111 protein-coding genes, 1 tRNA gene and 3 pseudogenes (2 of these 115 running past the window's edge) are annotated in these 114,095 nt (G+C 62.5%); 81 read left to right on the plus strand and 34 right to left on the minus strand.

The window, feature by feature from the left end; translation table 11 throughout:
- Positions 1-581, plus strand: the 3' portion of a protein-coding gene (locus AC27E8_RS04225) for a sirohydrochlorin chelatase (protein ID WP_487098458.1). Its footprint begins 199 nt before the window's first position; the window shows 581 of its 780 coding nt (coding positions 200-780); its start codon lies beyond the left edge, outside the window; it ends in the stop codon at positions 579-581.
- Positions 582-642: 61 nt separating this feature from the next.
- Here AC27E8_RS04225 and AC27E8_RS04230 read toward each other — a convergent pair whose 3' ends face one another.
- The 3 genes from AC27E8_RS04230 to AC27E8_RS04240 form a co-directional block, all read right to left on the minus strand.
- A complete protein-coding gene (locus AC27E8_RS04230) occupies positions 643-1,008 on the minus strand; it encodes a hypothetical protein (protein WP_487098457.1) in 366 nt (121 codons plus the stop codon).
- Positions 1,009-1,096: 88 nt separating this feature from the next.
- Complete coding sequence (purU, locus tag AC27E8_RS04235; protein WP_487098456.1) at positions 1,097-1,960, minus strand: formyltetrahydrofolate deformylase; 864 nt, start codon at positions 1,958-1,960, stop codon at positions 1,097-1,099.
- Positions 1,957-2,388 (minus strand): PaaI family thioesterase, encoded by a 432-nt coding sequence (locus AC27E8_RS04240; protein ID WP_487098455.1) that lies wholly within the window; start codon positions 2,386-2,388, stop codon positions 1,957-1,959. The genes purU and AC27E8_RS04240 overlap by 4 nt, the downstream gene beginning before the upstream one ends.
- Before the next feature lie 141 nt (positions 2,389-2,529).
- Between AC27E8_RS04240 and AC27E8_RS04245 the strand changes: the two genes are divergently transcribed.
- The 4 genes from AC27E8_RS04245 to AC27E8_RS04260 all read left to right on the plus strand — a co-directional run bounded on the left by AC27E8_RS04245 (position 2,530) and on the right by AC27E8_RS04260 (position 7,887).
- The gene (locus AC27E8_RS04245) at positions 2,530-3,861 is read left to right on the plus strand and encodes a methyl-accepting chemotaxis protein (RefSeq protein ID WP_487098454.1); all 1,332 of its coding nucleotides are present in this window, start codon (positions 2,530-2,532) and stop codon (positions 3,859-3,861) included.
- Positions 3,862-3,922: 61 nt separating this feature from the next.
- The gene (locus AC27E8_RS04250) at positions 3,923-4,723 is read left to right on the plus strand and encodes an HAD family hydrolase (RefSeq protein WP_487098453.1); all 801 of its coding nucleotides are present in this window, start codon (positions 3,923-3,925) and stop codon (positions 4,721-4,723) included.
- A 13-nt stretch (positions 4,724-4,736) separates the two neighbouring features.
- Complete coding sequence (locus AC27E8_RS04255) at positions 4,737-5,627, plus strand: aldo/keto reductase (RefSeq protein ID WP_487098452.1); 891 nt, start codon at positions 4,737-4,739, stop codon at positions 5,625-5,627.
- Positions 5,628-5,712: 85 nt separating this feature from the next.
- Positions 5,713-7,887 carry a hypothetical protein gene (locus AC27E8_RS04260; RefSeq protein ID WP_487098451.1) on the plus strand — a complete coding sequence of 725 codons (2,175 nt, stop codon included), beginning with the start codon at positions 5,713-5,715 and terminating at the stop codon, positions 7,885-7,887.
- Between the two features lie 251 nt (positions 7,888-8,138).
- Here AC27E8_RS04260 and AC27E8_RS04265 read toward each other — a convergent pair whose 3' ends face one another.
- Entirely contained in the window at positions 8,139-9,398 is a 1,260-nt protein-coding gene (locus AC27E8_RS04265; protein ID WP_487098450.1) for a beta-ketoacyl-[acyl-carrier-protein] synthase family protein, read from the minus strand.
- Positions 9,399-9,588: 190 nt separating this feature from the next.
- Between AC27E8_RS04265 and fabL the strand changes: the two genes are divergently transcribed.
- Genes fabL through AC27E8_RS04285 form a run of 4 tightly spaced genes read left to right on the plus strand, consistent with a single transcriptional unit; the run spans position 9,589 to position 11,990 of the window.
- Positions 9,589-10,365 carry an enoyl-[acyl-carrier-protein] reductase FabL gene (gene fabL / locus AC27E8_RS04270; protein WP_487098449.1) on the plus strand — a complete coding sequence of 259 codons (777 nt, stop codon included), beginning with the start codon at positions 9,589-9,591 and terminating at the stop codon, positions 10,363-10,365.
- A 15-nt stretch (positions 10,366-10,380) separates the two neighbouring features.
- Positions 10,381-10,788 (plus strand): acyl-CoA thioesterase, encoded by a 408-nt coding sequence (locus AC27E8_RS04275; protein ID WP_487098448.1) that lies wholly within the window; start codon positions 10,381-10,383, stop codon positions 10,786-10,788.
- A complete protein-coding gene (locus tag AC27E8_RS04280) occupies positions 10,785-11,552 on the plus strand; it encodes an SDR family NAD(P)-dependent oxidoreductase (protein ID WP_206832474.1) in 768 nt (255 codons plus the stop codon). The genes AC27E8_RS04275 and AC27E8_RS04280 overlap by 4 nt, the downstream gene beginning before the upstream one ends.
- 9 nt (positions 11,553-11,561) lie before the next feature.
- Positions 11,562-11,990: an SRPBCC family protein gene (locus AC27E8_RS04285; protein WP_487098447.1), complete on the plus strand. Its 429-nt coding sequence runs from the start codon at positions 11,562-11,564 to the stop codon at positions 11,988-11,990.
- Between the two features lie 3 nt (positions 11,991-11,993).
- Here AC27E8_RS04285 and AC27E8_RS04290 read toward each other — a convergent pair whose 3' ends face one another.
- The 3 genes from AC27E8_RS04290 to AC27E8_RS04300 form a co-directional block, all read right to left on the minus strand.
- Positions 11,994-12,776, minus strand: a complete 783-nt coding sequence (locus AC27E8_RS04290; protein ID WP_487098446.1) for an RpnC/YadD family protein — start codon at positions 12,774-12,776, stop codon at positions 11,994-11,996.
- A gap of 422 nt (positions 12,777-13,198) precedes the next feature.
- Entirely contained in the window at positions 13,199-14,674 is a 1,476-nt protein-coding gene (locus tag AC27E8_RS04295; protein WP_487098445.1) for a potassium/proton antiporter, read from the minus strand.
- A 266-nt stretch (positions 14,675-14,940) separates the two neighbouring features.
- Entirely contained in the window at positions 14,941-15,087 is a 147-nt protein-coding gene (locus AC27E8_RS04300; protein WP_487098444.1) for a hypothetical protein, read from the minus strand.
- Positions 15,088-15,258: 171 nt separating this feature from the next.
- Between AC27E8_RS04300 and AC27E8_RS04305 the strand changes: the two genes are divergently transcribed.
- The gene (locus tag AC27E8_RS04305; RefSeq protein ID WP_487098443.1) at positions 15,259-15,597 is read left to right on the plus strand and encodes a L,D-transpeptidase; all 339 of its coding nucleotides are present in this window, start codon (positions 15,259-15,261) and stop codon (positions 15,595-15,597) included.
- Positions 15,598-15,610: 13 nt separating this feature from the next.
- Here AC27E8_RS04305 and AC27E8_RS04310 read toward each other — a convergent pair whose 3' ends face one another.
- The 4 genes from AC27E8_RS04310 to AC27E8_RS04325 all read right to left on the minus strand — a co-directional run bounded on the left by AC27E8_RS04310 (position 15,611) and on the right by AC27E8_RS04325 (position 19,755).
- Positions 15,611-17,218, minus strand: a complete 1,608-nt coding sequence (locus AC27E8_RS04310) for a hypothetical protein (RefSeq protein WP_487098442.1) — start codon at positions 17,216-17,218, stop codon at positions 15,611-15,613.
- A gap of 204 nt (positions 17,219-17,422) precedes the next feature.
- Positions 17,423-18,106: a YveK family protein gene (locus AC27E8_RS04315; protein WP_206832478.1), complete on the minus strand. Its 684-nt coding sequence runs from the start codon at positions 18,104-18,106 to the stop codon at positions 17,423-17,425.
- Between the two features lie 28 nt (positions 18,107-18,134).
- Positions 18,135-18,851, minus strand: a complete 717-nt coding sequence (locus AC27E8_RS04320; protein ID WP_487098441.1) for a CpsD/CapB family tyrosine-protein kinase — start codon at positions 18,849-18,851, stop codon at positions 18,135-18,137.
- 100 nt (positions 18,852-18,951) lie between these two features.
- Complete coding sequence (locus AC27E8_RS04325; protein ID WP_487098440.1) at positions 18,952-19,755, minus strand: tyrosine-protein phosphatase; 804 nt, start codon at positions 19,753-19,755, stop codon at positions 18,952-18,954.
- A gap of 577 nt (positions 19,756-20,332) precedes the next feature.
- Here AC27E8_RS04325 and AC27E8_RS04330 point away from each other — a divergent pair.
- The 12 genes from AC27E8_RS04330 (at position 20,333) to AC27E8_RS04385 (ending at position 36,081) form a co-directional block, all read left to right on the plus strand.
- A complete protein-coding gene (locus AC27E8_RS04330) occupies positions 20,333-22,075 on the plus strand; it encodes a hypothetical protein (protein ID WP_487111341.1) in 1,743 nt (580 codons plus the stop codon).
- A 56-nt stretch (positions 22,076-22,131) separates the two neighbouring features.
- The gene (locus tag AC27E8_RS04335) at positions 22,132-22,752 is read left to right on the plus strand and encodes a hypothetical protein (RefSeq protein ID WP_487098419.1); all 621 of its coding nucleotides are present in this window, start codon (positions 22,132-22,134) and stop codon (positions 22,750-22,752) included.
- A gap of 263 nt (positions 22,753-23,015) precedes the next feature.
- Complete coding sequence (locus AC27E8_RS04340) at positions 23,016-24,410, plus strand: sugar transferase (RefSeq protein WP_487098417.1); 1,395 nt, start codon at positions 23,016-23,018, stop codon at positions 24,408-24,410.
- Between the two features lie 46 nt (positions 24,411-24,456).
- Positions 24,457-25,332 (plus strand): UTP--glucose-1-phosphate uridylyltransferase GalU, encoded by an 876-nt coding sequence (galU, locus tag AC27E8_RS04345; RefSeq protein ID WP_487098415.1) that lies wholly within the window; start codon positions 24,457-24,459, stop codon positions 25,330-25,332.
- Entirely contained in the window at positions 25,332-26,522 is a 1,191-nt protein-coding gene (locus AC27E8_RS04350) for a glycosyltransferase (protein WP_487098437.1), read from the plus strand. The genes galU and AC27E8_RS04350 overlap by 1 nt, the downstream gene beginning before the upstream one ends.
- Positions 26,519-27,856 (plus strand): UDP-glucose dehydrogenase family protein, encoded by a 1,338-nt coding sequence (locus tag AC27E8_RS04355; protein ID WP_487098413.1) that lies wholly within the window; start codon positions 26,519-26,521, stop codon positions 27,854-27,856. The genes AC27E8_RS04350 and AC27E8_RS04355 overlap by 4 nt, the downstream gene beginning before the upstream one ends.
- 70 nt (positions 27,857-27,926) lie before the next feature.
- Positions 27,927-29,066: a glycosyltransferase family 4 protein gene (locus AC27E8_RS04360; protein ID WP_487098411.1), complete on the plus strand. Its 1,140-nt coding sequence runs from the start codon at positions 27,927-27,929 to the stop codon at positions 29,064-29,066.
- 35 nt (positions 29,067-29,101) lie between these two features.
- Positions 29,102-30,220, plus strand: a complete 1,119-nt coding sequence (locus AC27E8_RS04365) for a glycosyltransferase family 4 protein (RefSeq protein WP_487098409.1) — start codon at positions 29,102-29,104, stop codon at positions 30,218-30,220.
- 75 nt (positions 30,221-30,295) lie between these two features.
- Positions 30,296-31,411: a glycosyltransferase family 4 protein gene (locus tag AC27E8_RS04370; protein ID WP_487098435.1), complete on the plus strand. Its 1,116-nt coding sequence runs from the start codon at positions 30,296-30,298 to the stop codon at positions 31,409-31,411.
- Positions 31,412-31,694: 283 nt separating this feature from the next.
- The gene (locus AC27E8_RS04375) at positions 31,695-33,020 is read left to right on the plus strand and encodes a lipopolysaccharide biosynthesis protein (RefSeq protein WP_487098407.1); all 1,326 of its coding nucleotides are present in this window, start codon (positions 31,695-31,697) and stop codon (positions 33,018-33,020) included.
- 950 nt (positions 33,021-33,970) lie between these two features.
- Positions 33,971-34,552 (plus strand): glycosyltransferase, encoded by a 582-nt coding sequence (locus AC27E8_RS04380; protein WP_487098405.1) that lies wholly within the window; start codon positions 33,971-33,973, stop codon positions 34,550-34,552.
- Positions 34,553-34,755: 203 nt separating this feature from the next.
- On the plus strand, positions 34,756-36,081 hold the full coding sequence (locus AC27E8_RS04385; protein ID WP_487098433.1) for an O-antigen ligase family protein: 1,326 nt from the start codon (positions 34,756-34,758) through the stop codon (positions 36,079-36,081).
- 291 nt (positions 36,082-36,372) lie between these two features.
- Here AC27E8_RS04385 and AC27E8_RS04390 read toward each other — a convergent pair.
- A pseudogene (locus AC27E8_RS04390) lies at positions 36,373-36,463 on the minus strand (transposase); the annotation flags it as partial.
- A gap of 90 nt (positions 36,464-36,553) precedes the next feature.
- Between AC27E8_RS04390 and AC27E8_RS04395 the strand changes: the two are divergent.
- Both AC27E8_RS04395 and AC27E8_RS04400 read left to right on the plus strand, forming a co-directional pair.
- Positions 36,554-36,930 (plus strand): annotated as a pseudogene (locus AC27E8_RS04395) (transposase); the annotation flags it as partial.
- A gap of 118 nt (positions 36,931-37,048) precedes the next feature.
- Entirely contained in the window at positions 37,049-37,591 is a 543-nt protein-coding gene (locus AC27E8_RS04400) for a serine O-acetyltransferase (protein WP_487098403.1), read from the plus strand.
- A gap of 112 nt (positions 37,592-37,703) precedes the next feature.
- Here the strand turns inward: AC27E8_RS04400 and aroF are convergent, their stop codons facing one another.
- Genes aroF through AC27E8_RS04415 form a run of 3 tightly spaced genes read right to left on the minus strand, consistent with a single transcriptional unit; the run spans position 37,704 to position 41,512 of the window.
- On the minus strand, positions 37,704-38,735 hold the full coding sequence (gene aroF / locus AC27E8_RS04405) for a 3-deoxy-7-phosphoheptulonate synthase (RefSeq protein WP_487098401.1): 1,032 nt from the start codon (positions 38,733-38,735) through the stop codon (positions 37,704-37,706).
- Entirely contained in the window at positions 38,732-39,892 is a 1,161-nt protein-coding gene (locus tag AC27E8_RS04410; RefSeq protein ID WP_487098399.1) for an acyl-CoA dehydrogenase family protein, read from the minus strand. The genes aroF and AC27E8_RS04410 overlap by 4 nt, the downstream gene beginning before the upstream one ends.
- Positions 39,893-39,907: 15 nt before the next feature.
- Positions 39,908-41,512, minus strand: coding sequence for an AMP-binding protein (locus AC27E8_RS04415; protein WP_487098397.1), 1,605 nt, complete (start codon positions 41,510-41,512; stop codon positions 39,908-39,910).
- 160 nt (positions 41,513-41,672) lie between these two features.
- On the opposite strand from AC27E8_RS04415, the gene AC27E8_RS04420 reads away from it, so the two are divergent.
- From AC27E8_RS04420 to tlp, 9 genes are all read left to right on the plus strand, one after another.
- Entirely contained in the window at positions 41,673-43,682 is a 2,010-nt protein-coding gene (locus AC27E8_RS04420; RefSeq protein WP_487098395.1) for an FAD-dependent oxidoreductase, read from the plus strand.
- 18 nt (positions 43,683-43,700) lie between these two features.
- Entirely contained in the window at positions 43,701-44,480 is a 780-nt protein-coding gene (locus AC27E8_RS04425) for an SDR family NAD(P)-dependent oxidoreductase (RefSeq protein ID WP_367305563.1), read from the plus strand.
- Positions 44,481-44,515: 35 nt separating this feature from the next.
- On the plus strand, positions 44,516-44,770 hold the full coding sequence (acpP, locus tag AC27E8_RS04430; RefSeq protein ID WP_014465409.1) for an acyl carrier protein: 255 nt from the start codon (positions 44,516-44,518) through the stop codon (positions 44,768-44,770).
- 53 nt (positions 44,771-44,823) lie between these two features.
- On the plus strand, positions 44,824-46,482 hold the full coding sequence (locus tag AC27E8_RS04435) for a class I adenylate-forming enzyme family protein (protein ID WP_487098392.1): 1,659 nt from the start codon (positions 44,824-44,826) through the stop codon (positions 46,480-46,482).
- 77 nt (positions 46,483-46,559) lie between these two features.
- Positions 46,560-47,786: an acyl-CoA dehydrogenase family protein gene (locus AC27E8_RS04440; RefSeq protein WP_487098390.1), complete on the plus strand. Its 1,227-nt coding sequence runs from the start codon at positions 46,560-46,562 to the stop codon at positions 47,784-47,786.
- Position 47,787: 1 nt separating this feature from the next.
- Positions 47,788-48,813, plus strand: coding sequence for an alcohol dehydrogenase catalytic domain-containing protein (locus tag AC27E8_RS04445; RefSeq protein ID WP_487098388.1), 1,026 nt, complete (start codon positions 47,788-47,790; stop codon positions 48,811-48,813).
- 17 nt (positions 48,814-48,830) lie between these two features.
- Positions 48,831-49,418, plus strand: a complete 588-nt coding sequence (locus tag AC27E8_RS04450; RefSeq protein ID WP_487098386.1) for a hypothetical protein — start codon at positions 48,831-48,833, stop codon at positions 49,416-49,418.
- Between the two features lie 15 nt (positions 49,419-49,433).
- A complete protein-coding gene (locus AC27E8_RS04455; protein WP_014465404.1) occupies positions 49,434-49,652 on the plus strand; it encodes a hypothetical protein in 219 nt (72 codons plus the stop codon).
- Positions 49,653-49,867: 215 nt separating this feature from the next.
- Positions 49,868-50,101 carry a small acid-soluble spore protein Tlp gene (gene tlp / locus AC27E8_RS04460; protein WP_012811641.1) on the plus strand — a complete coding sequence of 78 codons (234 nt, stop codon included), beginning with the start codon at positions 49,868-49,870 and terminating at the stop codon, positions 50,099-50,101.
- A 43-nt stretch (positions 50,102-50,144) separates the two neighbouring features.
- On the opposite strand, the gene proS is transcribed toward tlp, so the two are convergent.
- A complete protein-coding gene (gene proS / locus AC27E8_RS04465; protein WP_487098383.1) occupies positions 50,145-51,596 on the minus strand; it encodes a proline--tRNA ligase in 1,452 nt (483 codons plus the stop codon).
- A gap of 248 nt (positions 51,597-51,844) precedes the next feature.
- Between proS and AC27E8_RS04470 the strand changes: the two genes are divergently transcribed.
- From AC27E8_RS04470 to AC27E8_RS04480, 3 genes are read left to right on the plus strand one after another with little or no spacing between them, the layout of a single operon-like run.
- Positions 51,845-52,942, plus strand: a complete 1,098-nt coding sequence (locus AC27E8_RS04470) for a DNA modification methylase (RefSeq protein ID WP_487111343.1) — start codon at positions 51,845-51,847, stop codon at positions 52,940-52,942.
- A gap of 3 nt (positions 52,943-52,945) precedes the next feature.
- Positions 52,946-54,103: a hypothetical protein gene (locus AC27E8_RS04475; RefSeq protein WP_487098379.1), complete on the plus strand. Its 1,158-nt coding sequence runs from the start codon at positions 52,946-52,948 to the stop codon at positions 54,101-54,103.
- Complete coding sequence (locus AC27E8_RS04480) at positions 54,100-56,229, plus strand: ATP-binding protein (RefSeq protein WP_487098377.1); 2,130 nt, start codon at positions 54,100-54,102, stop codon at positions 56,227-56,229. Before AC27E8_RS04475 ends, AC27E8_RS04480 begins: the two co-directional genes overlap by 4 nt.
- 80 nt (positions 56,230-56,309) lie before the next feature.
- Here AC27E8_RS04480 and AC27E8_RS04485 read toward each other — a convergent pair whose 3' ends face one another.
- Positions 56,310-56,789: a helix-turn-helix domain-containing protein gene (locus AC27E8_RS04485; RefSeq protein WP_487098375.1), complete on the minus strand. Its 480-nt coding sequence runs from the start codon at positions 56,787-56,789 to the stop codon at positions 56,310-56,312.
- Positions 56,790-56,866: 77 nt separating this feature from the next.
- Positions 56,867-57,433, minus strand: coding sequence for a GNAT family N-acetyltransferase (locus tag AC27E8_RS04490; protein WP_487098373.1), 567 nt, complete (start codon positions 57,431-57,433; stop codon positions 56,867-56,869).
- A 96-nt stretch (positions 57,434-57,529) separates the two neighbouring features.
- On the opposite strand from AC27E8_RS04490, the gene AC27E8_RS04495 reads away from it, so the two are divergent.
- Both AC27E8_RS04495 and AC27E8_RS04500 read left to right on the plus strand, forming a co-directional pair.
- Positions 57,530-57,778, plus strand: a complete 249-nt coding sequence (locus AC27E8_RS04495) for a helix-turn-helix domain-containing protein (RefSeq protein WP_487098371.1) — start codon at positions 57,530-57,532, stop codon at positions 57,776-57,778.
- A 110-nt stretch (positions 57,779-57,888) separates the two neighbouring features.
- Positions 57,889-58,080, plus strand: coding sequence for a hypothetical protein (locus AC27E8_RS04500; protein WP_067847265.1), 192 nt, complete (start codon positions 57,889-57,891; stop codon positions 58,078-58,080).
- A gap of 107 nt (positions 58,081-58,187) precedes the next feature.
- On the opposite strand, the gene AC27E8_RS04505 is transcribed toward AC27E8_RS04500, so the two are convergent.
- The 3 genes from AC27E8_RS04505 to AC27E8_RS04515 all read right to left on the minus strand — a co-directional run bounded on the left by AC27E8_RS04505 (position 58,188) and on the right by AC27E8_RS04515 (position 61,004).
- Complete coding sequence (locus AC27E8_RS04505; protein WP_487098369.1) at positions 58,188-58,661, minus strand: hemerythrin domain-containing protein; 474 nt, start codon at positions 58,659-58,661, stop codon at positions 58,188-58,190.
- 34 nt (positions 58,662-58,695) lie between these two features.
- Positions 58,696-60,423, minus strand: coding sequence for a multicopper oxidase family protein (locus AC27E8_RS04510; protein ID WP_487098367.1), 1,728 nt, complete (start codon positions 60,421-60,423; stop codon positions 58,696-58,698).
- Positions 60,424-60,521: 98 nt separating this feature from the next.
- Entirely contained in the window at positions 60,522-61,004 is a 483-nt protein-coding gene (locus AC27E8_RS04515) for a DUF2249 domain-containing protein (protein ID WP_487098366.1), read from the minus strand.
- A gap of 144 nt (positions 61,005-61,148) precedes the next feature.
- Here AC27E8_RS04515 and AC27E8_RS04520 point away from each other — a divergent pair, with 144 nt between their 5' ends.
- The 15 genes from AC27E8_RS04520 (at position 61,149) to codY (ending at position 73,518) form a co-directional block, all read left to right on the plus strand.
- Positions 61,149-61,388: a ferredoxin family protein gene (locus AC27E8_RS04520; protein ID WP_487098364.1), complete on the plus strand. Its 240-nt coding sequence runs from the start codon at positions 61,149-61,151 to the stop codon at positions 61,386-61,388.
- A gap of 39 nt (positions 61,389-61,427) precedes the next feature.
- Positions 61,428-62,756, plus strand: coding sequence for a hypothetical protein (locus AC27E8_RS04525; protein ID WP_487098362.1), 1,329 nt, complete (start codon positions 61,428-61,430; stop codon positions 62,754-62,756).
- Positions 62,757-62,764: 8 nt separating this feature from the next.
- Positions 62,765-63,064 (plus strand): metal-sulfur cluster assembly factor, encoded by a 300-nt coding sequence (locus tag AC27E8_RS04530; RefSeq protein WP_487098432.1) that lies wholly within the window; start codon positions 62,765-62,767, stop codon positions 63,062-63,064.
- Between the two features lie 34 nt (positions 63,065-63,098).
- Complete coding sequence (locus AC27E8_RS04535; RefSeq protein ID WP_487098360.1) at positions 63,099-63,632, plus strand: sulfocyanin-like copper-binding protein; 534 nt, start codon at positions 63,099-63,101, stop codon at positions 63,630-63,632.
- A 235-nt stretch (positions 63,633-63,867) separates the two neighbouring features.
- Entirely contained in the window at positions 63,868-64,803 is a 936-nt protein-coding gene (locus AC27E8_RS04540; protein WP_487098358.1) for a cytochrome c oxidase subunit II, read from the plus strand.
- The gene (locus tag AC27E8_RS04545; RefSeq protein ID WP_487098356.1) at positions 64,800-66,770 is read left to right on the plus strand and encodes a cbb3-type cytochrome c oxidase subunit I; all 1,971 of its coding nucleotides are present in this window, start codon (positions 64,800-64,802) and stop codon (positions 66,768-66,770) included. Before AC27E8_RS04540 ends, AC27E8_RS04545 begins: the two co-directional genes overlap by 4 nt.
- Before the next feature lie 3 nt (positions 66,771-66,773).
- Positions 66,774-67,409 carry a cytochrome (ubi)quinol oxidase subunit III gene (locus AC27E8_RS04550; RefSeq protein WP_487098354.1) on the plus strand — a complete coding sequence of 212 codons (636 nt, stop codon included), beginning with the start codon at positions 66,774-66,776 and terminating at the stop codon, positions 67,407-67,409.
- Position 67,410: 1 nt separating this feature from the next.
- Positions 67,411-67,746, plus strand: coding sequence for a cytochrome C oxidase subunit IV family protein (locus tag AC27E8_RS04555; protein ID WP_487098353.1), 336 nt, complete (start codon positions 67,411-67,413; stop codon positions 67,744-67,746).
- Between the two features lie 13 nt (positions 67,747-67,759).
- Complete coding sequence (locus tag AC27E8_RS04560; RefSeq protein WP_487098351.1) at positions 67,760-68,671, plus strand: heme o synthase; 912 nt, start codon at positions 67,760-67,762, stop codon at positions 68,669-68,671.
- Between the two features lie 129 nt (positions 68,672-68,800).
- Positions 68,801-69,040: a DUF2249 domain-containing protein gene (locus AC27E8_RS04565; protein WP_367307357.1), complete on the plus strand. Its 240-nt coding sequence runs from the start codon at positions 68,801-68,803 to the stop codon at positions 69,038-69,040.
- A gap of 319 nt (positions 69,041-69,359) precedes the next feature.
- Positions 69,360-71,324 carry a Crp/Fnr family transcriptional regulator gene (locus AC27E8_RS04570; RefSeq protein ID WP_487098350.1) on the plus strand — a complete coding sequence of 655 codons (1,965 nt, stop codon included), beginning with the start codon at positions 69,360-69,362 and terminating at the stop codon, positions 71,322-71,324.
- 71 nt (positions 71,325-71,395) lie between these two features.
- Positions 71,396-71,698: a cupin domain-containing protein gene (locus AC27E8_RS04575; protein WP_487098348.1), complete on the plus strand. Its 303-nt coding sequence runs from the start codon at positions 71,396-71,398 to the stop codon at positions 71,696-71,698.
- Positions 71,699-71,926: 228 nt separating this feature from the next.
- A complete protein-coding gene (locus AC27E8_RS04580; RefSeq protein WP_487098438.1) occupies positions 71,927-72,049 on the plus strand; it encodes a hypothetical protein in 123 nt (40 codons plus the stop codon).
- 56 nt (positions 72,050-72,105) lie between these two features.
- On the plus strand, positions 72,106-72,420 hold the full coding sequence (locus AC27E8_RS04585; protein WP_041695432.1) for a YerC/YecD family TrpR-related protein: 315 nt from the start codon (positions 72,106-72,108) through the stop codon (positions 72,418-72,420).
- Between the two features lie 309 nt (positions 72,421-72,729).
- Positions 72,730-73,518, plus strand: coding sequence for a GTP-sensing pleiotropic transcriptional regulator CodY (gene codY / locus AC27E8_RS04590; protein ID WP_041695913.1), 789 nt, complete (start codon positions 72,730-72,732; stop codon positions 73,516-73,518).
- 64 nt (positions 73,519-73,582) lie between these two features.
- On the opposite strand, the gene AC27E8_RS04595 is transcribed toward codY, so the two are convergent.
- Entirely contained in the window at positions 73,583-74,971 is a 1,389-nt protein-coding gene (locus AC27E8_RS04595) for a dipeptidase (protein ID WP_487098346.1), read from the minus strand.
- A 211-nt stretch (positions 74,972-75,182) separates the two neighbouring features.
- On the opposite strand from AC27E8_RS04595, the gene AC27E8_RS04600 reads away from it, so the two are divergent.
- Together AC27E8_RS04600 and AC27E8_RS04605 are read left to right on the plus strand one after the other, a co-directional pair.
- Positions 75,183-76,046: a serine O-acetyltransferase gene (locus AC27E8_RS04600; RefSeq protein ID WP_041695912.1), complete on the plus strand. Its 864-nt coding sequence runs from the start codon at positions 75,183-75,185 to the stop codon at positions 76,044-76,046.
- Between the two features lie 143 nt (positions 76,047-76,189).
- On the plus strand, positions 76,190-77,014 hold the full coding sequence (locus tag AC27E8_RS04605; protein WP_487098345.1) for an alpha/beta fold hydrolase: 825 nt from the start codon (positions 76,190-76,192) through the stop codon (positions 77,012-77,014).
- A 142-nt stretch (positions 77,015-77,156) separates the two neighbouring features.
- Here AC27E8_RS04605 and ileS read toward each other — a convergent pair whose 3' ends face one another.
- On the minus strand, positions 77,157-80,297 hold the full coding sequence (gene ileS / locus AC27E8_RS04610; protein ID WP_487098344.1) for an isoleucine--tRNA ligase: 3,141 nt from the start codon (positions 80,295-80,297) through the stop codon (positions 77,157-77,159).
- A gap of 190 nt (positions 80,298-80,487) precedes the next feature.
- Between ileS and AC27E8_RS04615 the strand changes: the two genes are divergently transcribed.
- Both AC27E8_RS04615 and queC read left to right on the plus strand, forming a co-directional pair.
- Positions 80,488-80,778 carry an iron-sulfur cluster assembly protein gene (locus AC27E8_RS04615; protein ID WP_487098342.1) on the plus strand — a complete coding sequence of 97 codons (291 nt, stop codon included), beginning with the start codon at positions 80,488-80,490 and terminating at the stop codon, positions 80,776-80,778.
- A gap of 59 nt (positions 80,779-80,837) precedes the next feature.
- On the plus strand, positions 80,838-81,521 hold the full coding sequence (gene queC / locus AC27E8_RS04620; protein ID WP_012811622.1) for a 7-cyano-7-deazaguanine synthase QueC: 684 nt from the start codon (positions 80,838-80,840) through the stop codon (positions 81,519-81,521).
- On the opposite strand, the gene AC27E8_RS04625 is transcribed toward queC, so the two are convergent.
- Both AC27E8_RS04625 and AC27E8_RS04630 read right to left on the minus strand, forming a co-directional pair.
- Positions 81,518-82,027 carry a helix-turn-helix domain-containing protein gene (locus AC27E8_RS04625; protein WP_487098341.1) on the minus strand — a complete coding sequence of 170 codons (510 nt, stop codon included), beginning with the start codon at positions 82,025-82,027 and terminating at the stop codon, positions 81,518-81,520. The two genes, queC and AC27E8_RS04625, sit on opposite strands and share 4 nt — an antisense overlap.
- Positions 82,024-82,416, minus strand: a complete 393-nt coding sequence (locus AC27E8_RS04630; protein ID WP_487098340.1) for a globin domain-containing protein — start codon at positions 82,414-82,416, stop codon at positions 82,024-82,026. Before AC27E8_RS04630 ends, AC27E8_RS04625 begins: the two co-directional genes overlap by 4 nt.
- A 151-nt stretch (positions 82,417-82,567) precedes the next feature.
- Here AC27E8_RS04630 and AC27E8_RS04635 point away from each other — a divergent pair, with 151 nt between their 5' ends.
- From AC27E8_RS04635 to AC27E8_RS04645, 3 genes are all read left to right on the plus strand, one after another.
- Complete coding sequence (locus AC27E8_RS04635; protein ID WP_487098339.1) at positions 82,568-82,945, plus strand: YlbF/YmcA family competence regulator; 378 nt, start codon at positions 82,568-82,570, stop codon at positions 82,943-82,945.
- Positions 82,942-83,625, plus strand: a complete 684-nt coding sequence (locus AC27E8_RS04640; protein WP_012811618.1) for a metal-dependent hydrolase — start codon at positions 82,942-82,944, stop codon at positions 83,623-83,625. The genes AC27E8_RS04635 and AC27E8_RS04640 overlap by 4 nt, the downstream gene beginning before the upstream one ends.
- Before the next feature lie 242 nt (positions 83,626-83,867).
- A complete protein-coding gene (locus AC27E8_RS04645; protein ID WP_487098337.1) occupies positions 83,868-85,025 on the plus strand; it encodes a hypothetical protein in 1,158 nt (385 codons plus the stop codon).
- 52 nt (positions 85,026-85,077) lie between these two features.
- Here AC27E8_RS04645 and AC27E8_RS04650 read toward each other — a convergent pair whose 3' ends face one another.
- A complete protein-coding gene (locus tag AC27E8_RS04650; protein WP_012811617.1) occupies positions 85,078-85,329 on the minus strand; it encodes a DUF3243 domain-containing protein in 252 nt (83 codons plus the stop codon).
- A gap of 155 nt (positions 85,330-85,484) precedes the next feature.
- On the opposite strand from AC27E8_RS04650, the gene AC27E8_RS04655 reads away from it, so the two are divergent.
- Positions 85,485-85,778: a hypothetical protein gene (locus AC27E8_RS04655; RefSeq protein WP_487098335.1), complete on the plus strand. Its 294-nt coding sequence runs from the start codon at positions 85,485-85,487 to the stop codon at positions 85,776-85,778.
- Between the two features lie 166 nt (positions 85,779-85,944).
- On the opposite strand, the gene AC27E8_RS04660 is transcribed toward AC27E8_RS04655, so the two are convergent.
- The gene (locus AC27E8_RS04660) at positions 85,945-87,204 is read right to left on the minus strand and encodes a DNA polymerase IV (protein WP_487111361.1); all 1,260 of its coding nucleotides are present in this window, start codon (positions 87,202-87,204) and stop codon (positions 85,945-85,947) included.
- 167 nt (positions 87,205-87,371) lie between these two features.
- Here AC27E8_RS04660 and argR point away from each other — a divergent pair, with 167 nt between their 5' ends.
- The gene (gene argR, locus AC27E8_RS04665) at positions 87,372-87,842 is read left to right on the plus strand and encodes an arginine repressor (RefSeq protein WP_041695911.1); all 471 of its coding nucleotides are present in this window, start codon (positions 87,372-87,374) and stop codon (positions 87,840-87,842) included.
- Between the two features lie 88 nt (positions 87,843-87,930).
- The gene (cysK, locus tag AC27E8_RS04670; protein ID WP_487098333.1) at positions 87,931-88,854 is read left to right on the plus strand and encodes a cysteine synthase A; all 924 of its coding nucleotides are present in this window, start codon (positions 87,931-87,933) and stop codon (positions 88,852-88,854) included.
- A gap of 326 nt (positions 88,855-89,180) precedes the next feature.
- Here cysK and AC27E8_RS04675 read toward each other — a convergent pair whose 3' ends face one another.
- The 4 genes from AC27E8_RS04675 to AC27E8_RS04690 all read right to left on the minus strand — a co-directional run bounded on the left by AC27E8_RS04675 (position 89,181) and on the right by AC27E8_RS04690 (position 91,353).
- Positions 89,181-89,864 (minus strand): hypothetical protein, encoded by a 684-nt coding sequence (locus AC27E8_RS04675; protein WP_487098332.1) that lies wholly within the window; start codon positions 89,862-89,864, stop codon positions 89,181-89,183.
- Between the two features lie 79 nt (positions 89,865-89,943).
- Positions 89,944-90,135, minus strand: coding sequence for a hypothetical protein (locus tag AC27E8_RS04680; protein WP_487098330.1), 192 nt, complete (start codon positions 90,133-90,135; stop codon positions 89,944-89,946).
- On the minus strand, positions 90,132-90,374 hold the full coding sequence (locus tag AC27E8_RS04685) for a hypothetical protein (RefSeq protein WP_487098328.1): 243 nt from the start codon (positions 90,372-90,374) through the stop codon (positions 90,132-90,134). The genes AC27E8_RS04680 and AC27E8_RS04685 overlap by 4 nt, the downstream gene beginning before the upstream one ends.
- A gap of 88 nt (positions 90,375-90,462) precedes the next feature.
- Positions 90,463-91,353 (minus strand): YitT family protein, encoded by an 891-nt coding sequence (locus AC27E8_RS04690; protein WP_487098327.1) that lies wholly within the window; start codon positions 91,351-91,353, stop codon positions 90,463-90,465.
- 138 nt (positions 91,354-91,491) lie between these two features.
- Between AC27E8_RS04690 and AC27E8_RS04695 the strand changes: the two genes are divergently transcribed.
- The 11 genes and pseudogenes from AC27E8_RS04695 (at position 91,492) to mdh (ending at position 105,067) form a co-directional block, all read left to right on the plus strand.
- Positions 91,492-92,799, plus strand: a complete 1,308-nt coding sequence (locus tag AC27E8_RS04695; RefSeq protein WP_012811607.1) for a DRTGG domain-containing protein — start codon at positions 91,492-91,494, stop codon at positions 92,797-92,799.
- 5 nt (positions 92,800-92,804) lie between these two features.
- A complete protein-coding gene (gene dnaE / locus AC27E8_RS04700; protein ID WP_487098325.1) occupies positions 92,805-95,783 on the plus strand; it encodes a DNA polymerase III subunit alpha in 2,979 nt (992 codons plus the stop codon).
- A 99-nt stretch (positions 95,784-95,882) separates the two neighbouring features.
- Positions 95,883-96,080, plus strand: coding sequence for a hypothetical protein (locus AC27E8_RS04705; protein WP_014465366.1), 198 nt, complete (start codon positions 95,883-95,885; stop codon positions 96,078-96,080).
- A gap of 43 nt (positions 96,081-96,123) precedes the next feature.
- A complete protein-coding gene (gene accD / locus AC27E8_RS04710; RefSeq protein ID WP_487098323.1) occupies positions 96,124-97,023 on the plus strand; it encodes an acetyl-CoA carboxylase, carboxyltransferase subunit beta in 900 nt (299 codons plus the stop codon).
- A complete protein-coding gene (locus AC27E8_RS04715; protein ID WP_487098321.1) occupies positions 97,013-97,972 on the plus strand; it encodes an acetyl-CoA carboxylase carboxyltransferase subunit alpha in 960 nt (319 codons plus the stop codon). Before accD ends, AC27E8_RS04715 begins: the two co-directional genes overlap by 11 nt.
- Positions 97,973-98,068: 96 nt before the next feature.
- Positions 98,069-99,484: pseudogene (pyk, locus tag AC27E8_RS04720) on the plus strand (pyruvate kinase); the annotation flags it as partial.
- A gap of 184 nt (positions 99,485-99,668) precedes the next feature.
- Positions 99,669-100,652, plus strand: a complete 984-nt coding sequence (gene trpS, locus AC27E8_RS04725) for a tryptophan--tRNA ligase (RefSeq protein WP_487098320.1) — start codon at positions 99,669-99,671, stop codon at positions 100,650-100,652.
- Positions 100,653-100,697: 45 nt separating this feature from the next.
- Complete coding sequence (locus tag AC27E8_RS04730) at positions 100,698-101,378, plus strand: response regulator transcription factor (protein ID WP_014465361.1); 681 nt, start codon at positions 100,698-100,700, stop codon at positions 101,376-101,378.
- A 3-nt stretch (positions 101,379-101,381) separates the two neighbouring features.
- Positions 101,382-102,680 (plus strand): sensor histidine kinase, encoded by a 1,299-nt coding sequence (locus AC27E8_RS04735; protein ID WP_487098318.1) that lies wholly within the window; start codon positions 101,382-101,384, stop codon positions 102,678-102,680.
- A gap of 140 nt (positions 102,681-102,820) precedes the next feature.
- Complete coding sequence (gene icd / locus AC27E8_RS04740) at positions 102,821-104,119, plus strand: NADP-dependent isocitrate dehydrogenase (RefSeq protein WP_487098316.1); 1,299 nt, start codon at positions 102,821-102,823, stop codon at positions 104,117-104,119.
- A 12-nt stretch (positions 104,120-104,131) separates the two neighbouring features.
- Positions 104,132-105,067 carry a malate dehydrogenase gene (mdh, locus tag AC27E8_RS04745; RefSeq protein ID WP_487098314.1) on the plus strand — a complete coding sequence of 312 codons (936 nt, stop codon included), beginning with the start codon at positions 104,132-104,134 and terminating at the stop codon, positions 105,065-105,067.
- A 54-nt stretch (positions 105,068-105,121) separates the two neighbouring features.
- On the opposite strand, the gene AC27E8_RS04750 is transcribed toward mdh, so the two are convergent.
- Complete coding sequence (locus tag AC27E8_RS04750; protein ID WP_487098313.1) at positions 105,122-105,436, minus strand: chorismate mutase; 315 nt, start codon at positions 105,434-105,436, stop codon at positions 105,122-105,124.
- Positions 105,437-106,045: 609 nt separating this feature from the next.
- On the opposite strand from AC27E8_RS04750, the gene polA reads away from it, so the two are divergent.
- From polA to AC27E8_RS04775, 5 genes are read left to right on the plus strand one after another with little or no spacing between them, the layout of a single operon-like run.
- A complete protein-coding gene (gene polA / locus AC27E8_RS04755; protein WP_487098311.1) occupies positions 106,046-108,700 on the plus strand; it encodes a DNA polymerase I in 2,655 nt (884 codons plus the stop codon).
- A gap of 13 nt (positions 108,701-108,713) precedes the next feature.
- Entirely contained in the window at positions 108,714-109,571 is an 858-nt protein-coding gene (gene mutM / locus AC27E8_RS04760) for a bifunctional DNA-formamidopyrimidine glycosylase/DNA-(apurinic or apyrimidinic site) lyase (protein ID WP_487098309.1), read from the plus strand.
- Positions 109,568-110,200 (plus strand): dephospho-CoA kinase, encoded by a 633-nt coding sequence (coaE, locus tag AC27E8_RS04765; protein ID WP_487098307.1) that lies wholly within the window; start codon positions 109,568-109,570, stop codon positions 110,198-110,200. The genes mutM and coaE overlap by 4 nt, the downstream gene beginning before the upstream one ends.
- Entirely contained in the window at positions 110,149-110,808 is a 660-nt protein-coding gene (locus AC27E8_RS04770) for a lytic transglycosylase domain-containing protein (protein WP_487098306.1), read from the plus strand. The genes coaE and AC27E8_RS04770 overlap by 52 nt, the downstream gene beginning before the upstream one ends.
- A gap of 12 nt (positions 110,809-110,820) precedes the next feature.
- Positions 110,821-112,089, plus strand: a complete 1,269-nt coding sequence (locus tag AC27E8_RS04775) for an MFS transporter (RefSeq protein WP_487098304.1) — start codon at positions 110,821-110,823, stop codon at positions 112,087-112,089.
- Positions 112,090-112,099: 10 nt separating this feature from the next.
- Here the strand turns inward: AC27E8_RS04775 and AC27E8_RS04780 are convergent, their stop codons facing one another.
- Entirely contained in the window at positions 112,100-112,633 is a 534-nt protein-coding gene (locus tag AC27E8_RS04780; RefSeq protein ID WP_487098303.1) for a 3H domain-containing protein, read from the minus strand.
- A gap of 102 nt (positions 112,634-112,735) precedes the next feature.
- Positions 112,736-112,820: transfer RNA gene (locus AC27E8_RS04785), tRNA-Leu, on the minus strand.
- 296 nt (positions 112,821-113,116) lie between these two features.
- On the opposite strand from AC27E8_RS04785, the gene AC27E8_RS04790 reads away from it, so the two are divergent.
- Both AC27E8_RS04790 and AC27E8_RS04795 read left to right on the plus strand, forming a co-directional pair.
- Positions 113,117-113,998, plus strand: coding sequence for a hypothetical protein (locus AC27E8_RS04790; RefSeq protein ID WP_487098301.1), 882 nt, complete (start codon positions 113,117-113,119; stop codon positions 113,996-113,998).
- Between the two features lie 22 nt (positions 113,999-114,020).
- Positions 114,021-114,095 carry the 5' end (the start) of a slipin family protein gene (locus tag AC27E8_RS04795; RefSeq protein ID WP_487098300.1) on the plus strand. It continues 864 nt past the right edge of the window, so only the first 75 of its 939 coding nucleotides appear in the window; its start codon is at positions 114,021-114,023; its stop codon lies beyond the right edge, outside the window.

Genomic DNA, 114,095 nt, shown 5'->3' on the forward strand with positions numbered 1-114,095 from the left:
GGCGCGTGCACATGGTGCCGCTCCTCCTCTTCTCGGCGGGGCACATGCGCCGGGATCTGCCGCAGGCCGTGGCTCGCGCGGAGGCGCAGGTGGGGCGGTTTGATCTCACCTGGAGCCAGCCGTTCGGCGACGAACCGGCGTTTATCGACGTGGCCGTCGATCGCGCCCAGGCGCTCGTCGCGCGCATGCCGGAGGGGGCTGGCGTCGTCCTGGTAGGGCGCGGCAATCGCGACGCGGACGCGCAGCGCGCGTTTGCGGGCGTGGCGGCGAACGTGGCTGGCCGGATCGGTCGGCCGCTGGTCCACGGCTACCTGGCTGGCACGGGGCGCTCGCTGGAAGCGGCACTCGAGGAATTGTGGCGCATGGGTTGCGAGCACATCGCCGTGGTGCCGTATCTTTGGTTTCCGGGGTTGCTCACCGAGGGACTTCCGGAGCGGGTGAACCGATGGCGGGGAGAGAGGCGCATCTCGTTTCGGGTGGCGGAGCCGCTCGGGCGAGATCCGCGGCTGGTGTCGCTCGTGGCCGAGCGGGCGCGCCAAGCGGCGCACGGGCTCGGAGCCGGCAACAGCACAGAACCGTGAAAAAGGGGGGGCTAGCCCCTGCCCCCTTCGAACGGATGGGCTTGGGGACAGCCCCATCGGCTTACCACCAGTAGCCAGGGTAACCGTAACCGTACCCATATCCATAACCATAGCCGTAGTACGGGTACGGGCGGGCCAGCGTCGCGCCGAGCGCCGTGCCGAGCGTGAGGCCGGTCAGGGCGCCGAAGGCAAAGTAGCCGACCGGCGCGTACACCGTCTCGATGTCGCCGCCCGCCGCCTCACCGAGCGTGGAGATCCGCTCGTCCTCCTGACCCGCCGCGTGGGCAATGGGGCGGACGTTGAGAAGATAGATGCCGTGATCGCGGACGCTGTGCAGGATGCCGTGATATCGGCGGCCGTTCACGTGGTGTACGATGACGGGTCGCCCGACGTATTGCTTCGCAATGGGATATAACGGATGTGGCATGGCGAAACAGCCTCCTTTCGCTTCAGCGTATGCCGCGCTGGCGGACGCCGAAGCGACAGCCGCCTATGCCACGCGCCGGGCCACCCAGTCACGCAAACACGATGGTCTTGTTCCCGTGCACGATGACTTTGTCCTCCAGGTGCCACTTCACGGCGCGGCTCAACACGGCCCGCTCCACCTGACGCCCGGCGATGCGCAAGTCGAGGGCGGTGAAGCGGTGGTCCACCCGCATCACGTCCTGCTCGATGATGGGCCCTTCGTCGAGCTCCTCGGTGACGTAGTGGGCCGTCGCGCCAATAAGCTTCACCCCGCGCTGATACGCCCGCTGATACGGATTTCGCCCGATGAATGCCGGCAAAAACGAGTGATGGATGTTGATGATGCGCTGCGGGTAGTGCTCTAGAAACGACGGGCTCAGAATTTGCATGTACCGCGCGAGGACAATGACGTCAATCTGGCCGTCCATGAGCGCGAGCGCTTGGGCCTCGGCCTCGGGCTTGTTCTCCGGCGTGACCGGGATGTGGTAGTAGGGAATGCCGAGGCTTTCCACGAGCGGCCTCGCGTCTTCGTGATTCGAGATGACCATCTTGAGATCCGCGTCGAGCAGGCCGTCCTGCCATTCCCACAAAAGCTCCTGCAGGCAATGCAGCTCGCGCGAGACGAAGATGGCCATGCGCTTTTTCTTCCTGGCGGGGTGATACCGCCAGCGCATCTGGTATTCCTCGGCCAACTTCGCGAAGTCGCGGCAGAGCGCCTCCTCGCGGTTGGGCAGGTCTTCGAGTTCGAATTCCACGCGCATGAAGAAGTCTCCGCCCCAGGGCGCTGTGGAGTGTTGCGCCGATTCGGCGATGTTCGCGCCGCATGAGGCGAGAAACTGGCCGATGGCGCCGACAATGCCAATTCTGTCCGGACACGAGATGAGCAGGCGACCGCGATTCTCCCGGGATGTCATCCTTTTGCCTCCAACCCCTCCATGCCGAGTTGTTTCTGCTTCTCCGCGCTGAGGACCATCATCTTGGCCGTCGACGACGCCTTCAGCTCGCCGTCTTCGCTCTCCACGGCCGCTTCCACCACCAGAAGGCGCGACGAAACTTTGGTTGGCCTGGCCCACACGCGGAGCCGCTCGCCGACGTGGACGGGCTTCTTGAACGAGATGTTGAGCTCGGCCGTGACGGTCACCAGCCCCATGAAAAACGGCACGTAGGCGGACGCCTCGTCGAGCAGCGTGCACGTGATCCCGCCGTGCTGGACATTCGGCCAGCCGATATGATGTTCCTGTGTCTGGAAATGGCACACCACGCCGTCTCCGTCCCGCTCAAAGTGCATGTGGAGGCCGTGCGGGTTGTCTTTTCCGCACGCGAAACAATAGTCGAACCCCATGGCGCACCTCCCGCGTCTGTCTCTGTCAGACCACTTGTTCTATTATGACAGCCGCGCCGGTGCGTGGGCAACCACAGGCAGGAGATGGCGCGCTTGGCGTCGTAGTTTGAGAAGGGATGCGCGATAGGGAGTGAAGGCGCGTTGGAGAAGACATCCGAAGCGTTGCGTTCAGGGACTGGGGTCGGTTCCGCGAAGGAAAGGGTGGTGCGCGTCAGCCTGCGCGTGAAGATGATTGTCGTCGTGATCGTCAGCCTCGCGGTGAGCGTCCCCATCTCGGATGCCATCAACGCCGCGATTCGCCGCGCGGTGCCGGATAGCCAATACGGGATCTACGTCAATAGCGCGGTCAGCGTGATTGTGTCGGCTGCGCTTTTGCTCGTGGCCATCCAGATCCTCGTCATCCGGCCGCTCGGCCGGCTGGTGCGCGCGGTGCAGGACGTGGCGGCGGGCAATCTCGCGGCGCGCGTCGCCGTCGAGACCCAGGATGAAATGGGACTTCTCGCACGCGAGCTGAACGCCGCCACCGCCGCCATGCAGGAGGTCATCCGCGAGCTCGCGCGCACGTCGGGCGATCTCGCCGCGGCAAGCCAGGAACTCGCGGCGAGCGCGGAGGAGACGGGCAAGGCGGCGGAACAGATTGCGCTCACCATCCAGGACGTGTCGGCCGGGGTGCAGAGGCAGGACGCGCGCATCGCCCGCTCGACCGACGTGTTCCAGCTCTTGGCCCGCGGGATGGAGGACATGTCGGCCCGGTTCCGCGGCGCGAGCGAGGCGACGGCTCAGGCGCGAGAGGCCGCGCGGGACGGTGGAGAGCACGTGGCGCAGGCGCTTGCGCAGATGGCCTCCGTCGAAGGGGCCTTTGAGCATCTTGCGCAGGCCGTCCGGAGCTTCGCGTCGAGATCGCAGGAAGTCGGCGCGATTGTGGAGGTCATCACCCGCATCGCGAAGCAGACCCACCTCTTGGCGCTGAACGCGGCCATCGAGGCGGCGCGCGCGGGCGAGGCGGGGCGCGGTTTTTCGGTGGTGGCGTCGGAAATCCGGAAGCTGGCGGAGCAGTCGGCCGACTCGTCGAAGCAGATTGCGTCGCTGGTGGATGCGATTCAGGCCGACATGGAGAACGCGGCGGCGCGCATGGCCTCGTCGCGCGAGCAGATGGAGGCGGGCAAGGTGTCGTTCGAAGCCGTGGACGCGTCGTTCGCGCGCATCCGCCAGGCGGTGGAGCGCGTGGATGAGGAGCTCAAGGGCGTGTTGACGTTCGTCAACCGCCTAGGCCGGGCGTCCGCGCAGTTGCGCGAGGGTGTGGACGAGATTGCACAGGTGTCGGCCCAGACGAGCGCGGGCATGGAGACGGTGGCGGCGACGACGGAGGAGCAGCTCGCCTCCATGCAGGAGATGACGGCGTCGGCCGCCGCGCTCGCGCAGATGGCCGAGTCGCTGCAGCGCATGGTGGCGAGCTTTCGCCTGGAAGCGTGACCAGGAGAGAAAAGGTGAAACATGAGGACAGAGACCATTCGATTCTGCGGGAGTGAGACGAGTGCATCAGGACCCTTACGTCCGCATCGGGCGTGCCAAGCTGTTCATCTTCGATCTCGACGGCACCGTCTACGCGGAGACCGAGCACTTTGAGGCGTACGCGCGCGAATTGGCGTCGTTTTTGCCGGAATCGAGGCGCGAGGCGTTCCTCGAGGACGCCCACCGGGCGCTTCTTCACGAGGGGCAGGCGTTTTACGGACACGCGTTCTCGCGCGAGACGGGCGAGCGCGTGGAGGTGGCCGAGGAGGACAGGCCGGATCGGGCGTACCTGCACGTGGATGATCCCTGGGGACTCCTGCAGGTGGTGGCGATTCGGCATGGGATTGGCCCGCGCGATCGGGACGAGGCGTTTTTGCGCACGCGCGACTTCATGGCGGGCCCGTTTCCCATGCAGCCGCTCGGAGGGCTGCGCGAGGCCATGGAGGAAATTCGGGCGCGCGGCGGCCACGTGGTGCTCGCCACCAACAGCCCCGAGCCGGACAGCCGCGCGATTCTGCGCAAGCTGAATTTGGAGGACGTGATCGAAGACTTCGTGTTTCGGGCGGTAAAACCGTACCGGACGGAGGAGCACTTCCGCAAGTGGCTCGCGAAGTACGGCGTGGCGCCCGAGCGGGCGGTCTCCATAGGAGATCACTACCGGAACGAGATGCGGCCGGCCATCCGCCTGGGGATGCTGACCATCTACATTGACCGGTACATCGGCCGGGAGCGGCCGGACGTGACCCTTCGGCTGACGCACCCGGGGGAATTGGGAGACGTGCTCATGACCTGCCTCAGGCGAGCCGAGGAAGCCGAGGCGTGAGGAGGAGAGGACGATGGAATATCGCGAGTTTGGACGCACGGGCATGCGCGTGAGCGCGCTGGGGTTTGGCGGATCGGAGATTCGCGGGTCGGACGTGGCGACGGTGGAGCGCCTGCTCGCGAGCGCGCTCGACGCGGGGCTGAACGTGATTGACACGGGCGAGTGTTACGGGGACAGCGAGGAACTCATCGGCCGGGCGGTGGGGAACCGCCGCGGAGAGTACTTTCTGTTCACGAAGTGCGGCCATCAATCGGGCCTCGAGACCCCGGACTGGGCGCCGGAGACCATCCGCGCGAGCATCGACCGGAGTCTCAAGCGATTGCGCACGGACTACGTGGATCTGATGCAGCTCCACAGTTGCTCCATCGAGGTGCTGAAGGAGGGCAGTGTCATCGAAGAGCTGCAAAAGGCGAAGGAGGCGGGCAAGATCCGCTTCCTCGGCTACAGCGGTGACAACGAGGCGGCGAAGTACGCCGTGGAGCTCGGCGTGTTCGACAGCCTGCAGACCTCGGTCAACGTGGCGGATCAGAGCGCCATCGACGAGGTCATTCCGCTTGCCGCCGCGCGCGGGATGGGGGTCATCGCCAAGCGGCCGGTGGCGAACGTGGCGTGGCGATATGACGAGAAGCCGGACGTGGATTATTACGTCGAGTATTGGCGCAGGCTCAGGGAGCTGAAGTTCCCGTTCACCGAGCGGCCGCTTAGCGAGGCGGTGGGCGTGGCGCTCCACTTCACGCTCTCCGTGCCGGGCGTGACCACGGCCATTGTCGGGACGCAGAATCCGGGAAGGTGGCAGGAGAACGCGCGCTACGTCGACGAGGGGCCGCTGCCGAAGGAGGAATTTGACGCCATCCGCGAGGCGTGGCGGCGCGTCGCGCGGCCTGACTGGGTGGGTCAGACCTGACGCCTTCCGTCGGTGTCACACCATCGTGGCGCATTCCGTCTAATCCATGTGGTCTGTGCGCGAAGCGCAGAGGGAGGCGGATGGAATGCGCCGTTGGATGTGGTTGGGTGCCGTGTGTGGCGTCTGCGGAATGCTCGCCGTGGGCTGTGGCGCGCAAGGCGTCTCGGGCGAGAAGGCGCCGGGCTCTTTGCCAGGCTCTTCAGCGGCCGGGGCGAACGCGAACGGGACGCCTGCCAAGGGAGCCGAAGTCACGGCAGATGCGAACCGTTCGAGCACCGAGCGCGCGCTCGCGAGCCGCGGAGCGTTTGAGATCCTAGGCCATCCAGGCTGGGGACCGGCTCGCGTCACGCAGGTCGTCCCGCCGAGCTTCGCCGGCGCCACTGCGTTTGCGGCGCTCGTTGGACAGTCTTCCAGCGCCATCATCAAAAGTGTCGCCGGCAAGCCTTGGCATGTGGTGAGCGAGATCCCCGGTCAGGTCGCGGCCATCTCGTTTTCGAGCCCGTCGGACGGGGCCGTCATCACCGTCGCGCGCGGAACGGCGAGCCCCAACATGGAGGAGGGGCCAGCCACGTACCGCATCTGGCTGACGCGCGACGCGGGTGCGTCGTGGCGCTCCGTTTGGCAGATCACGGTGTCCACAGGCCATGAGATGTCCGCGGAGACGCCCGTTCTCGCGCTATTTGGGGCGACCGGCTATGCTGCGGTGAGCGGGGAACTGCTGCGATCGGCGGACGGCGGAGCCACCTGGGCTCGGGTGCCGCTCCAGGACGCGGTGCTCGATGCCGCCTTCCCGTCGCCGACGCGGATCTGGCTGAGCGAGGTTTCACCGCAGGTGTTTCGCGCGGGCAATCACCCCGCGCCGGTCGTGATGGCCGAGAGCGAGGACGGGGGACGCACGTTTCACACCGTGTTGACAGGGCCGAGCGTCGTGCCGTGGGAGGCGGATCTCGCCATGACCGCAAGCGGCGTCGGCGTGTGGGTGGTCAAGGATCTCGGCAGTTGGGAGACGCGGGTTCTTTGGACCACCAACGGGTGGGCGTCGTGGCGAGAGGCCATGCCGCAAGCATATCAGGGGCGCGTCGCGCAGTCGGTGCCGGTCCTCGACGGGGACGTCGCGTACATCGGCCTGTGCCCGGGCGCGGCGCCGTTTCCCGGTGGCGTGACGTCGTTTGACCTCCGGACCGGGCAGGCGTCGACCCTCGCAACGGTCCCGTACTGGTACAGCGTCTCGCTGGCCCTAAGCCCGTCCGGCACCTGGTACGCCGCGCCGTCCTCTTCCGAGCCGACAGGACTCTACGCGAGTGGACCGGGGCTGGACACGTGGCACAGGGTCGCGCCGGCGGCGCCGCCCGACGTGCAGGTCGTCGCGGATCCCACGCTGGGTTCCGCCGCACGGCCGGCGCTCGTGGGCATCGATGGCGATCTGTTTCAGGGCGCGGTGGAGGAGAGCGTGGACGGTGGCGCCTCGTGGCGCGTCCTGACCCGCATGCCTCATCAGACGCCCATCGCGGTCGCGGCGGGCCCCGGCAAGCTCCTCGCCGTGGCCACGGTGGGCGCTTCGGGTGACAACGGCCCGCTGCGCCTGTGGGTGAGCCGGGACGGCGGCCAACAGTGGACGGAACTGGGCGCAGCGGACCTGCAAAGCAGCGTGGTGCAGAGCCTGACGCCCTTTGGCCCATCCGACGCGGCTTTGTCCGTGACGGCGGATGGCTACCTCCTCGCCATAGCGGCGATGCCGAAGAACCTGGTGCTGCAGTCGCGGGACGGCGTGCACTGGTCGACCGTCCGCTCGGTGCCCAATGACGATCTCGCCTTGGCGCCCGCCTTCGACGGGGGAACGGTCTGGTGGCTCGACAACAAGCTGATCCGCCCGGGCAGCAAGTCGAACGGCAAGGACATCGGGCCGGTGCTTCAGCCTGTGCTCACGGCGTCGCCGGTCAGCGGGAACGCAGAGCGCACGGTCTCGCTTCCCAAGGGGTATGACGCGCTCGCGATGGCGTGGACGGGATCGCGCGGGATGGTGGTGTGCGCCTCGTCCGCAACCATGGACCCGTCCCAGGGACTCACGCTTTTCGTGACCACGGATGGCGGCGCCACGTGGAGTGCGCGTCATCTCGCGCCTGGGCCTCAATCGAAGTTGCCCGGCGAGATCATGAGCCTGACGCTTGCGGGCGACGACTTCGGCGCGCTCCTTACGGATGCCGGCCTGCTCGTGACGCGGGACGGCGGCTGGACGTGGGCGTACGCGCCGGAGGATTGAGCCACTTCGGCGCGCGCTCATCTGGGGCCAGTATGCGGCAACGCGCGCGCACCTTCGCCCGAGCCGCACCGCGATGCGCGCCGGTGGCCTGACGGCCGGATGGACGAGCGCATCGACGGCGGTGCGTCGCGCGCCGGTGGCCTGACGGCCGGATCGACAGGAGCGCCGCGGCGGGGCGGATGGAGTCGCGCGAAAAAAGCCGGACGGAGTTCTTCCGCCCGGCTTTTCGATTGCCGCTTGGACGACGCGGCTTAGATCTCGGCCTTTTTCCAGATGAGCACGCCGTTTTGGCCGCCGAAGCCAAACGACGAGCTGAGTGCCGTGCGGATGTCCGCCCTGCGGCTCCGATTCGGCACCACGTCGCGCGGCGCAATCTCCTCCTTGTCGTCGCAGTTCAAGGTGGGCGGCAGCCATCCCGTCTCGAGCGCCTTCACGCAGGCGATGGACTCAATCGCCCCGGCGGTGCCGAGCATGTGGCCCACCGCGCCCTTGATGGAGCTCACCGGGATCTCGTCGATGTGCGGGCCAAACATGTCGCGAAGTGCCGTGGACTCCGCCACGTCCCCCGCGGGCGTCGCCGTCGCGTGCGCGTTCACATAGTCGATGTCCTCCGGGGCGAGACCCGCGCTCTTCAGGGCCCGCGCCATGGCGAGTTTCGCGCCGTGGCCGGACGGATCCGGCGAGGTCTCGTGGTACGCGTCGTTCGACGTGCCGTACCCCACGAGTTCGCCGTAGATGGTGGCGCCGCGCTCAAGGGCCCGCTCCAGCGTCTCCAGCACCAGTACCGCCGCGCCCTCGCCCATCACCATGCCGGTCCGCCGCTTGTCAAACGGCCGGGACCACGCGCTGTAATCCGCCGGCCCCTCCGTCGCAAGCGCCCCCGCCGCGCGCAGGCCCGCCAGGATGGCCGGGCTGAACAGGCACTCCGCGCCACCCACCAGCGCCATGTCAATCTCGCCGAGCCTCAGCCAGTAGCTCGCCTCGCCGATGGCGTTGGCCGACGACGCGCACGCGGTCGAGTACGTCATCACCGGCCCGCGAATGCCGTAGCGCATGGCGATCCCGGCCGCGGCCGCGTTGGGAATGGACTTCGGCACAAGCCTCGGGCCCACGCGCGTCGAGCGCCCCGACGCGAGCCGGTTCGATCCTTCCTCCAGCGTCTGCACGCCCCCGAACGCGCACCCAATGGAAATCCCGATGCGATCCCGCTCATACGGACCAAACGCGCCGCCGTCGCCAAACCCTGCGTCCCGAATGGCCTCCGCCGCGGCCACCAGCCCCATCTGCGTGAATCGGTCGCTGTTTTGCACCTGCTTCTTATCCAGATACGCCGCCGGATCGAAATCGCGGGCCGCCGCAACCACCGGCGCCCACGTGCGCAAGAGTTCGTCCTCCGTCTCGCGCACGGCCGATCTGCCGGCGACGATGTTCTCCCAAAACGTCGAAACCCCGACCCCGAATGGCGTCACGGCACCCATTCCGGTGACGACGATGCGCGTCTTGTCCGCCATGAAGGTTCTCCTCTCGCTGTCAGACTCTACGTGAATCTGAACCGCCCGCACAAATTTATGACTTGGTGCTAGTTCCGCCTCTATCATACCACGTCCACAGGCGCCAGGCGACGCATTTGGCTGGGACAAGGCGCCCTGCGTTTGGTATGATGGAGCGAGAATTGGCTTCCTGTGGAATGGAGGATGCAGCTTGGCGAATGCAGGGCGGGCGCCTCGGCGCTTTGAAGATAAGGTCGTGCTCGTCACGGGCAGCTCGCGCGGCATCGGCCGCCGGCTCGCCATTCGTTTCGCCGAAGAGGGCGCCCACGTGGTAGTGAATTACTTCCGGAATGGCGATCTCGCCCGCGAAGTCGTGGCCGAGATCGAGCAGATGGGCAGGCGGGCCATCGCCGTGCGCGCCAACATGGCGCAGGAGGAGAAGATTGTCGCGCTGTTTGACGAGGTGCGCGAAGCGTTCGGCCGCCTGGACGTGTTCATCCACAACGCCGCTTCGGGCCGCAACCGCGCGGCGCTCGAGGTGGACACGAAGGGCTTTGACTGGACCGTCGACGTGAACGCCCGGGCGTTTCTCATCGGCGCGCAGCAGGCCGCGAAGCTCATGCCGGAGGGCGGCGCCATGCTCGCCATCTCGTCGTTCGGGGCGGATCGCGTGTTTCCGTATTATTTGTCGGTCGGCACGAGCAAGGCCGCGCTCGAGGCGATGGTGCGCTACTTCGCCGTGGAGCTCGGGCCGCGCCGGATCAACGTGAACTGCATCTCGGCCGGCGCCGTCCTGACGGACGCGCTGGATCACTTCCCGGACATGGATCAGACGCTGAAGAAGCTCGAGGAGAAGATGCCGTATCACCGGATGGTGACGCCGGACGACGTGGCGAATCTCGCGCTCTTTCTGTGTTCGCCCGAGGCGGAGATGATCCGGGGCCAGACGGTGCGCGTGGACGGCGGTGTGACGCTCGTCCTGCCGTGACGCGAGGTGAACGACATGGAAGGGTTTCGCTATCACTATGATCTCGAGGTGCGCTGGTCCGAGGTGGACGCTCAGCGCATCGTGTTCAACGCCAATTATCTGATGTACCTCGATCTCGCCTATCAGGAGTTTTTCCGGAGCGAATTGAGGCTCTATGACGACGTGCCCACCACCGTCATCGCCACGTCCACGCAGACGTTCCTAAAGCCAGCGCGCTGGCGGGACAAGCTGTCCATCTGGGTGCGGCCGAAACGCATCGGGAACACGAGCGTGACGCTGGAATTTGTGATGACGCGCGAGGGCGAGCCCATCTTCCGCGCGGAGACGGTGTACGTGCACGTGGACGAGAACGGGCGGCCGGAGCCCATTCCCGCGTTTTGGCGGGAGCGGCTCATGGCGTATCAGGAGGAGGCACTGGCATGAGGGACATGGAGGGCCGCGTGGCCATCGTGACGGGCGGCGCGGGCGGCATCGGCAGCGCGACGGCGCGCCGTTTGGCCGAGCGCGGCGTGCGCGTGGTGGTGGCGGATCGCGACGAGGCGGGCGCGCGGCGCGTCGCGGACGAGATCCGGGCGGCGGGCGGCGAGGCGGAAGGGATGTTCGTCGACGTCACGGACGAGGCGAGCGTGAACGCGCTTGTCGACGCGGCGGTGGCGCGATTCTCCCGCCTCGACATCATGTTCAACAACGCCGGCGTGTTTGGCGACGGCGCGCGAAACTTCCTCGACGATCCGCCGGAGGAATACTTTCGCGTCGTATCCATCAACCAGCACGGCGTCTTTTATGGCATGCGTGCGGCGGCGCGCCACATGCGGCAGGCAGGCACGGGCGGCGTCATCATCAACACGGCGTCCATTTACGCGTTCATCGCGGACAGGAACCAGCTCCCGTACCACGCGAGCAAGGCGGCGGTCGTGGCCATGACGAAGGCGGCGGCGCTCGATCTCGCCCGCTACAACATCCGCGTCGTCGCAGTGGCGCCGGGGATGGTGAACACGGGCCTCGTCGACAACTGGCGGCAGGACGAGCACGTGTGGAACACGATTCAGCGGGCGCACATGCGCCGGCGCATGGCGGAGCCGGACGAGATTGCCCGCGTGGTGGCCTTTTTGGCGTCGGACGACGCGCGATTCATCAACGGGCACGCCATCTGCGTGGACGACGGCGCGCTGTCGTTCAAGAGGTGATGCGACAACATGGCCAAACTCCCAGACATCGTATTGGACGTGGTGATGGAGGCGTCGCCCGAGAAAATCTGGCCGTACGTCGCGACGGCGGACGGACTCGGCGCGTGGTTCATGGGGAGCACGCTCCGTCCCATCGAGGGCGAACCGTTCTTCCTGCACGCGGGGCCGTACGGAAACTCGCCATGCCGAGTCATCGCTGTCGAACCGCCGACTCGCTTCGCGTTTGACTGGGACGCCCATTGGAGCGTGGAATTCATCCTGGAGCCACTGGATGGGCGCACCACGCGCGTGACGCTGCGGCACGCAGGGTGGGACGATGATCATGTGTCGCCCACAGGCCAGTCGCACGCTGTCATTCGCCAGATCATGGAGGGCGGCTGGAGGCGCAAGCTGACCGAAGACCTTCCGCGTGCGGTGCTCGGCTCATCGCTCATGTGAGCGTCAGTGCACCTCGCGCTGCATCTGCTCGAGTCTTTCGCGAGGCAGGCCCGTCGCTTTTTCCACAACGTCGACGGGCACCCCTTCGGCCAGCAGGCGGTGTGCAATGTCTTCGGCAGCCTCTCTGCGACCGTCTTCATACAGTTCTTCTGCCATGCGGAACACGTTCTTCAGCTCCTTCCGCAATTTTCTGCGGTCTTCGTCTGACAACGCCCTGTCACCAAACGCGAGGACGGCGCTCGCCACGAGTTCGCGCTCTTCGTCGTCCGGAACGCGCGGGAGAAGGTTGAGCACGCGGACCATGGCTTGATGGCGGTCTTCGACGCGCATCGAGAGCGCGAGACCCAGCCGAAGGCGATCGGCGGGTTCCCATCGTCCCACGCGAAGGTGAGCTTCAACTTCGTCCAGTGCGTCATCGCCGTCGAGCGCGGAGAGGAACACGTTTTCCACGCGATAAATGGCGGTGCCGATGTCCAACTCCTGCGGCGCACTGGCAACATGCGCGTGGTACAAGACGACCGTGCGAATTCTGGCCTTGACCTGATTGGCAAGGCGGGCATCGTATTCCAAAAAGCGGTGAAGCGTGCGCTCGCGGCGATCCTGGAATTCCAGGTGAAACACGTCGCCGTTTGCCATCCGCCACGCCCGATCCATCCTCAGCGTGCTGGCGGGCAGTTCGGTCGTGAATGGCTCCAGTGTCTCCACGCCGCGTACCCCGAGGGCTTCAAGCGCTCCACCCGAGAGCGTGCGCGTAAGCGCCTTGAGCAAGCTGTCCTGTCCGGGCATCGAAGCGTATCCCACCACCCATGATAGGAGATTCTGGTCGAAACCACAATGCGAGCCGGATTCCTCCGTGTTGTGAGGCCCGTCACGCGCCGCGCCATCCGCGTGGAGGATGCCCCCAGTGTACGCCCACCCAAGCCGTCCGTCGATGAGGCCGAGGAGAATGCGAACCGATGCGGTGAAAGCCGGTCATGATGTCCGCACCTGGGCGCGCGCTTCTGCGTCCTCTGTGTCCTCTGCATGCCGGAAGTCGCCTGGAAGTCGCCTGCAGCTACCAGGTTCCGTTGTGCTCCCTGCACGCCGGAAGTCGCCTGGAAGTCGCCTGGAAGTCGCCTGGAAGTCGCCTGGAAGTCGCCTGCAGCTACCGGGCTCCGTCCCCGCGGGCCACCAAACCCTGCCCTCGCAACCTGCCTCCCGCCGCGCCACTACGGCAACATCTCCGCCGGCCCCATTCGCTCCGCGCCGAACAGCCTCCTAAGCCGCCCGATGTTTCGCCGGTCCGACAGAATCAGCAGGTGATCCCCTGCCTGAAGCTCGGTCGCGCCGCGCGGCACAATGACCTGATCGCCCCGCACGATGGCGTAGCACAGCGTGTTCTCCGGAAACTCAATCTCGACCATCTTTCGCCCGACGAGATCGGACGAAGTGTCCACCTCGACCGGCGTGATCACGGCGTTTTCGCGCGCGATGCGAACCAGTTCAAGCAGGTCGCCCGATGGGGCGCGCTCCAGCAGATCGAGCTTCGCGGCGAGCGGCCGGACGGTGAGGCCCTGGACAATTGTCGACGCAATGACGACGAAAAACACGGCGTCCAGCATGGGCGCGGGCGTGTAGGCCGGAGAGAGCATGGCCGTCATCACGAGTACGATGGGCACCGCGCCGCGCAGCCCGGCCCACGAGATAAACACCTTTTCCGCCGCGGAGAAGCGCATGCCGATGGTCGACATCCAGACGGCAACGGGCCGCGCCAGAAAGAGGGCACTTGCCGCGAGCAGCACGCCCGGCACGAGGATGGACCCAAGCCGCGCGGGGGAAATTTGCAGGCCCAGCACGACGAACATCACGATGTGCATGGTCCAGGACAGCCCCTCGTGAAACCGCAGGATGCTATGGCGGTGCTCGAGCCTACGGTTGCCCATCACCACCGCCGCGGTGTAGACGGCGAGAAAGCCACTGCCGTGCAGGAGGACGGCGACGCTGTAGCTGAGCAGCGCAAACGCGAGGGAGAGCGTCGGGTACAGGCCGCCCGTGTCGAGCTTGATGCGCTGATTGGCCAGCGAGCCGAGGTATCCGATCACGGCCCCCGCAATGAGGCCCATTGCCATTTGCAGGGCGAAGGTCGAGATCGCATAGCCGAGCGCACTCCACGGTCTGCCGATGCCGTGTTCCGACCACTGAATGAGCAGGATGGTCAGAAAGAACGCCATGGGATCGTTCGTGCCGGATTCCACTTCCAGGACATCCACCAGGCGCCGGCGCAGCGGCTGCCGGCCGAGGATGGAGAAGACCGAGGCGGCATCCGTCGAACTCACTGCGACGCCGAGAAGCGCCGCCGCGTACCAAGGGAGGTGAAGCAGCGCGTGCGCCATGACGGTCAGGATGGCGCCGCTGATGACGACGCCCGCGGTGGCGAGCGACAGGGCCGGTTTCCACACGCTGCGGATGCGGTCGAGCGGGGTGTGCAGGCCGCCTTCGAACAGAATGAGAATGAGCGCGAGATAGCCGATGGATTGGGCGACGGAGATGGGGACGTGGGGACCAAGCCGGAGTCCGCCCGGGCCGAGCAACATGCCGATGGTCACGAAGCCAATGAGTACCGGAAATCCTAACCGATTGCCGAGGTGCGCGGACCATACGCCCGCAAGCAAAATGAGTGAAAGAATGAGCAGGAAAGTCTCCATTTTCGCCTCCTTTTGAGAAATCGAAGTTCATGCGCGATAGGCGATGAGCGAGACGGTCACCGGAATCCAGTGCGATGAATACGTCGGAGATGGTTTTGCAATCAGGGTCTGAATCGGGTGGGATGATGCAGGAACCAAGGGGAAGACAGGGATGGGATCCCTATTCCGATTATCCTTAGTTTAACACATATATTTGAGTCCGTAAAGAAAGGCTTGCCGCTTCCGGCGCGGGGCAAGGCCGGGCGCCGGGGCACCCGTTCACTTCATCAGCTTCGGAATGTCTTGGCATACGATCCGGCTTGCAGCACGAACGCGCTCGATGCACTCGCCGGATTCTGAATCGAAACCTTACGGGTCGCTCCGAGGCCGACGAGGAAGTTCGTCGGCGGTGCCAGGTGCTTCTTCTGCGCCATGGTCGAACCTCCTTCCGTTGGAGGATGCCATAGCTCATGCGCGCAGAAGCTCCCTTGACCTCGACAACCGCCGCGCGGGCAAACCCAAGTCCACGCCAGAACACGTAACGCTCCCCCGCCATGCGCAGGAGCAGCCGCTCGCACATAGGCTGAGGGCGGAGGCGATCCGCCGTGGCGAAGTACGAAATCATCGTCGATCTTTCCGACAGGCGCTTATATCTGCTCGAAGCGGGGAAGGTGATCCGCGCGTTTCCCGTCGGGATCGGCAAGATGGTGACCCGGACGCCCATCGGGCAGTACACCATTGTCAACAAGGAGCCGAATCCCGGCGGGCCCTTCGGTGCGTACTGGATGGGCCTGTCCAAGCCGCACTACGGCATTCACGGCACGAACGATCCGTCGAGCATCGGCAAGCTCGTCTCGCACGGGTGCATCCGCATGTACAACGAGGACGTCACCTGGCTCGCCCACACGGTGCCGTTAGGAACGCCGGTGACGATAAGGCCGTGAAGAGGGGAGCGCATCATCGTTTCGGTTCGCGTCGAGACGCACTCACCATCCAGGAAATGCCCAGCGCGGACGCGGCCACAAGGGACGCCATGAGCACGCGCACAGCAGACCAAATTACATGGAAGGTTGCATGAAAGGCCGAGGATGTGAGAATGGTGGTGGCCACACTCAGCAGACCAACGACAATCTCAACCACGGTCAGCCACATAATAAGCCTATTTAAGCGCTCCTGTGCCTCGTCACGCACTTGATCGTTCAGCGCAGTGAACAGCTCATCCAGACGATTGGCTTTTTTGGCCTCTTCCCAGATGCGTTCATCCTGAATGTCGTTAGCCACAGTGGACAACCAGAGTTCACGCCGAAATATCAAGAGGTGCTTCCGAAACGGCCGGCGCGATTTTCGCTGGTCTTCCGCGGAAAGCATATGAAGTACATGTTGTTGGAAATGCACAAGAATCATGATAGGAAGGTATCGTCGCTCGACCCATGTTGGCATGAACTTTCTTTCTGTATTTATGGGAATGCGAGACGCGACTTGATGGGACAGCGACACGATGAAAGTTCCCATAGGGTTTGAAGCGTAGCGCGTGCTTGCCCATTGTTGATAGAGGCGGTCCGTTTCGGGCAGACCTATCATTTCCCCAACTGGCTCGAGTACGTCATCTTCGTTGAACGGGTACTCCTTTAATCTTGCGGCGATGCGAACGACGTCTGCTAGCCGGTAGTCGTTATCGTCCCATCGAATGACGCGATCGAAGACCTTGTTCTTGATTGTGAAGTAGCACAACGTCTTGCAGTAATGGTTTCCTCCGTGCATGGCCGAATCGGGCGCGTTCGGCCGCATCTCATCGTGAGAGCGAATTGACGATTCTGAAAGAAGCGCTATCAATTCTTGCGCGCGGACGGGTGAGCGGACAGTTTGGTTGAAGGGTTGAGAGCGCTCCTGCTGTGTGTGCTCACCTATCGTTGCAAGCCTCCGGTCAAGATGCTCGACCAGTTGATCAAACGCGTTGCGCAGCGCACGGTTCGCGAAAAGCACATCTCCGACCGTTAGAGGTGTCTTGCTTCTTGTTAATTCAGAAAATTTGAATACAGGGATGATTCGTGAGAAATAGGACCGGTGACAAACCCATAAATCCGCTTGCACTTGCAATTCAATCCTGTGACCTGTGTGCCTACCTGGTATCATGCTTGCGTGCGCATGCTCGTTTGCCTCAAGGGTGATGATCGTCTTCTGTATGCCTTCGATGCGCTCACTGCGGACCGATATGTCCGCTCCTCTGACATGAATGCGTCTGGGTAAAGAGAGAAGCAAGTTTTCGCACGAGCGGAATACGCAGAAATAGCTGTCGAATGCGTGATTGGCTTCGGCTGAGAAATGGAAGCGATCCCGGTAACACTTCTCCGCGCACAGCGCGGGACCTCCAGCGCGACAACAGGGATAAGACTCAGTGGCTTCCTCGTTCGTCCTTGAGTTGCCGCCATCGCGTTGTGGTGGTATCACATCGAATGGTAGTGCGAAGCGTCGATGTTGGGATCCTATCAATGGAAGAATGGCATACAAGAACAGCAGGTACGTACCCCTGTACACTTCAAGCCGTGGCCACTTCGGTTTCGTCATGGGTTCCCTCCCACACATGCGTTCCACGTGACATTCGTCGGCGTCAAGCTTACCATGGAACCCGGGCGGGGCTTAAACGGGAGCGAGGTCTTCGCCCGCTGTAACCAACCTGTCCTTCGACAGCGCCCGTGAAAACGCAGGGACGTGAAAACGCAGGGAGAAGATGGCGACTTCTGCCCTGCGTCAAGCGTCGCCTGATAAGCCTCAACCCAACCGGTATTCCTCCACCACGCCAAGAACCGGCAACTGTAAGAGCCGCTCCGCATCCTCCGGCGTGCGAATGCGATAGTCCAGGTATTCGCGGAGGAAAGCGACACCGATGCCCACGATGAGGCCCAAAATGAACGCGACCGCCACGTTCAGCTTCTTGTTCGGCTTCACCGGCTTCGCGTTGGGCTGGACAACGGCGCGATCGACAATTTGCACGTTCTCGACATTCATGAGCTGCGCGGCCCGGTGCTGAAACGTGGTCGCGAGTGCATTGGCGATGGACACCGCCTGTGCCTCGTTCGGGGCAATGACCTTGACGTCAATCACCTGGCTCTGGGTCGGAGATGACACGGTGATCATCTTGTCAAGCTGCGCCGTTGTGTACGGCAGGTGAAGCTCATCGATGACCGAGCTTTCAATGGAGTTGCTCTTGATGATGGCGCTGTAGGTGTTGACGAGCGCCTGATTCGCCATGATGGAATCGTACTCCAGAGCCATCTGTGCGGCGGAATTCTGCGGCTGATTGACCAGAAGCGTCGTGTCCGCCTCGTACTGCGGGTGAAGCACGAAAAACGACAAGAGCCCGCTGACCACCGCCGCAACAATGGGGATGATGACCACCGGGAGCCAGTTCCGGCGGATGACCCGCCAGTAATGCAAGAGTTCATTCTCTTCCACGTGCAGTAGCGCTCCTTCCGTATGTCCTTCAGGGTGTGGCGATGGGCTGTTGCGACGACGTTTGGTAGTAGCGGTAGTAGTAATAATAGGCATCCGTGCGAGAGCGTTTGACGCGGTTCAGCACGACGCCCAACAGGTGCGCGTCGACTTGCTGCAACGCCTGCACCGCACGTCTGACATGATTGCGGTGCGACTTCTGAGAATCAATCACAAACAGCACGCCGTCCGCCGCTCGAGACAACGCGAGCGTGTCCGAAACGGAGAGAACTGGTGGGCTGTCGATCACGACGAGATCGAAGCGTTCCCGCAACTCGTGCATCAGGTCCACCATGGCGCGGCTCGACGCGAGTTCCGACGGATTAGGGGGGAGGGGGCCGCAGGGCAAAATGGACAGCCGTTCCACGCCGCTCGCCAGGATACAGTCGTCCAACGACCGCTCTCGGATGAGCAGCGAGGTGAGGCCGTGAATGTTCGTCACCTGAAACCGACGGTGAATGTTGGGCCTGCGAAGATCCGCGTCGACGAGCAGGACACGCTTTTCGGATTGCGCGGACACCACGGCGAGATTGCAGGCTGTGGAGGTCTTGCCCTCGCCGGGCGCGGCGCTTGTAACTAGGATGGTCCGGGTCTCATGCACCACGCTTGCGAACTGGATGTTGGTCCTCAGCGTGCGGTACTCTTCCGCCAGCGAGGACGTGGGGTCCTCGAGCGTGACGAGTTTCTCTTTCTGTCGCTTGGACGCCAACGGTGTGCACTCCCTTTCTGTTTCAGTCGCGAGGATGGGTGGCAACAGACGAAATGTCATTCGACAGAATGTGTCACGATTCCTGTTTCGGCGATGGCGTTTATCGCCTGATCATCGACCACAGCTGATGAACGGTTCGTCGTCTCACCATCACCGGCTCGATACAGGCCATCTCTTCGCCGTTCCATACTCGCTCCGCGTTTTCCATCAGCCGAGCGGCGACTTGAGGGCCGAGGCGCATCTCCACGGCGTCGTACGCTTCGCGAAGCCTGGGAGGTCGGCGCTCGACACCGTGCGAATCGGATGCGAGCACATGGGCGAGGCCGCGCTCGACGAGTTCCCACGCCCACGCACCGGCGTCGCGGCGGGGGCCTGGCAGGAGCGCCCCGGCCGTGATCTGCAGATAAGCGCCTTGTTCCACCAGTGCCTCGAGAAGGCGCACTTCACGCCGCGCCCAGCCATAGCGCTCCGGATGAGCGATGATGGGGCGGAACCCGCGGATGATGAGCTCGTGGATGTACGCCTCGACATCGCGGTGAGCGAAATCCTCGAGGGGCGAAAATTCAATCAGCGCGTATCCCGTCGCTCCCAGCGTGGCCACCTTGTCCTGAACAAGGGCGTCTTTCAGGAAGTCGGATGCGTACAGTTCGGCGCCAAGTTGCATGGCAAGGCCTCGCTCTCTCGCGGCCGCCTGGACGCGCCTGTAGGCACGCTCGATGGCATGCTCTGCCTCGGTGCCAACGTTGTGCATGCGCGGGTGGAACCGGTGCGGTGTCGCGATGACCTGACGCACGCCGTTCACCACGAGTGCGTCGACCAACTGCAAGGCCTCATCCAGGGTACTCGGCCCATCGTCGACGCCGGGAAGCAGATGGATGTGGATGTCAGTCAGGACCGTGGACATTTCGAACCCTCGCTTTTGTCAGACTCCTCTATTCTACTAAAGACGCCTTTTCTCGCATAGAGTTTTATGCCCAAGAAGAGCGGGCCGAAATTTGACCCGAGCGAGGCATCAAAAAACTATTGCCGTCAGAACGTTCCTGTAGTATTTTGTGAATGTCAGGAACCCTTGGAGAGCGTCACGAACCCACAACCAACCTTTCCAATCTTATCTCGCTACGCAAAGGTTCGTTCCGCGAAAATGTAGGGGGTATACGGAATGTCGATTTGGAAACACAGGCCGTTGGCGCTTGCGGCGGCGACTTCCATTGTCCTCGGGGCGATGGCACCTTCGGTGACAACGTTTGCTGCGCCGGCAGCGTCTCGCTCTGCGCCAGCCACAATTTCTATCACAGGTGGTGGCACGCTCCGCGCGTATGCCTGGGCCACTTCGGACGGCAGCCACGTCACGACCTACATGCCACTCTACTACCTGGATGAGCTTCTTGCCAAACTCGGCATCTCGGCGACGTGGAACGGCGTCACGCACACCTGGTCCCTGAAATCACAGACGAGCAACGTGGACACATCGGAATCTAACGGTGGGGTCGGGAAATACCACGGTCCTGCTCGATGGACAAGTCGTAAAAAAATTCAACACGGAAGTACATATCGATCCGGCGTCGGGATCGCATGGAGTCGCAACCGTCTATGCGCCCATCTATTACCTGCAGCAGATCCTGAACGATCTCGGGATTCAAAACAGTTGGAATGGTTCGCGTCATCAGTGGGCGTTGACCCCTTCGCAGGTAGTGCGCAGCGGCACGCTGGGGCCTGAGCGCGGTAGTCAGGTCATCAGGCGAGATGTGACCGTCGTCGGAAACGGCGTCGTGTTGCGCAACCTTCAGGTGGATGGCAACGTGTATGTCGATCCCGGCGCGGACGGCTCCGTGACGCTTCAAAACGTGTCGGTCTCCGGCAAAATCGTCGTTCTGTCAGGCGCCTCTCACTCGGTGCATCTGATTGGCGTGAGCGCCCCGGTCATTGATGTGCACTCCTCGAGCGCTGTCGCGCTTGAACTGGAGGGCTCCGCCATTGGGCAGATGGTGGTGCTGGCGACGGATCCGAACGCAGCGGTGCTCGTGTCGAGTTCGAATTCCACGGTCATGGTGCTCAATGACCGCACGGCAGCGAGCCTGTCGCTTTCGGGCGGTGGTTTTGGCGCGGTGAACGTCCTTGCGCAAAACGCGGCGCTCAACGTCGAGGCTTCAGTCCACTCGTTGGTCCTGCTCGCCTCCGGCGCCTCCGTTTCCATTGCTCAAAATGCTGAAGTTTCGACGCTGGAGGTGGCGTCAGGGATCACTGTGAAGGCGCTCGAGAACGACGGCGTCATCGACGAGCTGGTTAACCGCTCGAATCAGCCTGTGACCGTGACGGGCTCCGGCCAGGTCAAGGCGTCCAGCGGCTCGGTCCAAGTCAGCGGCTCGACTAGTACAGGTCAAGGTCAAGGCTCGGGTGGCTCGGGTGGCTCGGGTGGCACAGGTGGCACAGGTGGCACAGGTGGCACAGGTGGCACAGGTGGCACAGGTGGCACAGGTGGCACAGGTGGCACAGGTGGCACAGGTGGCACAGGTGGCACAGGTGGCACAGGTGGCACAGGTGGCACAGGTGGCACCTCGCCTGAAAATCAGGCGCTGAGCAAAATGGTGAGCGACCTCCAGATCATGCACAGCGAACTGGAGACGAATCCTACCAAGCTCCAGGCGGTTCAAACCGCTGAGATCAATGCGCACAACCTGAATCAAGCCGGCTGGGTGGCCATGCTCTACACCGGACGAAGCGCGACGGACGTTCAGGTGTCTGCGCAGGAGCAGCAATTGGCCGCATCCGTGGTGCAGGACATCGTCCAGCAGATGTCGTACGCGCTTTTGAGCCAGGACACATCTACGACGTCCGGCAACGTGCAGACCATTCTCACCGACTTGCAGAAGCTGTATCCGTCCATCACCATGTCGGATCTGTATCAGTTCTTTGAGAGCTTCAAGTCCGCCGTCGTGGGCCAGGTGGTGACGATTCTCACGAGCAACAGCAGCGGCGCGTCGCAGCAAACCGCCCTGCAGCAGGCCGTCGTGAACGCCCTGAAGACCGCTGTGTCGGAAAATCCGAAGTTCAAGGGGCTCCTCGGCCAGATTGGGCTCAGCATCAACGATATTCCGACCATTTGGAACAACATGGAGCACGGGGCGAACTCCGCCGTCGGGCCGGTTGATCCGAATGGGGCAGGCATGGACGCGCTGATTTGGGCGGCTGCTCAGGCGTACGTTCAAGGGAAGCTGACCCTGTGAAGCTCACACGGTTTCACAAGGACCTTGCGGCGTTAGGAAAGATGGTGGATGGGTAGATGAAGCGTCGCTGGTGGGCGGTGGCGGCATGCGCCGTCGTCGCCCTGGGTTCGGGTGGATGGTATGCGTATCATCGGCTCGAAGAAGCAGCCGCCGAGCACGTGGCCGCGACCGTATTGAGCGATCCGGCCGTGAAGCGGGAAGTGGCTGCCGTGATGCGGCAGGCGTATGGACGCTCCGCCGGAGAGCTGGAACATGCGCTGGCCACAGAGTCGAACACGTCCCTTACTTCCAAGGGAGCGCTCCGGACGCCGCCTGGGTCCACGAGCCCGTCTGCGCCAAGCCAAGGGACCGCGCCAAGCCAAGGCGTTGACTCCTTGGCTGGGCGTACAGGCGGTTCGGGCGCTGCAAGCGGGGGCGGGGCGCCTCCTGCGGCGCCCTTGACGTCCGTTGCCTCTACGCCGGCATCGGCGCAGAGCCAGCCCATCGTCTTTCACTCCAAGCAACAAGCGATTGATTTCATCCTGAGCCGATTCACGCGGGCGGAGATCCTGGAGTACGCGCGGCTGTATGCCGAGCGCTCCAAACTCACGCCGGCGGAGAAGGCGCGCATCAAGGCGCAGATCCTGTCGCGCTTCACGCCGCAGCAGATTGCGGCGCTCGAAGCCGTGTTGGGGTAGTCCGCTGCTGCTTTGTATACAAGAACGCAGCACACCGACCCGCCAGTTGATGTCGGACGGCAGGCACAGTCGAGTCAAGAAATTCAAGGCATCCAACCGTATGCCTGCAAGAAATGAGGCGAATTTCTTTTGTGCGCAATGAATCTATAACAATCCTCAAAAAGGCATGCTATGATACAACAGAGGGTTTTCCTTCGCGGGCATGAGGCCGTGCGGACAGCGCGTGCCAAGAGAGAGACACCCGCAAAAGGGGGCGGGGTACCTTGGGGTATATCAAGTCAAACGCCAAACTCTTCGGGCTATTGCTCGACACGCTCACGCTCGTCGCGGCGTTTTGTCTCCAATATTACGTGTGCTGGTCCATACGAGGTCGCCCGCCCTTCCCGTTCGGTTCGTCGCCTTCGTACGAGGTTGTCATCCTCATCTCGTGGTTGGTTCCGCTCCTGGTCTTTGGGGAATACCCGGTGCGGCGCCTCACGGACTACAGGGACGACGTCAAAGTCATTCTCCGCGTGAATACGGTGGCGGTGCTTGTCGTCTCCTTGCTCTCTTTTGCCCTCAAGATGCACAGCCTGAGCCGGTTGTTCGTAGGCATGTATCTTGTGACCGTCGTCGTCGGGATGAGCCTGAACCGCCTGGGGGTGCGGTGGGTCCTCTATGAGTTGCGCCGCGCCGGATGGGATCAGAAGACGCGGGTGATCATCGGCGAGGGGCCGATGGTCATGCAATATCTGGATGCCTTGGAGCGGTCGCCGGGCCAGGGCATACGCATCATCGGTTTCGTGGGGTCGGGGCAGGATGAACCGCCTGTAGGTCTTCCGTACTTTGGTGACGTGGCTGCGATTCGCGAGATCCTCGCTGCCCATCCCGCGGACGGGGCCGTGCTGGCGCTGCCGCTTCGCCATCCCGAGCTGGAGCGAGTCATCTTGGCTTGTCGAGAACAGGGCATGACGGTGGAACTCATCGCGGACGGCTGGCTCTCGCTCATCGAGCGGGGCACGGTGGTGGACGGTGGGGGTGTGCCGCGCCTTTACATCCCAGGCATCCCGCACTCATCGGTGGCGGTTCTGTGCAAGCGCGTGACGGACATCGTGGTGAGCGCAATAGGGCTTTTGGTCCTGAGCCCGCTCTTCGGACTCATTGCGATAGCTATCAAATTGGATGACGGCGGGCCCGTGTTCTTCTCGCAGGAACGCGTAGGTCTTCGGGGGCGAATCTTTCGGATACATAAATTTCGCAGCATGGTTGTGGACGCCGAGGCGCGCAAGCAGGAGCTCCTCGCCATGAATGAGATGTCAGGCCCGGTCTTCAAGATGCGGAACGATCCTCGCGTGACCCGCGTGGGCCGATTTCTGCGCAAGACAAGCCTGGACGAGCTTCCGCAACTTTGGAACGTGCTGAAGGGCGAGATGAGCCTGGTGGGGCCCCGCCCGCCCTTGCCGAACGAGGTCGTGGAGTACGATCACGCCTACCGCAAGCGCCTGAGCGTGAAGCCGGGGCTCACCTGCCTCTGGCAGGTCCGCGGTCGGAACAACATCGATTTCGACGAGTGGATGCAGCTCGACATGGACTACATTGATAATTGGTCGTATCTCAACGATTGGAAGATCATTCTCCAGACCATCCCGGCTGTCATCCGGCGCAATGGCGCGAGCTGATGCCTGGCCTCGCAATCGAAAATCGGCGTAGAAATGAGGGGTTATCATGATCCGCAAGGCGGTCATTCCCGCGGCAGGTCTTGGCACACGGCTGTTACCGGCGACGAAGGTCATCCCGAAAGAAATGGTGCCCATTGTGGACAAGCCGACCATCCAGTACATCGTCGAGGAAGCTGTGGCATCCGGCATCGAGGAGATCATCATCGTCACGAGCCGGTCGAAGCGGGCCATTGAGGATCACTTCGACGCATCCGTCGAGCTCGAGGACGCGCTGGAGCGCAAGGGATCGCATGCTCAGTTGGACGAAATTCGTGCCATCAGCCGGCTGGCGCACTTCCACTATGTCCGTCAGGCGCGGCCGCTCGGGCTGGGCCATGCCGTACTCTGTGCACGCCGTCTCGTAGGGGATGAGCCGTTCGCGGTGCTCCTTGGTGATGACGTGTTCGTAAGCGCTACGCCTTGCTTGCGGCAACTTATTGAGGTCCATGAGGAAACAGGTCGATCCGTCGTCGCGGTCCAGGCGGTGGATGAGCACGAGGTAGGCCGCTACGGCGTGATTCAGCCGCACCCCATTCGCGAAGGCCTGTGGGGTGTGGAACGTCTTGTGGAAAAACCACAGGTCCACGAAGCGCCATCGAACTTGGCGGTAGCCGGGCGTTACGTTCTCACACCCGATGTCTTCGACATCCTCGAATGCGTCGGCCCCGGGCGCGGGGGAGAGATCCAGTTGACAGACGCCCTGAGCCTTCTATGCCAGCAATCCGGCCTTGTCGCCCTCGCCTTTGAAGGCAAACGGTACGACGTGGGGGATAAACGCGGGTATGTCAGGGCCACCTTGGAGTTCGCCCTACAGGACGAGGCCGTGCGGTCCGACATCTTCGCGTTCCTCGAAAGCTACTACGCGAGAGAAGGTACGGCGTGATGACTGGCCACGAGCGTGAAGACGTTGGCGCCCATTCCGGGCCGTCGGTGGTGTTGGTGCACGACTATCTGAATCAGCGGGGCGGGGCGGAAAAGGTGGTCGCCCATCTGCACGAACTGTTTCCGGATGCGCCCATCTTCACGTCCCTTTGGGAGCCCGAGAGCTGCTGGCCGTCGCTGCGCGAGGCACCTATCCGAACAAGCTGGATACAGCTTGTACCTTTCGTTCGTCGAAAGTTCAAGTGGTTTTTCTGGCTCTATCCGTTCGCGTTTCGAACGATGAGGCTCCCAGACTGTGACATTGTGTTGTCGTCGAGTAGCGCCTACGCCAAGGGTGTGAAACTTCCCGGCTCGAAGCCCGTCCACATCTGCTACTGTCATACGCCAATGCGTTTCGCCTGGAGCTTCGACGCGTATATTCGGGAAGAGCCAGGACCGCGTCTCCTCAAGGAGATGGCCAGACTGCTTGTGCCGTGGCTCAGGCGCTGGGACGTCAGGACTGCCCGCGACGTGGATCTCTTCATTGCGAACTCCCGGGCTGTGCAGGAGCGGATACGGCGCGTGTATCAGCGAGATGCGGTCGTCATCCCACCACCTGTCGAATTACCGCCCATGCTCCATCGCGAGCAGGAAGCATTCTTCCTTGTCGTCTCGCGGCTCGTGTCGTACAAGCGGATCGACCTTGCGGTGGAAGCTTGTACACGCCACAATTGGCAGCTTGTCGTCATCGGCGACGGTCCCGACCGCAAGCGCCTGGAGCAGATGGCGGGCCCCACGGTGACGTTTCTCGGGTTTCGGCCTGAGGAGGAGAAACAGGACTATCTCGCTCGGTGCAAAGCTTTTATCTTTCCAGGCGAAGAAGACTTCGGTATCTCGCCGATAGAGGCGCACGCGCAGGGAAAGCCGGTGGTGGCGTACCACGGGGGCGGTGCGCTTGACACCGTGATTGAGGGCGTGAACGGGCTCTTCTTTACGCGTCCGGATGCAGAGGATCTGGCAGACGCCCTGAGCCGGGTGGATGCGCATCGGTGGGATCCCGCGCAGATACGCGCCACGGCGGAGCGGTTTTCGGTGGAACGGTTCCGGGAGGATATCCGCCGGGCCATCCTCGATGCGTATCGCCGTCGGCGTGCCAGCGCGCGTGCTGGTTCATTCGTGGTCCATGATACGGGAACGGAGGCGCTCTTATGAACCTATGCGTCATGGGCACAGGATACGTCGGCCTTGTGACCGCGGTTTGCATGGCGGAAGGCGGCCACGATGTCCTTGCTATCGACAAAGACGTGCGTAAAGTCGAATCCTTGCGCCGCGGTGAGTGCACCATTTTTGAACCGGGGCTGGAACCCGTACTGCGCGAACAGCTCGCGAGTGGGCGTCTGCGTTTCGCGAACGAGCTTTCGAGCCATGAGGCGGTTGACGTGGCCCTGATTGCAGTTGGCACGCCCACGCTCCCAGACGGTTCAGTTGATCTTGCGGCGGTCTGGGCCTGTGTGGATGAGCTAGCTCAGAAATTGCCTCCTGGCGCCATGATTGGCATGAAGAGCACGGTCCCGGTAGGGACCGCGACCAGGATTCGTAAGGCGCTGTCCGAACGAGGCCGCGACGATCTTCGCGTGGTCTCGGTTCCTGAGTTCCTGCGGGAAGGAACTGCGTTGGAGGACACGCGCCATCCCCACCGGCTCGTGTTTGGTGTTGCGTCGGAGGAGGACGAAGTACGCTTGCGCGAGCTTCACGCTTGGGTCGACGCCCCGATAGTGGTCACGGACAGCAATACGGCGGAGCTTATCAAATATGCGTCAAACGCATTTCTGGCCACGAAGATCTCGTTTATCAACGAGATTGCGAACCTGTGCGAGCGCGTGGGTGCCGACGTGACGCAGGTGGCGTTCGGTATGGGGCTCGATCCGCGGATTGGACCTTCGTTTCTGCGAGCAGGACTTGGCTACGGCGGATCGTGCTTTCCAAAGGACACGAAGGCCTTGGCCCATATCGCGCAAGACGTGGATTACGAATTCAAGTTGTTGCGTGCCGTCATCGAGGTGAATGCCGAGCAGTGGAAGGCTCCTATTCGGGCGTTGGAGGCGCACTTTGGGGATCTGCACGGGCTCCGCGTGGTTCTACTGGGTGTCGCCTTTAAACCCGGTACAGACGACGTCCGGGAGTCGCCCGCCATTGCTTTGACGGCTGAGCTGGAGCGCCGAGGCTGTCAGGTCGCCCATTGCGATCCCGTCGTGCGCTCGTTTCAAGTGATGGAGCAGCGGTACACTGTGTTCGCCGATCCATATGAAGCGCTTCGCGGAGCGGACGCGGCGATTCTGGTGACGGAGTGGAGCGAGTTCTTGAACCTTGATTGGGCGGCGGTCGGGGCTGTGATGAGAAGCAAGTTCGTGTTCGATGGGCGGAATGTCCTAGAGCAGGCAGGTCCTTTGCCAGCTGGGTTTCGGTATTCGAGTATAGGACGAGGACATCGCAGCACGACTTCTGGTTTACCAACAACCCTGGGAATGTCCGCGGTCCTATCGTAGGCTGTCGACGTCTATGGATTACAACTTCAGCGCGCTTGGGTAGCACTGTACGAGGGAAGGGGAAACAGCCTTGCGGCTTGCGATCCTCCGAGGGTCTTCACAATACGTGAATCCACATTTCTATAATGTCCAGGAGATCGGGCTTGGCAGGGAATTGGCGCGTCGAGGGTGGCAGGTAAGGATTATATCGTCGGGACCGGGTGCGGCACCTGTGAAACCGGCCCCGGGTGTCGAGTGGATCGAATGTGAGCGGGTCGGAATTTCACGAAACATTGGTTGGCCGAAGGGCGCCATAGACCTCATAAGAGAATTTGAACCGAACATTGTCCAGGTCCAGGACATTCTTACACCGAGTAGCTTGCTTGCGCTCGCGGTAAAGAAGAAGCTTAGGGTTCCACTCGTTATGTCTCTAGGCGAGTACGAAGACGGGAGCCTGAAGCGGGCTGCGGCAGCTCGCGCGATTGCACAGTTGATGCGGCACGAGTGTGAAGCGGTCCTGTGCAAGACCACTGCCGCAGCTTCATACGCTAACAAGTTGGGGCTGCGCAACGTACGGGTCTGTCCGGTTGGCATCCATGTGGAAAACTACGTTGACACTTCAAGTGGCGAGCCGCAAGAGTGGGAAACGCAGCTCTCCAGGCGTTTGTCCCAGGGCATGATCCTTCTATGCCATGTGGGACGGCTGGACAAGATGGACAACATTCCGTTCCTATTAAGGGTTTTGAAAGAGTTGCCCGAAAGATACCATATGGTGATTGCTGGGGAACCACGACGTTACGGGATTGCGTGCGCAGAGCAGATCGGCGTATTGGACCGAGTAACATTTCTTGGGCGGGTGGATAACCGGCTGATCCCGCGGTTGTTTCGGCTGGTGCACGTGACACTTGCGTGCTCACCCTTCGAGCCGTTTGGACTGTCGGTTGCAGAGAGTCTGTACCATGGGTGTCCCGTGGTTGCGCATCCGACAGGGGGGATCCTGGATATGATTGTGGACGGGTTCAATGGAAGGTACGTGCCTGCAAGAGAACCGGACGTGTGGGCGCGTTTCGTAGAGGATACCACCAAGCCGGACACGCTTGAACTTCTGAGGAAGAATGCGACGGTTGATCGACACGAGTTAACGTGGGAACATAGAGTGACAAATTATGTTCACGTATACAACGACGTGATTGGCGGAGTGTCCCGCGAGGGTGCGGGTTTTGTCGTCTAATGGATTTCGCGCTTCGAGATTGACGGAGGTCTGGCATGCCGAGTGTATTATTTGTTAATTCTGGGGCTCCACCTGTTCCCGCTGTACACGGAGGGGCAATTCAATCTGTGATAGAGTGTTTGGCATCGGCGCTTGCTTACAGAGGGTGGAATGTAGGCATTTTGACAAACGCGACTCCCATGTCCATTGTTGCACAAAGTCGTTTGCCTTCCTCAATACATTGGTATCACGCGGATCACCCATTGGGCGGAGAGGGCATACGAGCGACTTGGAGGAAAAGGCGTGCCATCCTGAAGAGGGCAGGCTCCATCGGGATCCAGTATGATAATGTTGTAATCCATGACATATATTCCGCCGACGTAGTCCGAGGTATATTCCCCAAATCCAATATTATTTGGCATGTTCACAACGAGATCGAACATGACAAGGTGCTCAGCTGGCTCGTTCGTCACGTGAATACAATTGTCTGCGTATCGGACTATATCACCCGCCGCATATACCAGAGGACACGATTCCATTCCATTCGAACTGTCTATAATCCACTCGGATCGGAATGGTTTCAGCGGAATACCCGGCCCCTTGAAAACGGTCGGCGCACTGTCCTTTTTTCCGGTCGCATAGTACCACAAAAAGGCTTGCACGTTCTTGTGGAAGCATTGGGAAGAATGCCGGAGCACATGAAGCCGAAGGTTAGGCTTGTAATTGCGGGCGCCTTGCATTTCGATGGCACAAATAATGAACACGAGTACGCTCGGAATGTGAGGAGACATCTGATGAGCGCGGGGATCGAGCACACTTGGCTTGGATATGTCAGCAGATCTTCCATGCCGGAAATCTATGATTCATCCGAGATAGTAGTGGCGCCGAGCGTGGGGCCTGACGCAGCTCCTTTAGTGGCCGTAGAAGCCCAAGCGAGGCGCTGCGCGATCTGCGCGGCTGAGGTGGGTGGGTTGCCTGAGGTGGTTGCAGAACCTTGGCGAGACCTTTTGTTCCCTCCTGGAGATTCAAGGGAACTGACTAGGTGTCTGATACATCTGCTTTCGATGTCCAGCACAGAGATCCGTGAACGATCCTCGTTGGCATACAGCCAAGTCTCTGAGAAATTCTCCGTTGAGGGGGCAGTGGCAGCGTGGGAGTCAATCCTTCAGTTCTAAATTCACTGGCTGCGAACCTCGCGTCACACCCACATAAAAGAAAGGAGCAGAATCTTGAGATATCCAATAAAGGTTATGATTGTTAATCATTCCGCTAGGCTTGGCGGAGCTGAACGTGTTCTTTCAGTGTTCTTAGAAAACGTGGACAGGTCGAGAATCCATCCCATATTGGTGGCGCCGGAAGGGCCGTTATCTGTTCAGGCGGAATCACTCGATGTGCAGTGGGTACCGTTTGATGCAGCGAAGGAAATCACTACGACGAGAAATGGTTTGACCTTGCGGGACGCGGTTAAGACGGCAGATGCGTTGAAGGAGCTACATTCCGTAACCAATCGTTTAATGCCACACGTAATCATGTCGAACTCGGTGAAGGCCCATGTTCTGTGTAGCTGGGTTGCCGGGCGGCGCTTCCCTCATGTGGTGCGCCTGCACGACAATCTTTCGACGTTCTCACGAGGTGCACGCGCGCTCTTATCGTCCGCACTGAGGAGAGCAACGCTTATTAGTTGTGTGTCGGAAAGTGTTGCTAAGGACGTCCGTCGATGGTGTCGAGTGCACGAGAGGGTAGAGGTGTGTTATAACGGTTACAAGCAACCCAATATAAACGTTAGGCGCCATTTGAGCGGAAATCATGTAGTAACCGCGGGATGGTTATTCCCTTGGAAGGGGTTTCATGTGTTTATTGAGGCCATGGAGTTGGTAGCCCAAGAGATCGACGACTGGACCTTCACGATTGCGGGCGGCGTGGCGAGCGATGTCAGTGAAAGTCGTAACTACGAAGGTTACCTCCGGAAGATGATTGAGTCTTCTAGAATGCGAGAAAGATTCAGTTTGATGGGGGAATATAACTCCTTAACCGATTACCTCTGTTGCCCTGAACACTGTATCTTTGTACTCCCGTCCCAACGTCCGGACCCGTTGCCAACAGTGCTGCTCGAAGCCGCACTTTTAGGCGTACCGGTTGTCGCAACTCGGGTCGGCGGGGTAACGGAAATTGTGCCTGACAGTAGCCATGGGCTAATCTGCGGCCCGACCGCGACTGATATTGCAAAACGCGTTAAGGAGGCAATCGACAACCCTGAAGAGCGGTTCCGAATTGCAGAGAAGCTACATGAAAGGACCGCATCGCACTTTAACGTCGAAACCTACGTTAGGACCCTGGCTGATCAGCTTATTCGTGCTTCTGCGTGAATTACATGGTCCTTGATTGTAGTCATAATTGGTCACGATGCATTTCTAAGAGATGCGCTCTGTACGACTACATGCATGAGCGAAGCCATCTCTAAAATCGTCGTTAATATTAGTTGTGGAATATTTCTTGTCGTTTATGGAAGCGCGTATATGATAGAGACCTATTTTGGGCGTATTCAGGGTTGCACACCCGGGTGAGAGGAAATAGGTTGATACTTAAGTTTATTTACTTAAGTGGTTAATAATTACTGGCATCCAACTTCGCGTATGTGGGGGCTCGAATATGCCTGTTGGTCGAAGTACCACGCTTTGGACAACAGCTAGCTTTGCAGGAACATTGGTCGCAAATTTCCTCGGGGGGGTACTTGTAAGCCGAGTTCTCGGCCCGCATTCCAAGGGCGAATTCTTTAACATACTAATGTGGTATAATATAATGGTCTGGTTTTTCAATTTTAGTTTCTATCAAGCAACTGTCTACACGATCAAGAACGAGAAGGAAGGCGATCACGCCGACGTAGTTTGCACATCGGTGGCGCTTTCTGCATTTGCTGGTGTTCTAGCACTCCTAGCGTCGGTGATATTTCTGATTCCATATCTGGATGGTTTTGTTCCTAAATGGGAGTTATACTGGTTGTTTAGTTCTATACCACTATCAACAGTTTTTCAAGTTGCTTCTGGCACGCTCAACGCAAACATGATGTTTGGCTTAACAAATCTCGTACGGGTGTTGCAGCCGAGCGCACTGTTCGCTTCTTATGCGGTCTTAGATTTACTCGATCAATTCAAAATAGAAACCGCGCTCGCCGCATATACCTCTTTTCTTTACCTGTTTAATTTTTTGGTCATTGGTGCCGCAATCAAGGGGCATCTAACGCGAGGACGATTTAGAAAGGTGCTTGCGCGTGAGGTCACCTTATACGGTTTAAAGGCGCATGGCGCCACCATATCAGACGTCGTGAGCGGCAACATAACTCCTATTGTACTCTCAATCACAATGCCGTTGCAGAATCTCGGATACTTCTCTACGGCTCAAAGCGTCTCGAGCGTGGTGGGAATTATACCGCAGGCGATCAGTACAACCCTGTTAGCTCGCTCAGCTGGGTTGTTGTCTGAAGAGGCGCATGCCACGTTTTTGACTAGCTGGAAAACCGCGTTGATAGCGACAACGTTGCTAGCGTTGGTTGGAAGTGTAAGCTGCCCGTGGGTGATTCCGCTAACATTCGGGCATGCATATGTAGGTGCGATAACTCCTTCGGTAATCTTGTTTGGTGTTACTATCCTTGCTGGGCAAGCAAATGTGCTTAGAACATCTCTTGGTGCACGGGGATTGGCTCTGATCGGAAGCTTGAGTGAAGGAGCGGCTCTTCTGGTGACAATGGGTTCGTCTCTGGCCTTAACACGCGTTCTTGGTGTGGCCGGAGCGGCATGCTCCTTGATGTTGGGCTCTGTCTGCAGGCTCACGATACTATTAGTGGCCTACGCGAAAAAGGTTCATCGGTTAACCGTCCGTTCCTTAGTTCCTCAGTGGGCAGATGTACTCGGTACGGTGTGCGTCTTAATCAACTTGGCTCGTAGACTGAAAGAAAAAGCTGTACCTTACCATGCGTAGGACTAACATGAGGTCTCAAAGGGTGGCCAGAACGGTCTTGGGTGCGGATGCAAGCGTGTGGTTGAGACGGGGGTAGAAGGATGTGCAGCCTGCTCTGCACTACGCGCTTCGGGAAGGGCGCCAATTCAGCAAGCATTACGACGGGGCCGTCATCACTTTGCTCAGTGTGAAAGTCAGCACTAATCGCATGACTATAGGAGCGGGCTCAGAGCTCATACGTGGTTAGCACACGTGGCGGGTTCGCTGGAAATATACAACGGTTGAATATAGAGCTGTTCCCCAGCCACTCGAACGTGCAACTATAGACCAAGGGATATGTTCTACAATGTGCTGAGCCAACCCGCCATGGTTTGCGACGACAGTGTTAATGAAGTGCTAATGTGGGGTGAAAAACTGCAATGAACACAGGGGCTATCCGAATATATGCTTGGCCTCGTTCGCTTATGGGAAATCCGTATCCCGATCTGTTTTACGAAGCAGTAAGCAGCCAAAAGGAAATTGAGGTTTTACCATTGCGGTGGCGAGCCCGAAGCATATGTAGGGCGATTGTCGATACGACAAGGCCCAAATGGATACACTTTCACTGGGTTGGCGGAATCCATACGCGCTCTCGGCTGATTCTGATAATGTATTGGCTCGCAATCGTGTCTGGCTTTGCTCTGTTGAAGGCGGGTGGAGCAAAAATTGTATGGACAGTACACAATGTTTGGCCGCACGATTCCAGGTATCCGACTATCGACAGATTAGGATATAAGGTTCTTTTAAAACACATAGTCGATAAGGTTGTGGCGCATTCGAGATACACCATTTCGGCTCTTCGGACCGAGTACGGTTGGGACGGCGACGCTCTCGTTGTGCCTCACGGACATTATATAGACGCGTATCCCCGGCTACGGTCTATAGATCCTCCTGGTTCACCTGCGCAGCGTACGATCTCTACGAGAACAATCTTGTTCTTTGGCACACTGGCTCCGTACAAGGGCCTGGACGATTTGATTAGGGCGTTTAAGATGGTGAGGAGAGAACAGAACGTCAGATTGATGATTGTCGGGCGGGGTGAAGAGGTATACGTGAGCTCGCTCCGGGAGTTGGTGAAGGGCTGCGAGGACATAGTAATTAGAAACGAGTTCGTTCCCGACGACATGATTTATGATCTATTCAGTACATCTGATGTCGTTGTCTTGCCTTACAAAGATATTACGACATCAGGCTCTCTAGTACTCGCATTTTCAGCCGCGCGTGCTGTTGTGGCACCGGCAATCGGGTCAATCCCCGAGTATGTTGATGCGACTTGCGGCGTGCTTTACACCGCAGGGGACGCATTGGGACTTGCACGAGCGCTTTCGTCGGTGGTGACCTTAGACCTATTTCGCATGGGGAAGGAAGCTCGATCGAGAGCAGAATCCTGGAGTTGGGGGTGGATAGCATGCGAGTTCGTGGACTACCTGAAGTCACACTCTGAACCTGCGAGCATGAACAGGGGGTGTGCAAGCGTCACCGGCCGCGATCAACAGGGCTCAGAGTCCCGCTAGGTCCGTTTGAGTGCGTTCTAGCAATTAATTAATCACCAATTTAGGCACGTCTACCTACCGGTTTAGTAGGGTTTCAGTAGCGTCACAGTTATCCCATACATACCTGTGATTAAACTGGTGAAGAGAGGTTTACCTCAGTGAGGAAACTTGGATCGATAGGACTTCGGCCAATCAACTTCGATGGGAGAACCCTCCTCTTGTATGTGTTGATTGCTTTCATTGTCGGGGTCGCATGCACAGGCCAGCAGGCGTTGGAGATCGAGGTAGGGATTGTTGCAATACTGGCTGTGTTGATGATCTACATGTTCGCACCCGTCGTATTCGTAGGCCTGTGTACAGTTGCTTCGTTTTACGGGGCTAAGCTGCCTTCTGTCCCGCAACTTATAGATACGCCGGTAAAAATCGCCGAGCTGTTTATTATAGCTTTTGGGATCTTAAGTACTCCATACATTTTATTTAGAACAAAGAATAAAAAAAGTATATGGCTTATTATGTTGTCTACCGTTGTTTCCCTTGGGTTCACCCAGCTCCACATTGCTATGTCTACTCACAGTAACGTGTTGGATGAGGACGCAATGGATGGTTTTGAGTCTGTCGTTGCATTTTTCTTTATGCTACTGTACGTAATCGTTAAGTTTAGGTCCAAACATCGCGCGCAACAGCTACTTCGTGTACTTCCTTGGGTACTTACAATTGGTATAACAATTCATTTAATGAATCCTGGAAGTTTGAACAAAAATACATTTGGCTTTCTTTTGGATTTGGTAGTTCCTTTTGGATTATCGTCTGTTGCACGAAAGGGTACGCCAGCCTCATGGTGGTTCGCGTTCGGCCTCTCATGTATTGCTATCGCTGTCGATAACAGTCGTGGTGCGATCATCGGTGTCGGGACGGCTCTGGGACTCTACGCTATCATGACAAAGTACCATTCTAGGAAGACAATCTTTTATTATGTATTACTCCCTTTTGTATTGCTGCTCAGTATGCCTTTCATCCCGTACTCAGTTGTAGTTCGGATTAAGCACATCCTAGATATGCAACTGATGCCTCAGGAGTCGCGGCTAGCTCTGTGGAGAGGGGCGATACCTATATTTGAGCATCACGCTTTGCTTGGTATCGGCTATTATAATTTCGGATATTATTATCAAGGTATTTACTACCAATATCACTTTCAACATCCTCAAAACATGTACCTAAACGTCCTCGTGAGTACCGGGCTGCTTGGGTCAAGTGTATTCATATTCACCGTTATTTACATCGCTATACACGTTGTCAGAAGCATGAAAGAGTCGGAACGTGGCGTCGTATGGCTCCCGGTTGGTGTGTTTCTTTCCTCGGCAGCAATATTCGTTCATGGATTCGTCGACTCTCCGTTACTATACGGCCAGATACTGTTAGTTCTGGGAGTGATGATTGGGTTGGCTATGAACGCGCGAGAACTGGAGATCGACGGTGTTCACGCAATACAACCCTCGTTTAAAAGTTTGAGGGGTCGACTTGTGAAGGGCTCGATGCAGCCACGAGTCTAGGTTTTTGCGTTGTGTTGCATCCAAGCTGGTAAATTGTCCCGTCCTCTCATCTAGGGTCTAAGGTTGCAGCGTTTGGGGGCTGTGAACGCAACATTTACGCGGTAGTGGCCCATGTCGCGCATACTGTTGGTTGCGACCGAGCAGTGATTCGTGGTGTAGGGTGAGTTGCTGTAGTATTTTCTAGACGAGCCTTTTGCGGAATCACGAGCCCTTGTTCGGCAAGGGTTTTTCGAGCACAAAGAAGGACTTCAGCCCAACTTGAGAAAAAGAAAATGGTATCCATCAAATTTAAGGTGTCAAACTTCTCAACTTCGCGGCATATGGACCCAGATCGAGCGCGGAGAAAAAAAAGCTCACGTCGCTCCGAAGGGGCAATTTCCACCCATTCGTCAAAGGGAAAGGGTCAAGCCTATCTCTCGCGAAGCCATCTTGTGCGGATTTCTCGCGGCACCTCTTCAAGGTATCCCGACCTTGCACAACGGGATACAGAATGACGCATTGGGGCGCAGAGAGCGGCTGGCTCAAGTTTCGTTGTCGCCACGCGACAGGCGAGGTGGATTGTCCGCTTGGCATGGCTGCCTGTTCCGCGTCGAATTACGGTATGGTCTTGAAGAAGAACATCAATAGAGGACGTCCGTGGATACGCGAATCCACATCGCGGCTCTCGCACATGGAAGATGCTTTATGATGAAAGGACCGCTGTAGAGCGCTCTTTGCACGGCTGAAGAGTGGCTGACGCTTGACGGCGTCATGTGCGGGGTATCGAGGAGGTCACACATCGACGTCAGTGTAGAGTTGGAACCTGCTCTGGCGATGCACCGGACGAATCGTATCGAGCAGGTGGCTTAACCTGATGGGACCCATAGGAGCCAGTGCCCACTTTCCTTTGGGGCAATGTTTGGCCGATTGCTCACGGGAAGGGCCAAAGAGTGTGAGGTCAATTTTACGGGTGTTGGGAGTGGTACCGTTGCCATATTCGTTTAAAAGGGTTATACGAGACGTTATACTAGACATTAAGGTTTCAAAGACCAATGCATTAATGGCTCTATTATCAAATAGAGGGGTTCATGCACTCTTGTTTTATCGCATAGCGCATTGGTTCTGGAAAAAAGGTGTTCCGTTTGTGCCCATGATTCTTACTCGTATCATCCAAACAATCTACTCAATCGATATAGATTGGCGGGCTGAGTTGGAAGGCGGAATCGCAATATTTCATGGGATAGGGCTCGTAATAGGTCCTTGGGTTAAGGTGGGGCGCGGGACAATACTGTATCATGGGGTGACCTTAGGGCGCTCCGACCCACGCATACCGGGGGAACTCGACGGTCTTCCTGTGGTAGGAAGAAATGTGCTGATTGGAGCCGGGGCAAAGCTGTTGGGCAAGATAACGATAGGATCCAACGCGACTATTGGCGCAAACGCCGTGGTTATCAATGATGTTCCGGAGGGAGCCATCGCCGTCGGCGTCCCTGCGATCGCGCGAACGCCAGACGGAACCGATAACTCGTAGGTGATGAGGGGCGTCTAGGCGCCTTCATCGCGGCTTGGGCCTTTATTATACCGACCGACCAGCATACAAGCCACCGCGAGAGTACTATGGTGTGAGGGACATGGCGCGACCCTCACACCCCCACCATCTCCCGCGCGCTCGCGCCCTCGTTCGATCCGGCCAGCGCCTGCGCCACGCGGTTCACCTCTTGCACCATGCGGCCGAACTCCTCGTAGTCGATGGTCTGCGCCGCGTCGGACATCGCCTGGTCCGGCACCGGGTGAATCTCGACGATGACGCCGTCCGCCCCAGCCGCCACGCCGGCGCGGGCCATGGGCCGCACAAACGCGCGCTTGCCGACGCCATGGGACGGATCGACGAGCACGGGCAGGTGAGAGAGCGACTTGACCACCGGGATGGCGTTCAAATCGAGCGTGTTGCGCGTGGCCGTCTCGTACGTGCGGATGCCGCGCTCGCACAAAATCACGTTCGGGTTGCCCTGCGCAAGGATGTACTCGGCCGCCATCAGCCACTCTTCAATCGTCGCCGAGAGGCCGCGCTTCAGGAGCACGGGCTTGCCGGATCGCCCGGCTTCGCGCAGGAGCGGATAGTTCTGCATGTTGCGCGCGCCAATCTGCAGGATGTCCACGTATTCCGCGACGAGATCGACGAGACCAGGCTCCATGACCTCGGAGACAATGGGCAGGCCGGTCATCTCGCGCGCCGCGGCCATCATCTTCAGGCCCTCTTCGCCGTGGCCCTGGAACGAGTACGGGCTGGACCGCGGCTTGAAGGCGCCGCCGCGCAGCACGTGCCCGCCGAGGCGCTTCACGGCCTTCGCGACATCGACGATGTTCTCAAGCGACTCCACCGAGCACGGCCCGGCCATGATGGTCACGCCGCCCGCGCCGATGCGGTGGCCGCGGACCTCGACGACGGTGTCATCCGGCTTGTACTCGCGGCTCGCAAGGGCGTACGGCCGCGACACTTCGCGCACTTCGGTGACGCCAACCACCCGCGCCACGCGCTCGGCGAGACCCGGCTCCTTCGCCGCGAGCACGCTCACGCCTGCGCCTGCCGGGTAGAGGGCGCGAACCCACGCGCCCAGGCCCGCCTTCTCCAACGCCTGCTTCAAATCCACCTTCCCGTGGCGAATCACCATCATCTCCGCTCGCTCCCTTCCGAGGCCCGCTTGGCCTTGTCGATCACGTCGCGCGCAATGACCATCTTCTGAATCTCCGACGTGCCTTCCTCGAACCGCTGCATCCTGGCGTCCCGGTAAATCCGCTCAATTTCGCTCGACTTAAAGTACCCCGGCCCGCCGTGGATCTGCAGCGCCTTGTCCGTCACGCGCTGCAGCATCTCCGTGGCGAACATCTTCGCCATCGCCGCCTCCACGGTGATGGGATGGCCTTCGTCGAACCGCCGCGCCGCGTGGAGGACGAGCTGGCGCGCCGCCTCGATGTCCGTCGCCATCTCCGCGAGCCACATCTGGATGATCTGGCGCTTGGCGAGCGGCTGGCCGAAGGTGACGCGCCGGAGGGCGTGCTGGGCCGCGAGCTCAAGCGCTCGCTCCGCCGCGCCGACGCAGGTCATGCCAATGGCGGTGCGGGACGGATCGAGAAACCCGCGGAACGCCACCTCGAGGCCGTCGCCCTCCTCGCCGAGCCGGTTGGCGACGGGGACGCGGCAGTCGCGCAGGCGAAGGTGCCCGTGCGCCGTGCCCGCGATGCCCATGGCCGGCGCCATGAATTCAATCGTGAGGCCCGGCGCGTCGCGCGGGACGAGGAGCGCGAGGGTCCCTTCGCCGCCCGACGTCCCCTCGAGCCGGCAGAAGAGCAAAAAGTAGTCCGCCACGTCGCTGAAGATGATCATCCACTTCTCGCCGTTCAGGACGTACGCGTCGCCCTCGCGCCGGGCCGTCGTCTTGAGGTCCGCGCCGGAGCCCGAATTCGGCTCCGTCAGCGTGAAGGTCACGCGGATGTCGCCTGCGACAAACGGCTTCACAAACCGCTCCACCTGATCCGGCGTCGCCTTCTGCGCGAGCGATCGCCACAGGCTGTTCGCCACATGCACGATGACCCGGATGGAACCGTGCGTGTGCGCGAAGCGGCGCAAGAGATCCAAATAATCCGTGAAGCTGAGCCCGTGCCCGCCGAGATGGGGCGGGGCGGCGAGCCGCAGGTAGCCGGCGTCGCGAAGCTCTCGCCACAAGGCTTCGGGCACCGTGCCCGTGGCTTCAATCTGCTCGGACCAAGCCCTGGCCGGGCCCGCCACGTAAGCGTCGACGTCCTTCCGCCACTCGTCCAGCGTCCGCATCATGGCCACCTTCCTCCGTCAGCCCGTCTTCTCGGCGCGCTCGCGCTCCAGCTTCCGCTGGATGTCCTGGCGCAGCACGTACTTCTGGATCTTGCCGCTCGCCGTCCGCGGCATCTCGTCGATGATCTCGAGCCGCTCCGGCCAGTAGATCTTCGCCATGCCGCGCTCGCCGAGGAAATCCGTGATGTCGCACAGTTCCAGCCGCTTGGCGCCCGGTTTCAGCACCACGTAGGCGCAGGCGCGCTCGCCGAGCCGCTCGTCCGGCATGGCCACCACGGCCGCGTCGGCGATGTCCGGGTGCTGGTACAGGAGGTCTTCAATCTCCACCACCGGGATCTTCTCGCCGCCGCGGTTCACCACGTCCTTCTTCCGCCCCGTGATGCGCAGATACCCGTCCTCGTCGATCACGGCGAGATCGCCCGTGTCAAAAAAGCCGTCCGGCGTCATGGCCGCCTCGTACCACTCGCGGTGGTGGAGGTAGGTGACGAACATGGCGGGCGTCTTCACCTGGAAGTTGCCTTCGGTGCCGGGCGGGAGCTCGCGGCCCTCTTCGTCCACTACGCGGATCTGCATGCCGTCGAGCACGCGCCCGTCTGTGCCCCACAGCTTCTCCGGCGGATCCGACGGCCGGCCGACGGTGACGAGGCACGATTCGGTGGACCCCCATGCGCCGACGACGGCGCACTGAAGCTTTTCGCGCGCCTCCTGCGCGAGCTGGCGCGGGATGGCGGCGCCGGTGGCGATGAAGAGCCGAAGCCCCTTAGGCGGCCTGTCCGCGCGGGTGATGTCCGAGAGAAACGGCATGGCGGCCTGGACGAACGTCGCGCCGTGCTCCTCGATGGCCGCGCGCGCCTTGTCCACGTCCCAGATGGCGTGATAAATTCCCGGGGCCCCAATATAGAAGGAAACGAGCATTCCGTAGAGAAATCCTGTCTGGTGAGCGGTCGGGGAGGGCACCCAGATCCGGTCCTTCGACGTGAGCCCGAGCGTGCGCGTGTGGATGAGAAGCGCCTCGGAAAGCGTCCGGTGCGTGTGCAGCACGCCCTTCGGTTCGCCGGTGGTGCCGGATGTGTATAGAAGCTGCGAGTGGCTGTCCGGCCCAGGACGTCTCGCCGAAAGCGCCTCCTTCGCCGCCTCGGCGTCTGCCTCGGAAGCGAGGAGTCCGCCGAGATCGGACGAAAGCGGGGCGTACGGGGCCATCGGCAGGATGAGCGCGTGTTCGACGCGCGGCGCTTCCTTCAGGACGCTCTCGACCAACGGCCGGTAGTCGAAGCGGCGGAACGCGTCCGGCGCGATGAAGACGCGGCTCTCGGACGAGTTCAGGATGAAGGCCACCTCGCGCTCGCGAAGCTGGGGTAGGATGGGGCACGGCGTGGCGCCCACCTTCCAGATGGCGAGCGTCAGCGCCACAAACGGCCATCCGCTCGGAAGCTGATACGCCACGGCCTCGCCGGGCTTGACGTCGAGCTGAAGCAGGCGAGCCGCGATGCGCGCCGCAAGCCGGTCGAGCTCCGCGTAGGTGAGCATGACGGGCTCGTCGCCGGAGAGATCGATGACGGCCATCTGCTCCGGATGGTCGCGCAGGGTGGTTTCGAACTGATCCAAGAACAAAGGAGCGCTCACGGGCGCCGCCCCTTTCCGCACAAAATTCGTACCTGGTGATAAGCATTCTATCACCGCTCGGTCGACGGATTCAATACCAGGTGTTAATATCAGCTTATAAGACCAGGTGCGAAAACATGCGTGCCGCGCGGGACGTGCGCGGCCGGGACGAGGTGACATCATGCCAGAGAGATGGATGAAACGGCGCTATGAAGCGCTGGCCCAGCCGGGGAAGATTGGTTCACTGGAGCTTCCGCACCGCATTCTCATGGGCTCCATGCACATGGGCCTCGAGCACGACGACGACGAGATGATGGCGCGCCTGTGCGCCTTTTACCGCGAGCGCGCGCTGGGGGGCGCGGCGCTCATCATCACGGGCGGCGCGTGCGTGCTGCCGGAGGGCGGCGGCCACATGTTTGTGCTCACGAACCCGCGCCACGTGGAACGGCTGGCGCAACTGCCGAAGGCCGTGCACGAGGTGGGCGGCCGCATCGCGCTTCAGCTCTACCACGCGGGCAGGTATGCGTTTTCGGAGGAGATTGGCCAGCAGGCGGTGGCGCCAAGCCCGCTTCCGTCTCGGCTCACGCGCGAGACGCCCCGCGAGATGACCTTGGAGGACATCCGCCGTACCATCGAGGGCTATGCGAACGCGGCGCGGACCGCGAAGGAGATAGGCTTTGACGCCATCGAGATCATGGGGTCGGAAGGCTATCTCCTCAACCAGTTCTTGTCGCCCCTCACGAACCACCGCAACGACGAGTACGGCGGCGACTTCGAGCGCCGCATGCGGCTGCCCCTCGAAGTGGTGGAGGCGGTGCGCCGCGCCGTGGGGCCTGCGTACCCCATCATCTTCCGCATGTCCGGGCTCGACTGCATGCCTGGCAGCACCACGCCGGAGGAGACCCTCCAATTCGCGCAGGCGCTCGAGCGGGCGGGGGTGGACGCGCTCAACGTCGGCATCGGCTGGCACGAGGCCGCCGTGCCCACGGTGCAGCAGGTGGTGCCGCGCGGTGGGTTTGCCGGCGTCGCCGCGTTTGTGCGCCAGCACGTCACCGTGCCCGTGCTCGCCGCCAATCGCCTGAACGTGCCTGAGGTGGCCAACGAGCTTGTGGCGGACGGCTTCCTCGACTTCATCGCGCCTGCGCGCCCGTGGCTCGCGGACGCCGAGTTCGCAAAGAAGATCCTCGAGGGCGATCGCGACGGCCTGAACGTGTGCATCGCCTGCAACCAGTCCTGCCTGGACCACACGCTCGTGAAGCCGTACCGCGTCGTGAGCTGCCTCGTCAACCCGCGCGCGGGCTACGAGGCGCTCCGCCCGCGCGTCAAGGCACCGGTCAAGCGGCGCGTGGCGGTGGTCGGTGGCGGGCCGGCGGGGCTCGAGGCGGCGCGCGCGGCCGCGGAGCGCGGGCACGAGGTCACGCTGTTCGAGCGGGACAAGGAGCTCGGCGGGCAGTTCCGCCTCGCCTCGCGCATCCCGGGCAAGGACGAGTTTTTGGAGACGATTCGGTATTATGAGGTCATGCTTGAACGCCTGGGCGTGACTGTTACAATGCAGACAGAGCCGAGCCTGGACCAGCTCGCCGAGTTTGACGACGTGATCGTCGCGGTGGGCGTGAAGCCGAAGGCGCCGGGCATCCCAGGCGAGGATCTGCCGCACGTGGTGTCGTACCAGGATCTGCTCATGGGCCGCGTGCAGCCGGGCCGGAACATCGTCATCCTCGGCGCGGGCGGCATCGGCTGTGACGTCGCCGTGTTCCTCGGCACCAGGCGGCGCATGACACCCGAGGCGCTGGCGTTCTTCGAGGAGCAGGGGCTGCCGGTGCCAGAGCCCATTGAGCGCACCATCACCATGCTCGCGCGAAGCGACCGCATCGGCCGCGGCATCGGCCGCAGCACGCGCTGGGTGGTTCGCCAGGAGATGCAGCGGCTCGGCGTGAACGTCGTGTCGAACGTGGCGATGCTCGAAATCACGCAAGACGGCGTGCGAATTGCGCGCGAGGGCCGCGAGGAAGTGGTCCCCGCGGATCAGGTGGTGCTCTGCACGGGGCAACTGTCCCAGGACACGTCCTGGGCGGAGAAGCTCCCGCCGCGCGTGCGCGTGCACGTGGTCGGCGGCGCGCGGGACAGCCGCGACATCAACGCGGCGCGCGCCATTCGCGAGGCCTGGACGGCCGCGTACGAGATTGGATGAGCCGGGGAGGCGACACGTTTGTTACTGGAAGGAAAGCGGGCATTCATCACCGGATCGAGCCGCGGCATCGGCCGCGCCATCGCCATTCAGATGGCCAAGCACGGCGCGGACGTGGTGGTCCACTACCGGCGCCAGCCGGAGGAGGCCGAGGCCACCGCGCAGGCGATTCGAGACCTCGGCCGCCGGGCGATGGTCGTCAAGGCGGAGCTCGAGAGCCAGGACGAGCTGAACCAGGCGTTTGACCAGATTGAGCGCGAGTTCGGCGATCTCGACATCTTCGTCGCGAACGCCGCCGCGTCGGCGTTCAAGCCCATCGAGCAGCTGAAGGACTACCACCTCGACCGGACGTACCGCGTGGTGATTCACAGCACCGTGTTCGCGGCGCAGCGCGTCATCCCCATGATGGAGCGGCGCGGCGGCGGCCGGATCATCACCATGTCGAGCATGGGCAGCACCTTCACGCTGCCCAATTACGCCACGCTCGGCACGGCGAAGGCGGCGCTTGAGGCGCTCACCCGCTACCTCGCCCGCGAGGCCGCGCCGAAGAACATCACGGTGAACGCCATCAACCCAGGCGTCGTCGACACGGAATCCGCCCGCTTCTACGGGGCGGATCACTACGACGCCTACCGCCGCGACGTCGAGGCGCACACGCCGCTCGGCCGCCTCGCGTCGCCAGAAGAGGTGGCCGACGTCGCCGTCTTCCTCGCGAGCGATCTCAGCCGCTTCGTCACCGGCCAGGTCATCTGGGTGGATGGCGGCCTGACGCTTCTCACAGGCGGATTTGAAAGCTTTTGAATCCCTGGAGACTCCATGCGCAAAGGAGATGTGACATGGCAACGTTGAGCAGAGAGGAAATCGAGGCGCGCGTGCGCAAAGTCGTTGCGAACCAGCTGCAGGTGAGCGAGTCCGAGGTGAAGCCGGACAGCCTGTTTGTGGACGATCTCGGCGCGGACTCTCTCGACCTCACCGAGCTCGCCGTCGCGTTTGAGGACGAGTTCGACCTCGAGATCCCCGAGGCGGACTTCGGCCAGCTGTCGACGGTGGCGGGCGTGGTCGATTATATCGAGCGCCGCCTGTCCGCGTGACGGCAGCGCGCAAAGCTGAGGCGGCGCAAACTCCCCGAAGTGGAGGCGTGGCGATGTTTGACTTTCCGGGCCGCACGCTGACGGAAGAGCGTGCCAAGCTGTACTTCGAAAAGGGGTATTGGACGAACGAGTCGTTTGTCGACGTCCTGTTCGAGGACGTGAAGAAGTATCCGAACTTTGTCCACCGCGACGAGACGCGCGAGGCGACGTACGAGAAGCTGTGGAGCGAGGTGGAGTCCGTGGCCGCCCACCTCTACCGAATGGGCGTGCGCAAGGGGGACACCGTCGCGCTGCAGTTGCCCAACGTGCTCGACTACGTCGTGGCCGTGTTCGCCTGCGCGCGCATCGGCGCGATTGGCGTGTCGCTGCAGATCGATCTCGGCCGCCAGGCCATCGTCTCGAGCATGCGCACGTCGCGGGCCAAGGTGTGGATCATCGCGGACTATTTCCGCGGCGAGTCGCTGTACGACATGGCCGTGAGCCTGAAGCCGGAGTTGCCGGATCTCACGCACATCGTCGTCCAAGGCGATCCGGAGCGCGCCCCCGAAGGCGCCACGACCTTCGCCAGCCTGCGCGAGGCCGGGGACAAGCTCGGCGAGGCGGAGCTTGAGGCCAACAAGCCCGGCCCGCTCGACGCCTTCTTGATGGTGTTCACCTCGGGCACCACAGGATCGCCGAAGGGCGTGGTGCACCTGCACGCGAACTACCTCTGGGCGGCCCGGGCGTATGCGAAAAACTTCGGCTATCAGCCGGGGGAGGCCGTGTTGTGCCTCGCGCCCATCTGCCACCAGACGGGCATGCTCGCGGGCGTCATGATGACCGTCGCGAGTGGCGGGCGGATCATGCTCTTGGATCGGTTCTCCGCCGCGCGCGTGATCGACTGGATTGAAAAATACAAGCCGACGTACCTCGTGGGCGCGCCGCCGCACGTCATCCACGTGGCCAACGCGCCCAACCTGAAGCAGGCGGACACCTCGAGCGTGAAGCTGTTCATCTACGCCGGGGCGCCCGTGCCGAAGGCCGTGCTCGAGCAGCTCCAGCGCGACAGCGGCATCAAGGTGGGCTGCATGTTTGGCTGGTCCGAGGGCTTTCTCGCCACCGCCACGCGGCCGGACGATCCGCTCGAGGCGCTCTCCTCCACCGTCGGCTTTGTCATCCCGGGCACGGAGGTCCGGCTCGTGGACGAGGAGGGCCACGACGTCAAGCCGGGCGAGCCTGGGGAGATGTGGGCGCGCGGCCCGAACTTCAGCGCGGGCTACTACCACAACCCGGAGGCCGCGCACCGGCAGTGGGACGAGGAAGGCTGGTTCCACTCGGGGGACATCCTGCGCCAGGACGAGAACGGCCGCTACATCTTCATCGCCCGGGCGGACGACATCATCAACCGGGGCGGCACGAAGATCGACCCGAAGACCGTCGAGGACGCCATCTCGAAGCACGAGGCGGTGCAGAACGTCGCCGTGGTCGGCGCGCCGGATCCGACGCTCGGCCAGATGACGGTGGCCTGCGTCATCCTCAAGGAGGGCGCGAAGCCGTTCACGCTGCGCGAACTGCGCGATTTTCTCGCCGAGCAGGGACTCGCGAAGTTCCAGTTCCCCGACAGGCTGGAATTCATGACGGAGTTCCCGCAGACGCACTCCGGCAAGATCAAGAAGAAGGATCTGCGCGAGCGGTTTCGGCTCGAGGCCGAGGGCCAAGGAGCCCACGCGTGAGGGGTGGGGCGCCCGCCACTAGGCGCGGGTGCCCCACTTGATTCGATGAGTACGGATTGCGCTTGGGAGGATCTTGCATGGACATCTTGAATCCGTCGGCGCGGGACGCCATCGCGCCGTCGTTCCCATCGTATGACGCCGATCTCGTCGCGCGCGCGAACGAGATCCGCAACCGGGTCATTCAGTTTCGCGAGGAGGAAGGCGCCGAGTGGGGCGCGCAAATCGAGCGCGACGAACGCATTCCCGAGGCGCTCTGGGCGCGCATCCGCGAGCTCGGCTTCCACAAGCTGACGCAGCCCAAGTGGGTCGGCGGCGAGGGGCTTCCGCTCGGCCTCTACTTCCCCATCCTCGAAGAGGTCGCGCACATGCACGGCACCATCCGCATGATGGTGCACGCGTACAACAGCATCTGGCGCACGGTGGGGCAGGGCACGCGCGAGCAGCAGGAATACTGGCTGAAGAGGCTCGTGAACGAGGGCGCGCTCGTCGCGTTTGCGCTCACCGAACCCGACAACGGCACGGGCATCGATCTGCGCACCATCGCGACGTATGAGAACGGCAAATTCGTGCTGAACGGCCGCAAGCACCTCATCACGTTCGCCGAGGAGGCGGCCGTGATCGCCGTCATCGCGAAGATGGAGGGCGGCGCGGGCCGCACGGGCCTCACGGCGTTCCTCGTGCCGCAGGGCCGCAAGGGCATGAAGCTCACGCCCATGCCGCACATGATGGGCGACAAGGGCTGCTCGCACGCCGTGATCGAGTTCGAGAACTGCGAAGTCGGCGAGGACGAGGTGCTCGGCGAAATCGGCGAAGGGTTTGGCGTCGCGGTGCGCGGATTTTTGGATCAGAGCCGCGCGTGCATCGCGCAGAGCGCCGTGGGGCTCGCGCAGGAGGCGCTGGACCGCGCGCTCGATCACGTCCGGCGCCGCACGACGTTCGGCAAGGCGCTCGCGAGCCGGCAGGCCGTGCAGATGCGGCTGGCGGAGATGCAGATTGCGATTCAGGGCGCAAGGCTTCTCTGCCTCGACGCGGCCTACAAGTACGACCAAGGTCGCGACATCTCGCTCGAAGCCGCGATCGCGAAGGCGAACGCCATCCGCATGGTGGGCGAGGTGACGGACGGGGCGCTGTCGCTCTACGGGGGCATCGGCTACGCGGTGACAAGCCCTGTCGAGCGGCTGTACCGCGACGCGAGATCGCTCTGGTTCGAGGAGGGCACGCTTGAGATGCAGAAGATGACCATCGCGGAGGCGCTCTTGGCCGAGGCGCGCCGGCGCGAGCGGGCGCAGAAGAGGGCTGAGTGACATGCTCGCGCTCGTGTTTGACCCGGAAGGCGGCCTGCGCGTCGCGGAGGTGCCGACGCCACAGCCTGGGCCTGGCGAGGTCCTCATCCGCGTCGAGGCGTGCGGCATCTGCGGCAGTGACCGGCAACTCGTCCGCGGCGAGGGCGCGCCGTTGGGGACGTCGTATCCCGTCGTGTTGGGCCATGAAATTGCGGGCCGCGTGGAGGCGCTCGGCGAGGGCGTCTCGGGCCTCGCGCCGGGCGACGCCGTGGTGGTGCACCCATTTGTGCCGTGCGGCCAGTGCGCGGCGTGCGCGAGGGGCGAGGAGCATCTGTGTCCGCATCAGGGCGTCATTGGCTTCACGCGGCCAGGCGGCGACGCCGAGTACGTGGCGGTGCCGGCGCAAAACGCGATTCGCCGCCCGGACGGGCTCGATCCGGCCGAAGCGGCCATCCTGGTCGACGCGTACGCGACGCCGTATCGGGCCATGGTGTCGGCGGGGGTGGCCGAGGAAGAGGCGGTGCTCGTCATCGGCACGGGCGGGCTGGGGCTCGCGGCGGTGCAAATCGCCAAGGCCCTGGGCGTGCCGCAGGTGGCCGTGTTGAGCCGGCGAGAGGACGCGGGGGCGCTCGCGCTCGTCTCGGGCGCGGACGAGTTCGTGACGCTCGCAGGCGATCCGCGCCAGGCCGCGCGCAGGCTGCGGCGCATGGCGAAGGGCGGGGTGGGACTGGCGCTTGACACGTCCGGCTTTGCCGACGGGATAGACTTTGCTCTCGACGTCCTCCGCCCGGGTGGCAAGCTCGTGACCGTGGCGATGCCTTTGGACGAGATCCCGGTGCCGTTTGCGAAGCTCGCGCGCAAAGGCATGTCCATCATGGGCAGCTTTGGCTCGCGGCGCGCGGACGTCGAAGAACTCCTCCGGATGGCTGCGGAGGGGCGCGTTCAGCCCGACGTCGTGGTGGGGCGGCGCGTGTCGCTCGATGAGGCTCCGGACGCTCTGGGTAACCCGTTTTTTGGCCGCGACACGATTGTCTTCCATGCGCCGTGAAGGCAGGGGGGAATGGCATGCCCGTGGATGTCGCCCATGAACTGTTGGCCAAGGGATGCCTGAGCCTGTATCGGGACGTGCGGCTCTGCCTCTCCGAGCGGGCCATGGACCTGCCCGTGCGCGAGACGGCGTCGATGGATCATCTCCACACCTGGTTGCGCCGGCTCGCGGAGGCGGAGGAGGCGCCCATTCAGCTCGCCGGGGTGCGGTACGCCCTGCTGCAGGCCTTCCGGCACTTCAAGCCCTCGCTTGAGCCCGGCGAGCGCCACGCCTGGCTGGATTTCATTCTGCGCGATCCGACCAAGGCCCGCGCGCAGGCGTACGAGCTCTTGCTTGCGCACCCGAACACGGATCTCCTCACCTCGTATTATTGGCGGCACGATCGGTGGCGAATCGCCTGGTTTGAGCACGGCGGCGAGTGGTGGCAGATGATTTGGCGTCCGGAGTCGGGCGACTGCGCGTTTCGCACGCGGGCGCAGGTTCTCGCCGAGGCCCGGCGCGATGGGGCTCGGTACGATCCGCACTGGCTGCACGAGGAGCGGCTCGCGGTGCAGTTTGAGAACGGCGACGTGATTTATTATCCTTGGCTCGCGGAGGTTCAATGAAAGGGGCGCGATGTCATGCCCAATCGGCCGGACGCCAGGGTCCGCAGGTACCTGTACGCCATCGGCGTGCTTGGCGCGCTCATTGTGATTGCGAGCACGGCGTTTTACAAGACGCACTCCGCGCTCTGGTTCATCGGCTACGTCATCGGGTTCATCTGCATGCTGATGGGCGCGATGGCGGGCTATGCGGCGTTTGAGGAGCGCGTGTCGAAGGATCACCAGGATCCGAAGTGAACCGCGCGGCGCGCTGCGGCGGACGAGTCCGTGCGCGCTGTGGAGTCGGCTGCACGGATGGCGTGCGAGCGCTTTGGTGGATGAGCCCAGGTGCACTTCCGTCGGCCGCCCGGCTGGCGTGAAGGCGGAGGACGTTTTCCAGCAGCTTTCGCTCATGCGCGGAGCCCTCGCCGAGCAGATTAGCGACTGTGAATCTCGCGAGGGAGGGATGGCGCATGCCGAATCCGGACAACCGCGCGGACAACGTGGAGCGCCTGCAGGAGGCCATCCACAACACGATGGAAAACCTGCACGAGGCCGAGGACTTTCTCGCCGCGCACGCCGACGAGATGAACCCGAAGGACGTGCGGAACCTGGTGGCGAAAAACGAGCGCAGGCGCCGGGCCATCGACGGATTTCGCGAGGAGATCCGCGACGAGGCGCATGACGCGCGGGATCGCCTGCAATAAGCAAAAAAAAGGAGCTGCCCCATTGGCAGCTCCTTTTTTTGCGTCAGTACGACTTGGCGAACCAGACCGCGTGCGCGGCGGGCTTGCCGCATGTGACGCAGGTCGCCGGGCGGGCCGGCGGATTGAACGGGATGCAGCGGCTGGTGGCCGTGCATGCGTCCTTCACGGCGCGCTCGCACGCGTCGTCTCCGCACCAGCCCGCGAGGACAAACCCGCGCTTCGTCTGGATGATCTCGACGAGCTGATCCAAGGTCTCGGCGACGTGCGAGTTCTCCTCGAGGCGCCGCTTGGCCGCTTGGAACAGGTCGCGCTGGATGTCGGAGAGGAGCGCCTGCACGCGCTCCACGACGGCGTCGAGCGGCACGGTGATCTTTTCCCCGGTGTCGCGGCGGGCGAGGACGGCCTGGGACGCCTCGAGATCCCGCGGGCCGAGCTCGAGTCGGATGGGGACGCCGCGCAGCTCGTACTCGTTGAACTTCCAGCCGGGGCTGACGTCGTCGCGATCGTCCAGGTGGACGCGGATGTCGGCGCGCTTCAGGGCGTCGAACAACTCGCGCACCTTCGCGACGACGGCTTCGCGCGCCTTCGCCGGGCCGATGGGCACGACGACGACCTGTGTCGGCGCGAGCTTCGGCGGGAGGACGAGGCCGCGATCGTCCCCGTGCACCATGACGATGGCGCCGAGGATGCGCGTGGACATGCCCCACGACGTGGTGTACACGTACTTCAGCTGATTGTCCTTATCCAGGTATTGAATCTCGAAGCTCTTCGCGAAGTTTTGGCCGAGGTAGTGGCTCGTGGCCGTCTGCAGCGCCCGTCCGTCCTTCATGAGCGACTCGATGGTGTAGGTCTCCACCGCGCCTGCGAATTTTTCGCTCGGCGTCTTCTGGCCGCGGATGACCGGGATGGCGAGGAACGACTCGACGAAGTCGGCGTAGATGCCGAGCATGCGCATGGTCTCCTCGCGGGCCTCTTCCTCGGTCGCGTGTGCGGTATGGCCCTCCTGCCACAAAAACTCGCTCGTCCGGAGGAACGGCAGCGTGCGCTTCTCCCACCGGACGACGTTCGCCCATTGGTTCAAGAGAAGCGGCAAGTCGCGGTACGACTGAATCCACTGGGCGTACATGTGGCCAAACATCGTCTCGGACGTCGGCCGGACCGCGAGCCGCTCCTCGAGAATGTCGCCGCCCGCTTCCGTCACCCACGGCAATTCAGGGTTGAAGCCCTCCACGTGCTCCTTTTCTTTTTCGAAGAAGCTCTCCGGGATGAAGAGCGGGAAATACGCGTTGCGGTGGCCCGTCCGCTTGAACTCCCGATCCAGCTCGCGCTGGCAGCGCTCCCAAATCTCATACGCGTCCGGGCGAATGACGATGCAGCCGCGAACCGGCGCGTAGTCCATCCATTCCGCCTTTTGGAGCACATCGATGTACCAGCGGGAAAAGTCCTCGGATTGAGGCGTGATTTCCTTCACAAACTGCTTGTCCTGTTTCGCCATACCGTTCCTCCTACGCACTGTCCTCGGTGCCATGTTACGAAGCCAGCGCGGCGCAGTCAACTCGGCCCGGACCTCGCGGCCCGGGCAGCGCCGAAAAGGCGCGCATGATGGAGCCGGATCGAGAGGAATGGGTTCACAGATGTCGAAAATCTTATAGACTCTGCACATGCGAATCGAGAAAGCGAAGAAGTGCCATGCATGCCAATCGTACAGACCGCGACGTCGCGGCTTCCAACATGGAGCCTTGGTTGAAACGGAGATGTTCTGATCCGCAACTGCGGCTCAACGCCATCAGCCCGTATTACACCATGTTTCCCCTCGCGTTCCCGCTTCGCGTTCTGGCGGGCGCGGAGCGCGGATGGGTGCTGGATCCGTTCTGCGGTCGAGGCACGACGAATTTTGCGGCGAGGCTCGTCGGCTTTCCTACGGTCGGTGTGGATATCAATCCCATCGCGGTGGCTATCGCGCAGGCGAAGCTGGCGTCGACCACGGTCCACGGCGTCGTGGCGCGGTGTCAACAGATCTTGGAAAGCGAAGTGCCGGGCGATGTCCCGGACGGCGAATTCTGGCGCTGGTGTTTTCACCAAAAGACGCTCGAAGATGTCTGCCGCCTCCGCCAGGCGCTTTCCGACGTTCAGACGGAGGAGGACATCGTGCTGCGCGCGCTCGTGCTCGGCGTGCTACACGGCCCGCGCAACAAAGGCCTGCCGTCCTATTTGTCCAACCAGATGCCTCGCACCTATGCCACGAAGCCCGACGCTGCGGTGCGCTACTGGAAGTCGCGCGAGATCCATCCGGTCTATGTGGACGTGCTGGACGTCGTGCGAAGGCGCGCCGAACACGTGTTGTCGCATGTGCCGGACAAAGTGCCCGGCTTCGTCCGGCTGGCGGACAGCCGAACGCTCGCGCCGGAGGATTTTGCGATGCGCTTTCGGTACGTCATCACCTCGCCGCCGTATTTCGGCATGAAGACGTACGTCTCGGACCACTGGCTTCGCCACTGGTTTCTCGGCGGCCCGCCCTACGTCGACTACGCGTCGGACCCGCAACTCGGCCGCCCCTCGCTGCCCGCGTTCATCGAGGGCCTGCGCGAGGTCTGGACGCGGGTCAGCCAAGTCTGCGAACCCGGTGCGCTCCTCGTGGTGCGGTTCGGCGCCATACCGAGTTACGAGGTCGACCCCGTCGAAGTCCTGCGCGCGAGTCTGAGCGGCACGCCGTGGAAGGAGCGCTGCCTGTGCGATGCCGGCAGCGCGTCCAACGGGCGAAGGCAGGCGGATCAGTTTCAGTTCGTCCGCAGCCGCTCCACGCTGGAGGTCGATCTGTATGCTTCTCTCGAGGAGGCCTAGGGCATGTTCGATCTCGACGAAGTCGAACAACTGAAAAAGGCTGTGTTTGCGCGAACCCTCGGCGATGCGCGCCAGCTCGAGAAGCTTTGTGAGGACATCCGCCAGCTCAAGCGCGAGGTCCGCCCCATTTACCGGCGCTCCGCGACAACCATTTCGCTGGTGGCGAGCGACGGCGGCGACAGCCAACTGCAGTTCGATCCGTTTTTCCTGCACGTGGTCCGCGTGGTGGACTCCTACGGCAAGCAACTGTGTCTCGACGTGCTGTCCCCCACCACCGACACGGAGGAGCTGACTCGCGCCCAATTCGCCGCGTCCGGCGAGCCCCAGACGGTCCTCGGCGTCCTGATGCGCGATCTCGGCGTGCGCTCGCTGTGGGAATTGAGCCCCATGATTCCACGCCCGGAAGACATCCAATGGGCGCCCGAGCGCGTGTCGCCGAGCTGGATCCAGGTGTACCGCGATCTCTGCGAATGGGCTGCGCTGTATCACATGATGGTGTACGGGAGGTTCCACGCAGACACCCTCGTGGTGCGCGACGGCTACCTGAGAAGCAAGGTCTTCGCGCGCGATTTGTTCGTCCAGATGTGCCGCCGGATCGAGCAGGCCATCGAGCGGACCTACCGCGAGGATCGCCGCCGCGTGTTTTTGGTCGGGATCGCCAAGCGTTCGAAGGTGCTTCAGCGGTACCACATGGCCATCCTGCTGGAGTCCCTGTTTCCGCCGGGGGAACCTCGTTTTGTCCGCGTGCCGCGGGAGATGGAGGTTTCCGTGTACCGATGGGACGAATACGCGCGAGGCATGGAGGCCGGAAGCGAGCCCGGGGAGGCGCCGAAGTTTGTCGCGGGCGAGATGTACTTTGTGCGGTTCGGGAGCCATCGCGACGATCCCATCTGGGCCGTGGACGTCCTGCCCTCCCACGGGCCGCAGGCGCAAGAAATCATGGGGTATCTCCTGGAAGATGCCATCGCCGGTTTCCCGACGCCGCTCTACCCTCGCTGTCTCCAGCGCGCACACGAGCAGGCGAGAATCGGGGGTCTCGACGCGGAACTGCTCCAGACGTTTCTCGTGGAGGCCATTCGGACGCTGGTGCCGAAAGATTCCGTCGGTATCTTCGACGGCATGCAACTGAGATATGCCCAGACAGAGAGGCGGTTCTCATGAAGCTGTTTGACCGAAATCACGTGGTCGGCATTTTCCGAGGATTCAGCGAAGGCGGTCTGGAGTTTCACGCCGATCTCGTCCTGCCCTATCGCAGCGAGTTCCAGCGCACGCCGATGCACGGCATGTTTCTCGTCGTGCAACTGGAGCACGAAGACGAGGCCGTGCTCGGGCGCATCACCTCCATCGCGGCACAGGGGCGGCTCGTCTCCGACGAAGGCGACGACTACAGCCTGCGGGCGGTGACAGAGGATCGCGCCGTGCCCGAGGATCTGCGCGAGAAGTACCTCCGGTACCGCGTCGACATCCGCGTGCTCGGCGTCGTGCGCGTGTTGGATGGGAAGCTCGTGTTTGCCCCATCGCATCGCCGCCTGCCACACGTCGGAAGCAAGGTCGCGTTTTTGTCTCCAGAGGTCCTGCGCGAGGTGGCGGGGCACCACGTCGAAGGCGCCGAAATCGGCCACCTGGCCCTCGGCGAGTTCGTGTACGCGGAGGGCGATGCTCGGCTCAAGAAGGAACCGTGGATGGTGATCCAAAGCCCGTGCGTCATCCCGAAGTTTCCGGTCTCCAACCTGGTCTCGCGGCGCACCTTCGTCTTTGCGAGAGCCGGCTTCGGCAAGTCGAATCTCATCAAGCTCCTGTTCAGCAACCTGTACGCCGAGACCCCCATGGTCGAGAAGCGCGGCGGACGGCGCGTGCCGGTGGGAAGCGTCATCTTCGATCCCGATGGCGAGTACTTCTTCCCGGACGACAAGAACCGCCCCGGGCTGTGTGACGTGCCGGAATTACAGGATAAGATTGTCGTGTTCACCGACCGCCAGGCGCCGAGCCCGTTTTACGCCGCGTTCATCGCCTCCGGCATCAAGCTCGACATTCGCCAACTGAGGCCCGCCGAGGTGTTGTCCATCGCCCTGTCCCCCGAGCGTCAGGATCAACAGAACGTCCGCAAACTGAAAATGTTGACGCAGTCCGCGTGGCGAGACCTTGTGGACGAGATCTACGCCAAGGGCCACGACGCAGACGACGAAAAGCTGAAGCATCTTCTCCAACTGCGGGAGAACCAGGAGGCCGAGCTCAACGCGGCCCGCGCCAACATGGTGCAGGTCGTGCAAATGCTGCACGATCCCTCCAGTGCGTTCTTAGAGATGCTGCTCCACGCCCTGCATCAGGGCAAGCTTTGCGTCGTCGACGTGTCGCAGGTCCGCGGCTCGCAGGCCCTGGTGCTCTCCGGGATTGTCCTGCAGCGCATCTTCGAGCACAATCAACGGCACTTCACCGAGAAGGATCCCAAGACCATCCCTACCATCGCGGTGGTCGAAGAGGCCCAATCCGTCCTCGGCGCCTCGTCGTACACGTCAGGCGAAGGTCCGTACATCGCCTGGGTGAAAGAGGGGCGGAAGTACGATCTCGGCGCGATTCTCATCACTCAGCAGCCGGGGAGCATTTCCAACGAAATCCTCAGCCAGGGGGACAACTGGTTCATCTTTCACTTGCTGTCCGAAGGGGATCTCCGCGCCGTGCAGCGCGCCAATGCGCACTTCAGCGCGGACATCCTGAGCTCGCTGCTGAACGAGCCCATTCAGGGCCAGGGGGTCTTCTGGAGCAGCGCAGGCGGCAAACCGTACCCGATTCCCATCCGCGTCCTGTCCTTCGAACAATTGCACAAGGTGGCCGATCCGACGTATGATCGCGAACCCGTGCCCACTTTTGCCGACCGGCTGCGACAACTCGCTAGTCTGAAGAAGCAGGAGAAACGAGGCCATCGTGAATCTGCGGAGGCCGACGCGAGCCGGGTGAGAGAGGTGCGCGAAACCGAGTACGAGGTGAGACCGCGTGTCGACAGGCAGGATGCGCTCGTTCGACACGTAAGCGCCGAACTCGAAAGCGACGAAGCGTTCATGGATAAGATGAGAAGAAACGGAGACACGTGGATCAACGTGCAGAACCGCATCGAACAGCTGCTTCCCGCTCTCATGGTGGACGCGGCGGATCAGGCGCATCGACTGCTGCCGCTCGTGATGAACGAACTGTTTGGGAAAAACGGCTGGAACACCGTAAACCGGCCGCAGAGAAAAAATCCAGAGCGAAGCGTCAAATGGATTGTCCTCGCCGAGCCAGGGGACGAATAGACGCGCGTGTCGCGCACCGCGGTCTCTGCATGACGCGATCGCCGAGGGCCCCTTTCTAGTTCGTCGCCCTGGCGGCGGGGTCAATCGTTGTTGTTTCGGTCGTCCGTCGGTGCGGGCTTGCACTTTGCCTCTCGGCCCTCCTTCGCGCCCTCTTCCTTTTTCTCGTTTCCGTTCTTCGCACCGGACGCGCCCGCTTCGTAGGCCTGTTCTCGCTCGCGAAGCAGGGCGGCGATGACCTCGAGCAGTCGCGCGGGGTGGGACAGGGCGTCGACCTCCGCCAGCCGCCGCGCCATCTCGAGATACGGCGTCGAGGGCCCTTGGTACTCCACGTTCGCGCCCTGCGGAGCGCCCGGCCGCTTGTCCTCCTCTTCCACCAGCGAATCGACGGGCACGCCGTACACGCGTGCGATGCGAGCCACGATGTGAAAGGACGGATTGCGGCGCGTCCCGTTTTCGATGGCGCTGAGGTGGCTCACCGAAAGCCCGGCGGCGGTCGCAACCTGTGCCAACGTCAACCCGCGCTCCTCGCGCAGGCGGCGGAGGCGCTGTCCAAGGCTCATGGGCCAAGCTCCCTTCCGCGGTGTCCACAACTGTGTGACCTTTACACAAATGTAGACAAAACGGCGCGCCAGATCAATCACGTGCTGTGTGCATCGCTGTGCAAGGGTACGACGTACAGGCGGACGGGCTCACCAGCGGCAAAGGCGCGCCGCTTGACGTAGTCCCGCCACGGGCCGGCGCTCGGCTCTGCCGCTTCGTACGCCACGGCGTTGGGAAACGCTTTGAGAAACGCGCGGGCCGCCCGCTCGTTGGACACCGGGATGCAGGCAGCCAGCCACTGCGCGCCGAGGCGCGCCGCCTCTTCGGCGGACCACCGCTTGAGCTGTCGGTTGACGCCTGTGCCGCGGTGCGTCGGCGCGACGAACGTGCCCACCTCCATCGCGCGCCCGAGCGCCGGATGATGGTCCACGGCGAGCGTCAGCGCCGCGTATCCCACCGGTTCGCTGCCCTCTTTCGCGACGGCCACCGCGGCATCGCCGAGCCAGGCTCCCACCTGCCAGGTCTGGACGAGGCGGTTCCACGCACTGCGCGCGCGGGCGTCCGTCGGCCAGCCGGGATCGCCAGCCCACCGCAGGTAGAGAGGTTCAAGGGCTTCCCAGTCGTTCACGGACAGGCGGCACGCCTCACGGCCTCCCGTGCTCACGTGGATCCCCTTCTTCCATCGTAAAATCCCACTACCGCCCAGCCACAAATTCTGATATGATTTTCTCAATCGTAGAAATGTAACGGAGTGGTTCGCGTGGCGGAACTTGCCCAACGCTTACGATACTATCGCAAATTGCGCGGCTTGTCAGTACGGGAGTTGGCGGAGCGGGCTGGCGTGAGCGTGAGCTACATTTATGCCATCGAGTCGGGCGCGCGGGGCAGCAACGCGGCGAAGCTCGGGCTCATCGCAGAGGCGCTCGGCGTCAGTCTGAGCGACCTGTGGGGCGATGCGCGCACGGACAAAGGCGACATCCCGCGCGATCCCGGCGGAGAAAACGCCTGATCCGCTGCGGCCCACAGGCGTTCCTCGTTGGTGTATGCTACGAGCAGGAGGCGCGCCGAAGCCCGCATGACGGGTGTCGGTTTGGCGCCACGTTCGAGGAGAAACGGGGGATGGGTGTGGAGACCGAGGCCGAACGCGGCTATCAGGATGCCATCCGGCACGTGACGAGGGCGCTCGAGCACCGGCGGCACAAGCTGGAGGAGAGCGATCCCGACGAATTTGCGGGCGGGGCGGAGGAGCGCCGGGCCCGCATCGATGAGATCGATCATCTGCTCGAGGTCATTCGCACGCTGAAGCGGTGAGCAAAAGAGGCGGTTCAGAGATGAGAAGGGACGAAGACGGGGGGCCGTCCGCCCGGCCGATTCCCGCGTCCGGATTCGGCAGGGTCCGCCCGCCGTGTCCGCGCACCTCATGCGCGCTCCTGCGGTTCGCCTTGCCGAGCGTACGGCGACGACGCCCGGTGCTCTTCAAAGAACGGCGCCAAGCGCGTCAAGTCCGGTTCTTGAAGCGTCTCTTCGATGAGCGGGAAGACCACCTGTTCCTCCAGGTGGACGTGCGCTCGCAGGATGGTCCCCAATTCCACCAGCACGGATGCGTCGCCGTCTTCGAGCGCGCGGCCCATCAGGCTCCGGATCTTGACGTGATCGAGAAGCATCTGCGCGATCTCGCCGCGATCGAGCGAACCATATTTGGCGTAGGCGGGAAGGAGGACCTCTTCCTCTTCCCGGAAGTGCGCTTGTCCTCCGTGTTCCCAGAACTGGCGAAGCTCGCGAAGGAGCAACTCGATAGGCTGTTCCTGGCGGGTGAGGTGCATGGCGACGACGAGCGCGTAGTGGTGATGGCGAGACAGCGGCTGCAGCGCCTCGTGGCGGCGTTTTCCCATGTTCGGTCCCCCTTGCGCGGCAAGCAAGCTTCCGTTATTCCGACATCTCGTTCATCGGATAAGGATCCGTCACGCCCGCATACTGGACCATGACGTCCATGCCGGATGCGGCGTGTTCGAGATCGTGACAGTGGAACATCCAAAGGCCGGGGTTGTCGGCGCGAAACGCGATGTCATACGACTCGCCGGGAAAGACGTTCAGCGTGTCGAGGAAGATGGGGCTCCCTTGGACCGGCCGTCCATCCCGGGTCAGCACCTGAAAGTCGTGCCCGTGCAAGTGCATCGGGTGAATGTAGGGGCTGTCGTTCACGATGTGCACGAGCACCGCGTCGCCTTTGTGCACGATGATAGGCGGGATGTTTGGAAACACGCGCCCGTTGATGGCGTAGACCATGCCGGTCTGCGACATGCCGACCGTGAGTTTCATGTTGTACCGGACCTGATACGCCTGATGGAGGCGGAAGACGGTCTCGCCGGGAAGACGGCCGCGGCCGTAGTCGGTGAAGTCGAACCAGGGCTTATGCTCCAGTTCGGCCTCGGGAACGGGGCGGAACGCGGACCATGCCCCAGGCTCGCCGATGGCCGCACGCAGTTCCTGGCGCGCGGTGGCGTCGGGATCGGCACATACGAGGTACGCGGCGCCGGACGGTGGAACGCGGAATTCCACGTCGTAGCGCTCGGCCGCGCCGATGGGGAGCAGGACGCCTTTCAGCCAGCCGGGGTTGGCGATGTCGTGACCATCGAGCGCCACGACGCGAAAGGGCGCGCCGATGAGGGTCAACAGGTGCGTCATGTTGCCGCTGTTCACGATGCGGAGGCGGACGAGATCGCCCGGTTTGGCGGGCATGACGGTGGTGCCGTCCGCGTTCTGATTGACAGTGAAGGTGCCGTACATGCCCGCCATTTCGTCGAGGGCTGCGTAGTCGTCGGCTGTCGGCGCGAAGCTGCCCGTGCGGAGGGGAGGCCCTGGTAGCACGTGCAGCATGGAGGTGCCCACCGGGTTCCCTGCGGCAGATTCCATCATGCCCATGTCGCCCATCGAGCCCGCACCGCTCATCATGCCCTGGCTCATCATGCCACCGGCGGAGCCCGCATCCCGCGCGCCGGAGGATAGGTTTTCCATCATGGCCTTGGCGGTGGACGCGTTCGGCCATTCGTGCAGGACCAGCGTGTAGTCTCGCTGGGCCGGATACAGCGGGTGCTTGGGCAGGACGACGATGGCGCCATAGAGTCCCAGTCCCACCTCTTCGAAACTGTCGTCGTGCGAATGGTACCAGTACGTTCCGGGCTCGGTCGCCACAAACTCGTACGTGTACGATCCGCCTGGCGGGATGGGGTTCTGCGTGACACCCGGCACACCGTCTTCGGCGCCCGGGACGGGAATGCCGTGCCAATGCACCGTCAAAGGCACCGACAGGCGATTGTGCACTGTGACCTCCACCACGTCGCCTTGGTGCGCTATGAGCAACGGGCCAGGCGCCGTGCCGTTGAAGGTCATCGCCCGCAGGGTTTCGCCACCGAACGTCAGGGTCCGGTACTCGGCGGTCAGCGTGAAGTGGTCGACCCGCGCGCCTTGGGGAACCCGCGGCTCAAACGCGCTGATGGGCGTGTAGGTCCCGTGCGGCCCTGGCACGCGGGCGAGCGGGGCATCGATGGCCTGGGTCGCCGCCCCGCGATGTGCTTCGTAAACGCCCATCACGCCGACCGCCACCGCGAGCGCCGCCGCTCCTGCAGCAATGCTGAGCTTCGCTCTGCGCCGCACGTTCGCACCTCCTGTCTTCCCTTTCTCGTCTGCCGTCGTGCGTCATCATAAGCCCAGGTCTGGCGCGGATCAACGCGTACGGGTCGAGGGCGGCTGGTTCATGGCGACGAATTCGCCGATTTGTAAAGCTTCACGCGCGCGCCATCGTCGCTTTCCACGATTTCGTAGGTCAGGCCTCGCGCTTCGATCTCGGGGAGCAGGAACACGGGGACGCGATCGTTCCAAATTTCGAGTCCCATCGTTCCCGTCTGGAATTGCGGTTCCTCATCCAACAGGGCGAGGGTACGCAGCATGGGTTGTGGCGGTTCGAGGCCCCGGTTATCGAGATACCAGTAAGGCAGATGGCGCTTTTCGCGGGCGAACTGGGTCACGACATGGTCGGCGGCCAAGGTTCGAACGGCGTGGTGAAACCCCCGGTTCGAGAGCAGCCGGATGAGCGGCGTCGGTTCGAACGTGGCGTGAAGTTCAAAGATGTCGTCGGGTCCGAGACTTTCGACCGACGCCATGATGACGTGGAACGGCTCCCCTTTGTTCACGAGGATCTCCCGAACATCGAGCACAACAATCCTCCGCACATGCATCGCCCCCAGACGCTGATCTCTCCATGGAACGCAGCTCTATTGTGCGCGAAGGCGCTCACGGCCGCTGTGATCCAGCGCACGTTTCGCTTCCGCTCCTTGCCGTATCATGCTCTCAAATGACATCTCCCAAGGGAGGAACCGATGATGACCTATGTCATCACTTCGCCGTGTATTGGGGAGAAGGCAGCCGACTGTGTGGAGGTTTGCCCTGTCGACGCGATTCACGACGGTGGGGCAACCTACCTCATCGATCCAGAACGGTGCATCGACTGCGGAGCTTGCGAACCCGTTTGCCCCGTGTCCGCCATCTTTCACGAAGCGAGCGTACCGGACGACGAACGGCATTGGATCGAAGTCAATCGCGCCTTTTTTCAAGGGGGTTAAGAGCGCAGCGCACAACTGACACAGAAAGGAGGAGCGATGGTGGGAGACGAGGACAAAACCGGCAAGACGCGCATATCGTCGCAGGTTCCGTTCGCCTGGCCTGGCATGAGCCAGGGAGGCCATTCGCCGCCGGTCAGGTTGCCGCTTCAGTACATGATTGCGGGCCTCTCCTGTTTCCTGCTTTTTGCGTGCGATCTCGCCTGGCAGGTGGCTCGCGGCGTGCTGTTTGCGCCGGGAGCGCCGGCGGGCGTCGCGCTGACCCATCTGTTGACGTTGGGAGCGCTCATGTCCTTTGTGATGGGAGCCGTGTATCAGCTGTCGACGGTCGCTTTTCTGATGCCGATCGCGGCAGTCCGGCTGGCGCGCTTCCTCTTCTACGCGTACATCGCCGGCCTTGCTGGTCTCATCGGGAGCTTTTCGGTCTGGTGGCCCCTCGGCATGGGCATCTTCGGCTTCTGGACGGCGGCCGTACTGTACGGATTCTGCGGAAACATGTTGGCTTCACTGGTTCGGGCTCGGGTGCGCGGACCGATGTGGCAATTCGTCTTCTTGGCTCACGTGCACCTTGCGATCGCCTTGGCAGCGGCGGTCGTTTTGGCGCTCGGCGACGCGAATCTGTGGCCGGCCGTGCAGGCGGATCAGGCCCCTGTTCTCGCGACACACATCTTGTTTGCGGCCGGCGGATTCTTTGGCTTCTTGATCTTCGGCTTCAGTTACAAGCTGATACCCATGTTCACACTGTCGCACGGGTACAACACGCGTTATGAACACTGGGTATTTTGGACATCGGTCGCCGCGCTGTGGTCGCTTGTGGCCTGTGCCTGGTATCCGGCGTTGGCGCTGAAGCTGGTATCTGCCATCTGCGTGGTCGTCGCCTTCCTCTCACATCTTCAGGCAGTGCGCGAAATCTTGAAGCGGCGCGTTCGTAAGCGAATCGAAGCGCCCATTCGGGGTGTTCTCGTCGCACTCGCACTGGGTGTCCTGTGGGCGCTCGCGCTCATCGCACACGCGCCTTCTTCCGCGGGTTCAGCGGCTTGGCGAGCGCTCGTGCCGTTTGTGCTCATGGGGTTCGTATCGTTGACCGTCATTTCACTCGCATACAAAATTGTGCCTTTTCTTGTTTGGACGTGGCGATTCGCAAGCAGACAAGGGGCCGGACCAAACGTGCTCATTTCACATCTCCTCGACGCCTCGTCGGCGCGCGTCGTCATCACATTAAACTCGATTGGGGTGGTGGCGGCAGCAGCGGGGGTTTGCCTGGACTCAGGCTGGCTGTGCGACGCAGGTGCTTGGGCCGTGGCCGTGAGCCTCGGAATCTTTGGGGTTCACATGTCGTCTGTGTTCCGTCGCGCGTGGAGGAAGGAGTGATCGCCGTGATCGACTTCCGGGAAGTCGAAGCACACTTGCGAGAGGTGTACGATCCCGAGCTCGGCCTGAACGTGGTCGATCTCGGCCTAATTTACCGGATCGAGGAACCCGAGGAGGGGAAACTCGTCATCGAAATGACGATGACAACGCCGGGTTGTCCCGCGCACGACAGCTTGGCTGAAGCTGTCGAGTGGGCCGCCGCGAGAGCCTTTGGCGTGGCCGAGATCGAAGTGCGCGTCGTGTGGAATCCTCCTTGGACGCCGGAACGGATGTCGCCGGAAGCGCGCCGCGTGTTAGGATGGACGTGACAAGGCAGGTCTTCACGGGGAGCGGATGCATGTGATGCGCAAACGGTTTTGGCCTGTTCTGGGCGTCGCGGCGTGTATGTCGGTAGGGTGTGGACCTCCGCCGGCGTCCTCTTCGAACCCCAAAGCGCCGCTTGTGACGTGGAACGTCGCCAAACGCGAGGTGCAATGGAAGGTCATCGCAGGCGATGGTCGTCAAAACGGCGGTATGAACTTTGACGGTTACGCCAATGGCGACATGACGCTTGTGGTACCGATGGGGTGGCGTGTGGTGATCGAGTTTGAAAACGCGAGCCTGATGCCACACAGCGCCATGGTAGTGCCGTACGACGTTCGCGCCCGCGCCAGTTTCGACGCGAGTATGCTTGCCTTCCCGGGCGCGGAAACGCCGAATCCCTTGCAAGGGGAACCCAAAGGTACACGAAACGAGATCGTCTTCCCCGCGTCACGAGTGGGCACGTATGCGCTCGTGTGTGGGGTCCCTGGGCATGCGCTCGCGGGGATGTGGGACAAGTTCGTCGTCTCTGATCAAGCAAAGCAGCCATCGCTCGATTTGCAACGCGGGTCGTAGCGAATGGAGGGGCGGGATTCCGCCCCGAATGTTGACATTGGACCCCGAGTGCTCAGTATCCACTTGTCTTCTCCTCCCGCTTTGAAGCGAACCTCCCGTCTTCATACTTCCTTCACACGTATGAACATTTCATGGACGCTCCTATCTTCTCCTATCTCGATGTGATCGAACGCACAGGTGGCCCCTCGCCACGGCCTTACCGTGAAATTGAGAACTGGGAGGGGGAGTGAATGGAGTGAAACGTGGAAGCCGGTGGTGGCGCGCTGGCCTGCTTGCGTTGGCTCCCTTCGCCCTCGCGGGCTGCGGGCGGGACGTATTGGTTCTGCACCCGGCTGGCCCCGCGGCGAGGGAGATCGACCGCCTCATCATCTTATCGGTCATCCTGCTTTTGGTGGTCATTGTGCCAGTGTTCGCGCTCACGATCTACATCGTGTGGAGGTATCGGGACAAACCTGACAACCGCGCGCCCTACACACCGCAGTGGACGGAGAGTCGGGCGTTGGAATGGATCTGGTGGAGCATTCCCATGGTCATCGTGGGTGTGCTCGGCGCCTACACAGCGAAAACGACGTTCGCACTGACGCGGCCTCCGGAGTCGAACAGCAATGTGGTCACCGTGGACGTCGTGTCGCTGGATTGGAAATGGTTGTTTCTCTATCCTGACCAGCACGTCGCGACAGTGAACTACTGCGTCATTCCAACGGGCGTTCCGGTTCAGTTCGTGCTGACGTCCGACGCGCCCATCAACTCGTTCTGGGTGCCTCAGCTGGCGGGACAGGAGTACACGATGCCCGGTATGGCGCTGAGGCTGTGGGTGCAGGCGGATCATCCAGGCAATTACTACGGCCACGGCGCGAATTTTACGGGCAAGGGATTTGCCGAGATGTCCTTCACCGTGGAGGCACGGTCCGAATCAGCCTTCAGATTGTGGGCGCAGGGGCTCGAGCAGCACGCGCCAGCTCTCACCGAGGCGGGTTATCAGCTGCTCAAGAGACCAGGCGTAACGGGTCAATTGTCGTACGGCAACTTTCCCAAGGGACTGTTTGATCAAGTGGTGTGGCAGGACGGCGGACAGTACATGTCCGGCATGTGGGGCATACCGACGATGGGAAGCATGGACGGCCAGTCGGGATCCAATCTGGCCTCACTCGGCGGAGGTGACGGTCGATGACTTCAGGCTTTCTGCAATTTGCAAATCACTACTTGATGTGGAACGAAGGTCCGCTGATCTGGATCTCTGATGCGCTCATCGTGTTGACCGTCGTGGCCATTGTGGCAACCTTGACGTACACCAAGCGGTGGGGATGGTTGTGGAGAGAGTGGATCACCACGACGGACCACAAGCGCATCGGGATTATGTACCTCATCTGCGCGCTTCTGATGCTGTTCCGCGGCGGCGTAGACGCGCTCTTGATGCGCACGCAACTCGCGTTCCCGGGTGAGCATTTTCTGAGCGCCGAGCACTACGATCAGATTTTTACCACCCACGGTACCATCATGATCTTGTTCATGGCCATGCCGTTCATCTTTGCGCTCTTCAACATCGTGGTGCCTTTGCAAATTGGAGCGCGAGATGTCGCATTTCCGTATCTCAACGCCATCAGCTTCTGGTTGTTTTTCTTTGGTGCTTTACTCTTTAACATCTCGTTCGTGTTTGGCGGCTCTCCCGATGCGGGCTGGGTGAGCTACCCGCCCCTGACCGAACTCGGTTACGATCCGGGTCCTGGAGAAAACTATTATCTCGTGGCCATTAATTTGTCCGGAATCGGCACCATTGCCACTGGGATCAACTTTCTGGTCACCATCTTGCGCATGCGTGCTCCCGGCATGACATGGAATCGAGTGCCCCTGTTCACGTGGTCCGTGCTCGCGTCTTGTATCGTCATTTTGGCTGCATTTCCTGCCTTGACGGTTGCACTGGCGCTGCTGCTCTTGGATCGCATTGCCGGAACACACTTTTTCACCATCCTGCACGGCGGGAACCCCATGATGTTCATCAACCTTTTCTGGGTGTGGGGTCACCCAGAGGTGTACATCGTCATCTTACCCGCATTCGGCGTCTATTCCGAAGTGGTCGCGACCTTTTCGCGCAAGGCCATCTTCGGCTATAAGTCGATGGTCGCATCGCTTTTGCTCATCAGCGTGATCAGTTATCTGGTCTGGGCGCACCACTTCTTTACGATGGGTGCAGGGGCCGATGTCAACACCTTCTTCGCCATTGCGTCGATGTGCGTCGGGATACCGACAGGCGTCAAGATCTTTAACTGGCTGTTCACCATGTATCGTGGCCGCATCCGGTTGACGCTACCCATGCTATGGACGCTCGCGTTTATTCCCAACTTCGTGACAGGAGGGGCGACGGGGATTCTGCTCGCGGCGGCACCCGAGGATTATCAATATCACAACAGTTATTTCCTGATTGCGCACTTCCACCAGACGCTCATCGGCGGTGTCGTGTACGGCATGCTCGCCGGTATGTATTACTGGTGGCCGAAGATGTTCGGGTTCAAGCTCGACGAGAAAAGCGGCAAAATCGCGTTTTGGCTATGGAACATCGGATTCTACGTGTGCTTTATGCCTCAATACGCGCTCGGGCTCATGGGAATGCAGCGGCGCATGTACACCTATCCAGCGAACATGGGCTGGAACACGTTGAATCTCGTGTCCACCATCGGCGCTTACCTGATGGGGCTCGCCTTCCTTGTGATCGTATGGCAAATCTTGTACAGCATTCGCCACGGTGAGCGCGACGTCACGGGCGATCCGTGGGATGGACGCACGCTCGAGTGGTCGCTGCCGTCTCCGGTGCCAGAGTACAACTTTGCAGTCATCCCGACGGTCACGGCCCGCGACATGTGGTGGGCGGCAAAATACGAGGGACAAATGGAGCATGTGCGGCCGCGCGCCGAAGACATTCGCGACATTCACGTGCCCAAGCATACGGCGCGCCCATTCCTCATCGGCCTGTCATTCTTCATCGCGGGATTCGGCCTTGTGTTTGAATGGTATGTGTTGACCGCGGTAGGCTTTGCGAGTGTGCTCTGCTGTCTGCTCTTTCGCGCGCTGGAAGAAGACGACGAGATGGTCATCGCCGCGGACACCATCCGTCAGCACGAAGCGACTCTGGGGAGGGTGTGACGTATGGCAACCCGTGCACATGCCATGGAAGATCCTGGGGACGGCGGGGCCAGGGCGCTTGCGCTCGAGTACACGCACGCCGAGGACCGGACGCGAATTCTAGGATTCTGGATTTTTCTCGCGACCGACATGATTCTGTTCGGTTGTCTGTTTGCCACATATCTGGTGCTGCGCACGCATACGGACGGCGGGCCCACGCCGGCGACCCTGTTCGACATGAAAGGTTTCGGAGCCGAAACGTTGGCGCTGCTGACATCGAGCTTCACCGGTGGACTTGCCACACTGTCCATGCGGGATGGCCGTCAAAAGTCAGTCGCGTTCTGGATGTCGGTCACCATCGTCTTGGGTCTCACCTTTCTCAGTATCGAGGCGAGCGAGTTCGCCCACGACGCCTTCATCGGGGCCGTCTGGCAGCGGAGCGCATTTCTCTCGTCCTTCTTCACCTTAGTCGGCACGCACGGCTGTCACGTGACGTTTGGCGTCCTGTGGATGCTCGTGACGCTCTACCAAGTTCTTCGCCGCGGGTTGACGCCGAGGACCGCGCGAAAGGTGTTTGTCGTCAATCTATATTGGCACTTTCTCGACGTCGTCTGGATTTTCATTTTCACGGTGGTCTATCTCACGGGGATGGTGATGTGAAATGTCCAAGGCATTCATGTCTGCGCCAGACGCGCGACACGGTCGAGATGGCGGTGGAAGGCGTCAGTATGTCACCGGCTACGTCCTGTCGCTCGTACTGACGGCCATTGCATTCGTGCTTGTTGCGTTCCACGTGCTACCCGTACCTTTGCTGCTCGTGCTTCTCATGGCGCTTGCGGCATTGCAAGTGCTGGTCCAACTGTTTCTGTTCATGCACGTGACGGAAGGAGACGGCAGTCGTGTCAAGGGTCTGGCCATGGGGCTCGGTCTCTTTTTCACACTCGCCATCGCGCTCGGATCGATTTGGATCATGACGTTCAACAGTCAGGTTCAGTGAGGGGGCCATGGCCATGCTCATGGAGAATGGGCAGGAGGCGGTTCATGCGAATGCAAGGGCCATCTATCACAGCCTCCAGGCGTTTTGGGAACTCGGCAAGCCTCGCATCAATGCGCTCCTTCTTTTCAGTGCATTTTGCGCCATGGTCGCCGCTCGTCACGGTGTGCCTCCGCTGCGACCGGCTCTGGTTGGCCTCGTTGGACTCGGTCTCGCTTGTGCGGGGGCCGCAATGGTGAACATGTGGTTCGATCGCGACATCGACCGTGTGATGGAGCGCACCCAGAACCGTCCGTTGCCCCAAGGAGAGATGGCGCCGAGTACCGCGTTGGTGGCAGGACTCGTCTTGGGGCTTGTCGGGTTCGTAACGCTGGACGTTGGGGTAGGCGCACTGACCGCGTGGCTCACAGTCGCAGGCTACCTGTACTACGCTGTTATCTATACGATGTGGCTCAAGCGCCGCACGCCCCAGAACATCGTCATTGGAGGCGGCGCAGGCGCCATCCCGTCGCTCGTCGGTTGGGCCGCGGTGACGGGGCATTTGGCGCCTCTCGCATGGCTGTTCTTTCTCATCGTCTTCCTCTGGACGCCAAGCCACTTTTGGGGGCTTGCTCTATATCGGTCGGAGGACTATCGTCGCGCCTCCGTGCCCATGATGCCCGTCGTGAGAGGCGCGAGGACAACCATTGCTCAAATGTTGTTTTATGCGTTCGTTCTTGCAGGCGTTGATCTCGCCGTGTCTCATTTCGTGGTTCACCCAGGGCTCTACCTCGCGGTGGCTGGTGCATTGAACGCGTGGTTTGTTGCGGTACACATCAGGTTGGCCCTAGCGCGCAGCCAGATCGCGTTCTGGGCGAAGCGCACGTTTCTCGCATCGTTGGTTTACTTGCCCGTTGCACTCCTTTGTGTTGCCGTGGCAAACGTCTGAACGGGCTTCCCAACCCGAGCGGATTTCGTGTGAGATGGATCACGCTGTGCGTGCACCCATTGTCGTAGATTCATCGTAGGCCGTGCGCCGTTGTGAAGGCATCGCGGCATTCACAGAGGGGGGATTCGCGTGTCCGATTTCGCGTACGTCGTGCGTGCGCCGGAGTATCCGCCGCAAATGAAGCACCGTGTGATCTTTCAGACCTTCGACAAACTGGAGCCGGGCCAGGCCATGCTTCTCGTGAACGATCACGATCCCGTCCCGCTCTTCTATCAGTTTCAGCATGAGCGAGAGGGCGAGTTCACGTGGGAGTACCTCGAACGCGGACCTGAGGTTTTTCAAGTGAAAATCGGGAAGGTGAAGGCGTAACGGACATCGCGCGGGGGAGACCCCGCGCGGTGCTCTTCCGTTCGCCCGGCATGGGCGGAAGCTAGGCAGTGAAACTCCGCTGCGGGGGTTGGCTGTTGCCAACCGCTAGCCAAAGGCAAGGGTGTCCATCACGAGGCGGGACCGCACCTACGGTGGTGTGAGAGGACGTGGGCTAACCGCCCTCTCCTACTCGATTTTGGCTCACGATTTTGTCAAACCCTCTGTCAGGTTCCTGTGGATTTTGAGTTGGAAAGGATAGTATGCTCAGAGTGACCACAGATGCGAAAACGACGTGAGCCTGTTGACAGGGGGATATCCCGTGAATGTGAGTCAAGATCTGAAGGAGTTTTCGCTTTTTCGCGACCTGACACCGGAGGAGCTGGCGCGCGTGGCGGAACTCGCTGTGCTGCGCCAATATCGCCGCGGAGAACCTATCTTCATCGAAGGCACGCCGCGCGAGGCCGTGTACTTCCTGGTGCGCGGACTGGTCAAAGTGGTTAAGGTGGACGAGGAGGGGCGCGAACACATCGTCGCCGTCTTGGGCAAAGGACAGATGTTTCCGCACGTGGGCTTCTTTCAAGATCTGCCCTATCCAGGCACGGCGAGCGCCATTGAGCAGACCACGGTGTATGCGATTTCCACGCGCGCGTTCGATGCCCTCCTGCGGCGACACCCCCCTATCGCGTTGAAGCTTCTTCGGGTCTTGGCGGACCGGATTGTGCAGCTGCAAGCGAAGCTTCAGGAACTTGCCGTGTACGATTCGCGCGAGCGCGTCGTAGCCTTTCTTCGTCACTTCGCCGAGGAGCAAGGCCGCGTCGAGCCCGAAGGGCGTACGCGTCCATCTGCCCATCACGCACGCCGAGATCGCGCAGATGGTGGGTTTGCGCCGCGAATCCGTCAATCGGATATGGAACCAATTGCGTCGGGAAGGTGCTATCGAGGGGGAGCGGGATACATGGATCATCCATCTGGATCGGCTTCAGTGACGACACGTGCACCGTCCGAAGACGAACGATCCTGCGTCGGACCGCTGCCCATGGCCTTTTTCGCGTCTGCCCTGATCAATTTCGCCGTGGGTTCGACGCTTGGGCTTTGGATGGCGTCGAGAACTTCTTCTTGGGCAGTCCTGGCTAGTTTGCACGCCGAGATCAATCCGTGGGGATGGCTTACGATGGCCATCTTTGGCATGACGTATGCAGTCTTGTCCATCTCGGCGGAATTGCGCCTCCATCCACGTGTGGCGGGATGGATGCACCTCGCCATCGCGGAACTTGGCATCGTTCTCCTCGTGGCCGGTCTAGCGGCGAATCGCTTGATTCTCACGCGCCTGGGGGCCGTTGTGCAAGCCGCGTCCCCTGTTCTGTTCCTGACGAATATTCTCCTCGCCGTGCGTGCGAAGCGCCAGGGTCGTGTCCAACCGCCGGTGATTCCCGAACACCTGCGCTATCTGGGGCGACGAGAGGACTGCCGGCGTTCGGACAGGGTGGCGCGTCGAGGGACGGACATGAGCGGCCTCCTGCTCGTGGCCAGCGCAATCTGGGCATGCTGGGGCATCTGGTCGGACGGCGAGAGTTCTCCTGGGGCCACCGTGCTGTTCGACGACGGCTGGCTCATCGGAACCGTGGTCTCAGTTTCGCTGCACTTTTATCCTCGGTTCATCAGCGGCGAGAGGATGCCTGCGTGGCCGTTTTCATTGTTTCAGGCAATCTGGTTTCCCTCAACAGTCGCCTTATCGTTGGGCACCGCGTACCACATCAACATGCTTGCAGGCGTGGGACGGGACGCATTGGGCACTTGCCTTGTATGGGTGGCCGTTGTGTTCGAGATTGCACTCGTCAGGCGTTCCCGCGGCGCATGTGGGAACGGGATTGGAGCCGTGGCAAGTTCGCCCGCGACCCGCTTGGCATGGTCCCTCGGCTATGCTTTCGCGGGCATCGCCGGGGGATGGATGATTGTCGGGCGGGAAAGCGACGCCCTTCCGGTGCTTCACGCGCTCTTTCTCGGGTGGATGACGACCCTGGTGTATGGGACGTCCTACGCCGTCATGCCCGTGCTCTTTGACATCAGGATTCGGTCGACGAAAATTTCCATCGCCCAGATGTCGATCTCGGCCATCGGGGCGGTGCTTATGATGGGGGGATTCGCGGACCTTGACGCGCCAGTTGGGCGCGCCCTGCTGGCAGCGGGCGGCGGCCTCGCTTGGTTGGCCTTCGCCTGGTACTTCGTGCGCATTGGATGGGGCGGGATTCACATCCTGAGGCGAGCGAGCACGCGAGCCGTCTAACAGACGCCGTTTGTGGCCGAAGGCGGCGTGCCGATGTATAGAGGGGGTCCCACTTGACGGGAGGTTTGAACATGAGGATTCAAGAAGGCGAAACCGAGCGATTGCGGGTGTTGTTCACATGCGGTGCACACCGGATTGCCCAGTTGACGCTCAGGGCGGGAGAGGAACTTCCGCAACACCGTGCTCCCCATCACTTATTTCTCGGCGTGTGGTCCGGCGAGCTGGAATGGACCGTCGGCGAGGAGCGCGTGCGTTTAAAACGGGGAGACTGCATAAGCCTTCCTCCAGGTCTATCGCATGCCGCGCGGGCGCTCGAGGACAGCACGGCACTCCTCGTCCTCTTTGCAGATGGTTCGGATGTGGACAAGCGGTAACGCATCGCGCTTGCCTCAGCGCACGTTCACGGCGGACCACAGGCGCGGGACAGAGATTGCGTCGCAAGTCGAGTTGACCGTTCTGCATGAACCGATCCGGCCGCGTGAGCGTATAAAGTTTGAGTAGGGGTTGTTCTCGGGAGGATTTTCCGGGGACAAAGAGAAGAGACCTCACTGAGCACAAAAACAACCCGCGTTCGGAGCGCGGATGAAGAGGTGAGGTCTCTTATGTTGGATATTCGTGATGGCGCGGCGGGTTTCCTGCCGCTGTGGATGAATCTGTTGTGGTTGTCTGAGCATCCGTGCGACTTCGCGATTCTTGAAGAGAGGCTCATCCACGCCTGGTCATGAAAGCGCCATTTTGCTACACTGACTTTGGTACGTCACAGCAGTGAAGGATGAAGCACATGGCGCTCGAGAGGCTGAACGAATCCGAGGTGCGCGAACTGTTCCGCGCCATCCTGGCGCTTCAGAACGAGGACGAGTGTTACCGCTTTTTCGAGGATCTGTGCACGGTGGGAGAGGTGGAGTCGCTGGCGCAGCGATTTGCCGTGGCGCGGATGCTTCGCGAGGGCGCCACGTATCACGCCATCGAAGAGGCGACGGGTGCGAGCACCGCGACCATCAGCCGCGTCAAGCGCTGTTTGCATTACGGAGCTGACGGATATCGCATCATCTTGGATCGGCTGTATGGAAAGCCCGCCGAGAGCGGGAAATCGTAACGGTGTGTTAGCTCCACTTGCATAAAGACCAGCGTTTGGTGCAAACTGGTTCTCGCAGGCGATGAGCTGCGGCAGACATCCGCGTAGGCGCGGAGTGTTTGTCGCAGTTTGTTCATTTGACAAGTGGACAAAGGTCTAGTAAGCTCATTACGCGTGGATAAATTGTCTGTGTTATGGTGATAATTTGAACATCAGAGACAATTCTGCGAATGCGGAGTGCGTGGGAGATCCCGCCGCCCTCGTGGCCTGGCGGTCAGGGAAGGTACAAAACGCCGGCGGATGCCGGAGGAAGGACAAGGTGACGAGATCGTGAGTTTGTTGGAACAGGTACAAGAACTTGGGCAACTGTTGCACCGCTCGAACGAGCAGGTGGAATTTCAAGAAGTCGCGGAATTTTTGAGCCGCCTCATGCAGTCGAACGTGTACATCGTGGGGCGCAAGGGCAAGATCCTCGGCTATGGCGTGGCGGAGCATGAGCTGACCGAGGAATGGCTGAACATCATGACGCGGGAACAGCGGTTTCCGGGCGACTTCAACAAACACCTGCTGCGCATCGAGCAGACGATTGCCAATCTGACGGACGAGCAGAAGAAGCCGCTCTACGTGTTCTCCCCTGAGGAGAACGAGTCGTTCCGCTCCAAGCACCTGATGATCACGCCCATCATCGGGGCGCGCGAGCGCCAGGGCACGCTGCTGTTCGCGAGGTCCCAGCGGCCGTTCAACGAGGACGACCAGATCCTGGCCGAGTACGCGGCGACGGTCGTGGCGCTCGAGATTGTGCACTCCCGGCAACAGCAGAAGGAAGAGGAGAGCCGGCAGCGCGCGCTCGCCCATCTGGCGGTGGAATCGCTCAGCTTCTCCGAGTTGCAGGCCGCCAAGTACCTGCTGGACGCGGTTCGCAACTCGCCGGAGGGCATCGTGGTGAGCAGCCAGATTGCGGATCAGCACGGCGTGACGCGCTCGGTGATTGTCAACAGCATTCGGAAGCTGGAGAGCGCGGGCACCATCGAAAGCCGCTCGCTCGGCATGAAGGGCACGCACCTCCGCATCCTGAATCCTTACGTGGAAGAGGAGATCAACCGCCAATTCGAGCGATGAGGCGGATGAGATCAGGCGGCCGAGTCCCCGCGGCGGGATCGGCCGCCTGTTTGCGTGTGCCGATTCAGCGACCGCGCATGGCCGCGGGCAGTTGATGGTAGTAGTACGTCAGTGTCCGCAGGCCATTGTCGAAGTTGTCGAGCGAGAAGTGCTCGTTGGGCGCGTGGAAGTTCTCGTCGTTCAGGCTGAAGCCCATCATGACGATGGGGATGTGCAGGAGCGTCGAGAACGTCTCCACCACGGGGATGGACCCGCCCATCCGCGTGAACACGGCCTTTTGGCCGTACGCGTGTTCGTAGGCGGAAGCGGCGAGCTGAAGCGCCGGGTGATCGTAGGGCGCGACGTACGGCTTGCCTCCGTCCTGGCGCACGAACGTGACGCGCGCACCCTTCGGCGCATGCGCTTGCACGTGCCGTTCAATGAGGTCCAGGATCTCCTGCGGGTCTTGATCCGGCACGAGCCTGCACGTGATCTTCGCGTGCGCCTCGCAGGGGATGACGGTCTTTGTGCCTTCGCCCTGAAAGCCGCCCCAGATGCCGTTCACTTCGAGCGTCGGCCGCGCGCACATCCGCTCGAGCGCGGTGTATCCGGGCTCGCCCCAGAGATCCGCGAGCTGCAGGGAGCGCTTGAGTGCCTCTTCGTCGTGCCCTAGCTTGGCGAACTCCTCCCGTTCGGCTTCGGTGAGCGGGCGGACGCGATCGTAAAATCCCTCGACGGCCACGGTGCCGTCCGGCCGGTGGAAGCTCGCGACAATCTCGGCCACGGCCCGGGCGGCATTCGGCACGGCGCCGCCGTAGAGACCCGAGTGGAGGTCGGATGCAGCCGTGCGGACATCAATTTGCGCCGCGGCAAGGCCGCGCAGGCCGTACACGACGGCGGGCTGGTTGGGCCCAACCAGCGTGGTGTCGGAGATGAGGACGAGATCCGCCCGAAACTGGTCTCGCGTCCGCTCGAGGAAGCTGTGCAGGTGGGCGGAACCCACCTCCTCCTCGCCTTCGATGCAGAACTTCACGTTCACGGGCAGGCGTCCGTGCACCTTCAGCATGGCGGAGAGGACGGCGATGTGCAGAAACGTGGGGCCCTTGTCGTCACTCGCGCCCCGCGCGTACAGCTTGTTGCCGCGCACGGTCGGCGTGAACGGCGGCGATTCCCACAGCTCGACGGGATCGACCGGCTGCACGTCGTAGTGACCGTAGACGAGCACGGTGGGCTGGCCGTCCGCGTGGAGCCAGTCGGCGTATACGAGCGGGTGGCCGCCTGTCTCCATGAGTTGCACGTGTTCGAAGCCGGCGGACTTCAGCCGCCCGGCAATCCACTCCGCCGCGCGCCTGACGTCGCCGCGGTGTTCGCTCAGGGCGCTCACGCTCGGGATGGACAGGAGTTCCTTCAGTTCCTCGAGCAGCGCGTCGCGCTCCCACTCCAGGTAGCTCTCGACCTCGTGAATGGCATCCAACGTGTCACGACTCCTCTCTCTATCGTGCGTTCCAGTTCGAGCATAGCGTAATCTGCGGCCGATGGGAACAAAATGGGGTCGGGGACGGCGGTCGTGCGGATCGCCCAATTCCTATTATGCCTTACGGTATACAGAGTTTTTTGCGATCCGCCACAGGTGTATACTGTCTTTCGAAGCGCGACTGCCGCTGGCGAGGGGAGACGAGATGGGCATGGACACCCAAGCAATTGCAAGTCATTTGCTACAGCAGAGCGTCTGCATGTTCAAGGGGCGCATCTGTCATCCGGAGCCGCGGGCCATCCGAGAGATCATCGAGTGGACGCGCGCGGCCATTTTGCCGAACTACTTCGATGCCGAAGGTGGAAAGCACCTTTCCCATACCCTGGACCGCCTGCGCGCCGAGCTCGCGGAGCAGGTGCACCGGGCGACGTACCAGTCCTGTTTGTCCTCCGGGACGGCCGACACGCAAAAGCGGGCCTGGGAGACGGCGGACGCGTACATCGAATATCTTCCTCAGCTTCAGAGCCTCGTGTACGAGGACATCACCGAGACCGTGAATGGGGATCCGGCCGCGACGGGGTGCGACGAGGTCATCCTCACGTATCCAGGCATCTTCGCGCTCCTCGTGTATCGCGCGGCGAACGTGCTCTACCGCCACGGGGTTCCGCTTTTGCCTCGCATGATGACGGAGTACGCACACCGGGTGACCGGCGTGGATCTGCACCCGGGCGCCACCATCGGGCGGAGCATCATGATCGATCACGGCACGGGCATCGTCGTCGGCGAGACAGCCGTGGTGGGCAATCACGTCAAGATCTACCAGGGCGTCACGCTCGGCGCGCTATACTTTCCGAAGGACGAGGAAGGCGAGTATCAGCGGCATGTCAAGCGCCACCCGACGGTGGAGGACTACGTCATCCTCTACGCCAACTGCACCGTGCTCGGCGGCGAGACGGTCATTGGGCATCACAGCGTGATTGGCTCGAACGCGTGGGTGACGCAGTCCGTTCTGCCGTACAGCAAGGTGATCTACGAAGCGGAGAGCGTCGTGCGCACGCGCAACGCGCGATCCTAAGCGCGTTTTGCTCATTCGATTCGCCAAATGTGTGGCGCTTCGACTGGACATGTGTTACAGTTGAAGTACCCCTTTACCCCTATATTGGGCCACCCAGGTGTGGGTGTGCCTTTTTTTGTGTTCCCATGCAGGGAGGTTGAGCCATGCCGTTTGCCGAACGATCCGACGCGCGCCTCTATTACGAGGTCCGCGGCGAAGGATATCCTCTGCTTTTGATCATGGGTGTTGGCGGGAACATCCGCTGGTGGGGCTCCGGATTTGTGCGGCGACTTGCGGAAAAACACACCGTCATCGCCTTCGACAACCGCGGCGCGGGCCAGTCGGAAGCCGACCCAGCGAAGCCGTGGACCCTCGAACAAATGGCGGACGACGCCCGCGCGGTGCTCGATGCTGCAGGCGTCGAGCGCGCGCACGTGCTGGGCTATTCGATGGGCGGGATGATTGCGCAGGAGATCGCGCTTCGCTATCCGGCGACCGTCGCAAGCCTCGTGCTCGGCGCCACCTCGTGCGGCGGTGCGCAGATGGTCCAGCCGGATGAGGTCAAGCGGGAGATGCGATCCCGTCCGGCAAGTGTCGCCGAGCGTGCCGAGTGGTACATGCGGCTTTTCTTTCCGGAGGCGTTTCGCGCGAAGAACGAGGCGTATCTGCAAAGCGCCTTCCGCCTGCTGCTTCGGGCGGACATGCCGGAGGCGGTGTATCAGGCGCAGCTCGATGCCGTGGACCGGTGGCGGGGGAGTTGGGAGAGGCTCCCGAGTTTGTCGTGCCCTGCGCTCGTGATGCACGGGCTCGAGGATCGCGTCTTGCCGTACATCAACGGGGAGCGCCTCGCGTACCGCATCCCGGGCGCCAGGCTGAAGCTGTACGCGGGCTGCGGCCACGGGTTTGCCATGCAGGCGGGTAGCGCCGTCCTCCGCGATGTGCTGGCATTTCTGGACGGGGTCGGAGATGGGGCCGGGCGCGAGGGCTAAAGTCATTCAGGGTTCGCGCGACTCGAGATGCTGGAGCAACACGCGCGCTTCAACGCAAAGGGCATGAACATCTTCCTCCTCGCGAACGTGCCTATCCAACTAAAACGGGCGAGGACATCACTGCCCTCGCCCTTCTCCTATGTCAGCGCGCCACCGACAGCGTGAGCTTCTTGCCGTTCACGTCCCACTCCTTCGTCAGATCCGCGTCGGCGAGCGGCGCGTCGCTCCACTCGCGCACGAGCACCGTCTCGTCGATGCGCGCCCGGTTCCTCGCGATGACGTCGAGCAGTTCCGGATCCCCCTCCGCGTAAAACCGCACGTGGTGCGTGACGCCGTAGTCGACCTCCTTGCGCATCATCTGCATCTTCGAGATGACCTCGCGCACGTAACCCTCCTCAATGAGTTCCGGCGTGAGCCGCGTCTCGAGGCCAACAAACAGCCGGTTGTCCACCGTGACCAACCCCTCGAACTTGGCCTCAAAGCGTATCTCGGCGTGCTCCTGCGTCAGGGTCTCGCCTTCGAGCACCACCGCGCCTGTCTCCCGGAACGCGCGGATCTGCGCCTCGTCCGCGTTCTTCGCCGCCTCGTTCAACACAGGCGTCTTGCGGCCGAACGCCTTGCCCACCGCGTTCAGATTCAAATACAACGTCGGCCGCGCGATCTCGTCGAGATCGACGAAGCGGATCTCCTTCACGTTCAACTCGTCCTGGATGACGTCCGCGAACTTGGCGATCACGTCCTGCTGCGCCTTCGGCACATACAGCGCCGCGAGCGGCTGGCGCGTCTTGAGCTTGCTCTCGTTGCGCAGATGCCGCCCCATCTCGACGACGCGCAGCACGAGCGCCATTTCGCGGATGAGCCCTTCGTCGATGAGGAACGCATCCGCCGTCGGGAAGTCGCACAGGTGCACGCTCTCCGGCACCTCCGCCGCGTCGCCGCCCAGGCGCACGACGTTCTGGTAGATATCCTCGGCCAAAAACGGCGTGATGGGCGCCGTGAGAAGCGCCACGGTCTTCAGCGCTTCGAACAGCGTGAGATAGGCCGCCACCTTGTCTTTCTCCATGCCGTCTGCCCAGAAACGATCGCGGTTGCGCCGCACGTACCACGTGGAGAGCTCGTCCACGAACGCCTGCAAGAGCCGCGCCGCCTGCGTGGCGTCGTAGCGTTCATACGCCTCGTCCACGCCCTGAATGGTCTGATGGAGGCGCGCCATGAGCCACCGGTCCATGAGCGGCCGCTCGACCACCGGCACCGGCTCGACCTGGTACGGGTTGAACCCGTCGATCCCGGCGTACAGCGCGTAGAACTGGTGGATGTTCTGCAGCAGGTCGATGTACTTCGCCTTCGCCTCGGCCACCGCGCGGTGGTAGAAGAGCTGCGAGTTCCACGGCTGCGTATTCGACACGAAGTAGAAGCGCACCGCGTCGGCGCCGTGCTTGTCGAACGCCTCGAACGGATCGATCACGTTCCCCTTCGACTTCGACATCTTCTTGCCCTGCTCGTCGAGCACGTGGCCGAGGACGAGCACGTTCTTGTACGGCGCCCTGCCCGTGACGGCCGTCGAGATGGCGAGCAGGCTGTAGAACCAGCCGCGCGTCTGGTCGATGGCCTCGCAGACGAAGTCCGCCGGGTACAGGCGCTCGAACAGCTCGCGGTTCTCAAACGGATAGTGAAGCTGCGCAAACGGCATCGAGCCGGAGTCAAACCAGACGTCGATGACTTCCGGCACGCGCACCATCGTGCCCCGGCCGCAGCGGCAGGGCCACACCAGTTCGTCGATGTACGGCTTGTGCAGCTCCTTCGGCAGGCGCCCCGCCTTCGCCTCAAGCTCCGCGCGAGATCCAATGCACTCGATCTCCCCGCACGCGTCGCAGCGCCAGATGGGAAGCGGCGTGCCCCAATAGCGCGATCTCGACAGGTTCCAGTCGATCACGTTCTCCAGGAAGTTGCCCATGCGCCCGTCGCGGATGTGCGGCGGGATCCAGTTGACCGACTGCGAGTTGGCGATGAGCACATCCTTGAACTCCGTCGTGCGGATGAACCAGGAGTGAATCGCGTAGTAGATGAGCGGTGTGTCGCATCGCCAGCAGTGCGGGTAGCTGTGTTCGTGCTTGTGTTTCTCGTACACCAGGCCGCGCGACGCGAGATCCTTGACGAGATCGACGTTCAAGTCCTCGTCTTTCACAAACCGCCCCTCGTAGTCGGACACGTCCTTCGTGAATCGGCCCGATTCATCGACGAAGTTCACGAAGATGAGCCCCGCCGCCTGGCACGCCTTGTAGTCCTCTTCGCCGTGCGCAGGCGACATGTGGACGATGCCTGTACCGGATTCGTCCGTCACGTGCGGCGACGCGATGACGATGTGCTTCTTGCCCTCCTGCACGACGTACGGGAAGACAGGCGTGTAGGCCGATCCGACGAGTTCGCGCCCGGACTTCTGCGCGATGATCCGGTCGCCATCTTCGAGATACTGACCTTGTAGCCCCTCGGCGACCCAGACGTTTTCGTCGGACTTCGCCTTGTGGATGAGGACGTAGGTCAGATCCTCGTTCACCGCGAGGCCCACGTTGGACGGCAGCGTCCAGGGCGTTGTGGTCCAGGCGAGGAAGTAGGTCGGGCGGCCGTCCACGTCGTCCTTCGCGCGGAACTTGGCCGTGACGGAGAGATCCTTCACGTCCTTGTAGCCCTGCGCCACCTCGTGGCTGGAGAGCGTCGTCTCGCAGTGTGGGCAGTACGGGCTCACGCGGTGGCCCTCCACGAGCCAACCCTTGTCGTAAATGGTCTTCAGGAGGTGCCAGACCGACTCAATGTAGTCGTCCGTCAGCGTCATGTAGGGGTGGTCGAGATCGATCCAGTAGCCGAGCCGCTCCGTGAGCTCGCGCCAGACCTCCTCGTACTTGAACACGCTCTCCCGGCACGCCTGGACGAAGCGCTCGATGCCGAAGGCCTGAATGTCCTTCTTGCCGCTCATGCCGAATTTCTTCTCAATTTCGATCTCGACCGGCAAACCGTGGGTATCCCATCCGGCCTTGCGCATGACGTGGTAGCCCTTCATGGTGCGGTACCGAGGATACAGGTCCTTGAATACGCGCGTGAGGACGTGCCCAGGGTGCGGCAGACCGTTGGCCGTCGGCGGTCCCTCGTAAAACACCCACTCTGGCCGCCCTTCGCGCGCCTTCTCGCTCTTTTGGAAGATGTTCTCCCGCTTCCAGAATTCGAGGACGCGCTGTTCGCGCGACGTGGCCGGTTCCTTGGCGTCGACCTTCCGCATCGCCATCTGCATGGTTCACTCCTTGTTCGGATTTCGCCGGGATCTTGCTCAAAGTGAAGCAAGATGCAACAAAAACACTCGTCCGCCGGGGACGAGTGTTTGGGCAGCCGTATCTGGGCGTGCCGCTTTCGTCCATTTCCTATTTTCGACGTATAGTATACTGTGGAGTGCAGAGATTGTACAGGGAAGCGGGGGACTTCGCGTGCAGGTGAGCGAGCGGGCGGCTCAAGAGCTTCTTCGCCTCGCGCGAGAAGAGCTTGCGCCTGCCGAATTCATCCGGATCGACCGCGCTTATCGATGTGGGGGGCCGAGGTTTCAGGTCGTGATCGACGAGGTGTCGACGCCGCTCGATTCGGTCATCCGCGTGAGCGGCCCGGACGGCGACGTCGAGGTGACAGTGGGGCAGGCGCTCGTCAAGTTGCTCGAGGGCGTCGTGCTGGATTACAGTGAGGATGGCTTCGTGTTCGGGGAAACGGCGCCGGTGGGCTGCTGACGCCCGGGGCGCTCAACAAGCCGAGCATCAGAACGCATTCTCGACAAGGGCGTGTGGGCATGGCAAAGGCTGTGGTGATTCTGAGCGGGGGGCTCGACAGCGCGACGTGCATGGGCATCGCGCACGCCGCGGGCTATGAGCTTTGCCCTATCACGTTTGACTACGGGCAGCGGCACCGGATTGAGCTCGAGTCGGCGAAAAAGGTGGCAGCGTTTTACGGCGTCAAGGACCACCGCATTGTGTCCATCGACTTTCTGCGCCAGATCGGGGGGAGCGCCCTGACGGATGAATCCATCGACGTGCCGACGGAGGGCGTGTCCCGCGAAATTCCGGTCACGTACGTGCCCGGCAGAAACCTGCTGTTTCTCGCCATCGCGGCGTCGTACGCGGAGGTCATCGGTGCGGAAGCCATCTACATCGGCGTAAACGCGCTCGATTACAGCGGCTACCCGGACTGTCGGCCAGAGTTCATCGAAGGCGTGGAACATGTGTTGAGAATCGGCACGAAGGCGGGCGTCGAGGGGCGGCCCATTCGCATCGAGACGCCGCTTCTGCACTGGACGAAGGGCGAGATTGTGCGCAAGGGGCTGGAACTTGGGGTGCCGTACGAGCTCACCACGTCGTGCTACCAGGGCGGCGAGGTGGCGTGCGGCGAGTGCGACAGCTGCCGGCTGCGCCTGAAGGGGTTTGCGGAGGCGGGCGCGAAAGATCCCATCCCGTACCGCCCCGGCTTCAACGACTAGCCTTGGAACGCCTGGATGAGTCGCCACGCCCGCTCGAGCTGGCGGCGCTTGTCGGGATCGGCTGTCACGTACGACTGAAGAAACGGCATGGCGTCGGGATGCATGCGGACGAAGAGGATGAGCCGCGCCTCGTCCTTGGTGAGGACAAGCTGCGTCACGCCGGGCGCGTCGCCGGCTTCTCGCTCCACCCGGTTGGGTTCCGAGGCTGCCGCCGCCCTGTCGCCAGGGTGGCTCTCGTTGGGCGCGGGCTTGGCCTGCTGATGCCGCGATGGGGGCACGGCCGCGGCGTCGAGGTGCGGCGCAATCTGCGCCATCTCCACGCCGAGCGCTTCCGCAATTTGCGCGAGCGTGCGTTCGTCCGGCTGCCGCCGGTTGGTCTCGTACATGGCGATGGCGCTCGTCGACAGGCGGGCGCGCTCCGCGAGCTTGGCCTGCGTGAGGCCCCGCTCCTTTCGAAGTTGGGCGATGCGCTCGCCAACCGGGGGCGTGGGCGAGGACGGCGTCATGCCTCTTCCTCCTCTCCGGGGGTGTTGACCATGTGCAGCGCGATCCCGCCGAGCCGTTCGAGCATCGCGGCCCGCGCGGCGGGAGGGATTCCGGCCTCTTCCAGGGCTTGGGCCATGCATCGGAGCCAGTGCTCCGCGTGGCGCACGGTGATGGGAAACGGCAGGTGCCGAGCCCGAAGCATCGGGTGACCGCGGCGCTCGGTGTAGAGCCTCGGCCCGCCGAACAGTTGCGTTAAAAACCAGTACTGCCGCTCTTTCACCTCGTCAAACGTCGGCGGAAACAGCGGCCTCAAGAGTTCGTCCTGCGCGACGCGATCGTAGAAGGCGTCCACGAGCTTGCGAAAGGTGCTCGCGCCGCCCACGGCCTCGTAAAGCGTTGTGGTTGCCACAGAGGTTCACCCTCCTCTTCCGAACAGTATACCGAAAGCGAACATGTTGCGCAGCGCAGCAGCCTCCGCGCGAGGACCTCGCATTCTCGAGCTTTTTCCCATGACTTCTTCCGGCGGTATAATAGACCTGTACGGCAAGGGGGGACGGCGCGTGAACCCGTATGATCATGCGCACGCCCTGGCGCGGGCCATTCGCGAGTGGGAGCCGTATCAGCGCGCGAAGCGGGCCAAGGAGGCCATCGAGCGGGACGAGCCGACGAAGCAGATGGTGCTCGACTTCTATCGGCGCCAGTACCAGCTCGAGATGAAGCGGCTCCGCGGCGAAGAGCCTGCGCAGGAGGAGCTTGAGACGCTGCGCAAGTTGTTCGAGATTGTCCAGTTGAATCAGGACGCGCGGGCGTACCTGGAGGCCGATCTCGAGCTTCAGCGGCTGTGGATGGACGTCCAGCGCATTGTCTCCGAGCCGCTGGACGACGTCCGCCTTGCGTCGCTGGACGAAATCATGAGGGAAGTGGGGCGAGAGTCGTGAAACTGACGTACCATGGACAGTCCTGTTTCGTGATCGAAAGCGGAGAACATCGCCTGGTCATCGATCCGTTTTTGAGCGGCAACCCGAACGCGGTGGCGAAGCCGGAGGACATCAAGGTCCAGTGGGTGGTTCTCACGCATGGCCATTCCGATCACGTCCTCGACGCGGAGACCATCGCGCGCAACAACAACGCGACCATCATTGCGGCGAACGAGCTGGCCGTCTACTACGCCAGCAAGGGGCTGAACGTCCATCCAATGGGTATCGGCGGCAAGCGCGACTTCCCGTTCGGCCGCGTGAAGGTCACGCTCGCGTTCCACGGCTCCGGCGTGGAGACGGAGAACGGCTTGGTGTACGTCGGCCCGCCGGTCGGCTTCCTGCTGACCCTGGAGGGCAAGACCATCTACCACGCCGGGGACACCGGGCTGTTTGGCGACATGAAGATCCTCGGCGAATTGAACACCATCGATCTCGCGCTGCTCCCCATCGGCGACAACTTCACCATGGGCCCGGACGACGCGCTGATTGCCGCGGAGTGGCTGAAGGCGAAAAAGGTCATTCCGATGCACTACAACACGTTCCCGCTCATCGCGCAGGACGGCGCGAAGTTCGTCGCGGACTGTAAGGCGCGCGGCATCGACGCGGTGGAGCTCAAAATCGGCGAGACGTTCGAGTTGTGATACGTGGAAATGGACGGCAGGTTCCGCGAAGGCGGCGCCTGCCGTTTTTGACGTTGCCCCGCCCCGTGCCCTTCTCACCGGAACGATGTCCCAACTCGTGTCCCATTTCATCGGTCCTCATTCCAATCTTGGAGATTCTTGTTGAATCGCGAGATTCCATCGCGTAGAATGGGATCCAACCACAACCGATGATGCGCGCGGCGAGAGAAGTCCACGCGCGTCGGAAGAGAGGAGCGTCGCGAATGGCGCGTTGGGTTCGCTGGGTCGCCGCAGGGCTTTTTGGTGTGGCGGTGGCAGATGTGGCGTGGTTCACGTACGCCGCGCCGCGGCACGCAAAGCTGACGACGGTCATGAGCGAAAGGCAGGCTGTGGATGAACTGCCCATCGAGCGCATCTCGTTCCGGCCAGCGGCCGCCCCGTACGGTACGGTGCACCATCTGTCACTGCCGGGCTGCCAGGTCTGGTCCATCGACGGCCGAGCGCTCTGCGTCGTGCAGTATCCGTCCATGAAGGCGGACGGATCGTTCACCGGCGCCTCGCGCATCGACGTGATCGACGCCGATACGGGCCACGTCGAAGAGGCCATCTCGATGCCGCGGGGATTGCAGGCGAACGCCGCATACCTCACCGATCGGTGGCTGGTGTGGCAAACGGGTTCCGACGGCGGCACTGGGATGCGGCAGCTGTGGGCGGAGGCACGAGCGACCGGCACGCGCTTTGTGATTCGGTCCGCCGAGCGTGGGGTGCAGGAAGGCGATGTCGTGGGCCTCAAGGTGGTGGGGGATACGGCCTATTGGCTGAGCGTGCAACAGGAGAAGCGCGACGTTCAGACCACCGTCTGGGCTTACAATCTCACCACTCGCAAAGGGCATACGATTGTCACAGAGGACAGCGAGCGGGACGGGCGGGCCGTGCTGTCGATGGCCGTGGGAGAGCGGGCGCTGTGGTGCGTGGAGGCAATATCGAAGCATCCGTTCGATCCGTCCGCCTCTGCGCGACTGGTGCGCATCAGCCTTTCACCAGGCCCGGTGAACCGGACAGCCGTCCCCCTCTGGCACCCGGGCACGCTTTACGCGGCGACCGACGAGACCGCCATCGTGCAGTTGAACGCGAACCCAACGCCGAATTCACCTGAGAACCCCGCGCCGTATCCCTTGTTCGCGTACAGGCTGGGCGCATCCGTCTTGGAGCAGTGGACGGATGGAGAGGCGGGGACGGCAAGCGGCGACGCCACCTGGCTCGCGGTGGATCAGAGCGCCGCAGGCGGAGGGCGCGCGCTTTTGCTCCACCGGCCGTCGCAAACCGAGACCGCGCTTCCGGCGCCCTTTTCCTACACGGACGGACATTGGGTCGCCTGGTGGGACGGGGCCGGGCATCTCGCGTGGGCCACGCTCACCTGACGCGAACGAAAAGGCGCCGCCTCGGGCACACGCCCCGGACGGCGCCTCTTCGTCAGTGCGCCCGATCCGCCATTTTGACCATGATGCTCGCGATGGCGCGGCGCTCTTCATCGTCCGCCACGTTCCACATTTCCTTCAGGAGCTGTTGCTCGGGGTTCTTAGGATCCACCTTGCTCGCCAAAAACTCGCCGACCTTCGTGGCGATGTTCGCGAGCTGATCCTGATTCAGGCCGGCTTCCTTGGCGCGATCGACGTGTTCCCCTAAGAATTGCTTCCAGTTCTCGAAGGTCTCCATGACGCCCATGGCTCATCCTCCTCCAAGTGCATTGGTTTCGTGCTCAATGTTCCCCGATGTAGCGAGGGTCATGCGATGTGGAGCGCTGCATGTTGATGTGGAGCACTGCATGTTTCGGAAGCCTGGCGCATATATGTCGGACAGGCAAAGGAGGAGGACGCGGTATGCGGAGAAAAGTGGGCGTGCCGAGACAGGTGCGGACGTACTCGGCCATCTATGGGCTTGCGGCGCTCGCGCTCGCGGCGTACGGCGTGCCGCGCCTGCCGAAGCTCGAGCACGGCGTCGCGGGCACGTTTTCGGCGCTTTGGCTGCTTCTGCTGGCGCTCTACATCGGGGCGAATCTGTACTTCTGGCTTGGAGCGGATCGCGAACGGGCGCGGCAATTGGAAGAAGAAGCGTATCAGAGCGCGGCGCGGGAAGAGCGGCCGGGGCGTATCAGGCTGCGCGCGCGGGGATGAAGGACTGGCGGTGCGCGCCTTCTTGCCGGACGTCCGAATGCGCCAACGGGAGGCGGGCAGGCGGCTCGTCACGACCGCCTGCTGGTCCACGCCACCAGGCCGATGGCCAGGACGAGGCACGCCAGAATGGTCCCAATCGGGTCAAGGTTGCCGTGCAAAGGATCCGTCACGGTGTTTCCTCCTCGTCATCGAATCGTTCGAGCGACGTGCCGCGCGCGTGCACGTCGTCCCTCTGCCCGGAGAGCGAGCGGCCCAGGCGAATGGCGTTCGGGCCAAACTTGGCCCGCACCTCGTCGATGGCGCGCTCGAGCTTCTCCAGCCGCTCGTCCCTTGGTTCGGCTGCGATGGGCACGGCGTCCCACAGGTGAAGCTGCACGCCCTGCCCGTCGCGCGGCACCAAGCCCTCTACCGAGACCCCGAGCAGTCGCACCGGCTCGGCCGGCCAAATCCGTTCAAACAGTGCCCTCGCGGCTTGAAAAAGTTCACCGGTGTGGCGCACGTAGGTCGCCAGGGTGTCCTGGTGGCGCGAGGTGCGCATGCGGCGATCCCGCACGACCACGGCAATCACGCGGCCCATCAGGCCATAGCGGCGCATGCGCGACGCGACGCGATCGCACAAATCCATCACGACGCCCTCCACCTCGGCGAACGACCGCGCGTCCTTCGCCAAGGTCATCGAATGGCCCACGCTCTTTGGCGGCTGAGGCTCCGTCTCGAGCGGGCGCGGATCGATGCCGTTGGCGCGCGCCTTCAGCTCGGCAGCCCGCGGCCCGAGCGCGCGGGCGAGGACATCGAGCGACTGCACGGCGAGATCGCCAATGGTGAGGATGCCGAGGCGCCTGAGCCTCTTCGCGGTGCTCGGGCCGACGCCGTGCATATGCTCGATGGCGAGCGGCCACAGTAAGCTGCGAATGTGATCGGTGCGGAGCTCCGTGATGCCCATCGGCTTCTTCATGTCGCTCGCCATCTTGGCCAGGAACTTGTTAGGGGCCACGCCGATGCTCGACGGAAGCCCAAGCGAGTCGAGCAGGCGCGCCTGGATGGCGCGGGCGAGATCAACCGGCCTGTCCCCGCCTGGCACGTGCGTGACGTCGGCGTAACACTCGTCAATGCTGACGATCTCGACATCCGGCGTGAACTCGCGCACGATGGCGAACACCTTTCGCGCATACGCGCGGTACAACCGAAAGTCGGGCCGCACAAGGATGAGCTCCGGGCAGCGCGCCAGAGCCTGGTGGACCGGCATGGGCGGCTTGACGCCTCGGGCGCGGGCCTCGTAGCTCGCGGTGACCACGATGCCGTGGCGCGTGGCCGGATCGCCCGCGACGGCGACGGGTTTGCCCGCGTAGCGCGCCGGATCGACGGCGGCGTGACACGAAGCGTAAAACGCGTTCATGTCGATGTGAAGGATTTGCCGCTGCGAAATGCGAAATCACCTCTAGGCATCAGTGTAACGCAAGCGCGGGATGAGCGCTCGTGGATTTCGTGAACCCTCGATACCTTCCACTTCAACGTGAAAGGTTCGGATCAAGCGCAACAGGATGCGGTAAAATCCTTGTTGGACAGCATCGTTGAGCGACAACCATGCGACGGATGAAAAGGAGACTGTCTGTGCAGAGCAAGGAACAGCGCTTGATGCGCATTCGCGAGATTGTAAGCCAGAACGAGATTGAGACCCAAGAGGATCTGGTGCGCGCACTCGAGGAGGCGGGCTTCCCCGTCACGCAGGCCACCATTTCGCGCGACATCAAGGAACTGCAGCTCGTCAAGGTGGTGGGTTCAAACGGCAAGTACAAATACGCCCTGCCCACCGCGGTGAACAAGGTCTCGGTGGATGCGCTGCAGCGGCGTCTGGCGGAGGTGTTCATCTCGCACGCGCGCGCCAACAACCTCATTGTCATCAAGGTGGCCCCTGGGAACGCGCACGCCATCGGCGCGCTGATGGACGCGCTGGATCCGCCCGGCTTGCTCGGCACCATTTGTGGAGATGATACGATGCTGCTCGTGTGCCAGGACGAGGAGGCCGCCGTCCGCCTGCTCAACGAGACGCTGAACATCGGGTGACGCTGGCGTTTCGCGTTTTCCGAGTTATACTATAGAAGTTGGCATATTTCTGCTGCGGCTTCGGCCGCGGCGCGTGAGGAGATTGGCCATGCCACTGTACAACTCGATTCTCGATCTCGTCGGACACACGCCGGTCGTTCGCCTGAACCGCCTGCCGGATCCCAACGGGGCGAGCGTCTATGTGAAGCTCGAAGGCAAAAATCCGGCGGGCAGCGTGAAGGATCGGCCGGCCTTGAACATGATTTTGGAAGCGGAGCGTCAGGGCAAGCTTATCCCGGGGAAGAGCACCGTCATCGAGGCGACGTCGGGCAACACAGGCATCGGGCTCGCCATGGTCTGCGCCGCCAAAGGGTACCGCTGCATCATCACGATGCCCGAGAACGCCACCGAGGAGCGCGTCAAGTTGCTCAAGGCGTACGGCGCCGAGGTGCATCTGACGCCCGAGTCGAAGCGGATGAAGGGCGCCATTGAGCTCGCCGAGGAACTCGCCGCGCGCATCCCGTACAGCTTCATCCCGGCCCAGTTCGACAACCCCGCGAATCCCGACGCGCACCGCAAGACGACGGCGCTCGAGATCCTCGAGGACTTCGAGGGCAAGCTCGATGCGCTCGTGCTGACCGCTGGCACGGGCGGCACGGTGACGGGCACGGGCGAGGTGCTGAAGCAGCGCATCCCGGGCATCAAAATCTACGTCGTGGAACCGAAGGGATCGCCTGTCCTTTCGGGCGGTCAACCGGGTCCGCACAAAATCCCCGGCACGGGTCCGGGATTTGTGCCGAGCATCCTGAACCGCGAGGCGTTTGACGAGATCCTGCTCATTGACGATCACGACGCCCAGATGATGGCGCGCCGCGTCGCCGCCGAAGAGGGCATTCTGCTCGGAGCGTCCGGGGCGGCGTCTGTCTTTCACGGTCTGCGCATCGCCGCGGCGCTTCCCAAGGAGGCGCGCGTGCTATGCATGGCCCCGGATACCGGTGAACGGTATCTGTCGTCCGATTTGTACCAGAGTTGACGGGGCTTGCATCGAAATTTCGGCGCTGCGATCGCAAAGATAGGTCTCAAGACTCATGTGAGGAGTTCGCGGACCCGATATACTGACGGTGTGGTGTAGTTGACCTTGTTCTACACTGTACCTATCCCTGACTGCCCGGTCTGCGGGAAACCCCGTCTCAAGCGCGAGGCGGGGTTTTTGTTTGTTTGAGGCTTGCGTGACAGGACGCGGAAGACTGACCACGCATACCCCCACCCGGGTGCCGCGTCCGGGCGTGATGCTGGACGCGGAATCCGAACGAACCCGCCGAACAGAAAACGAGCGCCGCATGGCGCGGCGCCCGTGTCCTAGTCGGACAGTCCAGCCTGGAGCGTGCTCGTCATCTTCGCCAGGATCTTCGTGGCGGTCTTGACGTCCGACACCTTTTGCTGTTCAAGCTGCGTCATGTCCAGGAGCGCGGCGAGCAGCTCGCTGTTGTCTCCGGCGGCGTGGGCCTGCTCAAGGACTTGGAAGTCGGCGGATACCTCCGCCTGCGTGTACAGTGCATCCTCGAGATACGATACGACGGCCGTGGAATCCGGCGTCTGCTGCGTGAGGACGTCGAGATCGCCCACCTGGACGAAGAGCTGAAGTGCGTTGATGTACGCGTTGAAGGCTGCCTGCAGTTGGGCTTGCGCCTGTTTGTCGCTCTGCGTGGCCTGCTTGTAGGCCTGAAGCGTCTGTTGGAGTGCCTGATCGATGGCCGCGGGCGACGTCGGCAGGGACTGCGTCGGCAGCGGCGGATGGGAGATCTGCGTCGGATGAATGGTTTCGTACGGCGCAATCGCCTGCTCAAACTGCGTGATGATCTGGTGAAGGTTCGGGCGAGAGCCACTGCCTGAGGCTGTCCCGTCCGTGCCGTTGCCTGTGGCGTTGGCGACAGCCAAAAGCACGTTGCCCTGCGCGGTCTGCGCCTCGGCGGCAGGCGCTCCGGTGAACGACAGGAGACTGACCGCCGACGCCGCGATGGCGAGAAAAAGACCCCGATTCACAGAAGTCACCTCGATTGTGTGGTATCACATTCATTCGTCACATCGAGGTGAAACTGTGGGGGTCTGTCGCAGGACTCTGTCACTTTCCGGCGGACTGGCGCAATCGCTCCACGCCGTACGCCGTCAGAAACGCGGCCGCCGTGATGGCGAGGTGCTGCGAAAAGTGGACCGCCGGCACCGCGTCGTCCATCACGCCCGGCAAATACGTGGCCGCGAGCGCCGCCGCGCCGACGTACGCCACACCGGCGTGCAACCAAGGGGAAAGCTTCACGATTGCGCCACCTCCTCCGCATCGGCGGCGCCGTACTCGTGCTCCTCAGTTCGCTGGCGCGCCGCGCTCTGCGCCGCATAGCGGGCGGCTTCGAACCCTAGCAATCCGCCCGACACGAGGAACAGCGCGTGCGCCAAGGCATGATGAAGGACGGACGCGTCCGCCCACGCGTCGACGCTCGGCCACACACCTACGGCCCACGCGGCGAGGGCCACGACGACGGTCAACGGGATCTTCAAGGGCAATCGACCTCCCTGCGAGGGTTTCCAGACTGACGCTCCTTACAAGTTTGCTCGCAGAGATGAAAAGTTAAACCTGGCGATCTCGTCACGGCGCGCTCTGCCGGAATCGCCCGATGACCTCCGTCGTGTCGAGGATGGTGATGAACGCGTCCGGATCGAGCGACTGGACAATCTCCTTGAGATCCGCAATTTCGAGGTGCGTCATGGCGCAGAGCAGCACGCCGCGCTCGCGTTGCGTATACGCGCCATACGCGCGCATCACGGTCGAGCCGCGCACGAGCCGCTGGCCGATGGCGCTTGCCACCTCGCTTGGCTTCGAGGTCACGATGAGTGCCGTCTTCCGCTGCTGGAAGTGCATCAGGCCCGAGACAACGCGAGACGCGGCGTACATACTGACGAGGGTGTACAATCCTGCGGGCACGCCGAAGACGAGCATGGACAAGAGGACGATGGCGGCGTTCATGACAAAGCTCACGGAGCCGATATTGCGCCCCGTCAGGCGATGCACCACGAGACTCACGATGTCCGTCCCGCCCATGGAGCCGCCGACGCGGATGACGAGTCCCGACGAAAGGCCCGTGAGCACGCCGCCGTACAGGCTCATGAGCAGCGGATCTGTCGGCGTGGAAAAATGGAGTCGGACAAAGTCCGCGAGCGCAGAGAAGCCAAGGATGGCAATGCCGGTCTGAAAGATGAACCGGCGCCCGAGATATCGGTAGCCGAGGAGGAAGAGCGGGATGTTGAACACAAAGTACATGGTGCCTACGCCGAGGGCGGGGACGTAGTGATGGAGGATCTGCGCCACGCCCGTGACGCCGCCGGCGAGGATGTGGGCGGGAGTGAGGAAGTTGTTGACCGCGACGGCGCCCACCAAGTCGGAAAAGAGGATGACCGCGATGCGCCAGGTCCAATCGAGCGCGGGATGAGAGGCGCCGCGCATGCCCACCATGCGGCGCACGTCGTCGTATACGCGCATGACTCACGTCTCCTCATCGCACAGGCTTTGGCACCATTCTACACGCATTTGAAGGGCAATTGACGACAGGTTCGTGAAAGCTATGATCAAGCTAGATTCTAAGCCGTGAGGGACCGCGGGGCGGTCCGAGGAGGATCCGTGACGACTAAACATCAGCAAATCCTGGAGTATATCCGATCCCTGCCGGTTGGATCCCAGATTTCCGTTCGCAAAATCGCGCGCGTGTTGAACGTGTCCGAGGGGACGGCCTACCGGGCCATCAAAGAAGCTGAGGCGGAGGGCTTCGTGTCCACGCTGGACCGCATCGGCACGGTGCGCGTGGAAAAGAAGGAGAAGGAGCAAATTGAGCGCCTGACCTTCGCGGAAGTGGTGCGCATCGTGGAGGGCACGGTGCTCGGCGGGAAAGAGGGCCTGCACAAGACGCTGAGCCGGTTCGTCATTGGCGCCATGCGCACCGAGTCCATTAGCCGGTATTTGAGCCCCGGGTGTCTCATGATTGTGGGCAACCGGGAGCAGGTCCAGCGCATGTCGCTCAAGAGCGGCGCCGCGGTGCTCATCACCGGTGGCTTTACCGCCTCGCCGATGGTCGAGAAGCTCGCCAACGAGTACCAATTGCCGCTCATCTCGTGCTCCTACGACACGTTCACCACCGCTTCGCTCATCAACCGCGCGCTGTACGACCGGTTGATTAAAAAGGACATCCTCTACGTGGAAGACGTGCTGCAAAATCAGCCGCTCGTGAGCCTTCGGCCCGACGACACCGTGCGCAAGTACTATCACCTCGTCGAGGAGTCCGGCCACTCGCGCATGCCGGTGGTGGACGCGAACGGCCGGCTCGTCGGCATCATCAGCCCGCGCGACGTGGCGGAGGCGGAGCTCGACGCTCCCGTCTCCCGGTACATGACGCGCAACCCGGTGTCCGTCACGCCGAAGACGACCATCGCGTCGGCCGCGCACCGGATGGCGTTCGAAGGCTTCGAGATCATGCCCGTGGTGAAGGACAAGGACGTGATTGGCGTGATCACGCGCCAGGACGTGATCCGGGCGCTGCAGATCATGAACCGGCAGCCGCAGGTGGGGGAGACCGTCGAGGACGTGGTGGTGCGGGACTTCAACGTGGTCCAGACCCCGGACGGCTCCGCCGTGTTGCGAGGCCAGGTCACGCCGCAGATGACGACCTCGGGCGGTACGCTCGCGACGGGATCGCTCACGACCATTATCCAGGAGGCGGCGCGCGTCTGTCTGCGCAGGGCGCGGCACGTCGATATGCTGATTGAGAACATGACGCTGTATGTGCTTCGGCCCGTGCCGGTCGATACCACCATCGACGCGCGGGCGCGCGTGCTGAACGACGGGCGGCGCTATGCCAAGGTGGAGGTCGAGATTGCGGACAAGAACGACGTGTTCGCGAAGGCGCTCGTCACCGCGCAGTGGATCGAGAGGTGAGCACGGTGGACTTTGTGCACCTGCACGTCCATTCCGCGTTTTCGTTTCGCGAGAGCCTGTTGCGCGTGGAGGACATCGTACGGGCCGCCAAGGCCTGCGAGATGCCGGCCGTGGCCATCACGGACACCAACGCGATGTACGGCGCGCTCAGCTTCTACCGCCTCGCGCGCGCGGAAGGACTTGCTCCCATCCTCGGCATGCAGGTGTCCCTTGCCGTCGACGAGGAGGAGGTTGTGCCCGGGCGGGCAGCCGAATCGCTCGATACGGTCGTGGTGCTCGCCATGGGCTTATCGGGCTACCGCCGGCTCACGCGGCTTGCGACGAGCGCGCGCTGGAAGCGGCCGGTGCCGCACGTGACGCTCCGCGAACTCGCCGAGTATTCGGATGGGCTGGTGGTGCTCTGCGGCGGGCCGGAGTCGCGCCTGTTCGATGCTCTTGCGCGCGGCGAGGTGGAGGCGGCCGAGCGGCGGCTTTTGCAGGTGGCCAATGCCGTGCCCGCGGGGCAGTTGTTCGTGGAAGTGCAAGATCACGGCCTTCGGCGTGAGCGCGAGGGATTGCCTTCGCTCATGGAGCTCGCCAGGCGCTACGATGTGCCGCTTGTGGCGACGCAAGACGTCCGCTATCTCGCGCGGGAGGACGCGCCGTGGCACCGCGCGTACGCGCAGCTCGCGCGGGCGGATGCGGCCGAGCGGTTCGCGACGGACGAGTTCCACTTCGCGACGAAGGCGGAGATGGCCGACCGGTTGGCCAACCTGCCAGACGCTCTCAGTCGGACGGCCGAGATCGCCGAGATGTGCGCGCTCGACCTGCCGCTTCATCAGGTGCGGATGCCGCGCTACGCGACGAAGGACGGGCGGCCGGCGGAGGAGGTGCTGCGCGAGGCCGCACGCGCGGGCGCCACGAGGCGGTACGGGGCCATTGCGCCCGAGGTGGAGGAGCGGCTCGAGCGGGAGCTTGACGTCATCTGCCGCATGGGCTACGCCGATTACTTTCTCGTGGTGGCGGACTTCATCCGGTACGCCCACCAGCAGGGCATCTCCACGGGGCCGGGGCGCGGATCGGCGGCGGGCAGCCTGGTTGCCTACGCCCTTCGCATCACGGACGTGGATCCCATTCGGCACAAGCTTCTGTTCGAGCGGTTTCTGAATCCCGCGCGCGTGTCGCTGCCGGACATCGACACGGACTTCGAGTTTGAGCGGCGCGGCGAGGTCATCCGCTATGTGATGGAGAAGTACGGGCGCGATCGCGTCGCGCAGATCGGCACCTTCGGCACGCTGCAGGCCCGGGCGGCCTTGCGGGACGCGGGCCGCATGACGGGGGCGGACCCGGCGCTCGTCGACCGCTTGGCGAAGCTCGTGCCGGGCGTGGTGCACGCGTCGCTCGACGGCGCCTATCAGGAGTCCGCGGCGTTCCGGGAGCTCGTCGACGGCAGTCCAGATGCCCGGCGGCTGTTTGAGGCAGCCAAGCGGATTGAAGATCTGCCGCACCACACGTCCATCCACGCGGCCGGCGTCATCATCTCGCCGGAGCCCATCGCGGACTGGATTCCGCTCGATCTCGCCGCGGACGACACGCCGGTCACGGCGTATCCGATGGAGGACGTGGAGGCGCTCGGGTTCGTCAAGATGGATTTTCTCGGCCTCAAGACGCTGACGCTCATCGATCGCTGCCTCGAGTCGATTCGCAAGCGCACAGGCGCCTCCATCGACTGGCGGCAGGTGGACGAGGGCGACAAGGCCACGTACGCCCTTTTGACCCGCGCGGATACCAACGGCGTCTTTCAGCTCGAGTCGGCCGGCATGCGGCGGGTGTTGCGCGAGCTTCGCCCCACCAGCTTGGACGACGTGATTGCCGTCATCTCGCTCAACCGGCCGGGGCCGATGGAGAACATCCCCGCTTTTTGCGACGCGAAACACGGGCGCCGCGCCGTGACGTATCCGCACCCGGATCTCGAGCCCATTCTGGCGGATACCTACGGCGTCATCGTGTATCAGGAGCAGATCATGCAGATTGCGAGCCGGATGGCGGGATTTTCGCTGGCCGAGGCGGATCTGTTGCGGCGGGCCGTATCGAAAAAGAAGCGCGAGATCCTGGACGAGGAGCGCGCCCGCTTTGTCGACGGGTGCGTGAGGCGCGGGTACAGCGAGGAGACGGCGCGCGAGGTGTACGATCTCATCGTGCGCTTCGCGGATTACGGGTTCAATCGCTCGCACGCGGCGGCGTATGCGGTGCTCGCGTTTCGGACCGCGTATCTGCGGGCGCATTTTCTGCCGGATTTTCTGGCGGCGCTCCTCACGCTCTCGATGGGATCGCCGGACAAGATCCGGCTGTACGAGCAGGACGCGAGGCGCCACGGCATCCAAGTGAGGCCCCCGTCCGTCCTGCGGAGCGAGCGCGGATACACCGTGGAGAAGGATGGGAGCCTGCGCGCCGGGCTCATCGCCATTCGACATGTCGGGGAGGCGGCGGTCGATCACATCCTGTCCCTCAGGTCCGAGAAGCCGTTTACGTCGCTGGTCGATTTCCTGCGGCGCATCGAACCCCGCATCGTCAATCGCAAGGCGCTCGACAGCCTCTTTGCAGCGGGGGCGCTCGACGAGTTCTTCCCGGAGAACGCCTCGCGGGACGTGCGCCGCCAGATGTACGAGGAGGCGCTGTCGCGCGCGGAGGAGAGCCGCCAGTGGGCGGCGCTCGACCTGTTCGTCGAGGCGGAGGCGCAGGGCGCTTCCGAGGGGCCCGGGAACGCACGAGCCCCATCCGCCAAGCGCCTGTATATCCGGTATCGCAGCCGGGGCGGCGCGCAGGTGTTGCGGGAGATCCAGCGACTGCTCGCCATGTCTCCCGGGGAGACGGAGGTCGCGCTCTACGACGCCTCCACGGGCCGGGCGCGGCTGCTCGGCCCGCGCTATCGCGTAGAGGTGACGCAGGATCTGGTCGCTGCGCTCGAAGAGCGCGTGGGGCTTGGCAACGTTCGGCTGAAGTGAGGCTGGGAGCTCGCCCTGGTTTCTGCATGTGCCTGTTCGGACAGACATGGTATAATGCGGGCAAGAGTGATCATGATGCTTGCTAGGAGCGTAAGAGCCATGTGGACGGTCATCTACATTGCACCGACATCGCAGCAGGCGGAGCGGATTCGCCTGAGGATGACGGAGGAAGGCTTCCTAGTCAAGGTGAAGAAGTCGCGCGGCGCGAAAGAGCAATATGAGATTCTGATTCCAGAGAGCGAGCTCGACGAGGCGCAGGACGTCCTGAGAGACATCCTGCACTCGTCGTTGTCGTGACGGCCCGCTTCGGGCGCAACAGCGGGGTTAAAGAGGTGGGGTTGTGTTAAAAGATCTGTTCAACCGACGGCGCCAGTACGTCACGGTGGGGACGGGCGAGGAGGCGCCCGAGGCGCGGCCGACAAGACCTGCGATGGAGCGGGATGTGCCGAAGGGCCTCGTGCAAAAGTGCGACGGGTGCGGCGCCCTCATTTTGGCGAAGGAATTGCAGAAGCATCTGTACACATGCCCGGAGTGCAATTACCACTTCCGCATCGGGGCGCGCACGCGTATCGAGATCACGGTCGACGAGGGGACGTTCCGCGAGCTCGACGCCCGGCTGACCTCGACGAATCCGCTCGGCTTTCCCCAGTACGAGGAGAAGCTGGAGGCCGCCAAGCGCGCCACCGGGCTTCTCGAGGGCGTGGTGACGGGCGAGGCCGAGCTCGACGGCGTGCCCATTGTCATCGGTGCCATGGATCCGGGCTTCATGATGGGCAGCATGGGTTCCGCGGTGGGCGAGCGCATCGCGCGGGCGATGGAACGAGCGGCGGAGAGCAAGCGCCCGCTTGTTTTGTTCACCGCGTCTGGCGGCGCACGGATGCAGGAAGGCATTCTGTCCCTCATGCAGATGGCCAAGACGAGCGTGGCCCTCACGCGGATGGTTGAGGCGCGCGTGCTGTTCATCTCGGTCATCACGCACCCCACTACGGGCGGCGTGAGTGCCAGCTTCGCGAGCCTCGGCGACATCATTGTCGCAGAGCCGGGCGCCATGTTTGGGTTCGCGGGCCGGCGCGTCGTGGAACAGACCATGCGGCAGAGTCTGCCTGACGATTTTCAGACGGCAGAGTTCAACCTGAAGCACGGCATGATCGACAAGGTCGTGCATCGAAAGCAGATGCGCCAGACGCTCGGGGCGCTGGTGCGCATTCACACCGCTCGGGGGTGGGCGCATGGCGAATGAGCTGGATTTTGAGCGGCCCATCGCCGAGCTGAAGGCGAAGATCGCCGAGCTCAAGGCGTTCATGGAGAAGAACGACATTGACTTGCAGGGAGAGGTCGCCAAGCTGGAGGAGCGTTTGAAGGAACTCACGGAGACCACGTATGCGAATCTCACGCCGTGGCAGCGCGTTCAACTCGCCCGCCAGATTGGGCGACCCACCACCCTGGATTACATCCGCGGGCTGTGCGACGAGTTCGTAGAGTTGCACGGCGACCGCCACTTTGCCGATGACCTCACCATCGTCGGCGGCGTAGGGCTCATCTCTGGCCAGCCCGTGACCATCATCGGCCATCAGAAGGGGCGGGACACGAAGGAGAACATCCGCCGCAACTTCGGCATGGCGAATCCGGAGGGCTATCGGAAGGCGCTTCGGCTGATGAAGCAGGCGGAAAAGTTCGGCCGTCCCGTGGTCTTCTTCATCGATACGCCGGGCGCCTACGCGGGCATGTCGGCCGAGGAGCGGGGGCAGAGCGTGGCCATCGCCGAAAACCTTCTCGCCATGGCCGGCCTGCGCGTGCCCACCCTGTCCATCGTCACCGGCGAGGGCGGCAGCGGCGGCGCGCTCGGACTCGGGATCACGGACCGGATTTACATGCTCGACTACGCGTGGTACTGCGTCATCGCGCCGGAGTCGGCCGCAGCGATTCTGTGGAAGGACGCCAAGCTCGGGCCGAAGGCCGCCGAGGTCATGCGGCTCACGGCCAAGGACCTGCTCGATCTCGGCGTGATCGACCGCATCATCGAGGAGCCGATGGGCGGCGCGCAGAAGGATCCGGAGTGGATGGTGCGAAAGGTGCGGGAGGTCGTGATGGACGGGTTGCGCGAGCTTTTGTCTGTGCCTATTGATGAACTGCTCGAGGCGCGCTACCATAAGTATCGGCAAATGGGAACCTACGTCGAACGGCCGTGAAGCGGTGTCCGGCGCCGCCGGACTTTCCGCTTCTTCCTTTGTGTGCGCGCCTGCGCACGGGGCCAGGTCGAAAGTTTCGCGAAGAGAGGGTTAGGCATGCGAAAGACGAAGATTGTGGCCACCATCGGGCCTGCGAGCGAATCGCTCGACATGTTGACCAAGCTGATTGAGGCCGGTTTGGATGTCGCCCGACTCAACTTCTCCCACGGTACATACGAAGAACACGCAGAGCGCATCCGGCGCATTCGCGAGGCGTCGGCCCGCGTGGGCAAGCACGTCGGCATCATGCTCGACATCAAGGGACCGAAAATTCGAACGGGCAAGATCCAAGGCGGCCAGGTGGAGCTGAAAGACGGAGACGAAATTGTCCTCACCATTGATCCGGTGGAGTACGGCACGAAGGAGCGCGTGTGGGTCTCCTACGAAGGGCTCGTGGAAGACGTGTATCCCGGCGCGCCGATTCGCATCGACGACGGGCTGATTGGACTCGAGGTCATCCAGGTCAAGGGCCACGACATTCACTGCCGCGTCACCAACGGCGGCGTGCTGAAGGACAACAAGGGCATCAACGTCCCTGGCGTGACGCTCAGGATTCCGGGTGTCACGGAGAAGGACAAGGCGGACATCCGCTTCGGCATTGAGCACGGCGTCGACATGATCGCGGCGTCGTTCGTGCGCAAGGCGGCGGACGTGCTCGAGGTGCGCCGCATTCTGGAGGAGCACAATTACCAGGCGGACATCATCTCCAAGATTGAGACGCGCGAGGGGCTGGATCGGCTCGACGAGATCGCGCAGGTGTCCGACGGCATGATGGTGGCCCGCGGCGATCTCGGCGTCGAGATCCCGACGGAAGAGGTGCCGCTCGCGCAGAAGCGGATTATCTCCATCTGCAACCGGTATGGCAAGCCGGTCATCACGGCGACGCAGATGCTCGATTCGATGCAGCGCAATCCGCGGCCCACGCGCGCCGAGGCGAGCGACGTGGCGAACGCCATCTTCGACGGCACGGACGCCATCATGCTCTCAGGCGAAACGGCGGCCGGGCGGTATCCGCTCGAATCCGTGCGGACCATGGCGCAGATTGCGGAGCGTGCCGAGGCCGCCATCGCGCACGACGAGGTGGCGTACCGGCACCGCACGGAGGTCACGCACACCGTGTCCGACTCGCTCGCGCACGCCGTGCGCACGCTCGCGGCCGATCTCGACGTGGTCTCCATCATCACGGCGACGACGTCCGGGCACACCGCCCGCTGCGTGTCCAAGCACCGGCCCATGACGCCCATCATCGCGGTGACGCCGTTCGATCACGTCGCGCGGCGCCTGACGCTCTACTGGGGCGTCCTCCCCGTCGTCGTGCCGGACATCGCGGGTACGACGGACGAGTTGCTCGCGAGCTCTGTTCAGGGGGCGCTCTCGACCGGCTATGTGCACAAGGGCGATCGCGTCATCATCATGGGCGGCATTCCCGCGGGCACGGCGGGCACGACGAACTTCATGAAGGTGCACACGGTTTAAAAGCCGCACCGGCTCAAGACCGGATACAGGCGCGCGGCGCGGAATTCCCCGCTTTGAAGGGGAATTCCGCTTTCGTTTATGATGGAGAGCGAATGGCGCTTGGCGCGCATCGGCGAGAGTCCCCAGGATGGGGCGCCGTTCCGATTTGAACCGAATTTGAACAGTTGGGAGAATGATGTCCATGAAACGCGTGTTGTCGGGCATTCAGCCATCCGGAACCCTGACCATCGGAAACTACCTCGGGGCGATTCGCAACTTCGTGAAGTTGCAGGGCGAGGCGGACTGCCTGTTCTGCGTGGTGGACATGCACGCCATCACGGTGCCGCAGGACCCGGAGGCGCTCCGCCACAACACTCGTTCGGTGGCCGCGTTGTATCTCGCGTCGGGGATTGACCCTGCGAAGGCGACGGTGTTTGTCCAGTCGCACGTTCCGCAGCACGCCGAGCTTGGGTGGATCCTGCAGTGCTTCACCTACCACGGCGAGCTCGAGCGCATGACACAATTCAAGGACAAGTCGAGCCGCCACGAGGTGGTCACGGCGGGACTGTTCACCTATCCTGTGCTGATGGCTGCGGACATTTTGCTCTACAACGCGCATCTTGTGCCGGTTGGGGAAGATCAAAAACAGCACCTGGAACTCACCCGGGACATCGCGGGCCGCTTCAATCGCCGATTCGGGGACACGTTCGTGGTGCCGGAACCCTATATCCCGGAGATTGGCGGGCGCATCATGAGCCTCGAAAATCCGGAGAAGAAGATGAGCAAGAGCGACGAAAGCGCGAACGCGTACATCTCGATGCTCGATGATCCGGACACCATACGTCGAAAAATCGGCCGCGCGGTGACGGACTCGGAGCGGGAAGTGCGCTTCGACCCGGAGCGGAAACCTGCGGTCAGCAACCTGATGACCATTTACGCGCTCTGTGCCGACGTCTCGCTCGAGGAAGTCGAGCGCAGATTCGCAGGCCAGGGCTACGGGCCGTTCAAGAAGGAACTGGCGGAAGTCGTGATTGAGCGCTTGGCGCCCATTCAAGCTCGTTACCAGGATCTCATGGAATCGAGCGACCTCGATGACGTGCTGCGCCAAGGGGCCGAGCGGGCGCGTGACATTGCAGCCGCTACGCTCCGGGAGGTGCAGCAGAAGGTCGGCTTCTTGCAGGTCTGAGCCGCGCCGAGCCGCCCGCCGTGCGGGCGCAGGGAGGGATGCGGAATGCGGCTTTTGGTGGTGGAGGACGAGGCGGCGCTGCAGCGGGAGCTCGTAAAGCTTTTTCAGCAGCGCGGTTACACGGTGGACGCCGTGGATACGGTGTTTGCGGCGGTAGAACACGGCATGAGCGGCGCGTACGACTGCATCGTGCTCGATTACATGCTGCCGGACGGAGACGGGATTGAGGCGCTCACGCAATTGCGCGAGGCGGGGTGCACGACCCCCATTCTCATGCTCACGGTGAAAAATGACCCAAAGGACCGCGTGCTGGGGCTCAACAAGGGGGCCGACGATTACCTGGGCAAGCCGTTTCATCCCGACGAACTCCTGGCCCGGGTGGGGGCGCTCGTCCGGCGCTCGCCCGCGCTCACCGACGACGAGGTGCTCGAGCACGGGCGCGCGAAACTGCACACGCGGTCGCGCAGCCTCGAGTACGACGGCCGGACCCTGGAACTCACGAGCAAGGAGTTCGCCCTGATGGAGGCGCTCTTTCGCCACAAGCACCAGGTCATGACCCGCGATCAGTTGATTGCCAAAGTCTGGGGTCCTGACGCGGAGGTGGCGGACAGCGCGCTCGACACCTACATTTACTTCTTGCGAAGGAAGTGTTCCAACATCGGCTGGAAAAACGCCATCGTCACGGTGCGCGGCCGGGGCTATGCGCTGCAGCCGGAGGGCGAGTGACCGATGTTCCGCCGAATGTACATCACCGTGGCGAGCCTCCTCATCGTGAGCACGGGGCTTTTGCTCGTGCTCGTGGGACTCGCCGTGTACCACGAGCTGACGAACGACGTGGCCAGAGACGCGGAGCAGGCGATGGCCGAGGCCGTGCCGGCGGTCGAGCGGGCGCTCACGGAGAGCGTGTATCGGGATGGCCTCGGCCCCCCCGTCCGGGACGATCTCGGCAACACCATCTTCTACTATGCCGTGGGCCCGGCGGCCGTCGCCCATTCGCCGCACGCGCCCGTCCCGTTTTCGGTCGTGCACGGCGAGGCGGTGCTCAAGCACTTCGTGACGTTCACGTACGACAACGAGCCGTACCGGCTGTACACCGTGGTCGTGCCGGATCCGACCATGGCGCCTGCCCTCATCCAGACGTCGTATCAAGCTTCGGTCGGCGGGTCTTCGACCCGAGGGCTGTTGGCCACAGGCGCGCTGAAGGCCGCGGTGCGCGGCATCGCGGGTTCGCCCGCCCTCACGCCGACGCGATCGACCGTGGTGCTCTACATGTACTGTCTCATCACGCAAGAGCGCTCGATGCTGACGCACACGCTCCACCTCATGGAGTTCATCGGCGGCGCGGGATTTTTGCTTGCCATCGCGGGCGATCTCGTCCTGGCCCGGCGCCTCGTCCAGCCCGCCTTTCAGACCTGGGCGGCGTACCAGGAGGCGGTGCTGGAGTTGTCGCACGAATTGCAGACGCCCATCGCCACCGCCAGCGCGATGCTCGCCAACCGCGATGTGCCGGAGGAGGCGGCGAACGAGATCCGGCGCGAGCTGGACCGCGCGTCGAAGATGATCTCGGACATGCTCTACCTCTCGAAGTTGCGCTCGGGTTTGGTCGACGATCCGCCCGAACCCGTGGCGGTGTCGGACCTCACGCTCGAGATTGCCGAGCGGTATCAGCCCGTCGCGCGCGCCGAGGGCATCGAGCTTCGCGGGCAGGCCGAAGAGGGGCTCTACGTGTACACCAATCAGGGCGAGTGGGAGCGGCTGGTGAGCACGCTGCTCAAGAATGTGATTGATCACGCCAAGCGCCCGTCGACCGCCGTCTGGTCCTTGTATCGACAGGGCCAGTGGGTCGTGCTCACGGTTGAAAACGACGTGGCTGATCAGGCGGGCGACAGGCCTCGCGCGCCGGAGCGCGGCGTCGGCCTGCAGATTGTCGAGCGCCTGGTCCACCGGATGCGCGGGCGTTTGCGCATCGACGCAGACGAAGATCGATTTTTTGTCGAGTTGCACGTGCCGCTTTTGCGCCCGCATTGAGAGCGATTGCATGAGCGGGCTGGCGTGCTATATGATGGGTGAGGATGCACTGCGAGACAAGGCGGGCGGCGGGAGACTGCGCCGCTCCTTGTCGCGCACGGTCATCGAGAGAGAACGCATCGAGATTGGGAGGGCCTGCCATGCCGACGTTTGAGAGGTATTCACTGCCGACGGAGGGCGAACCCATCACGTTGGTGGATGGAAAGCTGAACGTGCCGGATCACCCAATTATTCCGTTTATCGAAGGAGACGGCACAGGGCCGGACATCTGGCGCGCTGCGCAGCGCGTGTTCGACGCAGCTGTCCAGAAGGCGTACGGCGGAAAGCGCAAGATCGCCTGGTACGAGGTGTATGCGGGCGAGAAGGCGTACAACATGTTTGGCGAATGGCTGCCGCAGGATACGCTGACGGCGCTGTCGGAATATATCGTCAGCATCAAGGGTCCCTTGACCACGCCGGTGGGGGGCGGCATCCGCTCGCTGAACGTGGCAGTCCGCCAGGAGTTGGACCTCTACGTCTGCCAGCGCCCCGTGCGTTACTTCCAGGGTGTTCCTTCGCCCGTGAAACATCCTGAACTCGTGGACATGGTGATCTTCCGGGAAAACTCGGAGGACATCTACGCCGGGATCGAGTGGCAGGCGGGTACGCCGGAGGTCAAGAAGGTCATCGAGTTTCTCCAGAAGGAGATGGGCGTCAAGAAGATCCGCTTCCCGGAGACGTCCGGCATCGGCGTGAAGCCCGTCTCGCGCGAGGGCACGGAGCGCTTGGTGCGCGCCGCGATTGAGTACGCCCTGCGCCACAACCGCAAGAGCGTCACGCTCGTCCACAAGGGCAACATCATGAAGTTCACCGAGGGCGCGTTCAAGAACTGGGGCTATGAACTTGCCGAGCGCGAATTCTCGGACAAGGTGTTCACGTGGGCGCAGTACGACCGCATCAAGGCAGAGAAGGGTCAGGAGGCTGCGGACGCGGCCCAGAAGGAGGCCGTGGAGGCCGGCAAGCTCATCGTGAAGGACGTCATCGCCGACGCGTTCCTGCAGCAGATCCTGACGCGTCCGGCCGAATACGACGTCATCGCGACGCTCAACCTGAACGGCGACTACATCTCGGACGCGCTCGCCGCGCAGGTCGGCGGCATTGGCATTGCGCCGGGCGCCAACATTAACTATGAAACGGGGCACGCGGTCTTCGAGGCGACGCACGGCACGGCGCCGAAGTACGCGGGGCTCGATAAGGTGAACCCGGGCTCGGTGATTCTCTCGGGCGTCATGATGTTCGAGTACATGGGCTGGCAGGAGGCTGCCGATCTCATCACCCGCGCGATGGAGAAGACCATTGCGCAGAAGATCGTGACGTACGACTTCGCCCGCTTGATGGAGGGCGCGACCGAGGTGAAGTGCTCCGAGTTCGGCGATCACATCATCAAAAATATGGACTGAGGAGCGGTTCGCATGGTGGAGAGGAAGAAAATCTCGGTGATCGGCGCCGGATTCACGGGCGCCACCACAGCGTTTTTGCTGGCGGTCAAGGAGCTCGGAGACGTGGTCCTTTTGGACATTCCGTCGCTCGAGAATCCCACCAAAGGCAAGGCGCTCGACATGCTCGAGGCCATGCCCGTGCTTGGGAGCGACGCGCGCGTCGTGGGGACGTCGAATTACGAGGATACCGCCGGATCGGATCTCGTCATCATCACGGCGGGACTGCCGCGCAAGCCGGGGATGAGCCGGGACGATCTCGTCACGACGAACGCGAACATCGTGAAGTCGGTCACCGAGCAGGTGGTCCGGCACTCGCCGGATGCCTGTCTCATCGTCCTCTCCAACCCTGTGGACGCCATGACGTACGTGGCGTACAAGACGAGCGGATTTCCCAAACAGCGCGTCATCGGTCAGGCCGGCGTGCTCGACACGGCCCGATTCAACACGTTCGTGGCCATGGAGCTCGGCGTGTCGGTGGAGGACGTGCACGGCTTTGTTCTCGGCGTGCACGGCGACGACATGGTGCCGCTCGTCCGCTACGCGAACGTCGGCGGCGTGCCGCTTGAAAAGCTGCTCCCCAAGGAGCGGATTGACGCCATCGTCGAGCGCACCCGGAACGGCGGCGGCGAAATTGTGAGCCTGATGGGCAACGCGAGCGCGTATTACGCCCCGGCCGCATCGCTTCTGCAGATGGCAGAGTCCATCCTCAAAGATAAGCGCCGCGTGTTGCCCGCCATCGCGTATCTCGAAGGGGAGTACGGCTATCGAGATCTCACGCTCGGCGTTCCGACGGTGCTCGGCAAAAGCGGCATCGAGCGCATCCTGGAGCTGGAGCTTTTGCCGGAGGAAAAGGCGGCGCTCGACAAGTCGGCCGAATCCGTGCGCCGACTGATCTCCGTGATCTCGTGACAGGGAGCAGGCAGGTGAAAGCCAAGGGCATACGTCCCTTGGCTTTTTCGCATGTCAACCGCTCTGCTGGGAGCGCTCGAGCGCCTTGACGTGCTCCGCCTGACGCCGGCAGGACTCGTCGTGCACCAGTTTCCAGAGCGCGGCGAGGAAGGTCGGGCTGAGGCCCAGCGCGGCTCCCGATTGAAGGTATCGCGCGCGGACCTGTTGCGCGCGCTCGGGCTGCACAATCGCTTGGCCTCGCCGCGCCTTGTGTTCGGCGATCTCGTCTGCGATGGAGAAGCGCCGGGCCAAGAGCGTCAGGATGTGCTCGTCGATGTGGTCAATGGCTTTGCGTAGCTCGCGGATTTCCTCGTTAAGTGGGCGCTGCACTTCGGCTCTCTCCCTTCGCGTGTGAAATGAGCAGGCATGGACGCGCAAAACGCCCACCCCGTGAGGGGCGGGCGTCGCCCGCGGTACCACCCTGATTCGAAAGGCGCTGGGCGCAGAGGCAGCCCGGGATCCTCTCGCGCCTCGTCCTGGGCCGGGCGGTCAAACAAAAAAGCCCGCCCCGTGAGGGGCGAGCTTCGCTCGCGGTACCACCCTGCGACGGGCGCCTGCGCACCCGCGTTTCACTTCATTGGGATAACGGTAGGTGTTCGCCTACCGGCGCTGGCTACTTGCGGCCCGCGCGAAGCGCTCATCGCGTCCGGTTCACCAGGCGGCTCCAGAGTGAACTTCCGTCCGCGCCACGGACCAGTTCGCACCTTCCACTGGCTCTCTGCACCGCCCCGGCGGACGTACTCTCTCCTTCATGGCCTTCGCTCGATGAATTTTGTGAACATCATAATCAATTCGGTGAAGTTTGTCAACGCGGCGTGCGTACCGCTGGGTGTGAGGCCGTTTTCGTGCCGCCACAAGACGACGCGGGCCGACAAGGGGAATGTGATAGAATGGAGCGGGACAAAAGTGCGCCAAACGGCGCGAAGTCTGGGGTGGCCTATGCCAGCGTCGAAACTCGTGTTGATTGATGGAAACAGCATCTTGTATCGAGCGTTCTTCGCGTTGCCGCCGCTCACCGCGAGGGACGGCACGCCCACGAACGCCGTGTACGGCTTTACGACGATGATCTTGCGGCTGATGTCGGACGAAAAACCGACGCATCTGGCCGTCGCGTTTGATAAATCTAAGACGACGTTTCGTCATGCTGATTTTGCGGCGTACAAAGGGACGCGCCAGGAGACGCCCGACGAGCTCGTGCAGCAGTTTCCGCTCGCGCGCCGCACGCTGGAGGCGCTGTCCATCCCGATGATCGAGATCGACCAATACGAGGCCGACGACGTGATCGGAACGCTCGCCAAGCGTGCAGCGGAAGCTGGCTTTGACGTGCGCGTGGTCTCGGGCGATAAGGACCTGTTGCAGTTGGTCGACAGTCGCATTCACGTGCTCCTGACGCGAAAGGGCATCACGGAGATGGAGCACTTTGACGAGCAGGCCGTCGCTCGCCGTTATCCGGGGCTTAAGCCCGCGCAGGTCATCGACCTGAAGGGTCTGATGGGCGATCCGTCCGACAACATTCCGGGGGTGCCCGGGGTGGGCGAAAAGACGGCGCTCAAGCTGCTTGCGTCCTTTGGCACGGTGGAAGGCGTGTACGAGCACCTGGATGAGGTCCAGGGCCAGAAGCTGCGAGAGCGCCTCGAGCAGCACCGCGAGGACGCGTTCCTCTCCAAGCGCCTCGCTACCATCGCCTGCGATGCGCCCATCGAGGTGGATCTCGAGGCGCTGCGATACGAAGGACCGGATCCCGCCCGCGCCATCGCCTGGTTCCGCGAGCTCGACTTCCGATCCCTCGTCGACAAAATTTCCGAGGAAATGAGCCACGATTCGACGGCGGCTCCTTCACCGGCGGACGCGCGTAGCGCGTTGAGCGAGTGGAGCTCCTTCGCGTACAGCTTGATTGAGGATGCGGGGATCTGGAAGGAAATTGTATCGTCGTTCAGTGAACCGGTCGGCGTCATGATGGACTTGGCAGATCCGGACTATCACCGGGCGGAGATCCGCGGCATGGCCGTCGCGACGCCAAAACGCGCGTACTATGTTCGCTTCGGCGAGCGATTGGAGTTGAGCGATGTCCGACCGTGGCTCGTGTCGGATCGGCCGAAGGTGGCGTTCGACCTGAAGTCAATGGCGTTCGCGCTGGACGCACACGGCATCGGGCTGACGTCGGCAAGCGGGTGGCAGGACGTCAAATTGGCCGCGTACTTGCTTAATCCGCAGGACGGCGAGGTCGAACTGTCCGATGTCTTCGCCCGCGAGCGTGGGCAGGAGTTGCCCGCGTTGGAAGAGGGCGAGCGCGAGAAGTGGCTCGCCTACACCGCGTCTCAACTGCCTCCGCTCTTCGAATCGTTGGCGTACACGATTCGCATGCAGGAGATGGAGCGTCTTTACCAAGAGGTCGAGCTTCCACTGGCGTTCGTACTCGCGAAGATGGAGATCACGGGGTTTTACGTCAATCGCGAGAAACTGGTGGCGTTTGGGCAGGAATTGACGGAGCGGATCAAGCGCATCACCGAGGAGATCTACGATCTCGCGGGCACTTCGTTCAATCTGAACTCGCCGAAACAACTCGGCGAGATCCTGTTCGACAAGCTGGGGCTGCCGGCCTTGAAGAAGACGAAAACCGGCTACTCCACGAGCGCCGACGTGCTTGAAAAGCTGGCCCCGATGCACGAGATTGTGCAGAAGATCTTGGATTACCGCCTGCTGGCGAAGTTGCAGTCGACGTACGTAGAGGGCCTGCTGAAGGTCATCCGCAAGGAGACGGGCCGCGTGCACACTCGGTTTCATCAGACGCTCACGGCGACCGGCAGACTGTCGAGCAGCGAGCCCAATCTGCAGAACATCCCCATCCGGCTCGAGGAAGGGCGCAGACTGCGCCAGGTGTTCGAGCCGACGTACAAAGATTGGGTGATCTTCGCGGCCGACTATTCACAGATCGAATTGCGGATCCTCGCCCATCTGTCTGGCGATGAGGCGCTCATCGACGCATTTCGCCGCGACATGGACATCCATACGCGGACGGCCGCGGACGTGTTTGAGGTGCCGCCGGAGCAGGTGACGAGCCTAATGCGCCGTCAGGCGAAAGCGGTCAATTTCGGTATCGTATATGGGATCAGCGATTTTGGGCTCGCGCAGAACCTCAACATTCCGCAGAAAGAGGCGAAGCGCTTCATCGAGAGTTATTTTGAGAAGTTTCCGGGTGTCAAGCGATATATGGACGAGATCGTCAAGCAGGCGCGCGAGCGCGGCTATGTCACCACCCTGATGAACCGCAGGCGGTATCTGCCGGACATCCACAGCCGCAATTATCAGCTCCGAAGTTTCGCCGAGCGTACCGCCATGAACACGCCCATCCAGGGCAGCGCCGCGGATCTGATCAAGCTCGCGATGGTGCGGATCGATCGCGCCATGCGCGACGCGCAGATGGACGCGCGCATGTTGCTCCAGGTGCACGACGAGCTCATCTTCGAGTGCCCGAAGGACGAACTGGCCGCGCTCGAAGTGCTGGTTCGGGACAACATGGAAAACGCGATGACCTTGTCTGTGCCGCTCAAGGTGGATACTGCGTACGGCCCGACGTGGTACGACGCCAAGTGAGGGGGGATGGGACGTGCCGGAATTGCCCGAGGTGGAGACTGTCCGACGCCATCTCGCGGAGCTCATCGAGGGGGATGTGATCCTCGACGTGGCGGTCCGCCTGCCGCGCATCGTGCGCCATCCTTCGCCTAGCCTTTTTGTCGAGCGGCTCAAGGATCGGAGCATTTGCCGCGTGGGGCGGCGGGGCAAGTATTTGTTGTTCGAGTTGGATGGCGTGCTTCTCGTCTCTCACCTGCGCATGGAGGGCCGTTACACCGTGGCGGATCCGGCTGAACCGGAGCTTCCGCACACCCATGTGGTGTTCCGCCTCGCGTCGGGCCGCGAGTTGCGTTATGCGGACGTGCGCCAGTTCGGCACGATGGATGCCGTCCTCGAAGGCGAGCCCCTGCCCAAAGGGCTGGCGGAGCTTGGACCGGAGCCGTTCGATCCGGCGCTCTGCGGCGCGGTTCTTCGACATCGCTGGCGGGGTCGCCGCGCCCCTCTCAAGAGCCTGCTGCTGGATCAGCGGCAGATTGCAGGGCTCGGCAATATCTACGTGGATGAAGCGCTGTTTGCCGCGGGGCTTCACCCACTGACGCCTGCGGGGGCAGTGGGCGAGGAAACGCTTGACGGCCTCCTTCGCGAGATCCGCGCCGTCCTCGCGCGCGCCATCCGGGAGGGCGGATCGTCGGTTCGATCGTTTCGCGACGGCTATGGCCGGCATGGCGGTTTTCAGATTCAACTGGCGGTCTACGGGCGCGAAGGCAAGCCCTGTCCGCGTTGTGGCGGAGCAATTCAGAAGATCAAGGTGGCGGGCCGTGGCACGCACGTGTGTCCGGCGTGTCAGCCCATCTCCGTCGCCGCACCGATAGGAACGGGGGTGAACGCGTGAGAGGCAAGATCATCGGTTTGACCGGGGGCATTGGCACGGGCAAGAGCACGGTGTCCCAGATGCTGCGCGATCTCGGCGCGTTCGTCGTGGACGCCGACGTGTGGGCGCGCCGGGTGGTCGAACCCGGAAGCGACGGGCTTCGCGACATCGTGGAAGTGTTTGGAGAAGACGTGTTGCAGCCCGACGGGACGCTGGACAGAAAGAAGCTTGGGGCCATCGTGTTTCGAGACGAGGAGAAGCGGCTGCAACTCAATCGCATCGTGCATCCGCGCGTGCAGCAGGGCATGTGGCAGGAGACGACGGATTATTGGAGAGATCACCCTGGAGAACCGGTCGTGTGGGACGTGCCATTGCTCATCGAGGGGACGGCGAAGCGGTTTGTGGACGAGATCGTCGTCGTGTATGCGAGTCCCGCGACGCAGCTCCGGCGCGTGATGGAACGGGACGGCTTGAGCGAGGAGGAGGCGCTCCGACGGATACAGGCCCAAATGCCCATCGACGAAAAGCGGGCCGTCGCCACGTACGTCATCGAAAACGACGGACCGCTGGAATTCACGCGAGAGCAGGTGCAGGCGCTATGGCAAAAACTTCGGGCGGAAAGCCGAAGCGGCCCTTCTTCCTGTCGCTGAGCCTTCGCCAGCTCATCGCGGGGGTTCTGCTCGTCGCCGTCCTCGTGACCATCTCGACCAACGGTTTCTGGCGCCTGATGTATCCCATCCAGTACCAGGTCCAGATCCAACAATCGGCACGGTTTGCGGACGTGGATCCGCTGCTCATTGCGAGCATCATCCGCGTGGAGAGCAAGTTTCGGACCGAGGACGTCTCGCACGCGGGTGCCGTAGGGCTGATGCAGCTCATGCCTCAGACAGCCGAGTGGATCGCGGAGATGCTGCGGAATCAGACGTCGGGATCGGGTGGCGCCCTTCGCAAGCTGCCGAAGGACGCGAAAAAGCTCGCGAGCCCCGAGTACAACATCCTGATAGGCAGTTGGTACGTAAAAAGCCTGATCGACGACTTTCACGGCAACGTCGTGGCGGCGGTCGCGGCGTACAACGCGGGCCCGCGGCGCGTGTCCCAGTGGCTGAAGGATGGGGTGTGGAACGGCAAGCTCCAGGACATCGATCAGATCCCCGTCGGGGAGACGCGCCACTTCGTCGATCGCGTCTTCTACAACTACGATTTGTACAAGAAAATCTACGGGGGAGATCCCGCCTGGCGCCTGCCTCAGAAGGGTTAGGAGGCGGTGAAGGTGGAGAGTCGAAACCGAGCGGTAGCCTGTCTGCAAGGGGCGCGGGCACTGCGGAGCGTGGGGCAGGGCATCGCCATCGTCGATATGGCCCTCCTGCTCAAGGCGCTCGGCTGGCGCGCCACGGCGATTGGCGGGGTCCTGTCTGCGGCCGGTGTGGTGGGGGCCGTCTTGATTTTGCTCTGCGGCCCCTTGTCGGATCGCATAGGGCGAAAGCCCTTCCTGCTCGCTTACGAGCTCATGACGTGCGCGGCGGCGCTTGTGGTAGCCCTTTCGCGCAATCCGACCCTGCTGTCGGTCGCCATCGTGCTCACAGGCCTCGGCCGCGGGCAAAATGGAGCGGCGGGGCCGTTTACGCCTGTGGAACAGGCGTGGATGGCCGAGAACATTCCGCGGGATCGGCGCAGCCGCGTGTTCAGCGCGAACACGGCCATTGGTTTTTTCGGCGTGGCCGCAGGTTGCCTGCTCGCGGGACTGGATCATGTCTGGCGGAACGCGTTGCCTGGAGCCCTCGCGTTTCGACCGCTCTTTTGCGGCATTGCCGGCCTTTCGCTCGCCTGCGCGGGCCTTGTGTGGATCACGCCAGGGGGAGACCGGGACGCTCGACGGGTTCACGACGTGCGCGAGCAGGACTCAACCGCTCGAGCACTGGACCGACCCGAATCGGAACCGAAACGCCTTCGGCGCCATCCGCAGCGACAGCACGAGAACCGGAACATCGCTCGGCTCGCGCTGGTCAATCTGCTGAACGGGCTCGGCGTCGGCTTTGTGGGCCCGATGATGTCCTACTGGTTCGCGACGAAATTCGGCGCGACGAGCGGGGAGATAGGGGGAACAATGGCGGCGTCCTTCGTCGTCACAGGGTTTGCGGCGCTCTTCTCCGGGTACTTGGCTGACCGCGTCGGCATGGTGCGCGCGGTCGTCTGGCTTCGGCTCGCGGGGGTGGGCCTGATGTGCGCGCTCCCATTCATGCCTACGTTCGCACTGGCCTCTATCCTGTATGCCGCGCGATCCGCCCTGAGCCGCGGCACGCAGGGCGCTCGATCCGCGCTCGGCGCGAGCCTCACGGGCGATGATCGCCGTGGATTCTCACTGAGCATGAATTCGTTTTTCACGCGAGCCGCTTCGGCGGTGGGGCCAACGCTGTCCGGATGGCTGTTGGACGAAGGCAGCCTGGCCCTTCCGTTCGTCTTTGCGGCTGGGTTGCAACTCGTCTCGACGGTGCTGTACGGGGTTTTCTTTCGGGCCTACGATGCGGCCGAGCGGGTGTGAAGACCGAAGGTCAGAGGGTTTGATTGGATAGATGGTCTGTCATGACCTGGATCCCAGCCCTGCGCAGCGCCTCGCAGGCTTCGGCGAGCTGATCCTCTCGGTCAAACTGCACGCGGTGATAATGGAAGCCCCCGGTGAGGCTCGAGAGAAGCGCCGCCTTTTCTGCGCGCACTTTCTCAAGAAACACGTCCACGTCGCGCCTCGACGTGATGAGCAGTTGGCCCACAATTTCACCGTAAATGGCGTGTTCCACGCGGACATCGAGCACGCGCACGCCGTGATCGACAAGTGCGTACAGCTCGTCTTGGGTCTGCTCCGGCGTGTGCGAGACGGCGAGCACCGTTTCTCGACCGGAGGATGCGCGGTTGAGCCAGTATCCCTTGGGCGTGGCGTAGATGGGTTCGCCAGCCGCGCGCAGGAGGGCAATCTCGTGTACGACCACCTGTCGCGTGACGCCAAGCGCCTCCGCGAGAGCTTGCCCAGGTATGGGGGCTTCGGCGCGCTGAAGCATGTTCAGCAGGCGCAACTGTCGCTCCGTCGGCATGGTTGAACTCCTTTCTTGCGAATCGTGGCGTCCGATCACGTCGGTCCCCCATAAGAAGAAAGGGTTCGGAATGTCTCCGAACCCTTCCGCCTTGTGCTCTTCTGGTGTCGAGAGCGGGACTTGAACCCGCACGGGTTACCCCACACGCCCCTCAAACGTGCGCGTCTGCCAATTCCGCCATCTCGACATGGCTTCAAAAGCGAGTCACGATGATGATTATAGTCGCCTCGGACGGACGTGTCAAGCCATCTGAAGCGCATCGGTTTCAGGAAAATCACCTTGCGACGACAAAGCCATGTGTGCCGGCCCTCGGTGTACATAGGCTGCGGCCTGAGAACCCATCCCGGTCGATGCCTGTCCATGTCGACGGGGCATTTGAGGACGGATCTGGACACCGCGCGGAGGGAACGTTACGATGATCTACAACCAGCGACATGCTTGTACACAGCGATCCATGGATCTTCTCAGCGAGGAGCGTGTGGCATGAGGGAGCGTCGCGAGGGGGCGCTCGCTGCGGCCGTGATAGCGGTGCTGTTGGCTCTCGCCTTCGGTTCGTGGCTTTGGGCTCGGCGGGCCGAGCCAAGGGCCCGCGAGGCCGAGTGGTGGGCGCAAGCGGGATGGCGCGTCAACGCCGTCGTGGATTCGGGGAAGCCCCTGGTGCTCACGTACAACCTGTGGACGGCCGCGACCACTGCGCCGGACGCGCTGGACCTAGAGCCGATCCCGGCGGGCGACTTTGAAGTGGTCCAGTCGACGCTCACGCACGAAGTCGATGTCGAGAACGGGGTCTCGTATCAGTTGTGCCGGCTCGCCCTGTCCGTGCGGTTTCCGAGGAGCTATCGGGATCAGCGAATGGGCTTTCTGGTGAATGCCGGACCGTGGAAGCGCATACTTCCGTATGGAAGGGTGACTTGCCGCATCATCCGCGGCTCGGTCGACTGGCTCAATTTCTCGTTTGCCTCCGGAGAAATTCAGGAGCCACTCGTGATGCGGGAGAATCCTGTCACGCTGCAGCTTCGCAACGAAACGAAGGCGCCTGTGCGCATCCTGGGGCTCTGGCAGGCCGGAGACGACGGCATTTCAGGCGTGAGGGTGGTTGTGTCTGAGACGCCAGGTGCAGCCCACCGCATGAGATTGCCCGTCACGTTGAAGCCCGGGCAGACGGCCGTGCTCGAGTATCTCCTTCAACCGCATCTGGGAACGGTCCAGCAGGGACTGGTGTTTCAACCCGCGCTTGTGCTCGCCTCCGGACGGGCACAGGGATTCGAGGTGATGCCGCCTGTCGTGATCGAGCGATCCTTCCTGCCGTGGCAAACGCATGCGGCGCGAGGCATCGTGCAGTTTGTCGAAGCCGTGCCATCCTGACCTCGTGAGAGAGCACGGTGGCGTGAACGCCGTCCGGCTTCTGCCGGAGAAGGAGGAGATGCGCATGCGGCGCGTGGCCGGTGTGCAACGATTGATT

The sequence above is a fragment of the Alicyclobacillus sp. CIJ1 genome, assembly GCF_057538885.1.

Coding starts and splice junctions, on each gene's coding strand:
- AC27E8_RS04645 (WP_487098337.1), top strand. CDS start 83,868: ATGGCGCGTTGGGTTCGCTGGGTCGCCGCAGGGCTTTTTGGTGTGGCG.
- mdh (WP_487098314.1), top strand. CDS start 104,132: ATGGTGGAGAGGAAGAAAATCTCGGTGATCGGCGCCGGATTCACGGGC.
- AC27E8_RS04265 (WP_487098450.1), bottom strand. CDS start 9,398: ATGGCGGACAAGACGCGCATCGTCGTCACCGGAATGGGTGCCGTGACG.
- AC27E8_RS04230 (WP_487098457.1), bottom strand. CDS start 1,008: ATGCCACATCCGTTATATCCCATTGCGAAGCAATACGTCGGGCGACCC.
- purU (WP_487098456.1), bottom strand. CDS start 1,960: ATGACATCCCGGGAGAATCGCGGTCGCCTGCTCATCTCGTGTCCGGAC.
- AC27E8_RS04705 (WP_014465366.1), top strand. CDS start 95,883: ATGTGGACGGTCATCTACATTGCACCGACATCGCAGCAGGCGGAGCGG.
- AC27E8_RS04735 (WP_487098318.1), top strand. CDS start 101,382: ATGTTCCGCCGAATGTACATCACCGTGGCGAGCCTCCTCATCGTGAGC.
- AC27E8_RS04560 (WP_487098351.1), top strand. CDS start 67,760: ATGCTCATGGAGAATGGGCAGGAGGCGGTTCATGCGAATGCAAGGGCC.
- AC27E8_RS04255 (WP_487098452.1), top strand. CDS start 4,737: ATGGAATATCGCGAGTTTGGACGCACGGGCATGCGCGTGAGCGCGCTG.
- AC27E8_RS04375 (WP_487098407.1), top strand. CDS start 31,695: ATGCCTGTTGGTCGAAGTACCACGCTTTGGACAACAGCTAGCTTTGCA.
- AC27E8_RS04440 (WP_487098390.1), top strand. CDS start 46,560: ATGGACATCTTGAATCCGTCGGCGCGGGACGCCATCGCGCCGTCGTTC.
- AC27E8_RS04435 (WP_487098392.1), top strand. CDS start 44,824: ATGTTTGACTTTCCGGGCCGCACGCTGACGGAAGAGCGTGCCAAGCTG.
- AC27E8_RS04350 (WP_487098437.1), top strand. CDS start 25,332: ATGACTGGCCACGAGCGTGAAGACGTTGGCGCCCATTCCGGGCCGTCG.
- AC27E8_RS04500 (WP_067847265.1), top strand. CDS start 57,889: ATGGGTGTGGAGACCGAGGCCGAACGCGGCTATCAGGATGCCATCCGG.
- AC27E8_RS04625 (WP_487098341.1), bottom strand. CDS start 82,027: ATGACGCCGTCCTCGCCCACGCCCCCGGTTGGCGAGCGCATCGCCCAA.
- AC27E8_RS04575 (WP_487098348.1), top strand. CDS start 71,396: ATGAGGATTCAAGAAGGCGAAACCGAGCGATTGCGGGTGTTGTTCACA.
- AC27E8_RS04650 (WP_012811617.1), bottom strand. CDS start 85,329: ATGGGCGTCATGGAGACCTTCGAGAACTGGAAGCAATTCTTAGGGGAA.
- queC (WP_012811622.1), top strand. CDS start 80,838: ATGGCAAAGGCTGTGGTGATTCTGAGCGGGGGGCTCGACAGCGCGACG.
- AC27E8_RS04580 (WP_487098438.1), top strand. CDS start 71,927: ATGTTGGATATTCGTGATGGCGCGGCGGGTTTCCTGCCGCTGTGGATG.
- AC27E8_RS04600 (WP_041695912.1), top strand. CDS start 75,183: ATGGACACCCAAGCAATTGCAAGTCATTTGCTACAGCAGAGCGTCTGC.
- AC27E8_RS04290 (WP_487098446.1), bottom strand. CDS start 12,776: ATGCCCGGACAGGACAGCTTGCTCAAGGCGCTTACGCGCACGCTCTCG.
- AC27E8_RS04790 (WP_487098301.1), top strand. CDS start 113,117: ATGAGGGAGCGTCGCGAGGGGGCGCTCGCTGCGGCCGTGATAGCGGTG.
- trpS (WP_487098320.1), top strand. CDS start 99,669: ATGAAACGCGTGTTGTCGGGCATTCAGCCATCCGGAACCCTGACCATC.
- AC27E8_RS04715 (WP_487098321.1), top strand. CDS start 97,013: ATGGCGAATGAGCTGGATTTTGAGCGGCCCATCGCCGAGCTGAAGGCG.
- AC27E8_RS04355 (WP_487098413.1), top strand. CDS start 26,519: ATGAACCTATGCGTCATGGGCACAGGATACGTCGGCCTTGTGACCGCG.
- acpP (WP_014465409.1), top strand. CDS start 44,516: ATGGCAACGTTGAGCAGAGAGGAAATCGAGGCGCGCGTGCGCAAAGTC.
- icd (WP_487098316.1), top strand. CDS start 102,821: ATGCCGACGTTTGAGAGGTATTCACTGCCGACGGAGGGCGAACCCATC.
- ileS (WP_487098344.1), bottom strand. CDS start 80,297: ATGCAGATGGCGATGCGGAAGGTCGACGCCAAGGAACCGGCCACGTCG.
- AC27E8_RS04655 (WP_487098335.1), top strand. CDS start 85,485: ATGCGGAGAAAAGTGGGCGTGCCGAGACAGGTGCGGACGTACTCGGCC.
- AC27E8_RS04410 (WP_487098399.1), bottom strand. CDS start 39,892: ATGATGCGGACGCTGGACGAGTGGCGGAAGGACGTCGACGCTTACGTG.
- galU (WP_487098415.1), top strand. CDS start 24,457: ATGATCCGCAAGGCGGTCATTCCCGCGGCAGGTCTTGGCACACGGCTG.
- argR (WP_041695911.1), top strand. CDS start 87,372: ATGAAAAGGAGACTGTCTGTGCAGAGCAAGGAACAGCGCTTGATGCGC.
- AC27E8_RS04730 (WP_014465361.1), top strand. CDS start 100,698: ATGCGGCTTTTGGTGGTGGAGGACGAGGCGGCGCTGCAGCGGGAGCTC.
- AC27E8_RS04535 (WP_487098360.1), top strand. CDS start 63,099: ATGCGCAAACGGTTTTGGCCTGTTCTGGGCGTCGCGGCGTGTATGTCG.
- AC27E8_RS04780 (WP_487098303.1), bottom strand. CDS start 112,633: ATGCCGACGGAGCGACAGTTGCGCCTGCTGAACATGCTTCAGCGCGCC.
- AC27E8_RS04335 (WP_487098419.1), top strand. CDS start 22,132: ATGAAGCGTCGCTGGTGGGCGGTGGCGGCATGCGCCGTCGTCGCCCTG.
- AC27E8_RS04325 (WP_487098440.1), bottom strand. CDS start 19,755: ATGTCCACGGTCCTGACTGACATCCACATCCATCTGCTTCCCGGCGTC.
- AC27E8_RS04605 (WP_487098345.1), top strand. CDS start 76,190: ATGCCGTTTGCCGAACGATCCGACGCGCGCCTCTATTACGAGGTCCGC.
- AC27E8_RS04275 (WP_487098448.1), top strand. CDS start 10,381: ATGGAAGGGTTTCGCTATCACTATGATCTCGAGGTGCGCTGGTCCGAG.
- proS (WP_487098383.1), bottom strand. CDS start 51,596: ATGGCGAAACAGGACAAGCAGTTTGTGAAGGAAATCACGCCTCAATCC.
- tlp (WP_012811641.1), top strand. CDS start 49,868: ATGCCGAATCCGGACAACCGCGCGGACAACGTGGAGCGCCTGCAGGAG.
- AC27E8_RS04770 (WP_487098306.1), top strand. CDS start 110,149: ATGGCAAAAACTTCGGGCGGAAAGCCGAAGCGGCCCTTCTTCCTGTCG.
- AC27E8_RS04545 (WP_487098356.1), top strand. CDS start 64,800: ATGACTTCAGGCTTTCTGCAATTTGCAAATCACTACTTGATGTGGAAC.
- AC27E8_RS04365 (WP_487098409.1), top strand. CDS start 29,102: ATGCCGAGTGTATTATTTGTTAATTCTGGGGCTCCACCTGTTCCCGCT.
- AC27E8_RS04550 (WP_487098354.1), top strand. CDS start 66,774: ATGGCAACCCGTGCACATGCCATGGAAGATCCTGGGGACGGCGGGGCC.
- AC27E8_RS04280 (WP_206832474.1), top strand. CDS start 10,785: ATGAGGGACATGGAGGGCCGCGTGGCCATCGTGACGGGCGGCGCGGGC.
- AC27E8_RS04515 (WP_487098366.1), bottom strand. CDS start 61,004: ATGCATGTGCGGAGGATTGTTGTGCTCGATGTTCGGGAGATCCTCGTG.
- AC27E8_RS04475 (WP_487098379.1), top strand. CDS start 52,946: ATGTTCGATCTCGACGAAGTCGAACAACTGAAAAAGGCTGTGTTTGCG.
- AC27E8_RS04480 (WP_487098377.1), top strand. CDS start 54,100: ATGAAGCTGTTTGACCGAAATCACGTGGTCGGCATTTTCCGAGGATTC.
- cysK (WP_487098333.1), top strand. CDS start 87,931: ATGCCACTGTACAACTCGATTCTCGATCTCGTCGGACACACGCCGGTC.
- AC27E8_RS04445 (WP_487098388.1), top strand. CDS start 47,788: ATGCTCGCGCTCGTGTTTGACCCGGAAGGCGGCCTGCGCGTCGCGGAG.
- AC27E8_RS04420 (WP_487098395.1), top strand. CDS start 41,673: ATGCCAGAGAGATGGATGAAACGGCGCTATGAAGCGCTGGCCCAGCCG.
- AC27E8_RS04520 (WP_487098364.1), top strand. CDS start 61,149: ATGACCTATGTCATCACTTCGCCGTGTATTGGGGAGAAGGCAGCCGAC.
- AC27E8_RS04370 (WP_487098435.1), top strand. CDS start 30,296: ATGATTGTTAATCATTCCGCTAGGCTTGGCGGAGCTGAACGTGTTCTT.
- AC27E8_RS04310 (WP_487098442.1), bottom strand. CDS start 17,218: ATGACGAAACCGAAGTGGCCACGGCTTGAAGTGTACAGGGGTACGTAC.
- AC27E8_RS04505 (WP_487098369.1), bottom strand. CDS start 58,661: ATGGGAAAACGCCGCCACGAGGCGCTGCAGCCGCTGTCTCGCCATCAC.
- polA (WP_487098311.1), top strand. CDS start 106,046: ATGCCAGCGTCGAAACTCGTGTTGATTGATGGAAACAGCATCTTGTAT.
- AC27E8_RS04240 (WP_487098455.1), bottom strand. CDS start 2,388: ATGGGGTTCGACTATTGTTTCGCGTGCGGAAAAGACAACCCGCACGGC.
- AC27E8_RS04450 (WP_487098386.1), top strand. CDS start 48,831: ATGCCCGTGGATGTCGCCCATGAACTGTTGGCCAAGGGATGCCTGAGC.
- AC27E8_RS04585 (WP_041695432.1), top strand. CDS start 72,106: ATGGCGCTCGAGAGGCTGAACGAATCCGAGGTGCGCGAACTGTTCCGC.
- aroF (WP_487098401.1), bottom strand. CDS start 38,735: ATGATGGTGATTCGCCACGGGAAGGTGGATTTGAAGCAGGCGTTGGAG.
- AC27E8_RS04300 (WP_487098444.1), bottom strand. CDS start 15,087: ATGGCGCAGAAGAAGCACCTGGCACCGCCGACGAACTTCCTCGTCGGC.
- AC27E8_RS04260 (WP_487098451.1), top strand. CDS start 5,713: ATGCGCCGTTGGATGTGGTTGGGTGCCGTGTGTGGCGTCTGCGGAATG.
- AC27E8_RS04485 (WP_487098375.1), bottom strand. CDS start 56,789: ATGAGCCTTGGACAGCGCCTCCGCCGCCTGCGCGAGGAGCGCGGGTTG.
- AC27E8_RS04295 (WP_487098445.1), bottom strand. CDS start 14,674: ATGGAGACTTTCCTGCTCATTCTTTCACTCATTTTGCTTGCGGGCGTA.
- AC27E8_RS04285 (WP_487098447.1), top strand. CDS start 11,562: ATGGCCAAACTCCCAGACATCGTATTGGACGTGGTGATGGAGGCGTCG.
- AC27E8_RS04555 (WP_487098353.1), top strand. CDS start 67,411: ATGTCCAAGGCATTCATGTCTGCGCCAGACGCGCGACACGGTCGAGAT.
- AC27E8_RS04455 (WP_014465404.1), top strand. CDS start 49,434: ATGCCCAATCGGCCGGACGCCAGGGTCCGCAGGTACCTGTACGCCATC.
- AC27E8_RS04690 (WP_487098327.1), bottom strand. CDS start 91,353: ATGCGCGTATACGACGACGTGCGCCGCATGGTGGGCATGCGCGGCGCC.